Raw genomic sequence first — 110,921 nt, 5'->3', positions numbered from 1 at the left:
CATCACCCCAACCGAGATGAAAGCCCGCGACGAGCCGAGCCTGAGTTATCCGGCTCCGGGGGTGGCGCTGATCAACTTCCCGACTTTCCTGTCAGGCGACAGCGCGCCGCTGTTTTTGGAGAGAATCAAGGAAGCCCAGGCGACGGGCGCACACGACCTGATCATTGACCTGCGCTACAACGGCGGCGGGCGGCTCGATCAGTGCGTGGCGGCGGCCAGCATCTTCAAGCCGGTGGTATATCAGGCCCGTTTTCGCGGCGGTGGCTGGAGTTTCGGCGGCCTGGGCGGCGAGCAGGCCCCGGCCCTGAGTGCCCGCATTGACCACACCAGCCACGTCTGGAACGGCCCGGCAGCGATTCTGGTGGGCGAGAACACCGCCTCGTGCGCCGAAGTCTTCACCTTCTTTGCCCAGAAAACCGGCGTCAAGGTCATCGGCACGGCGACCAAGGGGGTGGGCAACAGCGGCGTGAACTTCTTTCCACTGCCCGATCACGGAATTCTGAGTCTCACCATGCTGCGCGCCTTCGACGAAACCGGCGCAGCGCTGCCTGACCACATCACGCCGGATATCAGCGCCCCCACCGACATTCAGGCACTGATCAAGAGCGGCAACGACACCACCCTGGACGCGGCCCTGAAAGCGCTGGGCGTGCCGGGGCCAGCGGCGACGGGTGCTGTCAAGTGAGCGGCCGCCAACTGAATGACTTCCCCTGTGCTGGCCGGAGCCGCGCTTGATTCTCGCTGTCGTTTTGATCGGCCTCCTGGCAGGCGTGCTGGGCGCGATTCTGGGGCTGGGCGGTGGGGTGGTGGTGGTGCCCGCACTGCAATACGTGCTGCCGCTGTTCGGCGACAACATCAGCATCACCCAGGCTGTCGCCATCAGCCAGATCGGGGTGCTGGCGGTGGGCGTGGCGGGCACAGCGGGCTACCTGCAAAAAGGGCTGATCCGCGCCCGCACCGGCTACCTGCTCTCGCCCTACACCATCATCGGCGGAGCGGCTGGCAGCTATCTGGGCCTAATTCTCCCGGCCAGGGCGGTGGCCACCGTGTTCGCTGCGCTGCTGCTCTACAGCGCCTACAACCTGCTGCGCGGCCTCAAGCGCATCGAGCAGGAGCGCGAGCCGAGCAAGCTGGTGCCGCCCGCGATGGGATTTGCAGGCATCATGAGCGGGCTTCTCGGCATCGGCGGCGGCACGGTGCAGGTGCCGGTCATGAATCTGCTGGCAGGCATTCCCATTCGGGAAGCGATTGCCACCAGCACCTTCATCATGGGCCTCACTGCCGTCGCCAACGCCCTGATCTACAGCGCGGGCGGCTTCCTCGACTTTCACCTGGCGGCAGCGGTGGCAGCGGGGATTCTGATCGGTGCGCGGGCAGGCACTGGGCTGGCGACCCGCATCAGCGCCCAGAATCTGAAGTTGGCCTTCAGTCTGCTGCTGATCTTTACCGCCGGGCAGATGCTATGGAAGTACTGGGCATGAAGGAAGAAGTGAAGCGCGACGGGGCGCAGAGCGAGCAAGCGGGCCTGCCCACCTGGCTCTTTCCGCTGGGCTTCGGCGTCGGCCTGGCGGCTTTGGTCGTCGGCGTGATCTGGCCCGCGTTTGCGCGCTGGGCAGTCTACTGGCTGATGCTGGTGCCGGTGCTGGCAGCGCTGGCGGTGGCGATAGGCAACTGGCGCAGGGACCGCCGCCTGAGCGTGGCTGCGCTGCTGGCGCTGCTGGGCGTGGGCCTGGTGCTGCTGGGGCGGCAACTGCTCAAGTAGAGATTGGCTCCTATCTCTTGTTCCCGGCCACGAAGCCCATGCGCGGCAGCACCGGCTCGGCTTCCTCATCAATGCGCCTGGTCTGGTTGGGCGTCGGCTCGGGGAACTGCGGGTTGGCCTTGAGCGGTGCGTGCGCTGGGTGGGTGCGCGAATCAATGCCCCCCACTGGCCCTGCCTCCCTGATTTTCAGGCGGGTGGTCCGGGCCGGGAGGCCCATCGCGATGCCGTGCGGCTCGATGTCGCCGCGCAGCAGTGCGTGGGTCGCCAGCAGGGCGTCGTCGCTGACCACACTTCCGGCCAGGATGGTGGAGTGGTAGGTCAGGCGTGCACCGCGCCCAATCACGGTTTTGCGCAGGGTCACGTCGGAGCCGTCGAGAACCGAGTGGGTGTGACTGTAGATGTTGACGTAGTCGCTGACCGAAGCGCCGTCGTGCAGCTCGATGCCGCCGATATCGTCGAGCAGCACGTTGCGGTGAACCACCACATCGTCGCCGACTTCCATGTTGTAGCCCACCGAGAATTCCACATTCTGCCAGCACTTGAAGTTGCGGCCCACCGATTTGAAGATGTGGCCCGCCAGCACCTGCCGCAGCGGAATGCCGAACAGCGGATTGTGGCCCAGCGGGGTGAGGTCCACGTTCTTCCACAGCCATAGCAGCGGCTTGACCCGCTGGAACTCGGCGTCGTCGGTGGCCATGTAGTACTCGGCCTCGAAGGTCACGTTGCGCGAATCGAGGTTGAGGGCCAGCAGCGGCGAGTCGGCGGTCAGGGCCGCGTAGCTGCGCCCGTAGACCAGCTCGGCCAGCAAGTCGCGCACCAGTTCCGGACGGTGGGTCGCCGGGTCACTGAGCTTGGTCTCCAGATCGGCAAAAAAAGCCGCATACGTCTGCTCAGCGGTGTCGGGAATGGCGAGTGGTTTGAGCCAGGTCATAGCGGCGAGTGTAGCAGCGCCCTCTTCGGAAAGGGCGCGGTCTGTTTACAATTTTGGTCAACTGCTTGAAAAAATAGTCTGATGCCCCATCTGCGCCATTGTGCAGAGGCGGGAAGCGTTCGAGCGCGGCAGACTGGGTGCATGCGCCTCGCCATTTGTGAAATCAACGGCGTGCCGATCAGCGACAGCGACGTGGAGCATATCCAGTGCTCCGGTCAGCTGCGCCGCACGCTGCCGGGCGCTCCGGACAATGAGACCGAGCGCTTGCAAGCCGAGGCGCTGGGCCTGGGCGTGGAGCAGTTCCGGCGGCTGAACGCCTCGCTCGACGCATTGAGACATTGACACCCGGTATCATGACCCCATGACCAATGCCGCTCTGGTGCTGCGGCCTGCTGGCCGCGACGATCTGGGCTTTCTGCAAGATCTCTTGCCGCGTTTTGTGTCTTTCGGACTGCCGCCGGGACAGGATGAAGGCGCGGTGCTGGCGGGCGCGGCGCAGCACCTACTCGGCGCGCTGGCCGCGCCGCAGAGTGACAGTGCCCTGCTGATCGCCTGGATGGAGCAGGCCGGACAGCCAGACCGGCGCGCCGGATTCCTGCGCCTCGACACCGAGCGCCCACTGTTCGGCCCACCTTTTGCCTACCTGGCCGACCTGGCACTGGCCGAGTGGGCCGAGGGGCATGGGCTGGGGCAACTGCTGCTCGAACAGGCCGAGCGCTGGGCCTGGGAGCGCGGCCTGAAGCAGCTTCAGCTTCATGTATTCGCCACCAATGCCCGCGCCCGCAAACTGTATGCGCGGGCCGGGTATAGCGAGGCGACCCTGGGACTGGTCAAGGTGCTCAAACCGTAAGACTGCTTCTCCCCTGATTTATCCACGGTGCTGTCCAGATGACTGCGCGGCGCAGGCGGCCCGCTGGCTTTTCTCGCACCATTGTCCCGCCCGCCGTGTGGCATCCTCAGCAGCATGAGGATGAGCGCCCGCCGATGAACCACGACATCCCGGTTGACCAGCTTGGACCGCAGGGCGAGATCATGGCCCACGCCATCGACGCCTGCGTCCACTGCGGCTTTTGCCTGCCCGCCTGCCCCACCTACACGCTGCTCGGCGACGAGATGGACAGCCCACGCGGGCGCATCTTTTTGATGAAGGAGGTGCTGGAAGGCGAGCTGCCGCTGATGGACGCCGCGCCGCACCTGGACCGCTGCCTGGGCTGCATGGGCTGTGTCACCGCCTGCCCCTCGGGTGTGCCCTACGGCGAGCTGATCACCAGTTTTCGCGGCTGGTCTGAGCCGCAGCGGCAACGCACCCCCTTTGACCGGGCCAAGCGCACCGCCATCCTGAAGGCGCTCCCAGCCCCCAAGCTGTTCAGCTTGGCCGCCCGGATCGGCCAGTACGCCAAGCCGCTCGCGCCGCTGCTGCCCGACGCGCTCAAGTCGCCGCTCGATCTGCTGCCCGAACACATTCCGGCGATGGTCGACCTGCCGCGCTTCACGCCTGCACAGGGAAAGAAGCGGGCCAGGGTCGCCTTCCTGGTCGGCTGCGCCCAGCAGGCCCTCGCGCCCAATTTCAACGCGGCCACCTTGCGGGTGCTGGCCCGCAACGGCGTGGAAGTCGTGATTCCGGAAGGCCAGGGCTGCTGCGGCGCGGCGGCGCTGCACACCGGGGCGCGTGAAGAGGCGCTGAAGCTGGCGCGGGCCAACCTCGCAGCCTTCGACATGGACGACTACGACGCCATTCTCAGCAACGCAGCGGGCTGCGGGGCGGGTCTGAAGGAATATCCGGAAGTGCTGCACGGCCTCCCCGACGAGGCGGCGGCGAAGAAGCTGGCGGCCAAGGTCATGGACATCAGCACCTTCCTGGCGCGGCTCTCAGAAGACGGCGGCCTGGAGCCGTTCATGCCCGCGTCCAGGCCACTCAAGATCGCTTACCACGACGCCTGCCACCTGGCCCACGCCCAGGGCATCCGCGCCGAGCCGAGGGCACTCCTCAAGATGATTCCCGGCGTGAGTCTGCTGGAAGTGCCGCAGGGTGATCTGTGCTGCGGCTCGGCAGGCACCTACAACTTAGAGCAGCCCGCGCTGGCCGCCGAACTGGGCGAGCGCAAGGCGAGAAACGTGCTGTCGGTGCAGCCCGATATGGTCGCCAGCGGCAACATCGGCTGCCACACCCAGATTCAGAGCCATTTACGGCGGCAAGGCAGCCCGGTGCCGATTCACCACACCATCGAGATTCTAGATCTGGCCTACCGGGGGCTGCTGTGAGGGGGAGAGCATGAGCCTGTTTAACCGCCGCAAGCCAGAGAAACTGGGATTGACGACCAACTCTTCAGTCAGCAAGCCGCGATCCACCGACGCGCCGCACGGCCCACTGGCCCTGGAGCTGACCCGCCTACTGGGGCCGCAGAAGGTGCTGAGCGCCCCCGCCGAGCGCCTCAACTACGGCTACGACGCCATTCTGGTGGGCAAGACGCCGCTGTGCGTGGTGCTGGCCGAGAGCACCGCCGATGTCGTGACCGCCGTCAGGGTGGCGAAGGCGGCGGGCGTGCCGATTGTCGGGCGCGGAGCGGCCAGCGGGCTCAGCGGCGGCGCGGCCCCCCTGGTGGAATCGCTGGTCATCTCGTTTACCCGCATGACCCGGCTCGACATTTTTGCCGAGCGGCGAGAAGCCCGCGCCCAGGCTGGAGTCATTACCCTGGCAGTCAGCGAGGCGGCCCGGCCACACGGTCTGGTGTATCCGCCCGACCCGGCCAGCTTCCGAACCAGCACCATCGGCGGCAACCTCGGCGAGAACGCGGGCGGGCCGATGTGCTTCAAGTACGGCGTCAGCGGCGACTACGTGAAGGGCTTGCAGTTCGTGGACGTGGACGGTGACGTGCATGAATTGACCCGCGACGCCTACGATCTGGCAGGGCTGCTGATCGGCTCGGAGGGCACCCTGGGGTTCATTACCGAGGCGACCTTGCGGCTGGTGACGCCGCCCAAATTCACCCGCACCCTGATGAGCCATTTCGCGGAGGTCGGGCAGGCTGCCGAGGCCGTGTCGCGCTCAATCGCAGCGGGGGCGGTTCCGGCCAAGCTGGAATTCATGGACCGGGCCTGCACCAACGCCGTCGAGGACTACCTGAACATCGGGCTGCCGCGAGGGGCCGAGGCGGTGCTGCTGGTCGATACCGACGGCGAGGATCTGGCGACGGTGGAAGAGGAACTGGCACTGGTGGAGGCGGCCTGCCAGCAGCACGGCGGCAGCGTACGCCGCGCCGAGGGCGAGCTGGAGAGTGCCGCGCTATGGCGGGCCCGGCGCAGCATCTCCCCTGCCCTGGGCCGCATCCGACCGCAGCGCATGAACGAGGACATCGTCGTGCCGCGCAGCGCTCTTCCCGAGGTGGTGCGCGAGATCCGGGCGCTGGGCGAGGCGTCGGGCTTTCATCTGGTGCAGTTCGGACACATCGGCGACGGCAACCTGCACCCCAATATCCTGTTTGACCCCAGACGGGAAAGCAGCGAGAAGGTGCATGAGCTGGCCTATCAGGTGGCGCTGGTGGCCCTGCGGCACGGCGGGGTGCTGAGCGGCGAACACGGCATCGGCGCGATGAAGCGGGCTTTCATGCGCGACGCGGTGGACCCGGTGACGCTGGACGCCCTGTGGGCCGTGAAGCGGGCACTCGACCCCCAGGAGCGGCTAAATCCGGGGAAGGTCTTGCCCGGCGACACTGACCTGCCACACGGGAGCGCCTATGCCCGTCCTTGATCTGAGCGCCGCCGACCAGACCCTGATCGCCAGCGGGGACACGCCACTGCTGGACGTCTACGCCGCGCTCCCGGCGGGCCTCTATCCTCCTTTTCCACCTGCCGAACTGCCGGGCGGTCTGAGCGGCCTGTTGCAACGCGGCGGTTTCGCCCAGAACTTCTTCTTCGCGGGCGAAATCCTGGGTGTCACCTTCCGGGCCCCCAGCGGGCGCGTCGTCCGGGCGGGCGGGCGGGTGGTCAAGAATGTGCAGGGCTACGACCTGACCCGGCTGTTCGTCGGCTCGTTCGGGCTTCTGGGCGAGGCGCTGGACGTGACCTTGCGGCTGCGCCCCGGTCTGGCGGTCCGGCACCTCGCGCGGCCCGGCTCGCTGGCCGAGGTGTCCGGCAGCCGCGCCCGCTTCGTCTGGGAAGTCGAGGGACTCGTCAACCTGCTGCACTTCGGCCACGCCCACGAGGTGGAGACTGTGCTGAATGCCTTCGGCGGCGAGGACGTGGACGCGCCCGCTGACCTGCGCCCACTCTTTCCAGCGGGCATGGTGCCGGGGGAGAACGGCCCGGCTGACGTTCTCCAGGCGCGCGATCTGCGCTTCGGCTGGGTCAGCGGGACGGCGGTGCCGGACGCGCCGCCGCTGTTCGCGAAGGTGGCGGCGGCGCTGTAGGGCGCAGGCCATCCGCTCCGGACGCGGTAGATTGAAGCCGACTCAAACGCGGAGGCGCAAAACGTGACAAAGCAGTCGGGCATGGGGCCAGGGCGCGGCAGAATGCGCCAGACCGGGATTTATCTGCGGGGCCTGGGCGGCGAGACGCCAGCCGTACCAGTGCAGGTCGCCGCCTTGCAGGACGCGGCCCGGCGCAAGCTGGCCGCCGCCGACTTCGCCTACATCGCGGGCGGCGCGGGAGCCGAGCGCACCCTGCGGGCCAATCTGGCGGCCTTCGAGAGAGTGCAGCTCCTCCCCCGGATGCTCTCAGGCCAGCGCGAGCGCGACCTCAGCGTCAAGCTGCCCTGGCAGACCCTCGCCTCGCCGCTGCTGCTGGCCCCCATCGGCGTGCTGGAAGCGGCCCATCCCCAGGCCGATCTGGCCGTGGCCCGCGCCGCCGCCGCCGAGGACGTGCCGTTTGTCTTCAGCTCGCAGGCGTCGGTGCCGATGGAGGACTGCGCGGCAGCGATGGGCGACTCGGCGCGCTGGTTTCAGCTGTACTGGAGCACCGACGACGAGGTGACGCAGTCGTTTATCCGGCGGGCCGAGGCCTGCGGCGCAGCGGCGCTGGTGCTGACCCTCGACACCACGCTGCTCGGCTGGCGACCCCGCGACCTCGACCTGGGCAGCCTGCCGTTTTTGCGCGGGCAGGGACTGGCGCAGTACCTCTCCGACCCGGTGTTCCGATCGCGGCTGGGGGAACGGCTGCCGCCCGCCCCGGCTGCGCCGCCCGCCACCCCGGCCCTGCTGCGAACCGCCGCCCAGCTCCGCGCTGCGGGCAAACGCTTCGGCCTGAGTTTCCGGGAGGTGCAGAACGCCGCCGCCCGCTTCACCGCCACCTACACCCGTCCCGATCTGAGCTGGGACGACATCAGCCGCCTGCGCCAGTGGACCCGGCTGCCGATTGTCCTCAAGGGCATCCTGCACCCAGACGACGCCCGCGAGGCCGAGCAGCGCGGCGTGGACGGGTTGATCGTCAGCAACCACGGGGGTCGCCAGCTCGACGGCGCGGTGGCCTCGCTCGACGCTTTGCCGGGCGTGGTGGCGGCGGCTGCAGGCCTGCCAGTGCTGCTCGACAGCGGCGTGCGCACCGGCTCGGACGTGGCCAAGGCGCTGGCCCTGGGCGCGCAGGCTGTCCTGCTGGGCCGCCCCTACGTCTACGGGCTGGCGCTGGGCGGCGAGGCGGGCGTGCGTGAGGTCATCCAGAACGTATTGGCCGAGTTCGACCTGACGCTGGGCCTGCTGGGCGTCGGCGCGGCGCGTGAGCTGGGGCCGCAGCACCTCGCGTCCACGTCGTCAGGCCAGGAAACACTGAGCTAAACGAAAAGCAGGCCAGGGAATCCTCTCCCGGCCTGCCCAACTGAGACTGACTCCGCTCCTGCTCAATCTCACTTCCCGAAGTTCTGGTTGAACGTCTCAGGGCGCGTCAGCACCCGCCAGTTCAGGACGCTCTTACCGCTGGTGGTCACGTAGTCGGCAGGGTTGGCACTCTGAATGGCGCAGTTGTACTTGGCGTTTTCCTGGCGCATGATCGGCCAGATCACGGCGGCGGCGCGGCCCGCAATATCGCGCAGCGGCACGGGCCCGAACAGGCGCGAGTCTTCCGAGCCGTTCTCGGTGCGGTTGTCGCCCATCACGAAGTACTGCCCGGCAGGCACCGTCAGTTCGGGGGCGTCCTGCACGATGCCCTTGAGGTTGGACTGGATCTGGTTGGCAATCGGGCTATCCGTGTCCCAGCAGCCCTGTGACTGCCAGTAGGAGGCGGTGTAATCGTTGCTCAGGGCCACGTCGTTGACGAACACCACGCCCTTGGTGATCCGGATCTTGTCGCCGGGCAGCCCGGTCAGGCGCTTGATCAGGAAGGGGCGGTAGGTCCACAGATTGAAGAAGCTTCGCGTCTCGGCAGCGGCGGGTGGCTTGAAAATGAGGATATCGCCGCGCTTGAAGCTGCCGACGCCCGCCTTGTGCAGCCAGGTTTCGTATTTGGGCACGAAGACGCGCTCGTGGTGGCGCAGGTTGGGCATCATGCTGACGCCGTCCACACCGACCAGGGTGGCAATAAACTGGGTGATCACCACGGCGAACACAATCGGTTCGAGCAGCTCTTTCCAGAGGCGCTGCAAGGCATTCGGCGGTTTCTTGAGTTTGGTCATCAACACTCCTGAACTTCAGCAGGGCGGCCCCGCTTGCACTCTTGACAAGCCGTACTTTTGACAGGCAAGGAGCGGGGCTGCCGGAAGCAACATTGCAAAGAATACTTGAATCCAGGTGAAAGAATACAGCCGGAACGGAAACCCACCACCGCCCCAGCGACGGCAAGGCGCAGCCCACAGGCAGAAATCAGCTTATGGCCACCTGCTTTCACTTTGCTGTTCAGTCCGCCGCGCTCTCCTCCGGTACCTGCACGGCTGTCACTTTCACCGGCACGCCGCTGGCCGCCGTGTTGCCGGTGAGTTCATCCAGAAATTCTGGATCGGTCAGGTCGTTGGCGCTGGCCCCAGCGTGGGCGGCGGCCACTTCCAGGCGCACACCTGCCCTGCCGTGTCCGAAGCCGTGCGGCAGGCTGACCACGCCGGGCATCAGGGTGCCCGTCACCTCGGCCTGCACTGTCACCGCGCCAACCCGCGAGCGGACTTCCACCATCTGCCCGTTCTGGATATTCAGCCGCGCCGCGTCCACCGGGTTGAGCATCAGGGTGCAGCGCTGCGGCCCGCGCATCAGCCTCGGCACGTTGTGCATCCAGGAATTGTTGCTGCGAAGCTGCCTGCGCCCGATCAGGACGAGGTCGGGAACGTCGGCACTGAGCGTGGCTTCCAGCCGGGCCAGGTCAGCCAGCATCGGCGCGGGGGCGGCGTTGATCCGGCCTTCGGCAGTGAGCAGACGCTGCGGCAGGCAAGGCTGCATGGGGCCGTAATCGGTGCCGTGCGGCGCAGCCCGCAACGCTTCCAGACTGGTGTGGCGCGGTCCGTGCTTGAGACCCAGCTCCAGACGCTCGTCCGGCGTGCTGCCCTTCTCGCCTGAGAGGCGCTCACGCAGACTCTCGAAAATCTGCCAGTCGTAACGCTGGTGCCCACCAATCGGAAAGATGGGGTCGCTGATCCGGGCAGTGTTGCGAACGGCGAAATGGTGAAACACCACGTCGTAGTGCTGCGTTTCCAGGCCCACGGCAGGCGGTAGGATCACGTCGGCGCGGCGGGTGGTGGCGTTGAGGTAGGGGTCGATGCTGACCATGAACTCCACGCCCGCGAGTGCCTGATCGAGTTTCTCGCCGTCCGGGGTACTGAGCACCGGGTTGCCCGCGATGGTCACGAAGGCCCGCAGTTGCCCCTCGCCGGGCGTCAGGAACTCCTCGGCCAGCGCGGCCACCGGCAGCTCGCCATCGAACTCCGGCAACCCGCGCACCCGCGAGTGCCAGCGGTGATGGTACGTCTGGCCTTTCTTGGCACGGCCGAGCAAATCGAAGGCGGGCAGCGGCCACATCGCACCGCCCTCGCGGTCCAGGTTGCTAGTCACCAGATTCAGCGCATTGAGCAGCCACTGGCACAACCCACCGAACGCCTGCAAGCTCAGGCCGATACGTCCATAGACGACGGCCCGCTCAGCAGCGGCGAACTCGCGGGCCAGGCGGCGGATGGTTTCGGCGTCCACGCCCGTTGCCTGGGCCACCTTTTCAGGAGTAAACGTTGCAGCAGCGGCCCTCAACTCGGCCAGCCCATCGGTAAATTCGGCGAGGTGGCCCGGCTGGTCCAGTTTCTCGGCAAAAATAACGTTCAGCAGCGCCAGCAGCAGCAGTGCGTCGCTGCCGGGGCGGATGAAGTGGTGCTCGTCGGCAACTTCGGCGCTCTCGGTGCGGCGCGGATCGAGCAGCACGACTTTACCGCCGCGCCCGCGCAGCGCTTTCAGGCGGCCCCGCATGCCCGGCGCAGTCATGATGCTGCCGTTGGAGGCCAGCGGATTTGCACCCAGCATTAAAAAGTAGTCGCTGCGGTCAATATCGGGAATCGGCAGCAGCAGCGGGTGGCCGAACATCTCGGCGGCGGCGAAATGGTGCGGGAGCTGGTCCATGCTGGTGGCCGAGTATCTGCTGCGGCTTCCCAGGGCGCGCACGAAGCCGCCCGCCGAGAGCAGCGTGCCGGAGTTGTGGACGCTGGGGTTGCCCTGGTACACCGCCACGCTGTCCTGACCGTGCCGGGTCTGCACCTCGCGCAGCCGGGTCGCCACGTAGTCGAGCGCCTCATCCCAGCCAAGTTCGGTCCAAGTGTCGCCGTCTCGCCGCATCGGGAGTTTCAGGCGGTCCGGGTCGGTGTGAATGTCGGCGATCACCGCCCCTTTGGGGCAAATGTGGCCGTGGCTGAGCGGATCAAGGGGGTCGCCGCGCACGTCCACCACCGCACCCCCCTTGACCGTCAATTGCAGGCCGCAGATGGCCTCGCAGAGATTGCAGGCGCGGAAATAGAGGCCGTCGGCGGTCTGGCCGTGGGTGGATTGGGCAGCAGTGGCTTGGGAAAGGGTCATGAAACCTCCAGAACAGGCGAGCAGCAGGGCAATTTTGGACTGACTCCAGTGTAGTCGCATTCCGGCGCACCGAAGCGCCGGGGCAAGCGGTCAGGGGCGCACCCACCAGACGAACAACCCGGCCACCAGCAGCAGCGAGGCGAGCGGGCTGAACAGCGCCAGAACAGCACAGGCCAGACACCAGAAGATACCCAGAAACGAGTCGCGCTGACTGCGCCCGAGGAGCGCGAGACTGTCCGGGTGGGCGGCGGTGATGGTCCGAGCCAGAAGAAAAAACGCCAGGCTGTTGAGCAGGTTGGCCAGCGCGTAGAAGGCGGCGGCGGCGCTGCCCGACTCCGAGCGCAGGTATTCGGCGACCACCGCTGTCGGAAACGGCAGAAACGACACGGTGAGCAGAAAAAACCCGTTGACGATCAGCAGCTTCTGAGTGACCTGCTTGACCTGACCGATCAGCATGTGGTGCCCGATCCACGAGATCAGGATGGTGGAAAAGGCCAGCAGGTAGGCCAGATATGAAGGCCACAGGTGCAGCAGCCCCCGCCACAGCGCCGTCCCGCTGCCGAGTCCGCCCACCTGCGGCACCTTGATCTCCAGAATCAGCAGTGTGATGGCGATGGCAAACACGCCGTCGCTGAAGGCCTCAAGTCGGTTTGGGCCTCTGAACATCATCATGAAAAGCCAGTCATCCTCATTGCATCTTAAGTCTTCGTTGCTGGCCTCAAACCTATTTGAAATGGACGGGTAGGCTGAGGCATGGCCCTTCTCTCCCCCGAATCCGCCCCCGCCACCCGCCGCAGTGACCACACCGACACCTATCACGGCAGCGCGGTGGCCGATCCCTACCGCTGGCTGGAGGACGCGGGCAGCCCAGAGACCCAGGCGTTTGTGGACGTCCAGAACAAGCTGACCCGCCGGGTACTGGACGCCGTGCCAATGCGTGCTGAGCTGATCACCCGCCTGACCGGGTTATGGGACTACGCCCGCCGGGGCGCGGTATGGCAGGAGGGCGGCCAGTACTTCCAGATGCGCAACAGCGGCCTGCAAAACCAGTTTGTGCTGTATGTAATGGACTCGCCCACCGCTGAGGGCCGGGTGCTGCTCGACCCCAACACGCTCTCGGAAGACGGCACGGTGGCGCTGGGCGACTACTCGGTCAGCCAGGACACTTCCAAGCTGGCCTACTCAGTCAGCCAGGGCGGCAGCGACTGGCAGGAGTGGCGGGTACGCGACATCGCCAGCGGCGATGACCTGCCCGATACCCTCCACGACAGCAAATTCAGCGGCGCAAGCTGGCTGCCCGATGCCAGTGGCTTTTTCTACTCACGCTACGACCGCCCGCCGGAAGCCGAGCAGCTCAGCGGCGCGAACTTCAACCAGCGGCTTTACCTGCACCGTCTGGGCACCCAACAGGCCCAGGACGAGCTGATTCTGGAGCGCCCCGACCAGCCGGAATGGGGCTTCTCCGGCACGGTCAGCGAGGACGGCGCGTATCTGGTGGTCAGCGTCTGGAAGGGCACGGCCCGCGAAAACCTGATCTGGGTGCGGCCCCTGGCAGAGCGCGGCGACTTCACGGAGGTCGTGGCCGATTTCCGGGCCAGCTACCGCTTCGTCGGCAACGACGGCCCGCTGCTCTACTTTCGCACCGACGACGCCGCGCCGAAGGGCCGCCTGATCTCGCAGCATCTGGAGACGGGCGAGGTGCGCGAGATCGTCCCGGAAGACCAGGACCGTCTGCTGAAAGTGCTGATGGTGGCGGGGGGTTTCGTGCTGCACACGTTGGAAGACGCCTCCAGTCGCCTGACCCTGGTGGATAGAACCGGCCAGAACGCCCGCCCGGTGACGTTGCCAGGCCTGGGCAGCGTGGGCGCATTGAACGGGCATGCCAGCAGCCCGCAGGTGTTCCTGAGTTTCACCAGCTTCCTGAGTCCGGCGGCCAGCTACACGTTAGATGCACTGAGCGGCCAGCTTGAAATCGTCTGGACACCCGACCTGGGCGTGGACCTGAGCGCCTACGAGGTCCGCCAGGAATTTGCAGAAAGCAGAGACGGCACCCACATCCCAATGTTCATCGTGACGCCCAAAAACCTGCTACTGGACGGCTCACACCCCACCCTGCTCTACGGCTACGGCGGCTTCGACATTCCGCTGACACCCAGCTTTGAGGTTTCGCGGCTGGCCTGGCTGGAAGCGGGCGGGGTGCTGGTGGTCGCCAATCTGCGCGGCGGCGGCGAGTACGGTGAAGACTGGCACCAGGCCGGGATGAAAGACAACAAGCAAAACGTCTTCGACGACTTCGCCGCCTGCGCCCGGCATCTCGTGGAGCGCGGCTACACCTCGCCGCCGCACCTGGGCATCGAGGGCGGGAGCAACGGCGGCCTCCTCGTCGGCGCGACCCTGACCCAGCACCCCGAGCTGATCGGCGCGGCGGTGGCGCACGTGGGCGTCATGGACATGCTCAGATTTCAGCACTTCACGATCGGCTGGGCCTGGGTCAGCGACTACGGCAGCAGCGACACGCCCGAGGGCTTCGCCACCCTGAGCGCCTACAGCCCGCTGCACAACCTCGCCCAGCGGGCCTACCCGGCCACCTTGCTCACCACCGGCGACCACGACGACCGGGTGGTTCCGGCCCACAGCTACAAGTTTGCCGCCGAGTTGCAACACGTCCAGCAGGGCGGCGCACCGGTTTTGCTGCGGGTCCAGACCAGGGCCGGGCACGGCGCAGGCAAACCGACCCGGCTGGTCATCGAGGAAAAGGCAGACGTGTACGCCTTCCTGCTGGCGGCGCTGGAATAAACGCTCAGGGCGGCTCAGGAGCCAGGAAAGCCGATTATCCCGGCTGGCTGGCCACCTTGTTCTGGTCCACATAGGCGTCAAGCACCTTGCCGCCGCCCCGGAAGGTGATCAGCGTGACGTACTGCACCCCGCCCTCCTCGCCTTCCTTGAGATGCGGCAGATCGGTGGGGCGAGCACCGCGCGAGTACTTGACGATCTTGGGCAACTTGATCTTCTTGGTGTCTACCTCGTCGAGTTCGCGGCGCTTGTAGCTCTGGCCCCGGTACATCACTGCCTGTTCGCCCTCAGCGTTGGTATAGGGCCGCGCGCCGATCAGGTTCCAGTCGAAGATGTCGGCCATGCCGAGCGGCAGCGACACGCCCCCGGCAGGCAGGTCTCCGCTGCTCCAGCCGGACTTCCCGTACTTGCGAAGCGCCGGAAAGATCTCGCGCTCCTCCTGAACTTCGATGCTGATACTGGTGCCCAGCGGCCCCACGAGGTGAATCTGAATGGACATGTCGGCTCCTTGAGTGTATGAGGCGTAACCATGGGACGGAAGGCAAAGAGCCAAGCATTCTGCGACTTGGTCCTACGCAAATAACATAACAGATTGACGCAGCTCTGCCAATCCCCCGCCCGCTCCTATGATCACGCTCAGCCTGAGCAGCCCGCACCCGGCGCGTCGCCCGCCGCAGACGCGCCCCCCTCGCCATCGGGAAATTGCCCGCTGATCTTGTCCACCGCCGTCACCGTGTTGAGATCGAGGTTGTAGCGGATGATCATGGCGCAGATGATCTCCTGGCCGTTGACCGACTGGGCCAGCGCACCGGGCATGCCGCGCAGGACGGCGACATTGGCCGCGTCGTCGTATTCCACCCGGTCGGCGGTACTGGTACGCGCGCCATTTTTCAAGACCACCTTTCCGGCCAGCGTGGTGGTTTCTTTGTCCACGTCTACCTCGATGCGCTCGCTGTTGCCAGTCAGGCGGTCCGCTTCGGACTTGCCGGGTGCTGGAGCGCGCTCGAAGGTGATCGGGCCGCCGATACGCGCCACCCCGTCGGATTCGTCGTAAACGAGGGTCTGACCCTGGAGGCTGGTGCGGCCCTGGGTCACGAACACGGTGTCGGGCGCGGGTTTGGGGTCAGCCTGCACAGCACAGCGGCTGAGCCGGTCAGTTTTGCCCTCCGGCGGATTGTCGAGAAACCGAGCGGTTCCAGCACTCATCTCGATATGGCCGTCGCCGCCTTCCTGCTGCGTCACCAGCGCCAGCGGCGCGCGGATCAGGTTCTTATCCACCGTGATCTGAATGCCGCCCGGCCCGGTTTCCGAGAATACCGAGACGGTCGGGCTGCCTGCCGGGTCGCTGTCCTGCGGTGTGCAGGAAGCGAAGATGCCGGTGTCGTCAGTCAGGCCGGTCCGCACAATACGAATCACCCTCTCCTTGCCGTCCTTGGCCTTGCGGGTCAGGGTGACGTTCGCTCCTTCCTGAGCGTCGCCGGACGGGTCAGTGACGGGCGAATCGGTGGCGGACTGATCCGCACCAAGCGGTACGTCGGCAGGAGCCGGATCAGCCGGAGCCGAATCGCCCGGCGCAGGCGACTCGATTGGCATGACGGGGTCCGCAGTAGGCTGCCCGGCGGCTGGGGCGCTGGTCTGCTCGGCGGGCACTAGGCCAGGTTGCTGGACACTGGGGGATTGGGGGCTGGACTGCTGGGCCAGCGCCAGGCCCAGCAGCAAGACGCCGCTCAAAGTCAGCCGCCGCCAGGCCCGCACCGTCACCGCTCCACCTTTTTCATTTTCTGTCTGCCCCTTTTCTCCTGCCCGCTTACCGGCTACTCTTTTCGCCAGTCAGCAAAAAGCGGTCGGTGGGAATGTTGAACGGCTTGCTCAGTGCCCGCACCCGGCCCAGGTCAGTGCGCTGCTCCAGGTAGCCGTTCTTGAGGGCCGCGACCCGGGTGCCGGTCTTGCTGTCGCTGCTCACAGCGTTGCCGACCACGTAAGCCACGTTGTTCTTGTCGTCGTAATACACGGCGTCGCCGGTGGTGGTACTCGTTCCCTGAACCAGCTTGACCTTGCCCTTCACGTACAGGAGCTTGTTTTTGGACACGACCCTGGCCTCGGTGCCGGTGATGATCAGTTCCTTTTGCTTGGCACTGGCGGCGCGGGTCAGGCTGGGGGTGCCGGTCAGCACGCCGACGGACTTGTCCTCGTCGAAGATCAGCTTGTCGCCCCGGCCGGTCTGGGTGCCGCTGATCAGCTCCACATTGCCCGTCGAAGTGCTCATGTTGGTATCCACATCGAGGCTCATCTGGGTGGCCTTGATGTTCACCGGGTCGCCGTCGTCCTTGGTTTCCGGCACGAACACGGCGCTGGGGCTGCTGGTCAGCACGCCCTGACCCGTCGCCTCACTGTAGGCGAGTTGCCCGCCCCTGGCTGTCAAGCGTCCGCGCACCACGTTCACGTCGCCGCCGCCCCCGCTGAAGACCGCCGTGCGCTTGCCCTCGGACCCGGCCAGGGTGCTGCCCGCAGGCGCAGTCAACACGGCGCTGGGCGCGGTGATGTTGACATTGTTGACGCTGGCCTTGATGGGTTTACCGTCTTTGCCAGTGTAATTGATGGGGCCATTTCGCAGATTGCCCTGAACGTTGGCTGCCGTGTCGAAGCGCAGCACCCGGTCAACCTGAGCGGCGAGGGCGGTCGTGAGGGCCAGCATGGACAGCAAAATGAGGGGACGTTTCATGATTCTCCTTGAAGGAATGAGGGTGAGCCGACGTTGAGAAACCGCACTCAGCGGGTCTGAATCTTGCCGTTGACACACCGGGTGGGCGGAGCGGTGTGAAATTCAGCGCCGGGATCGAGAACAGCCTGAAAATTACTGAAGTCGAAGTTGGCCCGGATGTCGCTGTACACGCCGCTCTGGACGGGTGAGACGATCTCGCCGCGCGGGGCGCTGTAGCCACCCTGCTGGTTGATGATGACTTCCTGCTGACCCTGCGACGACAGGGTGAAGGTGCTGCAATCAGCCAGGGTGTAGAGCCTGGCCTGCTGGGCGTGCAGGTTGTCCTGGTTGTCGATCACCAGCTTGGTGGCATTGATGGTCATGTCTTCCTGCAATTGCCCGGCTCCGTTCCGCACCCAGCGTGCTCCCTGCCCAAGCTGATCGAGGGAGGTCTCACCCTTTTCCGGGTCCACGCTGATCTGCCCCGCCGCGAAGCGCCACTCGGCCCTGGGGTCCTGGGCCGGGTAGAGCTGCAATTTGACATTGCTGAGCGTGACCCCAGAACCCCGCACGCTGGGCGAGGCGGGTAGTAGCGCGAACACCAGGCCGAACAGCAGCAGCGCCGTCAGCGCCAGAACACTTATCCGCAGCATGGCAGCTCCCGCCTCGGCAGTGGAGAACTGGGCAATGATCGGCAGATTGACGGCGGCTTGAGCACGCAGGCATGATAGCTGTCTGCTTTCATGAGAGTGCTTAGGGTTGCCTGATGGCCGGGGCACAGATGAGAAGCGGCGTCAGCTTGGCGGATACGGTGGGGCCCGTGCGGAGCGCTAGCCTGGGACCATGATTGACACCCACTGCCACCTCGACTACCTCGACGACCCGGCCTCGGCGCGCGGCGAACTGGGCCTGAGCGCCATGATCTGCGTGGGCGCGAACGTGGAGCACGCCCACAACGCCCTGGCACTGGCGGACAACTATCCCGATGTGTACGCCAGTGTGGGCCTGCATCCCACCGACGTGGCCGCCGAAGACAGCCCACAGACCCGCGCCGAGCTGGAAGTTCTCAGCTCCCGCCCGCGCGTGGTGGCGATTGGCGAGACGGGCCTGGACGATTACTGGGCACATGACCAACTGGTAGTGCAGCGCGCGGCCTTCGAGTGGCAGCTCGATCTGGGGCGGCGGCGCGACCTGCCGGTGATCGTGCATACCCGCGACGCGCCGGGCGGCGAGCGGGCCAGCCTGGGCTGCGCCGAGATTATCCGGGCCGCCGACTGGCCGCGCGGCATCCTGCACTGCTGTAACGGCCACGCCGGACTGCTGCGCGCCGCGCTCGATGCGGGCTGGTCTGTATCGTTCGCCGGAAACCTGACCTACAAGAGCGCCCAGACCATTCAGGAAGCCGCCCGCTTCGTGCCGCCGGACCGGCTCCTCATCGAAACCGACGCGCCGTTTCTGGCCCCGGTGCCCAAGCGCGGCAAGCCCAACCGGCCCGGCTACGTGCGCTACACCTTGCAGTTTCTGGCAGCGCTGCGCGGCCTGGACGAGTCCGAGGCGGAAGCCCTGACCGATGCCAATGCCCGAACCGTCTACCGTCTACCGACTTGAACCGAGACGGCCATTATCAAATCTTAATCTGATCACACCTCAGGGCCTCAGAGACCTGTGGGCATACTTCTGGCAAGTTGCCAAGCCGTGGTATGACTTTCAAGATTCCCCATCCCCCTTCGGTAGACGGCTCCAAGAACCTCACACTTGCCTGGCAATTTCGGCTTGCCTGCTGGTGGGCCTGGTGCGGCTGTGGATTCTCTGAATGCCGCCGCCCGACTGGATCTGCGTCGGGCTGAGCACGCTGGTGGTGGGGCTGGGTGTCTGGTTAACTGCCCAACCGCCGAGCAACCTAGCGCCACTTCAAGGAAGCCATGCGCGGTCCCCAGACACCGGTCAGCGTGTTGCTGCTCAGTGGCATGACGCTGGGGCAGGCCACTGTGCATGGAGAGGGTCTAAGGGCGGCGGTGGAAGAATTGATTCGCGTACATGGGCCGCTGACCATCAGCGTGGGTGTATCGAACCGAACATCCAGAAACACTGTCGCCTCACTACTTCACCACGCCGTGCAGGCCCTTTACCCAGCCAAAAAGTCCGGCAAAAACCGAGGGGTGATGCAGGGAGGCTAAAAAGAACTGCGCCAAACTCTGATCCTGCGTCCCTCCAACAGCTCACTGAACGCTGTTATCAGGCGGCTCAGGAAGCGGGCAAGTCCTGGGCTGCCGCAGCGTCCAGAAACCACACCGGATCAGTGACCTGCCGTACCGGATACCCACCCTCGCCGCGCCAGAGCTGGGCCAGTACCGGGGCCTTAACCGCGCCGGTGACCAGCAGCCAGCGCGCACGGGCCGCGTTGATCTCGTCGAAGGTAAAGCTCAGCCGCCAGGTGTGCTGCTGCGGCACCTCGTTGGCGATGACCCGCCCGCCCAGGTTCAGGCCCGCCGTGCCGGGAAACAGCGAGGCAGTGTGACCGTCGTCGCCCATGCCCAGCAGCACCAGATCGAGACGGGCGGGCAGCAGGGCAGCATAGTCGCTGGCGGCCTCGGCGGGGTCGCGCTCGCCTTCCAGGCGGTGAATCTGCGACGCTGGAATGGGCACGAAGTCGAGCAGACCCACCCTGGCGGTGTGGTAATTGCTCTGCTCGTCGTCCGGCCCCACGGTGCGCTCGTCGCTGAAGTAGATATGGACCTGCACCCAGGAGACGTCCAGGGCACGTAGGGCGGCGTACATCAACTTGGGCGTGCTGCCGCCCGAAAGGGCCACGTGAAAGGCCCCCCGCTCGCTGACCGCTTGCCGGGCCGCCCCGACGAAGGCTTCGGCGGCGGCCCCGGCAGTCGCCTGCGGGGTCGGGTACACCTGGACGTTCATTGGCAGCACGCTTACTGGCCCTCTTCCTGCGGCGCGGCCTGGTCCAGACTGGCGCGGGCCAGGGTCCAGGCCGCCTCGAACACGCTGCCGCGCTCGGGTCGGGCCATCACCCGGCCCAGGCCCTCGGCCAGCGTCATACTCGGCACCATCATCGAGGTCTGACGGTTGACATGATCAAACTTGACCGTCGAGCGCACCGCTTCCTCGCCGCTGGCCTTGAGGGTGAAGCGCACGCCGGGGCCATTCAGTTCGACGCCGCACAGATCACCGTGCTGGCGCTCACAGTCGCCGCGCACGAAGGTCACGGCGCTGAGATCCTTCCAGCCCAGGGTACTGGCGACCCAGGCCGCGTAGAGCCGGGCAGCCCGGTCATTCCTGCCACCCGACCAGACTTTGAGACGGGTGACCCGCCCCAGCACGGCGGCGGCGTCCTTGCTGTCAAACAGCTGTGCCAGCGCCTCGCGCCAGGCTGCCGAGCGCGACCAGCCCAGATCGGCCAGTGCGTACTGGCGGGCCGGGGGAATGTCGAGCCTCAGACTGTCGGCAATCACCTGATCGGCGATCTCGGTCAGCTCGCGCAGCAGCGGCCCACCGGGCGGATCGTCCGAGGCCCACCAGACGTGGTTGACGGTGGCCGGGCGCAGCAGTGGCAAGATGGCCCCGCGCAACTGGCCGGGGTTGGCGAGCAGGGTCAAGCGCTCGATATAGAGGCCCTGCTGCGGCACCAGCTGGGCGTCGATGCTCATGCGCCCCGAGGCCGCCGGTTCCATCACGGCGATGATCTGGCGGCCAGCGTAGCGCCCCTCCAGGCCGGTCAGGGCTTCCTGAATCCGGTCCTGGTGTTGCGGCGAGGTCAGCGCGATGATGTTGCCGGTGTAGGCCCGCGTCTCGATGTCGGTCTGAGCCCACAGCTCGTCGAGTGTGCGCTGAGCGCCCCGGACATTGGTGGGCAGCGGCCCCAGCGGAGCCAGGCGGCTGGCAGCAGCAGCAGCAGTCATGGTTCACTCCTCCAATCTGCGCCGGTCACAAGCGCCGCCAGCGGCGGTCCGGCCCCAGCAGCTTGTCGGCGGCGTCCGGTCCCCAGGTACCCGCGTCATAGTTGGGAAATTCCGGGGCGGGTACGGCATTGGGCGAGGTCGCGTCCCAGGCTTCCAGAATGCCCGAGACGATCTGCCAGGCCTGATCGACCTCGTCCTCACGGGGAAACAGGGTGGCGTCCCCGACCATCGCGTCAAGCAGCAGGCGCGAGTAAGGGCTTTCGAGCTGGGCACCGAAGGCGTCGTAGCGGAAATCCATCACGACTTCCCGCAACTGGTTTTCCTGGCCCGGCGTCTTGCTCGAAAACTTGAGGCTCACACCCTCGTCGGGCTGGATGCGGAAGGCCAGCACATTGCGCTCCAGCCCACCAGGAAAGAGGCCCAGCGGCGGGCGCTTGAAGACCACGGCGATCTCGGTGACCTTCTTGGGCAGCCGTTTACCGCTGCGGACGTAGAACGGCACGCCCTGCCATCTCCAGTTGTCGATCTCGTACTTGACCGCCACGTAAGTCGGGGTCACCGAGCCGGGCTGCACGTTGGGTTCCTCACGGTAGCCGGGCACATGCTCGCCGTCGAGGGTGCCGGGACCGTACTGTCCGCGCACTGCCACCTCGGAGACGCGCTCAATCGGAATGCGCTTGATGGCCCTGAGCGCCTTGACCTTCTCGTCGCGGATCGCGTCGGCATCGAAGGCGGCCGGCGGCTCCATGGCAGTGAGCGCTACCACCTGCATCAGGTGATTTTGCAGCATGTCACGCACCACACCCGCTTCCTCGTAGTACCCGGCGCGGCCTTCCAGCCCCAGGTCCTCGGCGTTGGTGATCTGGATATGGTCTACGTAGGCGCGGTTCCACAGCGGCTCGAAGATGGCGTTGCCGAAGCGGATCGCCATCAGGTTCTGCACCGTCTCCTTGCCCAGGTAGTGGTCGATGCGGTAGACCTGTGCTTCATCCCAGACGGTATGGATGGTGGCATTCAGGTGGCGGGCCGAGGCCAGATCCGTTCCGAAGGGTTTCTCGATGATGATGCGCCGCCAGCCTTCCGACTGGTCTTGCAGGCCCAGCCTGCCCAGCCCGTTGCTGATCGGCTCGAACAGGCTCGGCGGCGTCGAGAGGTAGAACAGCGCGTTCTTGCGCCCACCGTGCGCTTCCTCGGCCTCGTCGAGCTGGGTCTTGACCTTTTCGTAGACGTCGTCGGCCCCGAAATCGCCGAACTCGTAATACAGCAACTCGCGGAACTTCTCCAGGCTGCCGGGATGCGGCGCGTCGGTTTCCTTGCTGGTTTTCAGCGCCTCGATGGCGTAGTCCTTGAACTGCGCGTCGGTCATTTCCTGGCGGCCCACGCCCACGATGTTGAAGGCGCTGCCCAGCAGACCGTCCTGCCACAGCCCGAACACGGCGGGCAGCAGCTTGCGGCGGGCCAGGTCGCCGGTGGCCCCGAAGATGACCAGGGTGGCCGGTTCCGGGGCGCGGCTGCGGCGCATGCCGGTGCGAAAGGGATTGTTGTCGCCGTCCGGCAGCAGCGTCTGGGCACTGATCTGGCTGATGACCTGAACGGTGTCGGCCTGCTCGGCTGGGGTCAGCAGCGGGTCGGCGGCCTTGCCCCGGCGGCGGGTCTTGGCCGGGACGGCAGCTTCCGGCACAGCTGGCATCGGGGCGGCCTTTTTCGATTTGGCACCCGCTTTCGCCGGACTCGCCTTCACTGGGCTGGCTTTGGCTGCACTGGCCTTGGCTGGGCTGGCCTTGGCTGGGCGCTGATGCCCCGCCGCACCCGGCAACACGTCGTCACTCTCAATCGGTGAGCTACTGACTGGCTGGGGCCTGGCGGCCGTCCGCTTGGTGGTGGCGCTGGTCTTGGGCAGCTTGGCCACTGCCTCGGGAGCCGACTTCCTGGCCGCCGGGACCGCTGGCGTTTTCTTGACCGCCATTACGCCTGACCTTCACTCTGGTTGCCTGCGCCCTTGTTCCCGGTGTCTTCAGGGTTGGGGTTGACAGGTACTTTGCCACTTTCACCGAGCTGACGGGCCGTATCGCCGTCCATTTTGGTTCCTGAGGCCGGGATGTTCTGGGGCCGGGCCGCCTCGGGGGTGTGGGCCTCGGGCACGATCGTCTCCTCCGCTTCCGTTTCCACTTTCTTGACGGCGTGCCCACCGAAGGCGCGGCGCATGGCCGAGAGCATCTTGCCTGCGTAGCTGCTCTTCTGCTGGCTGCGAAGGCGCATCTGCACGCTGAGCGTGATGACCGGCGCGGGAATGCCCTCGTTCAGGGCGTCCACCACGGTCCAGCGGCCCTCGCCCGAGTCGGCCACGTAGTCCGACAGGTCGCTGAACTCCGGGTCGCCGCTCAGGGCGTCGGCGGTCAGGTCGAGCAGCCACGAGCGGATCACGCTGCCGTAGCGCCACAGCTCAGCAATCTGGGCCATGTCGAGGTTCATATCGGTCTTGGCGTGCATCAGCTCGAAGCCCTCGGCGTAGGCCTGCATCATGCCGTACTCGATGCCGTTGTGAACCATCTTGACGTAGTGCCCACTGCCCGCCGGACCCATCCTTCCCCAGCCCTGGTTCTTGGCCGGAGCCAGCACTTCCAGAATCGGGGTCAAGCTCTCGACCGCCGCCTTATCGCCGCCAACCATCATGGCGTAGCCCTCTTTCAGTCCCCACACCCCGCCGGACGTGCCCACATCCACAAAGTTAATGCCGCGCTCGGCCAGGGTCTTGGCGCGGCGCTGGCTGTCTTTGTAGTTGCTGTTGCCGCCGTCGATGATGATGTCGCCCGGCTGCATCTTGTCAGCCAGATTCATGACCGTGCTCTCGGTGGCCGTGCCCGACGGCACCATCACCCACACGGCACGCGGCGCGGGCAACTTGCTGATGAGTTCCTCGATGGTGCGGGCACCCTCGGCTCCCCGGCCCTCGGCCAGCGTGATGTTGTCCTCGCTCAAATCGTAGGCCACCACGTCCTGCCCACCTTGCAGCAGCCGCGCCACCATGTTGCCGCCCATCTTGCCCAGCCCGATCATGCCGATTTTCATGCTGTCTCCTTGCTACAATTCGCAGACCCGGTGTCGCCGGTGTTGAGAATGAAGGTCAGCGCCTGCGCCGACAGAAATGGAAGAGCTTCCACTCTCCCTTTTTCACTGTGTTGCATGATACGCGCCCGCGCCTGAAGCGGGCAGTCCAGCTTTTCTTAACGTCTGCCCAAAGCCCCACCCGGCCCAGCCTTCAGCGCCGCGCCGCGACCCACAGCAGGCCCACACCGGCCAGCAGATACAGCGCGTCGGGTGTCCAGGCGGCCAGCACAGCGGGCAGCGCGCCGTTCTCGCCCATCACCCGGAAGACGCTCCAGGTGGCGTAATACAAGAAGGTCAGCAGCAGCACCCACACCAGCCCGATATTCAGGTTGCTGCGAAACGAGAAGACGGCCAGCGCAGCAGCGAAAAAGGCCATGCACAGCGCCGCCACCGGCTCGGCGAACTTGCGCTGGAGGGCGGTGAATTCCTGCGGGGCGTTGATGTTCTGGGCGCGGTAGTCCTGCACCCGCTTCCACAGGACGCGCAGCGGCAAAAAGACCGGCTTGAGTTCGTCGCCGCCCTTGAAGCTGGCCTGCAAGTCCTGCACCGGCAGCGTGCCGCGCTCGAAACTCAGCACCGTGGAGGGTTTCTCATTCTGGTAGGTGATGCGCTGGCCGTCAAAGAGTTCCAGCACATTGCTGCCCGCATTCAGGTGGCCGCGCCTGGCGGTGATGATCTCGCGGGCCACCTCGCCGCCACGCAGGCTGGCGATGCTCAGGCCGCGCAGCTCGCCGCCCGGTTCCACATCTGCCACGCTAATGGCCCGCCCGAAGGCGTCGCGCAACACCAGCGCCTTACCACCTGCCCCCGGCCCACCCAGTCCGGCCACGCGGGGATTGTCGAGGACGATCTCGCGCTGCACGCTCAGGGCCTGCACCTTGGCACGTGGGGTCAGCAGTTCGCCCACCGCGAAGCTGAGCAAGGTGACGATCAGCCCCAGCGCCATCACCGGCCCAAACAGCCTGGCAGGCGACACGCCACTGGCCTGCATCGCCTTGATTTCCGAGTCGGCGGAGAGGCGAGAGAGTCCCAGCAGGGTGGCGAACAAGAGGGCGATGGGCAGGCCCTGCGATACCGCATAGGGCAGTTGCAGGGCCACCAGCTTGGCGACCAGCAGGGGATTTGCGCCCTTGGCCAGCAGCGGTGCGATCACCGCCTGCAAGGCCGCCAGCAGCAGCAGCAGGATGGTGACCGCCAGCCCAGCGAGCAAAAACGGCAGAATCTCTTCCAACAGGTAGCGGTTGAGGCGGCCCGTCGAGGGCGCGGAGCGGCGAACGCTGGGAGAGGAAGGCGCAGAACGGCTCACCGCAGCCGCCAGGCCAGCACCAGACCGAACACGGTAAACACCAGATTGGGCAGCCAGGCGGCCAGCAGCGGGGTCAACGCGCCCACGGCGGCCAGTTGCGGGGCGGTATTCCACAGGGCGTAGAAAATTGCCAGGAAGAGAATGACTGCGCCTACCGCCCAGGCCCGGTTGCTGAGGCCCAGGCCCAGCGCTCCGGCGGCCAGCACGAACACCAGCGGCGTGAACGCATCGGCCAGGCGGCGGCTGAGTTCGTAAGCGGTGCGGCGGTAGACTTCAGTGCCGCTCTGCTGCTGGGCCAGTTGGGCACGCAACTCGGGCGTGCTGCTCTGGTCGTTGGGCGGCGGCGGGCGGGCGATCACGTCGGTCTGGGTGAAGGTGGTTGCACTCGTCAGCGCCGTGACCTGGCCTGACGGGTCGACTTTGTAGCCGCCCAGCAGTGTCCAGGTTCTGGCCGCCGCGTCCCAGCGCCCGCTGCCTGCACTGTAGGTCCCCCCCGGCGTCTGCACGACCACGCCGGTCAGGGCCGAGAGGGTGTCCGGGCCGCCGTTGCCCAGGCTCTCGACCCGCCCCGCCGTGAAGAAATTACCGCCCTCGGCGTGGGCGTAGTTCTCGGTGGTGGGGGTCTGCACCACCTGCTGGTAGATGCCGGTATAAAAGTAATTGAAATACCGGGCGTTGCCGGTAGGCGTCAGGTAGCCCGCATTGCCGTAGACGACGGCTCCCACAACCAGCGCGGGCAGCAGCAGCGGCCACAGCAGCCCCAGTGGAGGCACTCCACCCGCGTAGGCCGCCTTGAATTCGCTGTCCTTGGCCAGCCGCCCGAAGCCCATCAGCAGCGCAAACGGCACCGCCACCACCAGACATTTATTGAGGATGTTGGGCAGCACGTAGCTCAGCAGCGTCATCCCCTTGAGCAGCCCGGTGTGGTACGACAGCAGCACGCCCACGATGCCGCTGATGTAATCGGTCATCTGTAAAAAGAAAAACAGCAGCACGCCCGCCGCGTAGAGCGGCCAGACTTCTTTGAACACGTAGCGGGGAAAAGAACGGTTCATAAACTGTTTTGAAGTGGTAAGGCGGCGATTCTGGACACGGGGGGTAGTGTAGCAAGGGCGAATATACCTGTGGGAGCGGCGACATGAGAGGCGAGGAGCCTGTCCTCGCACGCCTCAGTCGCCTGCCCCACGCCCTCAGCGGTAGCGGGCGATGTCTCGCTGGTGGGCGGCATAGTCGTTGTTGACGTGAATCGTGCCGTCGGTGCCGTGCAAGAAGTAAAGGGCCGCCTTGCCGTTGGCGGTGGTCAGCCTGGCATTCAGGATGCTGGTCAAGGCCGCCTCGCCGGGATTATTGATGGGACCTTTGGGAAGTCCCATGCGGGTGTAGGTGCTGTAGGGGGTGTCCTTGGTGAAGTCGCCCGCCGAGCGGTCCAGATCCGGCAGGTCTTTGCCCAGGCCGTAGGCGACGGTGGGGTCACTGCCCAGGGCGATGCCTTCCTTGAGGCGGTTGACAAAGACGCCCGCCACCACTGGCATCTCACCCGTGTTGGCGGCCTCGGCCTGCACCATGCTGGCCAGCGTGACCCACTGGTAGATGCTGAGGTTGAGCTTTTTGGCCCCCGCCACCCGCGCGGGCGTGAACTCCTGGGTCATCCGGTCGGCCATCGCCCCGATGATGTCCCTGGCGCTGGCCTTGGGCCGGAACGGGTAGGTCGCCGGAAACAGAAAGCCCTCCAGATTGCTGGCCCCTCCCGCCTGCGCTGCCGGACTAAGCGCCACATCCCGCATGGCGGCGTTGATGGCTACCGCATTGCTCAGCCCCGCCGCCGTGATGATGGCGGGCAGGTCCTTGAGGCGCTTGCCCTCAGGAATGGTGACGCTGACGGTGGGAATGCGCGGGTTGCCCGCCAGATCGTCGGCCACCTGGAAGACGGTCTGGTCGGCGGGCAGATCGTACAGCCCTTCCTTGAGCTTGCCCGCCGTGCCACGCTGACGCATGACCAGCCGCAGCACGTCGGCATTTTTGATGACGCCCTTTTGCTGGAGTTCGCTGGCCTTGGCCGCCAGGGTATCGCCGGGCGTGATTTCCAGGGTGTAGGCTTTGCCGCCGGGACTCTGGGTCAGGCTGTAGGCGTAAGCGGCAGCCAGGATTACAGCCAGCAGGAGCAAAAAGAAGATCCAGAAGAGGGCGCGCTGCCAGGCCGGGCGGCGCGGGCGCAGACGGGTCACCCGGTCACCGCTTCAAGACCCATCAGCCCGAACGGCTGCAACCTCAGCCGGAGCGCCTCGTCCATCGCTGGACGCGCCCCGAAGCGCGACACCACCCAGCCGCCCACCTGCGCGGCCACCTGCGCCGCCCTCACCGGATCACCATGCGTCAGATAATGCGCCAGAAACGCGCCGCCGAAGGCGTCCCCGGCTCCCGTGGCGTCGAGCAGGGTGTCGGGGGTGGCAGGGACGTGGGTGCGCGGGGTGGCAGGGCCTTCGAGCAGCGCGCCGTCCTCGTCCATTTTCAGCACGATCAGCGCTTTGGGATACTGCCCGCGCAACCATCTCAGGGCCGCCTCGGAGTTTTTCTTGCCGCTCATGGCGCGGGCCTCGTCGGCGTTCGGGAAGAAGATATCGAACGGCACGGCGCTGATCCAGTCGAGGAAATTCTCGCGGCCCACCTGCTGAATCATCTGAAAGCTGCCGGGATCGAGGCTCAGGGTGGCCCCCGCCTGCTCGGCCAGCCGGGCGGCGGCCAGCGCTGCACCGCGCGGCGGATCGCGAAAGAGGCTCCAGGCGGTCAGGTGAACGTGGCCCGCCCCGAGCAGCACCGCCTGCGGCAATTCTTCCGGCAGCAGTTCCCAGTCGGCCCCCTGCCCGGTCAGCATGGCCCGCTGGCCCCGGTGGTCGATCAAGGCGAGAATGACCCCGGTGGGGTGGTCGGGCGTGCGAATCACCTCGGCCTTCACGCCCTCGTCTTCCAGGCCCGCCTGCGCCAGTTCTCCGAAACGGCCGGTGCCGATCTTGCCGACAAAGGTGCTGGGGTGGCCCAGCCGCCGGGCCCACACTGCCAGGTTGGCTGCGCTCCCGCCGGGCGAGAGTTCCATGCGCCCGGTGGTGTCGCCGCCGGGCAGCAGCAGGGTGTCGGGTTTGGCCAGCACGTCCCAGGCGAGGTCGCCCACCGAGACGAGCGGCTGATCAGCGAGCAGATGAGCGGAAGGCATCGGCGCTTATGATAAGTCGGAAGATGCGGGTTGATGAAGACCCCGCAGCACCGCCGCGATCACGCCGGAGAGATCAAGCGTGCTGGTGTCGATCAATTGGGCGTCGGCAGCGGGGGCCGACTGCGCTTTGTCTTTGGCGTCGCGGGCGACCAGCGCGGCCTCCACCTCCGCCACGTCTTCGAGGCGCTCCTTGACCCGCCGCAGCGCCCGCACGCGCGGCGAGGCCGTCAGAAAGAACTTGGCCTGCGCCTGCGGGAAGACTGCCGTGCCCATGTCACGCCCCTCGGCCACGAACGGCGGGGTGAGCGCCCGGAGCTGGGCGTTGACCCACTCGCGCAGCTCGGGGAGCTGGGCTAAGGCACTGACCCCGGCGTCCACCGCGCTGGTATGGGCGTCCGCCGTCAGGTCGCGCTCGGCCCCCGTCTCCTGCTCGCCCACTGGGGTCAGAAAAATCCGGTTGCCTTCCGGCAGCGGCTCCAGGCGCAGCGGCGAGCCGCTCAGCAGGGCAATCAGGGCCGGGGCGTCACCCAGGTCGGTGCCAGCTTCGAGCGCCAGTAAGGTGGCCGCCCGGTAGAGCAGGCCGCTGGACACGTAGGGAATATTCAGGCGGCGGGCCACGCCACTGGCCACGCTGGATTTTCCGCTGGCCGCCACGCCGTCAATCGTCACAATCACGCCCGCGAGTCTAGCTCAGCCGGGCCGGGTGCCGCCCGCCCACGCTCGACTGCGCTCATCTGTCTGTCTCATCCCCGCGTTTCATCTTCATGTCTCATCGGGGCATCCTCTAGACTGGCGCGGTGAAGCGCTTAGCCCTCCTGACCCTGCTGACCCTGAGTCTGGCCGCCTGCCAGAAAAAAGACACGGCGACCACCGACACCACCAAAACCGAGACCGCGACGACGGACACGACCAAAACGGACGCGGCGACCACCGATCCAGCCAAGACCGCCACCCCGGCGGCTGACCCCACCAAGACTGACCCCACCAAAACCGAGACCGTCGTGACCGCGCCCGCCGCGATTCCCAGCGGCTACACGCTGGTCCCGGAGCTGAGCAAGACGCCGCTGCGGACCTTCAAGGCCGCGCCCCCCATGACACTTGACGACAGCAAGAACTACTACGCCGTCATCGACACCGACAAGGGCCAGATCGTGGCCGAGCTGCTGAATAACGACGTGCCGGTGACGGTCAACAACTTCGTGTATCTGGCGCGCAACCACTTCTACGACGGCCAGCGCTTTCACCGCGTCATCGACAACTTCATGGCCCAGACCGGCGACCCCGGCAGCGCTGACGAGAGCAAGAAGGCGACCTGGGGTCAGGGTGGCCCCGGCTACCAGTTCCCTGACGAGATCCGCAGCAAGCTGGTGTTTGACAAGCCGGGTATGCTGGCGATGGCCAACAGCGGCCCCAACACCAACGGCTCGCAATTTTTCATCACTTTCGCTCCGTCCACCTTCCTCAACGGCGGCTACAGCCTGTTTGGCAAGGTGGTGGGCGGCGACGACGTGCTGACCAAGCTGACCCGCACCGCCACCTCCGGCCAGGGCGGCGAGACCCCGATCCCCGGCGCAGTGCCGGACAAGCTCCTGAGTGTGCGGATCGTCACCAAACCCTGAGCGCGCCCTGGAGACTGGCCCCGGCCTTGGCGCTTTTTCAAGCGTTCTCATGAGCCGGAGCCGCTACAATGTGGGTCATGTCAGATACCAATACTTACACCAAAGACGGCTACACCCAGATGAGCGCCCTGAGCAGCGAGCGCCAGACCAAGTTCAGCAGCGCCCCCAAGATGGGCGAGGCGATTCAACCCGGTAAGGCTTACCAGGCCGTGTTCGAGACCAGCAAGGGCCGCATCGTCATGGACCTGTACCCCGATGAAGCGCCGATGACGGTGAACAGCTTCGTGTACCTGATTCGCCACCACTACTACGACAGCATCGTGTTTCACCGGGTACTTCAGGACTTCATGGCCCAGACCGGCGACCCCACCGGCACCGGCTCGGGCGGACCCGGCTACAAATTCGCCGACGAGTTCAACTCGCACCACCACGACAAGAAGGGCGTGCTGAGCATGGCCAATAGCGGCCCCGCCACCAACGGCTCGCAGTTTTTCATCACCTTCGGCCCCACCCCGCACCTCAACGGCAAGCACACCGTCTTCGGTCAGGTCGTGGAAGGCCAGGACGTGCTCGACAAGCTGACGCGCATCCAGCCCGGTTACCCCGGCACGCCCGACAAGATCGAGAAAGCCTACGTGCTGGAGAAGTAAACCCGAAACGAGCAAAAAATCCCGCTGAACTGGCGGGATTTTTTGCTGGACGTGCTGAATAATTCCGGGTGGGCAGGAAGCGTCACTGCGACTTTATCGGGGCCGCCCTACCGGAAGTGGAACGGGTGCCGAGTATCCCCATCCCCGTTCAGCCCTGAACGCTCACTCTCCCCGCGCCAGCGCTTCCAGCAGCACCACCCCAAATCTGACACCTGAGGCAAAATCGCGCCGCAGGATGTTCTCGTTGGGTGCGTGGACCCGCCCGCCGAGGTTGCCGATGCCCATCATCGCCACCGGCAGGCCGAGGTGGTGCAGAAAGGCGTGAACCGGGCCGCTGCCGCCGCTCGACGGAAAGACCTGTGGGGCCTTGCCGTAGACGGCCTCCAGCGCTTCCCGCACGGTGGCGACAAACGGCGCGTCGGCGGGCGTACGCCCCGGAAACTCATGCGATTCCAGCTCGACGACCTCGATGTCGCCGAAGCCCTGGGCCGCCAGGTGGGCACGCAAAAGTGAGACCACCTTCGCCGGATCCTGATCCGGCACCAGCCGGAAATCGAGCTTGACGAAGCCGGAGGCGGGCAACACGGTTTTGCTGCCTGCCTCGCCGTAGCCGCCGTGAAAACCGTTGACGTTGACCACCGGCATGAAGTTGCTGCGGCGCTGATGCTCGGCAGCGTCGCCCAGAAAGCGGCTGACCTGATAGGTCTCTTGCAGCGGGGTGCGGGCGTCGGGCAGGGCCGCCACCGCTTGCAGGTCGGCGTCGCTGGGCGCGCGAACATCGTCGTGGAAGCCGGGAATCATGACCTGGCCCGCCGCGTCGCGCAGACTGGCCACCGCCGCCGCCAGTCGCCACAGCGGATTCTCGACCACCGCGCCGAGACTGCTGTGCAGATCCGAGTCGGCCACCCGGCAGCGCAGCTCCAGACAGACGATGCCCTTGAGGCCCAGAAAGAGCTGCGGCGTGCCGTCGGGCGTGACGCTACCGAACTCCCACCAGCAACCGTCCGCCCGCAACTCGGCGGCGTGCTGCGCCACGAAGTCGCCCAGGCTGGGGCTGCCAACCTCCTCCTCACCCTCGATGATCCAGCGCACCTTCAGCGGGAGCGCGCCGCTGTTTCTGGCCTTCACCGCCCGGATGGCCGCCAGACGCGAGACGAACTCGCCCTTGTCGTCACTGGCCCCCCGCCCGTAGAGCCGTTCACCGCGCTCGGTCAGCACGAACGGCGGCGAGTCCCACAGCTCCAGCGGGCTTTCCGGCTGCACGTCGTAGTGGTTGTAGATCAGCAGGGTGCGTGGCCCCTCGCCTGCCTCGGCCACCAGAATGGGAGCCACCTCGCCGGGATACTGGCGCACTGTGAAGCCCTCGGCCTCCAGCAACCGGGTCACGGCGGCGGCGGTTTCCGGCAGCATCCGGCGCTGGGCGCTGACGCTCTCGAAGGCGACCAGCCCGGCGAGGTCGCGCAGACCCGCCTCCACGAAGGGGGAAAGGTCGGCGGCAGTCGGCAAAGAGGATTCGGGAAGCGGCATGGACCGAGGCTAACACGGCGGCCTGCACCGCGCCCACAGCGGGCGGCCCCCCAGGCAGATGAGGAGCCTTTCTGCGCGCCAGGGGCAACTTCTCACTTGCACCCGCTATGCTTCCCTTCGCATGCTGTCCCGCCCGCTTCGCCGCCTTGCGCCTGTCCTGGGCGTGCTCTCCCTATGCGGCGGAGCGGGGGTATGGAGCGCCTGGAGCCTGGCCGCGACGGTCCAGATCGGCCCCCAGACCAATGCGGGCGACTGGCGCAGCAAGCTCACGCCGCTGCTGCCGGTCAGCGGCCAGATGGCGCAGGTGATGGAAACGCGCGCCCGCTTCTCGATGACCGAGGTGCGCCGCCGGGTGCTCGACGCGGGCGGCGATCCACGTCTGCTCGACCAGATGCAGGTGAGCGCCGAGCGCGGCATGGCCCCGCTCTACGACAAACGGGTCAAGATCAGCGAGGACGATTTCCGGCGCTACCTGGTCATTCAGCAAGAACTCCAGCCCAGCGGTAAATTGGTGCGGCTCAGCGTCCTGAAAAGCAGCAGCCGCCTGACTTTCGGCGACGCGGGCGGCACAGCCCTGCTGCGCGGCATCAGCCTCGATTTGGGTACCGGCGAGATGCGCTTTCCCGAAGGTTACTCGGCCCTGCCCGAAGCCTTCAACATCACGGCGGCGCAGGCAGCGGCGGCTGAAGACCCGCTTGGCAAACGCAGCGGCTATGTCTGGAAAGTGCGCGGCAATACACCCGTGACGTTTACGGCCCTCAACGGCCACTTTGCCCTGCTCTCACTGAGCGACGGCAGTGTGCTGATCAGCTACAACCGCAACGGCATCGTTAACGGCACTGTCAGCAGCGGCAATCTGATTCTAAATTTCAGCCGCGAGGGTACGAACCCAAACGCAAAATGACGGGATGAGCGCCGTCTGGGCAGTTGCTCAATAGCCAGCTGCCGACCCAGCCGCCACAATGGCGCTATGTCCACGCCGCCTGCGAAAAAATTCACTCTGTCCTGGCGGGATCTGGAAGCCCGTGTGCCGCTCGATGATCTACCGGACTTCCACCGCGCTTTCCTGGACTGGCGCGGCGTGGAGGGAGCCAGCGCCATGCCGCTGCGCCGGGTGCAGCAGCGTGTGGAGGCCGAACTCAACAAATGGGTGCAGTCCGGGCAGGCCACCCGCAGCGGCGACGATCTGCTCATCGAGCCCGCCGCCCTGAGTGACTTCGCAGCGGCCCGGCCCTGGTTGGCCGCAGGAGAGTTGCCGGAGGCTGCCGGATCTGATGGATCGTCCGGCTAGCCGATGCGCCGCCTGCCGCTTCCCATGCACCTGAATCCCTGGCCCAAGCTGAGCGGGGTGACGTGGGGACAGGTCTGGCCGCCGCTCTCGCAGCGCGAGTTGCCACCCGGCACGCTCAGCGGCGAGGCGGCCCTGGAGGCGCTGTGGGCCGGAGGCGAGGGGGTGGCCTTCCAACTGCTGGCCGACTGCGCTGCTTCACTGTGCCTGTACCCTGCCTGGGAGCGGCGCGACTGGGATATGCCCAGCGCCCAGGACACGCTCTCGGCCTACGGGGGCGAGTTCTGGCAGTGGCCCGAGGTGATCCCACTGGGCGTGCTGCGCCAGGAACCCGGACGGCCCAACGTGCTGCACGCCGCCAGTGGGCTGGTGTTCGCACTGTATGTGCGCCCCGAGCAACTGGTGCTGGTGCTGGGCGGCACCAATACCAGCCACTCGGATTCGCAGCTGCGCACCTTTCCCAGCGAGGCGCGGCAGTTCGGGGCCGACGTGCTCAACGTGCTGGGCAGATTGCCGCGCCTGTTCGAGGTGGCTGCCGAGATCACGGCGCTGGTGCAGGCCGAGCGGGGACGCCGCCTGCCCGACCTGCCACTGACCCTGGCCGGGCACTCGCTGGGCGGCGGGCTGGTGCAGTACGCGGCAGGACTGCACGGTCTGCGGGGCCTGGCGTTCAGCCCGACGGCGCTGGGCCGGGCGGTGGCCGCGCCGCTGCCCGACACCTCCGAGGTCGTGGCCATCTCGCTCGACGGCGACCCGATACCGCTGATCGGCACCCAGCATCTGCGGGCGCGGCTGGTGGGGCAACACTGGCGCATCCCGCTGCACCCTGGCGTGCCTCCAGCCCGGCACGCCACCAGTCATGGGCAAACCTACCTCCATCTGCTGGCCTGGCTGCGCGAGCAGTGGCCGGAGTTGCCGAGCGCGCTGGAGAACGAAAGCGGCTGAGCCGCACGGAGCCTCTCCCTTACAAAGGTTCGTTCCCGTGCTTCCGGTAGGGCCGCTGCTCCTGTTTGTCTGCCAGCATCTTGAAGGTGGCAATCAAGCGGCGGCGGGTATCTTCCATCGGAATCACGTCGTCGATGTAGCCCTTGGCGGCGGCCACGTAGGGATTGTCGAAGGTGTCCTTGTACTCGGCGATCTTCTCGGCGCGGGTGGCCTCGGGGTTCTCGGAGTTCTGAATCTCGCGGCGGTAGACGATGTTGGCCGCCCCCTCCGCGCCCATCACGGCGACGGCGGCGGTGGGCCAGGCGTAGACCACGTCCGCGCCCATATCGCGGCTGTTCATGGCAAGGTAGGCCCCGCCGTAACTCTTGCGGGTGATCAGGGTGATTTTCGGCACGCTGGCCTCGGCGTAGGCGTAGAGCATCTTCGCGCCGTGCCGGATGATGCCCGCGTGTTCCTGCGCCACGCCGGGCAAAAAGCCCGTCACGTCCACCAACGTCAGAATGGGGACGTTGTAGCAGTCGCAGGTGCGGATAAAGCGGGCGGCCTTGTCGGAGGCGTCGATATTCAGCGTTCCGGCCATGACCTTGGGGTTGTTGGCGACGATGCCCACCACCTCGCCGCCGAGGTGAGCGAAGCCGCAGAGGATGTTCTTGGCCCAGTCCGGCTGAATCTCGAAAAACGTTCCCTCGTCCACGACGCTGTGAATCACGTCGTGCATGGCGTAGGGGCGGCGCTGGTCGGGCGTGACGCGCTCCAGCAGTTCGGGTGTCGGGCGGCTGGACGAATCGCTGGTCCGGCGGGGCGGCGGCTTCTGGCGGGCGTTCTGCGGCAGGTACTGGAGAAGCCGACGAATGCCCGCCAGCACCGCCTCGTCGCCGTCGAATTCCAGGTGGGCCACGCCGGACTTGCGGGTGTGCACGTCCGCGCCGCCCAGCTCGTCGAAGGTGACTTCCTCGCGGGTCACGCTTTTAATGACTTCCGGGCCAGTGATGAACATGAAGCTGCTGCCCCGGCTCATCAGAATGAAGTCGGTGAGGGCGGGCGAGTAGACAGCCCCGCCCGCGCACGGCCCCAGAATGGCGCTGATCTGCGGCACGACCCCGGAATAAATCGCGTTGCGGTAAAAAATCTCCCCGTAGCCGCTGAGACTGTCCACGCCTTCCTGAATCCTGGCCCCCGCCGAGTCGTTGAGGCCAATGATCGGGCAGCCAGTCCTGGCAGCCAGATCCATGATCTTGGCGACTTTCTGGGCGTTGCGTTTGCCCAGCGAACCGCCCAGCACCGTGAAATCCTGCGAGAAGACGAACACCTGCCGCCCATCGATGCTGCCGCTCCCGGTGACGACGCCCTCACCGGGGGCCGAGACGCCGCGCATCAGCGCCCCACCGCCGTGTTCGGTGAAGGTGCCGTATTCCAGAAAGCTGCCGGGGTCGAGCAGAGCATCGATGCGCCCTCTGGCCGTCAGCTTTCCGGCGTCGCGCTGCTTTTGCTGCCGGGCCTCACCGCCACCCGCTTCCACGGCGGCGCGGCGCTGCTCCATCTCGGCGATGAGTTCCTGAAGCTCCAGATTGGTCTTGGACTGGGTCATGTGAAGCGTAGTCTAGGGCCAGACGGGGGGCCAGTCGGGAGTATCCCTCAGCCCGGCATCTCCGAGAGTAGCGACTGGGCGCGTTCGGACACCTCGCCGTCGCACAGCACACTGTAATGGTCGGCCCGCATGCCGCCGACGCTGGTAAAGTCGCGCCGCCCGCCACTCAGCGCGTAGCTCAGGAGCCCCCACACCGCGCCGATCATGACGCCGATCAGGAGACCGTCGATCAGCAGCGGCAGAAACCCACGTCCCGCACCACCAAAGCCCAGGAAAGAGAAAATCACGCCGATAAAGACCCCCATCACCGCGCCCTGGCCCATGCCAAGGCTGAGCGCCCGCGTCCAGTCGAGGCGGCCCGTGACCTGCTCCACAGTTTTCAGGCCCTCACCCACGATGGCGGTGCGCTCCACCGGGAACTTGTGGTCCGACAGGTAATCCACCGCCCGCTGCGCCTGGAGGTACTCGGGATAGGTGGCGATCACGACCCGGCTTTTGGTCGGGTCGCCGAGCAGCGGATTGGGGCGCATGGTCATGGCCTCAGCTTAGATCGGGAGCGTCCGGAATAGCGGCTGGGTCAAGGAACGGCAAATGGGGCGTGAGCCGCGTCCGTCAGCGGCCTTCCACCACCACCACGCCCTTTTCCTCACTGAGTTCGAGGATGTTCGCCAGCGTGTGAATCGGCACGTTCAGGTCGGCCAACTGCTCACGGCCATGCTCGAAGGCCTTCTCGATGACGCAGCCCAGGCCCAGCAGCTCGGCCCCGCTCAGCTCGATCATGCTGGCAAGCGCCCGCAAAGTGCCGCCCGACGCCAGAAAGTCGTCGATGACGATGACCCGGTCCTCCGGCCCCAGAAACTCACTCGACACGAACAGATCGACGACCCCGCCCTTGGTGCGGCTCACCGACCGGGCCGTGAACGACGGCTCCCTCATGGTGATGGGCTTTTTCTTGCGGGCGTACACCATCGGCACGCCGAGTTCGATAGCCGTCATCAGTGCCGGGGCGATGCCGCTCACCTCGATGGTCAGCACCTTGCTGGGGTTCAGTTCGCGGAAGCAATCGGCGAAGCGCCGCCCCATCTCGCGGGTGAGGTCGGGCAGCAACTGGTGGTTGACCAGCCCGTCCACCTTGAGAATACCGCCGGGCAAAATGACGCCGTGCTGCTGAATGGCCGAGACGAGAGCTTGCATGGAGCAGAGTCTAAAGGCTCGGCAAGCGCTAGGCTGCATGCATGGCCCGCAAAACCCCCAACACCTGGCCCGAACCGCTGCCCGCCGCCGAGGCGCTGACCTGCGCTCTGTGCCAGCGCGAGACGCCCACCCTGACCCAGCACCACCTGACACCGATCTCACGGGGCCGTCGCCAGGGCATCAAGGTGCAGGATTTGCCCAGCGTGGGCCTCTGCGCTGCGTGCCACAACTACGTTCACACCACCTTCTCCAACTCGGAACTGGCCGGATTTTACGGCTCGCTGGAGGCCTTACAGGAGCATGAGGGTGTGCAGAAATTCGTGGCCTGGGTCAAGAAACAGCCGATTGGGAAAGCGGTGAAAGTGAAGTAGAGCAGGTCATCAGACCGCGAGCCTCTACACCCGGCTGAGCAGATACGCCTTCGGGTGGTGTCCGCCGCTGTAGACCTGAAACAGTTCGTGGGCGTGCCAGCGGTCCTGCTCGGCCATCAGGCGCTCGAACAGCCTGAGTTCGTGGGTCAGCACCACCATCCGGCCCTGGCGCGAGCAGAGGCGGTGCATCTCCTTCAGGAACCCGGTATACAGCGCCTCGTTGCCGCCCTTGACGGTGATCGCGTCGCCCCAGGGCAGATCGGCCACGATCAGATCGAAGCTGCGCGGCGGCAGCCCGGTGTTCAGGGCGTCCACCTGCGCCACCTCGATGGTGCGTTTGGCCGCCCCGATGTTCTGCTGGGCACAGCGCACGGCGTCAGGGTCGGTGTCCACACCCACCAGCGCCATGCTCGGCCCCAGCAAATCGCGCTCGATCAGCAACGTACCGCTGCCGCTCATCGGGTTGAAGATGCGGTCAGCGTCGCGCACCCCGGCCAGCTTGAACACGGCGTAGGCGATGGTGGCATTGAGGCCGCCTGCCATGTTGCACACCCGCCAGGCACGGGCCGACAGCGGGCGCGGGGTCAGGCGGGCCAGCACGTCCCAGCCGGTCTCGAAGCGGGGTTCAGGCGCAGGCTGCGGTTCCAGCTCCTCCTCTTCGGGCCACTCCGGTGCCTGAGCGGATGAATGTCCAGGGCGGCCCGCCGCACCGCGCTGACCCCGGCGGGCCGGGCGCTCCTCGGGCGAACGCTCCCAGTGGGCCTCACGCTTCTCCTCCACGGGCTCGGGAATGCGGTTGGGGTTCTCGGTGGGGCGCAGCCGGATCAACAGTTCGCCCTCCTCGGGGTGGTAGGGGATGCCCAGCGAGGTTTCGAGTTCCTCGGCCAGCCGCCGCATGGTGGCCGACTCGCGGCCCGCCGCCGACAAACGGAAGCTCTGGTGGCCGCCGTACGCGATCACCGGGCGCAGAAAGGCCGCCAGATCACCGAGCTGTTGGTGGCCGAGCAGCGCTTTGGGACGCGGCACATCGAAGGTCTTGACCCGGTAGACGGCCACGCTGCCCTTCAAGCGGGTCAGGCGGGTGGGGTCGCCGGGAAACCAGAAGCGCCCCCCCCGGATATCACGCGCGCCCGGCACGGCGCTGAGTTCCTCCTGCGCCACTCCTTCCAGGCCGCTGAGCGCCTCGATCTCGTACTCGGCGGCGGGGCCGGTCGGGCCGCTGGGGCGGCGGGCCTTGCGGGCCGTGCCCCGGTCAGGGCGGGCATTTTTCTGGGGAGAGGAGCGGGGCATAGCTTGGAAGTATAGCTGAGAAGGCTGGCCGAGAAGCAGGGCAAGGCGGCGCGTGGCCCGGGGCCTGGGTGTAGAATCGCCCTTCTGCCATGCGACGCCCCCTCCTCAGCCGGTTCAGTTTCAAGCTGTTTAATTTCAGCAAATTCAGCCCCCCACAGCTCATCGCCCTGACGTTTGCCGTGACCATTCTGGTCGGCGCACTGCTGCTCGGCTCGCCGCTCGCCCACCAACCGGGCCACAGCCTGAGCTGGGTGCAGGCGCTGTTCATGTCCACCAGTGCGCTGTGCGTCACCGGGCTGGTGGTGGTCGATGTGGGCAGCACCTTCAACGTGTTCGGGCAGCTCGTCGTCCTGGCACTGGTCCAGATCGGCGGACTGGGCATCATCACCTTCGGCACGCTGTTCGCCTTCCTGCTGGGGCGGCGCATCAATTTTTCCGAACGGGTGCGGCTGGCGCAGCAGGTCTCGGCCTTCGAGGTGGGCGGGGTGGTGCGGCTGATCCGCCAGATTTTTATCTTCACCTTCAGCGCCGAGCTGATCGGCACGCTGCTGCTGACCCTGCGCTTCGTGCCGGAGCAGGGTTGGGGACGCGGCCTGTACACCGCCGTTTTTCACGCGGTCACCGCCTACAACAACGCCGGATTCAGCTTGTACGCCGACAACCTGATGGGCTTTGCCCGCGATCCCTTCGTCACTCTGGTCATCGGCGGCCTGGTCATCCTGGGCGGCATGGGTTTTATCGTGCAGATCAATCTGCTCAGCCACTGGCGTCGCCCCCGGCGCGACCGCATTCTGGTCCACAGCAAGATCGTGCTGACGGTCATGGGCGCGCTGCTGCTGATCGGCATGCTGCTGTTTTTGCTCTTCGAGTGGAACAACCCCGCCACCCTGGGGCCGCTGCCCTTCGGTGACAAACTGCTGGTCGGCTTCTTTCAGAGCGTGACGCCGCGCACCGCCGGATTCAATACCGTCGATTACTCGGCGCTGAGCCAGCCGACCATCTTTATCACCATCATCCTGATGTTTATCGGAGCCAATCCCGGCTCGACAGGCGGCGGCATCAAGACCTCCACCTTCTTCGTGATGATGATGGCCGCCATCAGCCTGGTGCGCGGGCGCGGCGAGCTGGTGGCCTTCGGGCGGCGGGTGGCCCGCGAAACCGTCATGCGGGCCATGACCGTGACGCTGCTGAGCATGGGACTCGTCAATACCGGCGTGCTGCTGCTGCTGACCACCAACCACGCCAACAACCTGACCTTCGAGCAGCTCTTTTTCGAAGCCGTCAGCGCCTTCGGCACGGTGGGCCTGAGCATGAACGCCACGCCGCTGACGAGTCCCACCCAGCAACTGATCTTGCTGGTCCTGATGTATCTGGGCCGCATCGGGCCGCTGACCTTCGCCGTGGCCTTCGGCAACCGCCCCAGGAGCGAGCTGGTCAAATATCCTCCCGAGCGCGACATCTTGATCGGCTAATCCCACCTTTCTCCAAATGCCCTAGACTCCAGTTCTAGATGCCCCAGCTTCCTTCGCACACCCCACACCCCGCACCCCACACCCCACTTCTATGAAAGCCAAACAATGCCTGGTCATTGGCCTGGGCCGCTTCGGAACGGCAGTGGCGACCACCCTGTACGAGATGGGCCACGAGGTCGTCGCCGTGGACCAGAAAGAAGAAAACGTCGAGCGGGTGCTCAATCTGGTCACACACGCGGCCATTCTAGACGCCACCGAGGAGCGGGCGCTGCGCTCGATTGGCGTGGCCGACTTCGACGTGGTGATCGTGGGTATTGGCACCGACGTACAGGCCAACATTCTGGCGACCATGAACGCCAAGAGCCTGGGCGCGCAGTACGTGGTCTGCAAGGCCATTGACGAGATGGCCCGGCGCGTGCTGGAGCGCGTCGGTGCGGACCTGGTGATCCGGCCCGAACACGACATGGGCGTGCGGCTGGCCCGCCAGATCGCCACCCCCAATATCGTGGACACGCTCGACCTGGGCAGCGACTACGCCATCGTCGAGATCGAGGCCAATGAGCGGCTGCGCGGCACTCTCAAGGACCTCAACCTGAGTAACCGCTTCGGGGTGCAGGTGATTGCCATCAACCGCAGCGGACGCATCGAGATCACGCCGCGCGCCGAGGAAGAATTGCGCCCGCACGACAAGCTGGTGCTGATCGGCAACAGCCACTCGATTGACGAACTGCGGCGGTTTCTGGGGAGCTGAACCCCGATCAGGGCAGCTTGCGCCCGGACTCCAGCGGTTCGGCGGCCTTCGCCAGCCCGATCTCCTCCAGTCTCAGGTCTTCCTGGCCCAGCAAGTTCAGGCGCTCGGCAGGCGACAGCTCGGTCAGCAGGCGGCGCATCACCACGTCCACGGCCTGATCGGCGGATTCGTCAATCGACAGGCTGTCGAGCAGCGGCACGTCCAGCCGCCGGGCCAGCGCTTCCAGATCGTCCTGCATGGCCCGGATTTCCTCGAAGTAGCGCATGTAGCGGTGCAGTGGGCGGCTCTGGGTGGTCTGCTTGTCGCGGGACTCGAAGTGGCGGCGGTGTTCGTCCTCGTCGGGCAAGGTCACCAGCATCGGGATCACGATGGCCCCGTGCCGGGCGCTGAGGTACCCCGGCACCAGATGCACGCCCTCCAGCACCACGCTCATGCCCTCCTCGATGCTGCGGCGCACCACGGCGTCGAGGCCCACGCTGACCTGCTGCACCTGCTCACGGAACCCGGCCAGCAGCGCCTCGGTGCTGGGGTGGTCGGGCTGCTCGGCGTTGGGATCGACCAGCGCCTGCCAGGCACTGAAGGTCGAGGCATGCAGGGTGGGCAGCAGGGCCGGAGACACCATCGAGCGCATCACTTCTCTGATGCTGTCGGTGCTGACCACGCGGGCGATGCCCAGCCGGTAAGCGATCTCGGCGGCCAGGTAGCTCTTGCCGGTGCCGCTGACGCCGCCCAGCAAAATGACCAGCGGGCGCGGCGGGTGGCGGATGACCTGCAGCAGGCGGTAGCGCGCCGCCACCTCCGGCCCCACTTCCGCTTCCAGCAATTGCTCGACCCGCTCGCGGATCACCCGGCGCTCGACCAGTCGGTCTTCCGCGCCGCGCAACTGGCGCTGGGTCACGCGGGCCACCTTGCGGGCCGAGTCGGGCGGCACCCCGGCGGCCAGCAACGACTGGGTCAGAATACCCTTGGAAAACGGCGCGGGCGCGTCGCCGCCGCTGCCCATGACCCCCAGACGGCCCCGGTTCTCGCGCAGAAAACGGTAGGTCAGCTTGAGCTGCTCGCCGTAGAGGTCTTGCAGGGTGCGCTCGGTGAGGTCGTCGATCTCTGCGACGCTCAGCGACCGGACCCCCTGCTGACGCAGCCGCAGATCGATCTGGCTGGCCACCGCGTAGGCCTCGCGCGGCGACAGGCCGGTATCTTCCAGGCTGCGCGCCAGGACCCCACGCGAGAACGGCAGCTCACCCTTTTTGGCGGTGACCAGAATGTCCTCGAAGGCAGCGGTCTGCCGCTGGGTGGAGGCCGACAGCGCCGGGCCGCCGATGTCCTGGGCCACCTCCACCAGCAGGACCTTGAGCTGCACCGTGGAAATGCTGCTGCGCCGCCCGGCCCGCAACTGGGCCTCGACCCGCCGGGCCACCGCCGCCGCCACTTCCGGCGAAGCGCCCGCGTTGAGCACCGATTCGGCCACCAGTCCCCGGCTAAACGGCCACTGCCTCCCGGCAGCTCCAATTTGAAGTTCCCGCGTCACTGGGCCGCATTCTAAACGCTTACGCCCGGAAATGCTGGAAATTCTTCCGGTGGGCTGACATCCCCCTGACAACAATCCGCCCGACCTTCAGGACAGCACGCTGCTGACGACGCTGATGGCCAGGGCGATGATGACCACACCGTAAACGTAAGAAATCAGCGAGTGTCCCGTCAGCAGCCGCCGCATGGAGCGCTGATTCAAATCGGTATCAGACACCTGATAGGTCATGCCGATGGTAAACGACAGGTAAGCAAAGTCCAGATAATCGGGTTCGGGGGTATCCGGAAATTGCACGCCGCCTTCGGGCGTTTCGTAATACAGGTGGGCGTAACGAAACAGGTAGACCGTCTGGATGACCAGCCACGACAGGGCCACACTGAGCAGGCCCGCACCGATCAGCAGGGCTTCAAGCAGCGGCTCCTGCTTGAGATTCCCGGCGCGCGACAGGGCAAACATGACGCCCGCCAGACTGATCAGCGACGTGATGATGGCAATGACGCCCGACGCCCGCCTGCCGTTGTCTTCCTGCTGGGCCAGCTCACGAATCCAGCCGCTGTTGACCGCGAAAATAATGCGCCACGACGAGATCAGGTAACTGGCAGAAAAGACCAGCCAGCCGATGAGGGCGCGCAGTTCCCAGGGAAAATGCTTCCAGGCGGCGGGATACGGCACGGCGGCGCACAGCAGCCAGGCCGCCACCCCCAGGCCAAGCGAGAGCAGGAGACGCTGGGGCGCTTGTGTGCGAACAGGAGGCAGCGGAGCGGCAGTCATACGCTCAGCTTAGCGGGTTGCCCAGCGCCGTTTTATGAACCCCGGTTCCCGGCACTCAGGGTCATGGATCACCAGCAACACCTTGAGTAGAACGGACGCCCACAAGGACGCCTCTCCTCCCGTAGGGAACCTGGCCGCTGGGCACGCCAGCCCGCCCCTCACTCAAACCTGGGACATTTACGCAGGCTCAAATCGCTCTCGGTAGCCCCAGACTCAGGGATACGCCCCTGCCTCTCATGGCGTATCCAGCACAGGCTTAAGCAGCTCTCAGTACTGCCGGCCGAAAATCACCCGCTTGCCGTAGGCGGCAGGTTTACCGGTATGCACACACACCCCCTCCTCGCGCTCGGCGAAGAACTCGGCGTCGTCCAGGGGAATGTTGCGCACCGTCGCCTTGGTGTCTTCCTTGATCTGGCGCTCGCTCTCGGCGTCGCCGCAGTGGAAGGCCCGCACCCACTTGCCGTCCTCGATGGCTGCCTTGAACCCGTCGTAGCTGTCCACCGTCACGGTGTTACCGAGCATGAAGTCGGTGGCACGCTGGAGCAAAAAGCCCTGGATGGCGTCCAGTCGGGCCGTGATACCGCTGACCGCTTCCGCACGGCCCAGCGTTTCCTTCTCCTCGCTGGTGCGGTTCTTGACGACCACCACGCCCTGCTCCAGGTCGCGGGGGCCGAGTTCGATGCGGACCGGGATGCCCTTGAGTTCCCAGTCGTTGTACTTGAAGCCGTTGGTGACGCCGTCGCGCTTGTCCACCTTGACGCGCACACCCTGGGCACGCAGTTCCAGGGCCAGCTTCTCACCCTCGGCCACCATCTCCTCAAAGTTGTCCTTGCGGCCCACCGGAATAATGACCACCTGGGTCGGGGCGATGTTGGGCGGCATCATCAGGCCCTTGTCGTCGCCGTGCGTCATGATCAGCGCGCCGATGATCCGGCTGGAGATGGCCCAGGAGGTCGTGTAGGCGAACTCTTCCTTCTGGTCGCGGGTCTGAAACTTCACGCCAAACGCCTTGCTGAACTTCTGGCCCAGGTAGTGGCTGGTTCCGGCTTGGAGCGCCTTGCCGTCACGCATCATGCCCTCGATGGAGTAGGTGGCGCTGGCTCCGGCGAAGCGCTCGGAAGCAGTTTTCTCACCGCGCACGACTGGCAGGGCCAGAATGTCGCGGCAGAACTGGTGGTACAAATCCAGAATCATCCGCACCTCGGCCTGGGCTTCCTCGGCGCTGGCGTGGGCGGTGTGGCCCTCGTGCCAGTAGAACTCGCTGGTTCTCAGGAACGCCTTGGTCCGCAGCTCGGCCCGGAAGACGCTGCCCCACTGGTAATGGAGAAACGGCAAATCACGGTAGGAGTTGAGCCAACCGCTCCACATGTGCCCGATGATGGTTTCGGACGTGGGCCGCAGCACGTAGGGTTCGGCCAGCACTTCGGTACCAATCTTGTTGACGGTAAACAACTCCGGCGCGAAGCCCTCCACGTGGTCGGCTTCCTTCATGATGAAATCCATCGGGATCAGCGTCGGGAAGATCAGCGATTCGTGGTCACGGGCCTTGAAGGCGTCGTCGAGCCACCTGACGATCCTTTCCCACAGTGCCGAGCCGTAGGGCTTCATCACCATCGCGCCCGCCACCGGGCTGTTGTCGGCCAAATCGGCCTTCTTGACGACCTCGTTGTACCAGTCGTTGAAATCCACGCTCTGGGGCGTCACGCCGTACTGCTGGGCCTTCTTATCGTTCTTGTCAGGGGCGGGCTGCTTGCCTTGCGTCATAAGCTGCATGGTAGCAAGGTCGGTGGGGGCGGGGAGATACGCCGCATGGCCGAGGCGCATGCAGAACAAGCTGGCTAGAGTTGGGCATGTCGCCTGATCTCACCCACACGCTCGCCGCACGCCTCGCCCAGATTCCCGGCGTGCAGGCCGTCACGCTGGGCGGCTCACGCGCACGAGGCGCAGCCCAGCCGGACTCGGATATTGATCTTGGCCTGTACTACCGGGCCGAAACGCCCCTTGATCTGACCGTGCTGAATCAACTGTGCCGCGAGCTGGACGACGCCGGAACCGCCGAGGCCACCCCACCGGGCGGCTGGGGACCCTGGGTGGACGGCGGCGCGTGGCTGACGGTGCGGGGGCAACGGGTGGACTTCATCTACCGCGAGCTGGGGCGGGTCAAGCGCAGTGTGGACGATGCCCTGGCGGGCCACATCAAGCTGCACGCCCAGCCGGGCCACCCGCACGGCGTCCACAGCCACCACTACGCGGCGGAACTGGCACTGAGCCAGATTCTGTTTGACGGCGGCGAACTCTCAGCGCTGCGTGAACGACTGGGCAACTATCCACCTGCACTCAAGGCGGCGCTGATTGCCCACTACGACTGGCAGCCAGAGTTCTGGCTCTACGGCGCGGCCAAAGGCCAGCAACGCGGCGACATTCACTACGCCCAGGGCTGCGCCTATCAGGCGGTGATGGCACTGGTGCAGACCCTCTGTGCACGCGGCGAGGTGTGGCTGACCAACGAAAAGGGGGCGGTGGCACTGGCCGGGGCTGTACCAGATGCACCCCCGCAGTTTGCCGAGCGGGTCGGCGCAGCGCTCACCAATCCCGACCTGGACGCCCTGAAGCGCCTCTCCTCGGACCTCAACACGCCTGTCTCAAGGTGGCCTTGACGCTGCCCACATGAAAGGACTGGCGTGGGAGGGGTAGCCTGCCTGCATGACCAACAACGATATGAGCCAGGTGGATACCGCCCTCGACCAGGAACTGCGCGACTCGATCACCGAGCACCTTCAGGTCAAGGACGTCAACGGCGAGCATGTCGGCACGGTCGATCACCTCGACGGTGACCGCATCAAGCTGACCCGCACCGACAGCGAGGACGGCCAGCACCACTACATCAATCTCAGTGACGTCAAGAGCGCCGACGCCGTGGCCGTATACCTGGAGAAGGCCCGCGCCGATTTGAAGATGCAGAGCAAGTAACCCAACAACTGGATCAGATGGGGCCGCCGGGGAAACTCGGCGGCTTTTTCTTGCGGCAGCCCACCCATGAGCAACCTGAAAAAACCCCGGCTGGGTGCTCCGGGGCTGGGTGGAGTCAAGCGGTCAGGCGTTGGCGAGCGCCACGTCGGCCTGCAAATAGTTCAGCAGCGCCCGCAGCGAGGTGTTCAGCTCCCTTTCGAAGTTGACCATCAAAGGTTGCAACTCGGGGTGCAGCAGCAGCGTGCGGTGGGCCGGGGCCTCCTCGGTCAGGTGCTGCCAGCCCACGCACAGGGCGTCGGTATGGACCAGTACCCGTATCGCCATCTCGGGCGGGTAGGGCAACCGGGGCGCGGCGGTCTGCATCAGCGCCAGCACCTGCTGACGAAAGCTGACCGCCAGTTCGCTGCGTTCCAGCACGCTGCCGAGCAGCAGTTGCAGTCGCCGCATCGCCTCGAAGCCGCGGAGGCTCTCAGTGATCACGTCGGCCACGTCGTTGGGCCGGGTGGGGCGCTTCTCGTCGAGCAGCGCGCCGAGCGTGGTGAACCAGGCCTGATAGTGCTCGGAGAGCAGCGCCAGGAACAATTCCTCCTTGGTCTCGAAATAGAGGTAGAGGGTGCCCTTGGCGAGTTGCACTTCACGGGCAACCTGGTTCATGCTCAGGTCGGCGTAGGCGGTGGTGGTCCACAGGCGCTCGGCGGCGCGGAGAATGTCGCCCCGGCGGACGAGTTTTTCTTCGGGGCTGCGGGCACGGGCTGGGCGGGGCGGATGCGTTGCCATCACTTCGACCCTACGGGATGCTCAGACGGCTGACTGTGAAGGGATTCACGACCCGTGAGCTTGCCCAATGAAGGCTAAACGCCGTGCCTCATGGAGATTGGGTGAAGTGTGGGCTGCGGCGCAGAGTGATCGGCCAGTCCGTTCAGAGACCGCCCTCGCCCGTGACCTGGCCGTCGTTGGTATCAGCATCGCCGTCGCTGAAAAACTCGCGGCGGGCCTCGCGCAACTCAATACGGGCCGTGCCGAGGTGCTCCAGCAGCGCCGGGAGATCCTGCGGTTCCAGGGCGAAGGCGTCGTCGGCCCCGATGCCGCTGTCGGGGTCGAGGCGGCGCAGCAGCACCTCCTGGGTTCCCTGATCGTCGATGCCCTCGATCCTGACGCCCCAGTTGGGCGCTTCTTCCGGGTAGAGAAAGTCGTGGCGCTGGCCCTGCTGCGCGCCCAGCACGGCCTGGCGCAGCGCCGAGGCATTGGGCACGAAGGTCTTGAGGATTTCGCGCTCGCGCTCGGGGTCCTCGGGCCACTGCACCACCCGCAGTTGCAGCACTGGCCCCAGTTCCGGGGTGCTAATGTCGGGGTTGGGCGCGGCGGCGATGTCCAGGCTGTAGGGAACGGGATGGTCCTCGGTGCGCTCCAGGCTGCCCGTGACGAGCCGGGCGCGGACGCGGTGCTGTGCGGTGGTGTCCATGCCGCCACACTATCCGGCGGCGGCGGGGGGCGGGTAAACGCCAGGTTGAGAGAAAGTTGAGACCGTCAGCAAGCACGCGCCTCCAGGGCCGCCAGCAACCCGCCGCGCGGCTCCAGGCCGAGGGCGGCGGCCAGTTCGCGGCACAGCTCCAGCGCCCGCCGCAGACCCTCGCCCGCGCCGCTGCCGACATCCGCGATTCGCCGCGCCCACCCGCCCAGATCGCGCTCGGCCCGGCGGGTCTCGGCGCGCAGGTGCACGAGCCCGAGGGCAAAGCGGGCCAGCCGCAGCAGGGCAGCGCGCACCCAGGTCAGCAGCTCGGCAGCGCGCAGGAGTTCTCCTCTGGCCGCCACCGCCGAGGCGAAGGTCAGCCAGTTGAGCGCCTGATCATAGATGAGTTGCGGCTCCTGCGGCGTCCAGTCCGGCCCCGCCGCCCACTTGCCGAGGGTGCGGGCGAGTTGACCGCCTTCGTCTTTGATCAGCATGGCGGCGACGTCAGCGTGGGTGAGGGGCCAGGCGAGGATGTCGGACATCTGTGCGGCGTCCACCACGTGCAGTTCAATCCGGTGCAGTTCCGGCGTCACGGCGTTGGGGGTGCCGAACAGATTGACGACGTAGAGCAGCAGCGGCGTCAGCGTTTCCAGAAAGGCGCGGGGACTGATCACCGCGCCGGGGCGCAGGTAGGCGTAATATTCGAGGTCACTGTAGGCGTCGCCTTGCCACTCACCGTCCAGGTGCTGGGTGCGGCTGCCGTAGGCCAGGGCGTGCGACACCCGCGCGTCAATCATCAGGGCAGCGCGAATCCGGGCGTCGAGTTCGTCCAGACTGAGCATGCCGCAGCTTAGCGCCAGGGTTCGGGGAAGCTGTTCGGCCGCGCCCAGAACATGATGGTTAGATAGGCAAATGGGCCTTCAGCACAGCACTTTTTGCCGGAGTTCCAGATTCAGCACTGTCCTGAGTGCTGCGCCCGCTAGACTGCGGCGCATGACCCTTTCAGAACAGGACCTTCCCGGTTTCAAGGCCCGCGTGCTGGCGCTGGTGGCCCAGATTCCGCCGGGCCGGGTCATGACCTACGGGCAACTCGCCCTGCTCGCCGGGCAGCCGGGCGCGGCGCGGCAGGTCGGGTACGTGATGAACGGTCTGCTGGAGAGCCACGATCTGCCCTGGCAGCGGGTCATCAACGCGCAGGGCAAGGTCAGCACCGACAAGCTGGGCTTCGGCGATATTCAGCGCGGCTTGCTGGTGGCCGAGGGCGTGGTGTTCGATACTGCCGGAAAATGCGACCTGGGCCAGTTCCAGTGGTGGCCCCAGGACGCGCCGGGGCAGGAGCGGCTGCTGTAAGAGTCAGCGCCCGTCCAGGTTGACTCGGCCGCCAACCTGCCTGGCCGTCAGAAAACGCTGCCGCCCGGTCAGGTCCGGATGAACCTCGGCGCTCCAGCCTGCCGCACGCAGTTCGGCAGCCATCACCTCCACGTTGCGCGGGTCGAGTTCGAGCCAGAGCGTGCCGCCGGGAGCCAGCACACGCGGCGCGTCCTGGCACATTCGGCGGGCCAGATCGAGGCCGTCGGGGCCGCTGTAGAGGGCTAGTTCCGGGTCGAAACTGACTTCCGGCTGCGCCTCAGCCCGGTCAGTGTCCGGCAGATACGGCGGGTTACTGAGCAGCAGATCGTAGGGACCGCTCAGCCCAGTCAGCAGATCGGCCTGCACGAACGCCACATCTAGGTTGTTGAGCTGGGCATTTCGGCGGGCCAGGGCCAGCGCTTCCGGGCTGATGTCGCTGCCCATGACCTGGGCCTCCGGCCTGGCCTGCTTGACGCCCAGCGCCAGCGCCCCCGTTCCAGTGCCCACCTCCAGCACGCGGGGAGCGGCCCAGCGCTGCAAGGTTTGCAGTGCCAGAGCGAGCAGCACTTCCGTTTCAGGACGGGGAATCAGCGCAGCGGGCGAAACGTTCAGGTGCAAGTCGGCCCATTCGATGGGACTGAGCAGGTACTGGAGCGGTTCGCGGGCCTCGCGGCGGCGGGTGAGCTGTTCGAGGTGTCGTAATTGCCTCACCTTGATGGGCTGCTCGCCCCGCATCAACAATTCGAGGCGGCTGAGGTTGGCGACCCGCTGCATGATCTCGCGGGCGTCGGTTTCAGGTGAGGGCACCCCGGCCTGCCGTAGACGCTCGGTGGTCTCGCGCAGCCCCAGCTTGAGCGTATACACCTGACACTCGGAGAGGTCCAGCCGCAGGCCGTCGGTGCTCACGCGGCCTCCACCGAAGACCAAGAACCACCGGGAACCCGTTCGGGCGGCAAGCTCACTCGGTCATTTCGGTGCGCGGCCTGATCACCAGGTGGCGGCCAGGCCCCTCCCCCACCGACTCGGTGGTGACCAGCGAATGGTCCTTGAGCGCCACGTGAATGACCCGGCGCTCGGCGGGCGGCATCGGCTGGAGTTCGTGCGGCTCGCCGCTCTTGGCGACCTGCACCGCCAAACGCTCGGCCAGCTTGGCGAGGTTGTCGGCCTGCCGCCGCTTGAAGCCCCCGGCGTCCACCCGCACCCGCACGTCGCTGCGCCCGGCGTGCTTGGCCAGCACCGCGTAGGCCAGCACCTCGATTGCGCCCAGGGTGCGCCCGTCGCGCCCCGCCAGCTTGCTGGCCCGCTCGCCGCCGATGTCGGCTTCCAGCGCCTCGCCCGCGTCTCGTACGCTGAGGGTCAGGTCGCCGCCCAGGTGCTCGACAACGCCGCGCATGAACTGCTCAAAGACCTCTAGTGGCTCCTGGTGTTCGGCGAGCGGCGCAGCGCTGCCCAGCGCCGCCTCGACCACGTTCGGCGCGTCGTCTCCCTCGCTGATGCCCAGGTTGGCGAGGTAGTCGTCGAGGTTTGGTTTGTCCATATCCCTGAGTTTACCCTGAGAAGCTGACAGGCCTCTGTCAGTCGGCACCTGTCACCACCCAGTCGCCAATTCCCAGTCACCAACCCATCGTGCCCGGCGCGCCCTTGAACGGCCCCTTGATGTCCGCCGTGATCCAGCCGCCATAGAATTCGCCCGGCTGCGGCGTGACCACTTCCCCGGCCACCCGGCACTCGTCCATTGCTCCAGCGTAGACCGCCACGCACCCGGCCATCTCGCGGAAGGCCGGGGTGGGGCGCTCGTAACTCCAGCCCGCCGCCCGCGCCGCCTGGGTACCGCCGGTCAGGGTCCAGTAGGTCGCCGCGCCCTTGAATTCGCACATACTGCTGCCGCTGGCCGGGCTGAGCACGCCCGCTTTGAAGGCGTCAGGCGGCAGATAGTAACCAGGCGGGTGCGAGGTTTCCAGCACCCGGAAGGCGGGCGCGCGGCTCCAGTCGGTGTCGGCGATCAGTTCGCCGCCCAGCCAGATCTGGAGGCGCTTGTCGGTGTGCTCCAGTCTGGGCGGGCGCGGGTAGGCCCAGACCGATTCCTGGCCGGGCGCGGTGGGCTCTGGAACAGGACGGTGCATCATGCAGCGCTCTCCTTCTGACCGTTGTCCTGCTGGACTTTCTCCCTGTGACTGACACTGGCGGCTCGGCGGCCCTGTTTCAGCGAACGCTCACTCGCCAGCAGCCGCTGAAGGGCCGCCTCGCTGCGGGTCAGGCCGTCCAGGGTGGACATCTTCGCAGCACGCGGCTCGTAGTCGTCGAGCACCTTACCCGCCAGGTAACGGTCAAAAATGACCGGGCAGATGTAGCTGCCGCGCGTGACGGCGGGAGTGTTGCCGAGGTCGGCAGCCACGTACCTGACGCACTCCACCAGCATTTTGCGGGCGGCCTTCTCGTCGTCCGTGACCCCAGCCTCGGCCAGAAACTCGGCGGCCAACAGCGTGCCGCCCCAGGTGCGGAAATCCTTGGCAGTAAACGGGCCGATCACCTCGTGCAGGTAGGCGTTGAGGTCCGCCGAACGAAGGCGGCGGCGCACCCCCTCGTCCACCGATTGAAACAGCCAGGGACCAGGCAGGTCGAGCAGTTTCTGGAGGTTGGCGGCCAGCGTCCTGTCCACCGTCTGCTTGTGCTGCCAGACCGAATGCTTGCCCTTGAAGTCAAAGAAAATGGTGTGGCCTTCCACCTTGACATGGCGCTGACGCAGGGTCGAGAGGCCGTAGGTCTGGTGGGTGCGGGCGTAGATGTCGCTGCCCACTCGGAAGCGGGCCACGTGCAGGAGCCGGGTCATCAGCGCCAGCACCTTGCGCCGGGGCAAACCGCCGCCCTCGCCAGCAGGCAGACGCAGGTCGGTGGCGGTCACGGTCCGCAGATCCGGCAGCGCTCCGGCGAAACGGATCAGGCGCTGCCACTTCTTCATGGCCCCGGCCTGCACGAAGTCGGCGTGGTAGCGGTACTGGAGCCGCCCGGCGGCGTCGCGGCCAAACGCCTGCACCTCGGCGTCCGGATCGGGGCTGACGAACACGTCCTGGTAAGCGGGCGGCACCGCCAGGGCCGCGATGCGTGCCAGGGCAGGCCCGTCCGTGAAGGGCGTTTCGTCGGGCCAGAAGTATTCGAACTTGCCCGGCTCGTGCCCCTCACGGCGCAGGTAATCGTCTTGCAGCAGGTCGGTACGGGAAGGCATGGTCTACTCGCCTGCCTGCATCGGCAGTTGCCAGTCAACCACGCTGCGCCCCGCTTCCGAGAGGGCCGCGTTGACCTGACTGAAGGGCCGGGTGCCCATGAATCTGGTGACGCTCAGTGGGCTGGGGTGCGCCGACTCGATGACGACGTGCTGCGGCCCCGTGATCAGCTTGGTCTTCTTACGGGCGTAGGCTCCCCACAGCACGAACACGACACGCTCCGATCTGGCGTTCACGGCGTTGATCACGGCGTCGGTGAACTTCTCCCAGCCTTTCCCAGCGTGGCTGTTGGCCTCGGCCTGCCGCACCGTCAGCACGGCATTGAGCAGCAGCACGCCCTGGGCAGCCCAGGGCCGCAGATCACCGTGCCTGGGAACCGAGAAGCCCACGTCGTCACGCAACTCTTTGTAGATATTTTGCAAACTCGGCGGCACCCGCACGCCGGGCCGCACGCTGAAGGCCAGCCCCTGCGCCTGCCCGGCCCCGTGGTAGGGGTCCTGTCCCAGGATCAGCACCTTCACCCCGTCCAGCGGGGTAAGTTTCAGGGCGTTGAACACGTCTTCCGGCGCGGGAAACACCGGACCGGCGCTGCGCTCGGCGTCCACGAACTGCATCAGGGTCTGAAAATACGGCTGGGTGAATTCAGCGGCCAGCGCCCGCCGCCAGGACTCGGGCAAGTCGGGCACGGGCGCGGGAGCCTGAGCAGCATCGGCCCCGCTCCCGAACAGGCCAGGTTGAGAGTCGGTCATGGCAAAATTAAAGCGCAGGGTACGCCGGGGGACTGTCTGAAATGATGAAGGCGGGTTTGAGAGAACAGCCCTGGGTCAATGGTGCTATGAACAGAGCTGCGCCGCTTGGCCCCAGCGCTTTTGCTGCATCCCGCGCCCGATGTACTTGCTGGCCACCCTTACACGCTCAGCAACCCCAACTGCACCCCGCGCGTCACGGCGGCGGCGCGGCTGGAGACGCCCAGCTTGGAGTAGATGGCCTGGGCGTGAAACTTGACGGTGTGTTCGCTGACGCCAAGCTGCTTAGCAGCGCGCTTGTTGCTCAGGCCCGCCGCCAGCAGATCGAGCACCTCGTGTTCGCGGGGGGTGAGATGAAGGTCACCGGGCACAGCGGCCAGGGTCTCGTCGGAGTCTGGGTCCTGCGCCTCCAGGTCGTCGAGATACGGCTTCAGGCGTTCAGCCTGCGCCGCGCCCACCGCCGCTAGGCCCGCCGCCGCCGCCAGCACGCCCGCCACCAGTTCGACTGGCCCGGCGTCCGGCGGCAGGGCGGCCCAGCCGGACAGGTTGAGTTCGGAGAGCGCATTGGCCCATACCGGCCCGCCGAGCGCCACCACGCCGCCGGGAAAGTCGCTCAGGGCGTCCAGATCGTGTAAGGCCGCGTCGTCCAGTACCAGAACGTCGGCCTCGTGGGCACTCACCGCCAGCGTCAGACCCGCTTCCAGCATAAAGGCGCGCACCCCTGCCGCCGCAGCGGGAGAGCGCACGCCAATGTAAACGCGCAGGTCGGTGAAGAGGGCACTCAGCACAGCGTCAAGCCTCGCATGTTTGAACTCGGCCCTGCCGGTTTACCGCTCTCCCAGCATCACCGACACGTCCTGCTGCGCGCCGCCGCGCAGGATGCCCAGAGTCAGCGTCTCCCCGGCCCGGTCACGCACCGCGTCGAGCAGTTGCACCGGGTGGTGAATCGGCGAGCCGTCCAGCGTCAGCACCACGTCGCCGATCATGATTCCGGCAGCCTGGGCGGGGCTGGCGTGTTCCACCTGCACCACCGTCAGGCCGATCTTGCCCCGGCGCGGACCTCCGCCCGAACCGCCGCGCCCGCCCCAGCCACGTTCGCCCCAGCCGCGCTCATTCCAGCCGCCCCGGCCACCGCGTCCCCAGGCCTCGCGGCCAGGCCCCTCACGGCCCGGTCCTTCCCGTCCCCAGGGACCGCCCCGGCCCCGTTCACCCCGGCCCTCCCGGTTCCAGCCGCGTTCGCCGCGCCCGGCCCCGGCAGTGGGCTGCCCCGCTTCCGGCGGCGCTTGTTCAGGCTGAGCTTCCGGCTGTCTTTCTTCCGGCTCGGTTTGTTCAGGAAAGTGAACCGGCTGGGTGCCGATGCCGAGATATCCCTGCGGCACCCGGCCATCGCGGGAGAGCAGGCGCGCCACCCTCAGCGCCCGCTCGGCAGGCACGGCCATCAGCTCGCCGCGCGATAGGCCCGCATTGGCGAGGCCGATCAGGCCGCCGCGCGCATCGAAGACGCCGCCGCCCGACACGCCCCGGAACGGCGCGGCCCCGGTGGGCATGAAGCCGCGCTCTGGCAGCGCCGCGCCGAGAAAGCCGAGCGCGGCCTGCACCCCGCGCTCGGGGCGGGCCACCACACTGAGCAGTTCGCCGACCTGTGCGCCCTGGCTGGCAGTCACGGGCGGCACCTTCAGGTCGGAAACGCGCAGCAGGGCCAGATCGCTGGCGTGCTGACGGCCCACCACCTGCGCCGTCAGTTCGCGGCCATCGGGGGTCCGGACCCGCACCTCGTCGCCGGGCAGGACGTGGGCCACCGTCAGGATTTCATTCTCGGCGGTGACGACGCCGCTGATGGCGCGGCCCGAGAGCACAGTCACGATGGACTGGGCGCTTCGAGAAACGGAAGAGGAAAGGGCTTCGGACAGATCGGAAAAAGTATTCTTGGTCATGCAGCCATGGTGCGCTTTGGGAGACCGAACGACTTCCGCCGAATGGACGGCTAGCCGTTCGGGGAGGACCGCGCTTCCTGACAGGGGACCGGGTGGCTGAACTTTGGCCGAGAACTGACTCATGAGAAAGGCGCGACTTACGCCTGTGGACGCACGTATTGCAGTCTCACGGTGAGTAGTCCTGCCGTTTGAGCGTGTAGCGCGTTACCGCCACCACCTCGCCCTGATACTGCTCCGGCTCGGCCTCACCCTCCTCCGCGAAACCCAGCCGCCGCATCAGCGCATGCGAGGGCAGATTCGGAGTGTGAACGGTGGCCGTGACTTCTTCCAGCTCCAGGGTTCCAAAAGCGTGAGCGAGCAGCAACCTTCCCGCCGCCAATCCAACACCCTGTCGCCAGCGCGGACGCTCGATGACGATGCCGAACTCGCCGGAATGGGCGGTGAGGCACGCCAGATCAACATGGCCCACCAATGCATCATGAAGTTCCACGCCCAGCCGCAGAAAGTCCAGGCCGAGTCCAGCGACAGTTTTGCGCCAGTGTTCGCGCACCTTGTCGGGCGCGAGATTCAGCGTCCAGTCGGCGGCGCGGCAGAACCCTTCATCGGCAGCCCAGCGCACGGCATCTTCCTCGTCGCCCGGGCGCAGCGGGCGGAGCTTGAGCTGATCCAGGTCAGTCATTCTCTTTTATACCTCGCCCGGCTGCACTCTCCCAGAACGCCCAAAGTCGAGCCAAAAGAAAAACCCCGTCTGAGACGGGATTCTGAGTGGTGCACCCTGCTGGATTCGAACCAGCGACCGACCGCTTAGAAGGCGGTTGCTCTATCCATCTGAGCTAAGGGTGCCGGGGCCGAGCGCGGCGGCATTCCTGCCGAAAGAATGTACCACCTCGCCCGGCAGTTTGAAAGGCCGCGTTGAGACTTCAGCTCCGTCAGGTTTGCGTGAGAGCCGCTTGCCTACGCTCGGGCAGTGGACCTCTTACATACCCTGCTCAGCACCATCGTTCAGGCCGGAGCCAGCGACATCTGCGGGCAAGCAGTCTGCCGGGCGGACGGGTCGGCGGCGATCTGCGGCGTTTCGGCACAGAGAAGCTCAGTACTGAGCAGCTCGAACACTTCACCCGGCTGATGATGGACCGCCCCGAGCAGTGGAGCGAGTTCGCCAAGCAGCGCGACGCCGACTTTGCCTACAGCGTTCCCGGCCTGGCCCGTTTCCGGGTCAACGCCTACCACCAGCGCGGCTCCATCAGCATGATCATGCGGGTCATCGAAGACCGACCCATTCCAACGTTCGAGCAGCTCGGCTTGCCGCAGGCCACCTTCGAGTCGCTGGTCGCCAACGAGCGCGGCCTGATTCTGGTGACCGGCCCCACCGGCAGCGGCAAGACCACCACGCTGGCCTCGATGATCGACCACATCAATGCCCACCAGCCGGTCAACGTGCTGACATTGGAAGACCCGATTGAGATTTTGCACCATGACAAGCAGGGCACCGTCTCGCAGCGTGAACTGGGCCGCGATACCCTGTCGTTCGCAGCGGGCCTGCGGGCCTCAATGCGCCAGGACCCCGACGTGATCCTGATCGGTGAGATGCACGACAAGGAAACGGTAGAGGCGGCCCTCTCGGCGGCGCAGACCGGCCACCTGGTGTTCAGCACCCTGCACACCATGGACGCCATGCGAACGATGATTCGCATCATCGACTTCTTCGCGCCGCACGAGCGCGCCCAGATTCGTCAGGGCCTGGCCGAGAGCCTGGTCGGGGTGGTCAGCCAGCGCCTGTTGCCCAGGGTCGGCGGCGGGCGGGTGCTGGGCATGGAAGTGATGCTCGGCACCGCCACCATCCGGGAATGCATCAAGCACGAAGACAAGCTCGAAGAGATCAAGCAGGCCGTCGAGGAAGGCGGGCTGCACGGCATGCAGACCTTTGATCAGCACGTGGTGCAACTGGTCGGTGCGGGTCTGCTGAGCCGCGAGGATGCCCTGCAAGCCGCCACCCGGCCCCACGAGGTCAAGATCAAGCTGATGCAGGCCAGCTTCGCCTCGGCCCAGCCCGCCGCGCCGCAGGTTGCACAGGCAAATGGGGCCGCCGCGAGCTGAGCCGGAAGACGAACAACCAAGAAAGCAGCGGCCCATTGCAAGGCCGCTGCTCTTTAAATCTGGAGCGAGATCACGGATTCGAACCGAGGCCAGAAGCTTGGAAGGCTGCTGTGCTACCACTACACCAATCTCGCGTGCGCGCGCTGCCGTGCTGGTCGAGGCGACAGGATTCGAACCTGCGACCCCTTGGTCCCAAACCAAGTGCGCTACCAGCCTGCGCTACGCCTCGTCAGTCAGCGCGCACAAAGAAGTATAGCAGAACGCCCGCAGCGCTCAAGCCCGCGCATTGGCCTATTGATCCCGGCTGAAGTTCAAGATGGGAGATAGCTGTGCAGGAGGCGAGCAGGGAGTCGGACATACCGAACGCGCTGCCACCCAACCCGGAGGCGTGCCTTCAGTTCCTGCAAGGTGCGGGCACAGAAGTTCCCCAGGATGTTCCGCTTCATGTACGCCCACACCAGCTCGATGGGATTGAGTTCCGGAGCATACGGTGGGAGGTACTGCAGGGACAACCGAGATTCACCTGTGACGAAGGCCGTGACGGCCTTCGACTTATGGATGCCAGCGTTGTCCAGCACCACCACGATCTCTCCTGGGACGTGGGTCAAGATGTGCTGGAGGAAGCAAATAACATCGGGGCCTTTGAAGGCCCCGTGCTGAGTTTGTTGGAAAAACTGGCCAGCAGTGGTCACCGCACCGATGGTTGAGACCTTATCCCAGCTCGCTTTCCCGAGGACCACGGGGGTCTGGCCGCGCAGCGCCCAGGTCTGCTTCACCGTGCCTTTGAGACTGAAGCCCACTTCATCCAGGAACACCAGGGTCGCACCGGCAGCTACTTTTTTTTGATCTCGGGAAGGGTGGTCTGAATCCAGGTCGCCACAGCGTCCGGGTTCTGTTCCAGGGCGCGTTTGTCTGGCTTCTGGCGGGAAAAGCCCAACTGGTGCAGGATTCTGCGGACGTGATCGCGGTGATGCCAGATATCGAAGTGACGACCAATGACGTCTCTGACCCGCAAGGTGCTCCAACTGGCGTCAGGAAAGCCGTGGACCTGCGCGCCTTCGCACAGGAGACGCTTGAGTGTCTCCCGCTGTTCCCCGCAGAGCGCTGGCGCTCTTCCCGTGGTCACCGTGGCCTGCAGCGCGTCTGAACCCTGGTGCCGCAGGCGATGTTTCCACGTGCTGATGGTACTCGCCTTGACGCCCAAGAACTCAGCGAGTTCCTGGGTACTGTGCGCTTGAGTCTCGAGGAGTTCGAGGAAGTGCAGCCGACGTTCTTCGAGTTGAGTTCGGGTCAGGTGCGAGGGTAGCCAACGGTCGGTCATCTCTCCAATCTACTATCTCCAACTTCAGCTGAGATCAATAGGCCATCTGGCCCGCTCGGCGGCCTGTGCGCGCCGCTATGCTCAGCCATGACCACTCCCTTCTCTGCACCCGCGCTGCGGTTCATGACCACTGGAAGACTTAAGGCGGGGCAACGATGACACCTACATTCATTCGCCCGCCCGCGCTCCAACCTGGCGATACGGTGGCGGCCCTGAGCCTGTCGAGCGGCTTCGTGACTGAGGTGATGCACCGCTACGAGGCGGGCATCCGGCAGATCGGGGCGGCGTTCGGCTGGCAGATCGTACCCGCCCCCAACGCCCTGCGCGGCGAGGAATATCTCTCCCAGAATCCCCAGGCCCGCGCCGACGATTTGCACTGGGCGCTGGAAAACCCCGACATCGCTGGAATCCTGAGCATCATCGGCGGCGACGACAGCGTGCGGCTGCTGCCGTACCTGAATCTGGAACTGATTCGCCGTCACCCCAAGGTCTTCCTGGGCTTCTCCGACGCCACCGTCACGCTGATGCAGTTTCTGCGCGCGGGCGTCTGTTCCTTTCACGGCCCAGCCCTGCTGACCGATTTGGCCGAGCACGGCGGCATCCGGCCCGAGGTGGCGCGGGGCGTGCGGCAGGCAGTCATGTCCGCCCAGCCGTTCACCTTTCAAGCCGCCCCAGCGTGGACCGAGCAGCGCCTCGAGTGGCTTCCCGAACTTCAGGAGACGCCGCGCGATTTTGCGCCCTCGGAAGGCTGGACCTGGCTGCAAGGCCAGCAGCCCACCGAGGGCCACCTGATCGGCGGCTGCCTGGAAGTGCTAGACATGCTCAACGGCTCACCCGGCTGGCCGGAGCCAGACCTGTGGCGCGGCGCGGTGCTGGTTCTTGAAACGAGTGAAGATGTACCGCCGCCCCACCAGGTCGGATACTGGCTGCGGAACTTTGCCGCGCAGGGCATCCTGCAAACAGCAGCGGGCCTGGTGCTGGCCCGGCCCAGGAGCTACCCGCCCGAGATGGTGCAAGGCCTCTACGGTTGGGTCAGAAAAGTGTTGCGGGAGGCGGGGCGCGAAGATCTGCCGGTGCTGGCGAACGTGGATTTCGGCCACACCAGTCCGCAGCTCACCCTGCCACTGGGGGCGCGGGCACGGCTCGATCCGCTTGCTGGAACGTTCGCGGTGCTGGAGGGCGGGGTGAAGCAGCCGCTGGATTAATCATATTGGGCTGATCACTTTGGGTTGGTCGCGGCGAGTCGAAACCCTCAGCCAGTATCATGGCCGGGTTGCCGCCGTAAGGAGAATTCCGCATGCCCAGATCGTCTCAGTCCAGATCGTCTCAGTCCAGATCGTCTCAGTCCCGCTCCAGGCTCAGTCCCGCCCAGACCACCGCCCTCAGTGCTGCCGCCCTGACGGCTGCTGCGGTGCTGATCGCCCGCCTGCGCCCCGCCGCCACCGCTGGAGAGCTGCGGGACGCCGCCCTGCGCCTGCTGGAAGTCGGCCTGCCCAGCCGCCGCCGCTTTGCCGTCGAGCTGTGGGACGGCACGACCCTGCCCGCCACCACCGGCGAGGACGCCCGGCTGAGGCTCAACAGCCCCAAGACCCTGGGGCGGATGCTGAGATTGCCACTGGACGTGGCGCTGGGCGAGGCGTACATCCGGGGCGATTTCGACATCGAGGGCGATTTCTCGGCGGTGGTCGAGCTGGCCGACACCTTCGACGCCGCGCCAGGGCTGAAGGCCGTGCCGGGGCTAATGCGCGACTATGAGCGTCTGCGCCGGGGAGCCGGTGCACCGCCGCCCGCACCCAAGGCTAGCCTGGAAGGCGAGACCCACAGCCGCGAGCGCGACAAGGCCGCTATCTCGCACCACTACGACGTCTCCAACGACTTCTACAAGCTGTGGCTCGACGAGCGGATGGTCTACTCCTGCGGTTACTTTCCCAGCGGCGAGGAAACCCTGGACGAGGCTCAGGCCGCCAAACTCGAACTGATCTGCCGCAAACTCAGACTCAAATCCGGTGAGAAATTGCTTGACATCGGCTGCGGCTGGGGCGGGCTGGCAATCTATGCTGCGCAGCACTACGGCGTTTCGGTCACGGGCGTCACCCTGTCGGAAGCGCAGTTGCAGGAAGGCAAAGCCAGGGTCACCGCCGCCGGGCTGGACCACCTGGTCAGTTTAGAGCTGCGCGATTACCGCGACGTCGAGGGGCCGTTCGACAAGATTTCCAGCATCGGCATGGCCGAGCACGTGGGCCGCAAGAACATGGCCGAGTATTTCGCCACCGCTCAAAGGGTGCTGAAACCCGGCGGGCTGATGCTCAACCACGCCATCGCCTCAGGGCTGGGGCAGGCCAAGGTCTCGAACCTGCTGCAATCCGGCAACTTTGCGCGGCGCTACGTGTTCCCCGACGGCGAGCTGCTGCCGATCTGGGAAACCCAGAAATTTGCCGAGGAAGCCCTCTTCGAGGTGCGCGACGTGGAAAACCTGCGCGAGCACTACGCCCAGACCACCCGCCACTGGGCCAGGAATCTGGAAGCCCACCAGACGGCGGCACTGGAATTTCTGGGCGAGGAGCGCTACCGGCTGTGGCGCATCTACCTGAATGCCTGCGTGTACTACTTCAGCGCCGGGCACCTCTCCATTTTCCAGACGCTGCTGGCCAAGCCCGACGAGCAGCGCCGCGTGACCTTGCCGCCCAGCCGGGCCGATCTGTACCGCTGAGCCGGGCGCTGAGCGCCACCATGACCCAGACCGCCTTCCCCGATGCGCCCAGGCGCTACACTGCGCGGCTGAGATGACGGCCCAGATTCTGCCCCCACCGCACACCTTCAGCGTGGCCCCGATGCTCGACTGGACCGACCGGCACTGCCGGGTCTTTCACCGGGCCCTGAGCCAGCGGGCGCTGCTGTATACCGAGATGATCACCACCGGGGCGCTGCTGCACGGAGATCAGGCCAGGCATCTGGACTTCTCGGCCCGCGAGCACCCGCTGGCCCTGCAACTCGGTGGCAGCGACCCCGCCGCGCTGGCCGAGTGCGCCCGCATCGGCGAAGACTGGGGCTACGACGAGATCAACCTCAACTGCGGCTGCCCCTCGGACCGGGTCCAGAGCGGAGCCTTCGGTGCCTGCCTGATGGCCACACCCGACGTGGTGGCGCGCGGCGTGGACGCCATGCGCGGGGCCGTGGGCGTGCCGGTGACGGTCAAGCACCGCATCGGCATCGACGACCTCGACAGCTACGGTCACCTGCACACCTTCGTGCAGACGGTGGCGGCAGCAGGCTGTCAGACCTTCATCGTCCACGCCCGCAAGGCCTGGCTCAGCGGCCTCTCGCCCAAGCAAAACCGAGAGGTGCCGCCGCTGAGGTACGACGTGGTGCGGCAGCTGAGCACCGACTTTCCGCATTTGACCTTCGTACTCAACGGCGGCGTGCAGACACTCGGCGAGGCCGAAACGCACCTGGACTGGGCGGGCGGCGTGATGCTGGGCCGCGCCGCCTACCAAACGCCGTATCTGCTGGCCGCCGTGGACCGCCGCTGCTTCGGTGAGGCCACCCCAGACCCCAGCCGCCGCGAGGTCATCGAGGCGTTCCGGCCCTACGTGGCCGAGCAACTGGAGCGGGGCGTGTACCTCAGCCGGATGTTGCGCCATACCCTGGGCCTGTTCGCCGGTCACAGCGGCGCACGGCATTACAAGCGCACCATCAGCGAGCAGGCTTTCAGAGAGGGTGCGGGACTGGAAGTGCTGGACTCGGCCCTGGCCGGAATTCCCGACGCTGTGCTGGATTCGCGCGAACTGCTGCCGCCCGCCCACGAACCGGCGGCGCTGGCCCTGCAAGATTTGGCCCTATGAGCAAGATTTGGCCCTATGAGATTGAGCACTGTGCAATCTGGTGCTGTGAAATCCGCAAGATCAGCCTTGCACTGAGACAGTCTACGAGGCCACCTACCGGCGGCGCAGCAAGCGGCCCAGACGCTGCAACGGCGAGGGTGGCGTCGCTTGATCGGGAAGGCGGGCGGCGATGCCGGGCGGCGGCCTGGTTAAATCGCTTTGCACTGGTTTGACCTGGAACGGATCAATCCGTACTGGACTGGCTTGTACTAGGCTGGTTTGTACTGGGCTGACCTGCGCCGGGACAGTCGGTGCCGTGTCGGCGCTCGGCGGCTCGGTGGCCAGGGCACCGTCCAGCGCGGCCCGCAGCAGCAGACTGTCTAGCTTGCCCAGCGGGTTGCCGGGCCATTCGTCTGCGGCCAGCGGGCTGACCTCGGTCCGCAGTTCGGCTGCAAGACTGAGGCTGAGTAGACAGTTCAGCGCGGCCTGACCCTGCTGGTCTGACCCCACACCCGCCGCCGAGACCCGCCCGACCTGGTTGGCGCTCAGATCAATCTGACCGACTGGCCCGGCCCCGGCCCCAAACAGCGAAACCCGGTAGGCCCGGCGGCTGACCGAGAAGAGTTGCAGCACGTCCACCAGCGGTGTGTCGCGACTGCGGGTGACGAAGGCCGTGCGGTGGTCTTCCGGCAGCAGATCGGCCACCAGCGCGGCCTCGGCGGAGTCGTCGACGACAATGCCCGACAGGACCGCTGAAGCGTTGTGCTCGTCATCGAGGGCGGCCATGGCGATCAGCAGGTTCTCACCGCTGGCATTCAGGCTGCGCCGCTTCAGAGCCGCCGAACCCAGGGCTGCCGGGCTGCGCTGCACCGTGAACTGCCCGCCCTGCTGCTGAAAGAGGGTCTGGAGCGCCCGCAGGCCGACATACGCCCCGATGGGCCGCACCGGGCGGAACATGATGTCGGCGGGCTGCCCCTGGTCGAGTAGCAGCGTGAAGCTGCCCGCCAGCGTGGTGAGCTGCCAGGTCAGGGTTTCGCGGCGACTGCACAGGTACAAGAACAAATCTTCCAGGGCGTCGTAGGTAAAGGCCCCCTCGATGATGATCGGCCCGGCAGATTTCAGACCCCGGGCCGGGTGGCCGGGGCGCACTGCGCCTTGTTCGTGTTTTTGCTGTTCATCTGACCGCTGGCCCATGCTCTCTCCCATGCGTGCCGTTCACTCGCCCCGCGTTCTCTCTACATTGTGGCAGGCCCGGCGGGACTTACGAAAGCAGGAAATCGTCAGTTTGCCTGGCCTGGGGCCGCTAGCGTGAAGATGCCCCGACAGGGGTGGCCGGCCTGGCAAACAAAAAAGCGCGCCCCGCGTGGAGACTGGGGCGCTATTTGATATTCAGTTGTTGGGGATGGTGTCAGTGTGACACCAACTCTGGGGACAGATGACCTGGGGCCAGATCTGACGCTGCTGCCCGGAAGGGTCGCCGCCGCCATAGACTTGCCCGAACCAGCTCACCTATCAGGAGGCACTCCCATGCAAATCGATCTGACCGGCCACCTCGCTCTCGTCACCGGAGGCTCGGGGCAACTGGGCCGCGTCATGTGCCGCACGCTGGCGGGCTGCGGCGCGGATATCGCCGTGCATTATCACCAGAACGCAGCAAGCGCTGAAAAAGTGGTGGCCGAAGCGCGGGCGCTGGGCGTCAGGGCCGTCAGCGTGCAGGGCGACATCACGCAGCAAGCGGACGTGCAGGCCATGCGCCAGCAGATCGAGGCCGAACTCGGATCGCCCGACATTCTGGTCAACAATGCCGTCATTCAGTACGACTGGACCAGCGTGCTGACTCAGCCGCTGGCCGATTACGAGGGTCAGTTCCGCTCCAGCGTGCTGCACAACGTCCTGATGGCCCAGGTGTTCGTTCCGGCCATGATTCAGCACGGCTGGGGACGGGTCATCGGCATCAACACCGAGTGCGCCATGCAGAATCTGCCGACCCAGAGCGCCTATGTGGCAGGCAAGCGCGGCATGGACGGGGTGCTGAGGGTGCTGGCCCGCGAGGTCGGCGAGCACCAGATCACGGTCAATCAGGTGGCCCCCGGCTGGATGATCAGCGAGGACAAACCCGATGATGCCGCAGCCGACACTTACCGGGCCGGGGTGCCGCTGCGCCGCCGGGGCTGTGACCAGGACATCGCCAATCTGGTGGCGTATCTGGCTTCCGATCTGGCAAATTTCATCTCTGGGCAGTACATCTCGGTGTCGGGCGGCAACGTGATGCCGACGATCTGAGAGCGGCGATTCGGAGGCGAGGGGTCAGCGCAGGTCAGAGCTTCGCCCAGGCCCGCCGCCCCACCCCACCCGCGCCCAGCATCGCCACCAGACACAGCGCGGCCACCGCGTTCCAGCCGCGCCAGTCGTAGGCTGCGCCCGCCAGCACGCTGGCCACCGACGCGCCGCCGTAGTAGGCCAGGTTGTAGAGGCCGTTGGCCAGGCTGCGTCCGCCAGCGATGCTCTGCTGCACGGCACTGAGGGCTGCCGCCTGGGCCACGAAGACCCCGCAGGCGGCCACGGCCAGACCCGCGATCAGCAGCGGCAACGGGGAGGCCAAGGTGAGCGCCAGCCCCGCCAGGCTGGTGAGCACGGCAGCTCCGAGTGCCCAGCGGGGTCCGCGCCGCGCCAGGGCCGGGGCCGTGATGGGCGTGATGACCGCGCCGAGCAGGTAAACCGCGAAGATAAAGCCGATGGCCCCGCTGCCCAGCGAGTACGGCGGGGCGGCCAGCCGCAGGGTGACGGTATTGAAGACCGACACCAGCACGAACAGAATTAGAAAGCCCACCGCACAGGTCAGCCGCAGCACCGGATTGTGCAGATGACCCGCGAGCACGCGGGCGGCTTCCGGTAAGCGGCGCTGCGGCGTGAAGTGCTGCTCGTGCGGCAGGCCCCGCCAGGCCACGCCCAGACCCGCCAGGTTGGTGAGGGCCAGCAGCCCGAAGGCCAGATGCCAGTTGCCCTCGTACTCGGCGAGACCGCTCAGCAGCCGCCCGGCAAAGCCGCCCACGATGGTGCCGGTGACGTAGGCGGTGAGCAGCCGCGCAAAGCGCGCGGGCGGCGATTCCTCGGCCAGGTAGGCGCTGACGGCCACCATCACCAGCGGAATCAGCAGGCCCTGGACGAAGCGGGCCAGGTTGAGCGCACTGAGCGAGTGGGCCTGGGTCGCCAGCAGGCTCGGCAAAATCAGCAGCGCGAAGGCCCCCAGCATGACGCGTCGGCGGCCCAGCGCGTCGGCGATCAGGCCCGAGAGCGGCGAGAAGAGGGCCATCGCCAGCGTGGTGCTGCCGACCACCGTGCCGACTTGGGCCGCGCTCACGCCGAAATCGCGGGCCAGCACCGGCAGCAAGCTCTGTGGCGCATAGACATTCAGAAAGAGCAGCGCCCCGATCAGGCCGAACGGCAGGGCAGACAGCCGATCAGGCCCGTTCACGCCAGGCCGACCAGCCCGGCAGCGCTGCGCCATGCCTCGAATGCGCCGAGCTGTTCGGCCAGCCCAGGGTCCGGCTGGCCGGGCGGCCCGGCAAAGATCAGCACGGGCCGCGCCTCCAGGGCGATGCTGCCCAGCGTATCAAGCCGCGCCAGCACCGCCTCAAACTGCCAGTCATTGGCCCACAGCCGCTTGAGCGCGAACAGCACCGCGTTGCCGGGAGGCCGCGCCCCACCACTCTCGCTGCGGCGCTCACCGGGTCGGCGCAGGTGAAACTCGCCGCTGCTCAATCCGGCATTGTTCACGGCCCTGAGCAGCAGTTGCACGCTGTCGTCCATCAGCGCCGAGGTGCGGACCAGACTGGTGGCCTTTTCGCACAGCCCTTCGAGCACGTCCTCGTCGATGCGCCGGGGATTGATTGCCGCAAACAGCTTGCCGAGCTGCTCGGGCAGATTGGCGCGGCGGTAGAAGGCTTCCTCGAAGGCCGCTTCCAGCACGAAGGCAGCGGGCAGGCGGGCGGCGAAGCGGGCCAGCAGATGGGACTCCAGGCCCACCCGTGCCTCGGAGAGGGTCGCCGCTTCCGGAAAGGTAAACATGCTGCCCAGGGTAACCAAAAAAGCCCCGGTCTTCAGCTCATTTGCTTGCAGACGGGGACTGACGCTTAAAGATTGAACGCTTTCTAGACCCCACCCGGCTTGAGGGTGCCCACGGCGGGCAACTCGGTGACGGCGGGCAGACCCAGAGTGGGGTCTTCCAGGGTACCGCCCGCCAGGACCGCCGCGAACTGCTCGGCGTTGAGGGTTTCATGGACGATCAGCGCGTCCACCAGCCGGTGCATCTGATGCACGTGCTCGGTCAGCAGCACGTGGACCCGGTCATACTGCTCGCCAGTGATGCGGCGCAGTTCCTCGTCGATGCGCTCGGCAGTCTCCTCGCTGTACAGACCGCGCTCGCCGGGCAAACCCAGGTAGCCGCCGTCTTGCTGGAGGGCGATGTTGCCGAGTTTGCTCATGCCCCACTCGGTGATCATCTTGCGGGCGATGTTGGTGGCCTGCTGGAAGTCACTCTGCGCTCCGGTGGTGACGGCCCCCAGTGCCACCGCCTCGGCGGCGTGCCCGGCCAGCGCCACCGCGATGCGGTCGAGCAGCGACGCCTCGGTGTGGTGCATCCGGTCTTCAGGCGTGTACATGGCCGCGCCCAGCGCCCGACCACGCGGCACCACCGTCAGCTTGTGGACGCGGTCCGCGTGCGGCAGCAGTTGCGCCGCCAGCGCATGCCCGACCTCGTGGTAGGCCGTCACCCGCCGGTCCTTCTCGCCAATGACCATGCTCCGGCGCTCCGGTCCCATCAGCACCCGGTCACGCGCCTCGTCGATGTCCTTGTTGGTAATCCGGTTGCGCTGCTCCCGCGCCGCCCCCAAAGCCGCCTCGTTCAGCAGGTTCTCCAGATCCGCTCCCACCATGCCGGGGGTGCGGCGGGCCACCGCGTTGAGATCGACATTGGGTTCGAGGGGCTTTTTACGGGCGTGAATCTTGAGGATGGTCTCGCGGCCCTTCACGTCCGGCGCGTCCACCACCACCTGCCGGTCAAACCTGCCGGGCCGCAACAAGGCCGCGTCCAGCACATCGGGCCGGTTGGTCGCCGCCAGGATGATGACCTCGTGCGTCGTCCCGAATCCGTCCATCTCCACCAGCAACTGGTTCAGGGTCTGCTCACGCTCATCGTTCCCGCCCTGCATGCCCGAGCCGCGCTTGCGCCCCACCGCGTCGATCTCGTCGATGAAGACGATGCACGGCGCAGCTTTGCGGGCCTGCTCGAACAGATCGCGCACGCGGGCCGCTCCCACACCGACGAACATTTCCACAAAGTCGGAGCCACTGATGGAGAAGTACGGGACTTTGGCTTCTCCAGCAACAGCTCTGGCCAGAAGTGTCTTGCCGGAGCCAGGAGGACCGACCAGCAAGATGCCGTGGGGGATACGGGCCCCCAGGGCGTGGTACTTCTCGGGGTGCTTGAGGAAGTCCACGACCTCGGTGAGGTCGGCCTTGGCCTCGTCACAGCCTGCCACATCGCCGAAGTTGACCTTGATCTGCCCTTCCTGGACCACATGGGCCTTCGATTTGCCGAACTGACTGGCCGGGTCGCTGCCCTGCTGATTGCGGCTTCGCAGCAGCGTGATCAGCAGCACCACGATCAGCGAGACGGTCAGCATGGTGCTCAGCGCCGTGATCCAGTTGAAGCGGCCCGGCTGGGCAATGGTCACGTCCACGCCGCGCTTTTGCAGGCTTTCTACGTTCAGCAGCGGATCGTCGGCCAGCGAGCGGCTCTCGAAGCGGGTGCCGTTCTTGAGGGTACCGTCAAGCTGGGCGGTGTTGTCCTGATACTGGATGGTGAGGTTTTGAATCTCGCCGCCTGCGAGTGCACCCTGAAACTGATCGAGACTGAGCGGCGACTGCGCCGGGCGCGGCATGGTCAGGCTGATGACGGCCAACAGAAGGAGCGCTGCGCCCAGCAGCCAGAGGGGCCACACCACACGTTTCATATGCCTCTGAGTGTACGCCGTTGCCGAGGCGTGACTGTAACAGAAAGCCACAGCCCGTGCCAGCCGATGCCGACTCTGGGTGTCTTCACCCATTCTTGAGGCTCCACCCAAACTTGAGTCTATAGCGCTCAAGTCTCTTGACTGCTTTCAACTGTGGGCTTATGATAGGAAGCGTTCAGAACTGTTCTCAAGAAAGCGAACAGAATTCCCCATAGCGAGGTCAACACATGCCCAAAGCAGTCGGAATCGATTTAGGAACCACCAACAGCGTCATCGCCGTAATGGAAGGCGGACGCCCCGAAGTCATCGTCAACGCCGAGGGCGCACGCACCACGCCGTCGGTCGTCGCATATAAGGGTGACGAGCGGCTGGTCGGCCAGATCGCACGCCGCCAGGCCGCACTCAACCCGCAGGCCACCCTGTTCGCCGTCAAGCGCTTTATCGGCCGCCGCTGGGACGAGGTGAGCGAGGAAGCGGGCCGCAGCCCCTTCAAGGTCAAGGAAGGCCCCGGCGACAGCGTCCGCCTTGAAGTCAACGGCAAGGACCTGGCCCCTGAGCAGGTCAGCGCCGAAGTGCTTCGCAAGCTGGTCAGCGACGCTTCAGCCAAGCTCGGCGAGAAGATCAAGGACGTCGTCATCACCGTGCCCGCGTATTTTGACAACTCCCAGCGCGAGGCCACCCGCCAGGCAGGCGAGATCGCGGGCCTCAACGTGCTGCGCGTCATCAACGAACCCACCGCTGCCGCGCTCGCCTACGGGCTGGAGCGCAAGGGCAACGAGACGGTGCTGGTGTTCGACCTGGGCGGCGGCACTTTCGACGTGACCATCCTGGAACTCGGCGACGGCGTCTTCGAGGTCAAGTCCACCTCCGGCGACACCCACCTGGGCGGCGACGATTTCGACCAGCACATCGTCAACTGGCTGGCCGAGGAGTTCAAGAAAGAGCACAACTTCGACCTCCGCAAAGACCCCCAGGCCCTCCAGCGCCTGATCGAAGCGTCTGAAAAGGCCAAGATCGAGCTGAGCAACGCCACCGACACCAGCATCAGCCTGCCGTTCATCACCTTCGACCCGGAAACCCGCACCCCGCTGCACCTGGAGCGCACCCTCACCCGCGCCAAGTTCGAAGAACTCAACGCTGACCTGCTCAAGCGCGTGCGCAAGCCGGTAGAGCAGGCGCTGGCCGACGCCAAGATGGACGCCTCCAAGATCGATGAGGTGATTCTGGTCGGCGGCAGCACCCGCATCCCGGCGGTCAAGCGCATCGTCAAGGAGCTGACCGGCAAGGAACCCAACGAATCGGTCAACCCCGACGAGGCCGTGGCACTCGGCGCAGCGGTGCAGGCAGGCATCATCCAGGGTGACAGCAGCCTGGGCGACATCGTGCTGGTGGACGTGACCCCGCTGACCATGGGCGTGGAGGTCAAGGGCGGCATGATCGCGCCGATGATCACCCGCAACACCACCGTTCCGGCCAAGAAGACCGAAATTTATACCACCGCCGAGAACAACCAGCCGGGCGTGGAGATCAACGTGCTTCAGGGTGAGCGCCCGATGGCCGCCGACAACAAGTCGCTCGGACGATTCAAGCTCGAAGGCATTCCGCCGATGCGGGCCGGGCAGGCGCAGATCGAAGTCACCTTTGATATCGACGCCAACGGCATTCTGCACGTGACTGCCAAGGAAAAGACCAGCGGCAAGGAATCGAGCATCCGCATTGAGAACACCACCACGCTCGACAAGGGCGACGTGGACCGGATGGTGCGCGAGGCCGAGCAGAACGCCAGCGCCGACAAGGAGCGCCGCGAGAAGGTCGAGAAGCGCAACGCACTGGACTCGCTGCGGGTACAGGCGACCCAGCAGCTCGAGGAAAACGCGGGCGCGGACCAGGCGGCCAAGGACAAGCTCAAGGCCGCTGCCGACGCCGCCGAGGACGCCATCCGCCAGGACGACGACAGCAAGATCGGCGAGGCCCAGAAGGCGCTGGAGGAAGAACTCCGCAGCTTCATGACCGCCGCCCAGGCCCAGCCCAAGAATGACGGCCAGGACGGACCACAGGGCGGAGCAGGCGTCAACACGAACAAAGACGACGACGTGATCGACGCGGACTTCAAGCCCACCGAATAAGCGATTTTCAAGCGGGATGGGTGATGAGTGGGGCAAAGTGTCCCCTCAACACTCGTCCCGCTTTGCCTACCTGCCTGCCCAGATTGCACCTATCCAGGCCAGAGCGCAGCAACGATGAGGAGAAGACCCCATGACCAACGATAATTCCAATTCCGACAACTTGAAGTTTGAACCTGCCCGCACTGAGCATCCGCAGGCCGAGCATCCGCAAACGGTGGAGAAGGACCCCAAAGGCGAGGTCATTGAAGCCGAACTGCTGGAAGAGGACGCAGACCTGAGCGGCGAGGACGGTGAGGACGGCGGTTTTCCCGGCATGGACGGTATGGATGAGGGCATGTTCGCCCAGGTGCAGGAAATGATGGCCAAGATGGAACGGGCCGACGAACTGGAAAAGGAGAACGCCGACCTCAAGGGACGGCTGGGCCGCCTGGCCGCCGACTTCGAGAGCTACCGCCGCCGCACCCAGGACGACGTGAGCGCCGCCGAGGGCAGCGGCAAGGCCAAAGCCGCTGAAGCCATGATGCCGATCTACGACGCGCTGGACCGGGCCGTGACGATGGGCGCGGAAGACCCGGCCAAGCTGATTCCCGGCATGCAGGCGGTGCAGGCCAGCGTGCTGCGGGTCTTCTCGAGCCTGGGCCTGGAAGCCACTGGTAAGGCGGGCGAGCACTTCGATCCGCAGTGGCACGAGGCCTTGCAGGTGGTGCCCGGCACAGACGACAACACCATCGCCCAGGTCTACGAACTCGGCTTCAAGATGGGTGACAAGCTGGTGCGCCCGGCGCGGGTGGTTGTCACACAGAAAGGCTGAGCGGCGCGCGGTGGTCGGTAAGCCGGATCGGTCAAGCTGATCTGCCCACCGTCCACTGCTGTCCACTTTTCCAGAAGGAGGTTTATGGCCTACAAAGACTATTACGACGTGCTCGGCGTCACGCGCAGCGCTTCCGAGGGCGACATCAAGAGCGCTTACCGCAAGCTCGCCAAGAAGTACCACCCCGACAAGAACGCGGGCGACGAGAAGGCCGTCAACCGCTTCAAGGAGATCGGCGAGGCCTACGCGGTTCTCTCCGATACCGAGAAACGCAAGCTCTATGATCAGTACGGCCATGCCGGGCAGGTACCGCCGGGAGCCTGGAGCGGTGCGGGCGGAGCAGGCGGGGGTTTTCCCGGTGCAGATTTCGGCGGGGTGGACGCCTCGCAGTTCAGCGACTTCTTTCAGGGCCTGTTTGGGCAGCAGGGGCGCGGCGGCGGTTTCCGGGGCGGGGGCGCTCAGGTCAATCTCGACGACCTGATGTCGGGTATGGGCGGCGGACGCCGCTTCGTGCAGAACGTGGAAGGTGAGTTGCAGGTCACCTTGCAGGAAGCCTTCAGCGGCTCGGAAGAGAACATTCAGGTGGAAGGCAAGCGCCTCACCGTCCGTATTCCGGCAGGGACCCGCGACGGCGCTCGGCTGCGGCTGGCCGGTCAGGGGCCGGGCGGCGGCGACGTGCTGCTGACCATCCGGGTGCTGGAGGACGGCCGGTTTGATCTCAGCGGCAACGACCTGACCACCAGCGTGGACGTGCCGGTGGACACGGCGGCGCTCGGCGGCAGCGTGCGGGTACCGACCATGCAGGGCGACATGAGCCTCAACATCCCGGCAGGCACCAGCGGCGGGCGGCGCATGCGCCTCAAGGGACAGGGCTGGCCCGGCAGATCCGGCGCGGGCGACCTGTATGTGCGGCTCAATCTGGTACTGCCCGGCAAGCTCAGCGAGCAGGAGCGCCAGCTTTACGAGCAGTTGCGGGCCCTCCGGACCGCCTGAATCATTGGCGTTCGAGCGCGCAATTGCTACTGAAACGATGGCCGCTCTTGAGGGTCGTCCAAATGTCCAAAAGACAGGGGAACCAGTGAAACAACAGTTCCCCTGGACCCCTGGGCCGGGTGAGTGGAATGTACCGGTTACGTTTGTTTGCCTGCCAGTTGTCTGGAGATACTGAGCACGAGCGGCGACACACTCAGCCACAGAATCAGGGCGCAGCCCAGACCCAGTACCGCCACACGCGGATTGAACGGCGGCATCTGCGTAGCCTCAGTGGGCACAAACTGATATTGCAAGACCCCTGTGGAGGATCAGTTCGGTCTGGCCTGGTGTTCTTCGAATCGAGTGGGTGAGCGGTACCCCAGGCTGGAATGGCGTCGTTCACGGTTGTAGAAGACCTCAATCCACTCGAAAACCAAATTACGCATGTCAGTACGGTTCCCCTGTGCCTTGTGGAGATTGAGTTCCATCTTGAGGGTGGCAAAAAAGCTCTCCATCGCAGCGTTGTCCCAGCATTCCCCCTTTCTACTCATGCTCTGGAGCGCCTCCAGGCGCTCCAAGGCCTGTCGATACTCGCTACTGGCGTATTGAACCCCCTTCTTGGGCAGAGCGGCACCCGTATGGGGCCTGCCCGCTGATCCGAGTGGTGAAGAATTCCCTGTCCAGGACGACGGTTTTGCTGGGCCATCGTCAGGGCAGCCACGACCAGCTCGGTATGGAGCGTCTTGCGCATCGCCCACCCGACAATCTTCCTGGAGAAGAGGTCCATGACCACTGCCAAGTACATCCAGCCTTCGTGGGTGGGCAAATACGTGATGTCCGTCACCCATTTCTGGTTGGGCCGGTCCGCAGTGAACTCGCGGTTGAGCAGGTTTTCGGCCACTGGATGCCGGTGTTTAGAATTGGTGGTGGTGCGAAACTTCCGCTTGCAGCGCACCTTGAGCCCAGCTGCCTTCATTAACCGGGTGATCCGCGCCCGACTCACCTGCTGCCCCTCGTCTGCCAGAACCGCCTGGACGCGGGGGGCACCATAGGTGCCCCGGCTCTCCTGATGAATCTTTTGGATCGACGTCGTGAGCGCTGCGTCCGCTTGGACGTAGCGGTTCTCTGGCCTTCTCCACCACGCAAAATAGCCACTGACCCCGACATTGAGCGTCCTGCACATCAGTTCAATCGGGTATTCATGACGATGGTGCTCAATGAACTGATAGATCAGTTTTCTTTGGCGAAGAAGGCCAGTGCTTTTTTTGTGTATTGGGCCAGCTCCGGCACAATACGGAGCGTCAGGTCCAACCCAGGTCACCAAGCCAGTGCTTTTTTCAGGTCCACCCAAGACCGAATCCTAGATCTGGCCGACCTGGGGCCTTTCTCTTGACACTGAACCCTATCCGAGGCACCAGGCCTGGACCACAAGAAGAGTGCTGAGAAAGCTGCGCCTGACGATATCGCCCAGGAGGTACGTCATGTTGGTTCTCGGAATTGATGTTGGAAAACGTGAGCTGTTTGCCTGTCTGCAGAATGGATCAACGTCACCACCCGCTATCCTCGGCCGTCGAGGTCCAGTCGCCAATACAGCTGCCGGATTGGCGCAGCTGGCGACTTGGGTGGAGAAGCAAGCCAAAGGAGACAGAGTACAGGTGGTCATGGAAGCGACCAACGTGTACTGGGAGCGTTCAGCGCATCATTTTCACCGTGTCGGTTTCCAGGTGAGCGTGGTCAACCCTGCTCAGATCAAATATTTTGCCCGGTCGGTCTTGCGCCGTGGCAAGACCGACGCCATGGATGCTGAAATCATCGCGCGGTACGGCCTCGTGATGCGGCCAACAACTTGGACGCCCCCGGCTCAGGTCATGATCGAGCTCAAACAATTGACGCGAGAACGGGAGACGGTGCTGGCCCGACGGACTCAGGAGAACAACCACCTGATCGCTTTGAGAGATGCGGAGCACGCCTCGCCAGTGGCTCTTTCTCTGTCTCAGGGGCGCCTGGAACTGCTCCAGCGCCAGGTCAATGAAATTGAAGCAGCCTTGAAAGCGCTTGTCCAGCAGGATGTTCATCTGACGCAGCAACTGAAGTTGCTGCGGAGTGTTCCTGGATTCGCGTTGATCTCGGCCATCACGGTCATCGCGGAAACAGAGGGCTTTGCCCGGTTGACGACCGGGAAGGAAATTTCAGCGGCAGCAGGAATGGCTCCAGCGCCGCAGCAGTCGGGCGCACGTCAGGGTCGAGGTAGGATTTCCAAAACAGGGAATGCCAGACTGCGGCGGATTGCATATCTTTCCGCCCTGGGCGCATCAAAATCGCATAGCCGCTTACGGACGTATTACCGCGGGATGAGGGATTCGGGGAAGCCCGCCAAAGTGGCTTTGATCGCCCTGGGGCGCAAACTGCTGTGTATCGGATTGGCGGTCATACGATCCGGACAGCCGTACGATGACGGGTTTCTTCTTCCCCGCGTCGGTGCTGGCCCAACGCCAATGCGGGACTTGACAGCAGCCCTATGAAACCCTATCTAGGATATCGCGTTCCTGACGGGTAATTTCGAGTTCTCGCTCAAGCTTCTTGAACCGTGCTTCCTGCTCACTGAGCGCTGCGACCCCCCGTCCAGTGAACTGGGGGCGGCCCGCCGCCCCCTTCTGCTCATGTTGCTGCTTCCAGCGAACCACCAGATAAGGAGGAATCCCCAGGTTCCGGGCAATCTCCGCGCAGCTCTTCTGGCTAGTGATCACTAGGCGGACGGCTTCCTCTTTGAACTCGGCAGTGTGCTCGTGTTTGCTGGCTGTCATGTCAGTTTCCATTGTCGATCAGACTGAACTCCTCCTCCACAAAACCCTAGAGGCTGGTTGAGAGGGAATCGAAGTTTGACGGGATGATTTTGTCGCTGGCAAACTGGACGGATGGATCGCCGTGCGTACCCAAGTGATGTAGATGACGAGACGTACCACTTTTTATTGCCGTACCTGGCCTTAACCCCTGAGGATGCCCCGCAGCGGAAATTTCCGCTGCGAGAGGTCTTGAATGCGTTGTTGTGGATGAGTCGAACGGGGGCGCAATGGGCATTTCTGCCGCACGATCTTCCACCAGCAGAAGTGGTCCGCAGTCAGGCGAAGCGGTGGTTCGAAGCGGGGTGCTTTGAGAACGCCGTACACGACTGACGGATGCTCAGTCGCGTTCAACAGCAACGTGCCGGCGAGCCGACGGCGATCATCATCGACAGCCGCACGTTGCAAAGCACCCCGGAAAGTGGTCACCGTGCCGGGTTCGATGGAGCGAAGAAGCGCAAGGGTACCAAGGTCCATCTGGCGGTGGATACGCTGGGTCACCTGTTGACCTTGACCACGTCGCCGGCCAACGAACAGGATCGCGCGCAGGTAGAGGCGCTGTGTCACAGCGCCCAGGAGCTCACAGGTGGGATGCTGGAGGTCGTATTTGCCGATCAGGGCTACACCGGAGAACAAGCGCAGAATGCGGCGCGCAAAAGCAATATTGAGTTGATCGTCGTGAAGCGTCCGGACGCTTCACGGGGATTTGTCTTGCTGCCGAAACGATGGGTGGTGGAACGTTCGCTGGCGTGGTTGTCGCGCTTTCGTCGATTGGGGCGTGATCTGGAACGGCTGTCCTCGACCTTGATCGGCTTCCACTTCGTCGCCGCCTGCGTTCTGTTACTGACTAAACTCAGGCCCATCCTTGGATAGGCTGTCCACCAGCCTCTAGCAAGATCAAGGGGGTGAATGTGGTGATGGTACGGCAGCGGGCAGCGAGGTCGCCGTGCGCGCCACCCCGGCCTCCGGGGTGCTCGTTACCTCATCAAACCGTTTGGCGGCTCACCGGCGCTTGCTGCAGCGCGGCCCAAGACCCTCAGTGCCGAGGACGTTGGGGGCACAGGGGGACCTGAGCTGCGACGCTGCCTGACGCTACCTCGAGTTTCTGGTTCGTAGCGGCCAGGCTGAACTGGCCCATCTCTAGGCGGCCTGCCAAACTCTACCGGGCGCAGGGTTGACACCACTCAGCTTTCCGGCAACCTCAATTCCCCCTCCGAGATGATCAGTCCGTCCTCGTCAGCGTAGATCCAGTTACCTGGGTTGATCGTCAAATCCGCGAAACGGATTGGCACCTCGCGCTCTCCCCCACCGCTTTTGGCACTGCGGCGCGGGTGGCTGGCGAGCGCCTTGACGCCCAGCCGCTGACCGCCGAGTTCGGCCGTGTCGCGCACACAGCCGTGAAGCACGATCCCGGCCCAGCCATTCTGCACACCCAAGCTGGCCAGTTGGCCGCCCACCAGAGCGCACTGCAACGAACCGCCCGCGTCCACCACCAGCACCCGGCCCGCGCCCGGCGTTTCCAGCTCAGCACGCACCAGGCCGTTGTCACCGTCCACTTTGAGGGTCACGGCCTGCCCGGCAAAGCGGATCAGCCCGCCGTAGTCGCGCCACACGGGCAAGGAAACCTGCACATCTGAAAAGGCGTCGCAGAGGTCAGCGGTGGCAGCAGTCATGGCCCCAGCTTAGCGCCGCAGCGCGGGCGCGGGGGCTTGCACCTTGGGCAGCAGACTGCTATCCTGCCTCTCGCTGAAGTTGGCAAGCGCTGCGATGTTGCCCCAGCGTGTTCGGCAGTAGCTCAGTGGCAGAGCGTTCGACTGTTAATCGAATGGTCGTAGGTTCGACCCCTACCTGCCGAGCCAGATCAAGAAACCTCGTCTAGTACGGGGTTTTTTCGTTTTGGACCGGATACAGGGTTTGGGGAAAGCAGCAGTGATCTTACGCTCTCCAGCACTGCTGAAAACACCATCAGACGAGGGGCTCATGACCATCGATAAACTCTGGCAGCAGTTCCTCTGGCGTCTGCGGGCCAACCGCCGCAGCAAGGCAACACTGACGTACTACGGCTGCACCCAGCGGACCTTCGGACGCTGAAGAGCTGATGCCCAGCAACCCGGTGCAGCGCCTGGAGTTGCCGACAAGACGTTCACTGCGGGAACGTCCGAGCGGCCTTGTGTCGCCGCTTGCACTCATACATGCGCTCGTCGGCAAGCCGCATCAGCGCCGCAGCGTCCAGGCCGTCTCGTGGATAGAGCGCCACCCCTGCGCTGACCCCCACACCGGGGAACCCCTGCATGTGCAGCGGCTGCACGACCCGGAAGACCCGCTCCAGCAGCTCTGAAGAGTGTTCAGGTGCGGTGACCGGCAGCAAGACGGCGAACTCGTCTCCGCCCAGACGGTACACCCGGTCGCTCTGGCGAAAGAGACCCGCCAGGGCGTGACCAAAGCCGCGCAGCAGGGTGTCGCCGCGCTCGTGGCCCTGCTGGTCATTGACGCCCTTCAGCCCGTCGAGATCGAGCATCATCACCGCCAGATTCTGGGCGTGACGGCTGGCGCGAACCTGGGCGAGCCGCAGATCCCGCTCGAAGGCCCGCCGGTTGCCCAGCCCGGTCAGGACATCGGTGAGTGCCTCCGCTCGCAGCTCGTGGAGGTACAGCCGCCTGTCGATGGCTGCCGTGACTGTGCGGGCCGCCGCTTCCAGCAAGTCCCGGTCGGCGACCTGCCAGGGCTGACCGCTGAACCGTGCGCCGGAGAGGACGTACTGGGTCTGACCGAAGGTGTTCAGCGGCACCCAGGCCAGGCTCCGCAGTCCGGCGGCCACCAGTGCTGACTGGGCCTGCCCCAGCTGGGTGTAGTCATCCACATAGACCGCTTTGCCGCCCTGGATGATGTCCCAGGTCAGTCCTTTACCCTGGCGTGCCGGTTGGCTCAGCAGCGCCAGCGTGGCGGCGGGCAGCTGGGGGTGGGCGTAAACCCCGGCGATCTGGCTGCCCTGCTCGGTCATGAGACCCAGTGCGGCCCAATCCAGCCCCAGGGTTCGCGCCACGATGGCCATGAGTTCGTGGGCCACCTGCTCCAGGGGCAGATCGCTGTCACTCAAGGCCGAGACCCGCAAGAGGGCCTGGGCGTAGCTGGCCTGCTGCGTGGCCACGTCGTGTTCAGCACTCAGCCGGGTGAGCAGTTCGCGGTTGCGCCGCTCCAGCGGCTGGAAGACGTAGAGACCCAGGCCCAGCAGCAGGGCGAGCACTGCCCCGACCCGCAGCCATGACATCCCCTGCACGCGGGCAATCACCCTATCGCTGCGGTGCTCATCGAGCGAGATTGCCAGGTCCAGCAACTTGAGGAGTGGCTCCCGCGCCGGGGCGGGCAACAGGGTCACGTCCGGCTGCTGGAGCGGCAGTTGAGCGAGCAGTGTGTTGGTCTGCGTGAAGTACGACCGCTGGATGTCGGGCGAGAACCCTGAGGCGGACAGGCCCGGCGCTGGGTCGGCCAGCCGGGCGTGCTGATCTTCAAACGTCGTCAGCGCCGCCTGAAGATCACTCAGGCTATGCGGAGCATAGGTGTTGATCAGCGCGGTGGTTGACGCGGTGGCCTGCACCTGAATGGACAGCAGCACGTTGGAGGCGACGCAGAGCAGGCCGATCAGCAGCAGGGTCAACCAGTAGGTCCGCCGCAGCGTCAGTCTGCCCCGCGTCGTCGGCGGTTCGGCAGTCATGCCGCAAGTCTAGGTTCGCGGCCATACAACACTCTTTCAACCCCAGGCTGACGGCAGCGTGCCGCGTCACCCGACGCCCGAGGAGTGGAGCGAGATCCAGGCACAACAAGAACAGCCGAGTTCGGCAGCGGGCATCAGCCGCGCCAGTCCCCCGGAAAGCGGCGGGCTTGAACGGTGAGCCGATGTGCTGACAGAGCAGCTAGGAATAGGCGGGCCCTGGCGTGCTCGTTGTCCTTCAGAGCAGCTCTCAATCTCAACCGGGATTGTCACCCAAAGCGAGGGATCTCACACAGGGATGCAGTGGGTTAAATCCACCCTTGCTAAGCTGGGAAGTCTGATGATGCTTCAGCCTCTGTCCGGCTCCCTTTCCGCACTGCTTGAACTGCGGCTCCCATGAGTGGTGGCCTCGTCGCGCTGCTCGATGACGTGGCTGCACTGGCCAAGCTGGCTGCCGCCTCGATCGACGACATCGGCGCGGCGGCCAGCAAGGCGGGGGTCAAAGCCGTCGGCGTGGTGATTGACGATACCGCCGTCACGCCCCGCTACGTCACGGGCTTCACGCCGGAGCGCGAGTTGTCGATCATCTGGCGCATCGCCAAGGGATCGCTGAAAAACAAGATCGTGTTTATCCTGCCTGCCGCGCTGCTGCTCAGCCAGTTTCTACCGTGGGCGCTTAATCCCCTGCTGATGGTGGGCGGAGCGTACCTGTGTTTCGAGGGGGCCGAGAAGCTGTACGAGGCCATCTGGGGCCACCATGATGCGGAGGAAGAAGCCGTGATCAAGCTGAGCAGCGCTGCCCACGAGCAGCAGATGGTCTCGGGCGCGATCCGGACCGACTTCATTCTGTCGGCAGAGATCATGGCGATCTCGCTGGCCGAGGTCGCAGACCAGGCGTTCTTTTCCCGCGCGCTGATCCTGGTGCTGGTGGCCCTGATGATCACGGCGCTGGTGTACGGCGTGGTCGGACTCATCGTCAAGACCGACGACTTCGGCCTGAAACTGACCCACAGCGGCTCGCGGGCGGCGCAGGCCGTCGGACGCAGCCTGGTCAAAGGCATGCCGGTGGTCATGTCGGCCCTCTCAGTGATCGGCACGGCGGCGATGCTGTGGGTCGGCGGTCACATCATCATCGACGGTCTGAACAAGTTCGGGCTGGGCTGGCCAGCTCACACCCTGCACGATCTGGCGCTGGCGGCGGGCCACGCTGTTCCCTTCGCGGAGGCCGTCGCCGAATGGTTGGTGGAAACCCTGGGGTCTGCTGCCGTGGGCGTGGTGCTGGGCGGCATCATCGTGGCGGGATTGCATCTGCGCCCAGCGAAAGCGGCGGCGCATTGAGCGGCAAGGGCACGACTTGACGTCAGCTATGGTCTTCAGCGCTGTGAACCTAACCCTCCACAGATACCTTAGACGCTGCCGCGCTGCGTCCGCAACCTAGACGTGCACCCAGCTCCGGCGAGCTGCGCCGCGAAGCGCCTAGACTGCCGATCAGCCATGACCGAACCCAACAAGCCAGAACCCTCTCGCCCAGCTGCAACCCAGGCGGCCCAGCTGATCACCCACCTGCAAGATGTGACGCAGGCGCTGGCCGCCGTGCGCCAGCAGGAGGAAGTCTTCGGCATCATCCTGAATGACGCCCTGGAAGCTCTTCATGGCGTCGCTGGGACGGTCTTGCTGGTGCAGGGTGACCGGCTGCACGTCGCGGCCCGGCGGGGTCACGACCCGGTCAGCGTCTGGCAGGACGGCACGCTGAGTGACTCGCGGCCGGGTCCGGACGCCCTGCGCGCCAACACCCCACTCTTCTTCAACGACAGCGGCGATCTGCTCAGGGCCTACCCGGAACTCGAGCGTCATACCGGCGGCGTGGCGGCGGTGGCCAGCGTGGTCCTGCCGATGGTCGAGAATGGCCGACCATTGGGCGTGATCGTGCTGGATTTCCGTGAGCCGCACGACTTCACCCCCGACGAGGCACACTTCCTGCTCACGCTGGCCGGGCAGTGCGCGCTGGCGCTCGACCGGGCGCGGCTCTCGGGCAACCTGGAGCGCCAGATTCAGGACCGCACTGCCGAACTCGAAACCTTCGTGCGCTTCACCGAGCTGGCCGACGGCGAGACGGATGTGCTGGCTCTGGCGGCGCGCGCCGAGGAAGTGCTGAGTGTGCTCTTCCCCGGCTGCACCAATGGCTACTACGTACTGGAGGATGGCCTCTGGAAGCTCAAGGTCTACAGCCGCGACCTGGAGAACACCCCGGTGCTGCTGGCCTCGATCAAAGCCGGGATGCCGCTGGACACGCCGGTGTTTGCCGAGCCGATACGGACGGGCGAGCCGGTGTTCGTCGATGCCTGGGACCCAGAGCGCGAACAGTTCGCTCAGACCGAGGCGTATCAGAGTGTGGGCACCTACCCGCTGCACGTGGACGGCAGCGTCCGGGCGATCTTCGCGCTGGGACTCAAGGACAGCCCACACTGGACGACCCATCAGAAAGCGGTGTTCTGTTCAGTGGGTCGCGGCCTCAAGCTGGCCCTGGAGCGGACTGAGTCGGCCCGGCGTCTCAGGGCGCAGCGCGACTTGCTCCAGGCGTCGAACGAGGAACTCGAAGCCTTCACCTATTCGGTCTCGCACGACCTGCGGACCCCGGTGCGGCACATCCTCAGCTTCGGCGGCCTGCTGCGCCGTTCGCTGCCAGTACCACTCGAAGAGAAGACCGAGCGGTACTTCAAGATCATCGAGGACGCGGCGGTCACGCTGAACGGGCTGATCGACGGCATTCTCGACCTCTCGCGGACCTCCCGGCAGCCGCTGAAGGTGGGCGAGGTCGATCTGGGTCGGCTGGTGGACACGCTTCGTAAGGAGCTGGGCGTGGTGGCCACGGACCGGCAGATCACCTGGCAGATCGCCGAGATGCCGACGGTGATGGGAGACGCTGATCTGCTGCGGCGGGTGGTGATGGCCCTGCTGAGCAATGCCGTGAAGTCCACCCGCACCCGCCAGGCGGCACTCATCGAGGTCTGGACTGAGGAACAGCCGCAGAGCTGGACGATGCTGGTGCGCGACAACGGGGTGGGGTTCGAGCCGCAGTATCAGGGCAAGCTGTTCACGATGTTCCAGCACCTGCACAGTCAGGCCGACTTCGAGGGAGCGGGGGTGGGGCTGGCCAATGTCCGGCGCATCGTGACCCGGCATGGCGGCACCGTCATCGCAGAAGGGCAGCCCGGTGTGGGGGCCACCTTCGGCTTCACCCTCCCCAAAATTGAAGGTAAATAGGCCCAAGCCTCACATTGACCTGACCGCGGACTGCACTTGACCGATCCTGCATGCGCTGACAGCACGTGTGATCCACAGAAAGCCAGGTGTCAATCGGCGGCGGTGGCCGCTCGGCAAGGAGACCGCACGTTGGCTGGCCCTACTTGGCACCCAGGCGAGTTGATACAGACACCCATGAGGACACCTACCCGCTTTTCCAGTTTGGATACGAAACAAACGGAACCCGTCTGACATCAGGTCAGGCAGCCTCCAGAAATAGTCCTGTCCTTCGGCTCAGCGCTGCTCCAGCGCTACCTGCTGCCGCATGGCCTGTCGCCGCCGCTTGACCGCGTACATGCGCTCATCTGCCAGGGCCAGCAACTCCACGCCCCTCCCCTCGCTGCTGTGGGCGATCCCCACGCTGGCCCCGCGCAACGCGCCGACCTGACGCGCGGCCATCACCGCCGTGTCCACCGCCTCATGCACCGTGTCTTCATCTGTACTACTCAGCACCACGAACTCGTCGCCGCCCAGCCGGTACACCTCGCCCGCGTTGCCCAGGGCCACACTCAGGGTGCGGGCGAAGACCTGAAGGAGCTTGTCGCCCTGGGCGTGGCCCTCGTGGTCGTTGAGCGCTTTGAGTCCGTCCAGGTCCAGTCCGGCCAGCAGGAAGGGCGTGCTGCCCTGCTGTCGCCGCGTCAGGTCTTCCTCCTGTGCCCGGCGGTTGAGCAGCCCGGTCAGCGTGTCATGGCGCGCTTCCTGGTAGGACAGGTCCATCTCCAGCCGGCGGTCCAGGGTACTGCGGATACTGCGGCCTACCGCTTCCAGCAGTGCGCGGTCACTGCCCCGCCAGTGGGCCACCGGATTGTCGCGCAGCCGCACTGACATCAAGAGTGAGGTCACCCCGCTGCGCGTGCCGAGCGGCAACCAGGCGATCTGCTGAACCCCACTGTCTACGCCAGTTGTCAAGGCCCCTGGATGGCCTGGGTAGTCATTCAGGTAAAGGGGTTGGCTGAGTGTTTTCAGAGACCAGGTGACCGAGTTGGGCCAGTCAGGCCGTTGGGTGGGAAGATCGGTGATCGCCTGGGGGAGCCGGGGGTTGAGGTGCGCGGCCTCCACCCGCAGGCCTTCCTCCTCAAAGATCAGCAGCCCGATGTAGTCGGCACTCAGGGCCCCGGCCAGCAGGGCCGAGGCGTTCAGGGTCATGGTCTCCGGGGTCAGGTCCAGGTCCATCAGTCCGGCAACGCCCTCCAGCACCTGGGCGTGGTCCAGACCACGCTTAAGGTCGGCGTTGCGGCGCTGCTGGGCATTCAGCTCGCGGCTCAACTCCAGGTTGCGTGCCCGCAGCTCCAGTTCACCCACCACCAGCGCGGCCAGGTCTTGCAGGGCCTGAAGGTCCTCAGGGGTCAGCGAGTGGGGCTGGTCGTCGGTGACACACAGCGTCCCGATGCGGTGGCCCGCCGGGGTGGTCAGGGGCGCGCCCGCATACATGTGGATGTGCGGCTCACCCGTGACCATCGGGTTGTGGGTGAAGCGCGGATCAATGTGGGCGTTCTCGATCACCATCGGCTCCGCTTCCAGAATGGTCCAGGCGCACACGGAGTCCCGGCGCGGCGCGGTGGTATCACCCGGACCGCTGGTGGCCTTGCTCCACTGGCGGTACTGGTCCACGAAGTTGATGAAGGCCACCGGGGCGTTGAGCAGGCGGGCCGCCAGCCGGGTGATGCGGTCGAACGCCTCTTCCGGGGGCGTGTCGAGGATCTGGTAGCGGGCCAGATCCAGGAGCCGGGCGTATTCATCGGGCGGAAGCGGCGCACTGGTCATGGGTCACAGCCTGCCACACTGACCCTTGTTCAGGTCTGACAGGGGCATTGTCTGAAGCCGCTGTGGGACGGCACGTTGAGGGAAAGTACCTGAGATCTTGCAGTTTTCGGTCAGATCAGCAAAACACTGTCGAGCACGGCCTCTATCGTTTGAATTTCTCTCCTGAGTTCAGAAAGCCGCACCAGGCCGCAGTATTTTTGTCTGAGCCGTTGTGCGACCGCTCGCCAGTCTGGCCAGATCTTGGAGGATGCTGGTGCATCCTCCAAGATCTCCAGGTGACAGAGGACATCACTCAGAAAACACAGGCAGCAGTACCGAAGCATGCCCCGTTTGGTGTATTGCCCAGAGCGGTGGAGACCGAACCTACTCTTCAACGTCTTGAACAGTGCTTCGATCCGCCAGCGTTTTCGACCGTTGGCCCGGATCGTGTCTGGAACGACGTTCAGGGTTGATACTACGTATCGTTTCTTGCGTGTTCCGTCACCCGAACTCGACAGCCAGATCCAGTACAGCCAGAGTTGAAGGTCTGGAAGTCCTGGCAGCATCATGGCCTGCCTCTGCCGTGTGACCTGTCCAATGGGACGTCCTTGTGCTGTCACACGATTGCTTGGAATCGTGACCGAAACCTCCAGGCCAAGTTGCACCACACCAGCGAGAAATGCTTTGCTACAAAATCCAGCGTCGGCAAGCACCAGCGGCACTCACGAGTGCCGCTTTATCAGCTCGTCTGGGAGGCGAGTCAACATCTTCAGGGCCAGGTCCGCTGGCGAAGGCTGTCCTTTGCCGCGCCAGATGAGAAATGACCAGGGGAAACGCCTTGAGCCATGACAGAGATGCAGCACGACCAGATGCACCCCATTTACCCCGTTGAAGTGGTGGATCCAGGGTGCAAGCTGCTCAAATTTTCCCTCCTTATGCAGCGAGGTCATGTCAACAATCAGTTCTAGACGCTGCTGGTGACTGTAAGGCACACGTCGAAAGCGTTCGAACTCATCGAGAGCGTGCTGGCGCATGGCCCGGATCACTGCACGAATATTCCAGCTGTCGTGATTGAAAAATCGGCTGACTGCCGAGGGGGATTTGACAGTGGCCAATTGGGGAAGCGGTTGGCCTTGACCAGCCAGAAACAGGTTCATCACAACCTCGAACGTCTCGCGGTGCTGCTTTCGCTGAAATGTTGACAAGATAGCCGAAAAAAGCTGTCCAGCACGCTGCTTGCCTAAATCCATCTATGAATTCTGCACTGGAAAACCGTGCTGGACAGTATTTTGCTGATCTGACCGAAAACTGCAAGATCTCAGGTACTCGACTGCTGCTCACCCCGCGCGCGGTTGGGCCATGACATGCGCCTGCACCGCACAAATCCACACCACAAGACCTGCGGGTTGACCCGCGTGAAATACAGCAGCTTGGGGGCGGAAGGCTTTGAACGCGGGTCCTGGCGTGGCAGGACGAAGCCTGGAGCGAGTGCGGGCAAGCCACACCAATGATGGTCGGCCATTGAATCCAGGGCAACTCGCCCGCCCAGGCGAGGCGCTCATTTCATCGGGCCTAGTCTAAAGAACCGACTCAGGACGCGGCCCCGATGCAGGGATCAAGGCGGTAGGACCGTCTTGTTGAGCCACAACAGAAAAAACGCCCTCCAGGAAGGCGTTTGTTTGGTAGACCCGAGCAGATTTGAACTGCTGACCCCTACAGTGTCAATCTCATTGGAAGCCCTATTTTAGAATCTGTTGGAATCTCTTAGAATCTGTTAGACCCGCTCCAGACGTCACTTTCCAGCACTTCGAGTCTCCTGGGGAATTCTGGGGAACCCTGGCATTGCTACCGCCGTTGCTGCCAGAATTCAGCGCTGAAGACCGTCCGTCGACTCGCTCCGGTTCATCAATTCGCCGAGGGTCAGGGCCGCCCGTTCGCGCTGCTCCTCGAAGACGTGCGCGTACAAGTCCAGAGTTAGGCTGGCGCGGCTGTGGCCGAGGCGGTCCGCCACCGACTTGGGATCAAGGCCCTGGTAAATAGCGAGACTGGCGTAGGTGTGGCGCAGATCATGGATGCGGATGCGGCGCACCTTGGCCATTTCCAGCAGCACATACCAGTCCCTCAGCAGGTTACGCGGGTGGTACAGCGTGCCGATGCTGCTGGCGAACACCAGGTCGGTCGCCTGCCAGTCCTCCCCTGCTGCGTCACGCTCGCGGTGCTGGCGTTCGCGGTGCAGGCGCAGCGCTTCTAACGTGTCGGCGGGCAGCGGAATGCGGCGGCGGGACTTCTCGGATTTCGGGGTGGTGATGGTGGCGGTGTTGCCCACCAGCACGCAGTTGTGACGCACGGTGATCACGCCACGGGTGATGTCTGCCCACTGCAGGCCACACAGCTCGCCGCGCCGCATCCCGGTGGTCAGGGCGAGGTAGACCAGGCCGTAAAGCCGGTCGTCCTGCACTGCCACGATCAGGCGCTGCACTTCGCTGGGTTCCCACACCTGAAAGTCGCGGCGCGGCACCTTCACGCGCTTGACCGCGTCGGCCGGGTTGCGGTGAATCAGGCCGAGCTGGAGCGCGTGCTTGAGGGCGGTGTTGAGCAGCGTCATGGCCCCGGCCACCGTGTTGGGATTGAGCGGCATGGCCCCCTCTTTGCGGGGCGTGGTGAGCAGATTGGTCTGCCAGTGCTGAATGTCCAGCGGAGTGAGCTTCTGGAGCTGGTGCCTGCCGAGGTGCGGCGCGACGTAGAGCCGGATCACATCACCGCGCTTGTGGGCGGTGGTGGCCTTCAGGTTGGGGTTGGTGTCGCGTATCCAGACTTCGAGGAACTCGCTGATGGTCATGCGGCTGCTGTCGATCAGGGCGTTCTCGTCACGCAGCCGCAGCAGGTGCTTGAGTTTCTCGCGGACTTCCTTCTGGGTTTTGCCGCGCACCGACTTGCGCTTGGGGCGGCCCAGGCCGTCGAGCTGCACCGTGATGGAACCGCGCCACGAACCGTCGGTGAGCTGGTAGATGGAGCCTTCGCCGTTTGAGCGTTTACCGGACATGAAGTGTCAGCACCTCGTTTCCGAGATCACATATCCGTTTAGGGTGGCTGAACGTGAAGTTGAGGCCCACCCGCTCGGCTTCACGGGTGATGTCATCGCGCTGCCGGGCTGGGCCGTAGCGACCCGCCTGGGCATCAGTGCTGACGCGCACGCCGCCCACCAGAGAGGTCTGCGGCTGAGGAATGGACAGGGGAGTCGTTTGGTGGGGGGTCATTGGTTACGGTCTCCCATCATTTGATCGGCATGCTGACGTCGCCACTGGAGTTTTTGTCGGAGGAGCCACACCACATCGTAGCGGTGGACCAAGCCAACCCGACGACGGCCACCAGGGCAAGAGAGAAACAAGGCAGTACTATCAACCCAATGCTTCAGCGCTTGTGTGACATGAAGAACCTGGCGCAACACACCATCAGTGGCAACCCTGGCGGCCTTTTCGCCCACGTGATGCGCCGGACCAAAGACGTCGAGTACCCGGACGGCTATGAAATGTGGGAGAGCAACGAATGGCCCACCGCTTGCCGGGGGTTGGGGATGTGTGGGAGATAAAGGTCGAGGGTCTGGTGCAGAAGTCCCCCACCGTTTTCCTGAGGTGTGGGCGTTGGCTTTGAGACTGCTGGTGGTCGCGTCCGATGTCCCCTGCAGTGGTAGACGGCTGGAATTCCTGGCGTCTAAGCAACAATTATTCCTCTCCGGCAGCAGGAGTTCGCGCAACGCGCTGCATGCTCTTCTCGCTGAGGGCCTTGTCGCACAAATTGGAAAGGCGCGGGACGGGCACCTGTATATCATCACGCCAGCTGGGGAACGCTTCAGGGAGGAGCTTGAGTCTCGCTAGAAAGGGGGTGGCAAGGGATGGAAGATGAACCTCAAGGACTTCGAGTAAAAGGGCGACGCAGGATTCTGCCTGACTCAGTGTCGCACCGACTCCTGGCGGTGGCCTCAGCAACACCGCGCCACTGGTTCGAGCTGGAAGAACTGGCGACTCGCCGAGGGATGCGCCTGTGCGACAAGGTCAGTATCACGATGGCGCTCAAGATGCTGGCCAACCACGGGTTTCTGGAGCGTCATCAGGGGCAACTGGATGGGAATGTCCAGCTGTATACCCTCACGCCTGAAGGGGAAGGGTTGCTCGACGAACTGCACCCGTGATCTGGTTGCCTGGGAGAGCAATGATCAGCTCCTGATCTGCCGGGGCTTGGCTGCATCCACCTACGCAAGATCGCTATTGGGTTCGAAGCTGGTGCGTTCATCTTCGCCTTCTCGTCTCAGTCCCGGCCCGAAGTCAGGATGCGATTCCAGCTCCAGGTACAAATCGCCACCCGCCTGCAACAGATCCAGATCCACGCCGTGTTGGCGACGCGCGGCGACGGCAGCGAAAACACCGGGGGAACGCTCGACAGGGCCTTGAACTCTCTGGTCAGGTGTGCCTGGTCGGAAAAGCCCAGCTCAAAGGTCAGGTCGGCCATCAGTACCGCCGGATTCATGCGGATGCGGGTGTTTGCCTCGCCGAAGCGGACCATGCGGGCCAGCGTCTTGGCGCTCACCCCGACCTGCTGTGCGAACTGGCGCTCTAGGGTACGCGTGCTGAGCTTCAGCTCCTCGGCCAGCGCGGCGATCCGCACCATGCCGAACGACTGGTAGATCCGCTGGGCCGCCTGCATGCCCGTGCCCGGTTCGCGGTGCAGTCCGGCAAGGCGCAACAGGTGCGCTTCGAGCGCCTCGCGTGCAGTGCGCCACTCGCCTCGCTGCACGAGCGCCACGATCTCACGGCCCCAGGTACTGGCGCTGAGAGCAGCGTCCAGAATGTCCGGTGTCATCGCTGCCTGCCAGCCCAGGAGCTGCCTGGCACCCCAGGGATAGCGTTCGGCCACCAGGGCGCGCAGTTGTCCCTGCACCACCGTGCGCTGGGGCTGAAGGGGAAATGGAGTGAGCACGACCGGTGAGATGGGGCGGAGCGTGTCGACGCTCGGCCCGACCAGGAGGGTGTCGGCCAGGAACATCAGGCGGACGGTACGCTCGGCCATGTCGTAGGTCTGCTGCGGCCCGGCCAGATGCATGTCTTCGAACTCCCAGTAGCCTTGCACCAGTTCGCGTAGGCCCGGGTCGGGGCCGTGGTGCCGGAAGCGCATGACTCCACGGTGACAGGCCAGGCTCCCCTCCGCCAGGATAGGGGTATTGAGTGTCCCAGCGCCGAGCTAACCAAAGCGCCTGGGTGCTGTTACTGACCACCACTCCTGTTGTCTTTGAAGAGTTGCGCAGGGAGCGTAGAGCTGGCTTTATTGAGTTTGAAGTCGTCCAGTAGCCAGTATGGGAGGAGACGATCGAGGTTGGTGATGCTGAAGTTGCCAGTTTGACTGACCGTCATGACGGCGTTCCAGCCTCGCTGGAATTTCAGGTTGTAGTGGGTATTCAGGCCCGTGCAGCGTCCTCTGACCGTGGCCGCCCGGTCAGCGCAAACCCAGCGTGAGCTGCGAACTGGCGTGCGCGGATCGTCGGCCTGAACGAGTGGTCCCACGATCCGGTCGGCGCTGAAGCTGTAGAGCAGCATGGTCTCGGCCTGATATGTCTGGAGGCTGGCGGGCACAGCACTGACGCCGTAGCAGGCCTGAAAAGGCTGAAGTGGCAACCTCAGGTTCAGCGGCACCGGCAGATAAAAACTGTCCTGATTGAGGACCGCCCTACCAACCAGTCGCCCCTGCACGAGATTGGTCAGCCAGACAGCGGGCGTGCCGACGGGCAGCAGGCGTCTAACCTGCTCAGGATTGGCCAGATGACCCTGGATGGTAACGAAGGAGGTGGGGGGACTCTTGGCCAAGCTGGCGCTCAGGGTCAGCAGCAGCGTGAGCGCGACGCAATAGTGAAGTGAGGCTTGAAAAGAGAGCATAGCGGACCAGAGCTTAGAGCCGCTTGGGGCGCTGACTGTCAGGGGAAAGAAGGCCCGCTTTTCGGCGTGGCGGGGGAACTTGGAGAGATGGGGATGCGGGCCACCCACTTGCCAGGCTCAGCGCTTAAGCCAGGACTGAGCCTGGCAAAGAGATAAATTTATTCAAATCAGACGAAAGACCGAGTTTTGTCGTCGAGCACGTGTTTTGTTACTCACGTCGTAGACGAACCGTTTCCGCGCCTCCTGGCTTTACAGGCTAAGAAAATTCTCATGCAATTTGGCCAATTTTTGGCCCTTCGCCAGGGTAAGTCCAACTCCCCATGCCGACCCCATGGTGTAACGTAGGTCATGAACAGCAAACTCAGAATTGTGCAGACCCATCACGAAGACTTGGTCATCAAGTCACCGTCAGACAAGTTGATTGCGGACGCTAAGGCTGCCTTAGGCAAGGCCCAGGGTGTGCTGACCGTTGAACGCAAGGGGACCGTGTATCACCTGGCCGTCCAACACATCATCCGCCTGGAAGTCGAGCAGGAGGATGACCACGAGGACTAACAGTTCATCCTGAGTGCTGAGGCACCGGGGAAGAAACACTGAGCGCGCGTTTATAAAGGGTCGAGGCGACGAATCATCAGGCGAATGTTAGCGAGATAGCACCAGGCGGCAGAGGTGTGGCAGCGGCCTTCATCGTCCCGACTCAACCGACGGGAGCGTGTCAACCATGTTAATGGGCGTTGTTAATGGGCGTTCCACTGTCTGCCAGGCTGAAGAGTCGTGAGGTAGGTTTCTCCAGGCAGTGCCGCCCTGCAAGACAGACATGATCGCGCACAGCATTTCGTGGAGGTCGACCGTGCGCGGTCGACCTCCTGGTTTGGCAGCGGGGAGCAACGGTTCAGCCACTTAAACTGAGCTTGGGTCAGGTCCGATAAGTAAGACTTGCATTTCATCTGTAAAAATTGCCACCGGCCCTGACCCTTTATAACGCGCTCTCAGGATGACGATGGAGTCTCGTGTGCCGGAGGGAGCTATTACAGAGCATCTCCGGGTGCCACATTGGGCTGGAATGGGCCGCCGTATTCGATCGGAATCACTGCCGCATACGACCGGAATACGCAGTACCGACGTGCTTCTGTTGCCGCTGGAGCTGCTTGGATTGTGGGCGGCCCGACGCTTGACCCTGGAGCAGAATCTGACCGCCGCTGTACGGAATCAGGCCGTCGATGGCCCGCAGCAGGGTGGAGTTGCCCGCGCCGCTGGGGCCGATGATGGCGGTAAGGTCCTGGCCGCCCTGCACCCTCACATCGTGCAGGGCGGGCTTGCCCCGGTGGTGCGCTTCCAGATGTTGGGTTTCAATCACGGCGGCTCCAGTACTTGAGAGGGAGCTTGAGTCGCGTCGCGGTAGGGGCCGAGTGTCAGTGGAATGTACGTGGGCAGTCCGGCAGAAGTCAGGTGGTGTGGACGCGCAGCTCGTCCGAATGGACGTCCAGACCTGTGCTTACACCGTCCACCCAGGCCATCGCCCGTTCCAGCTCGCTTGGCCTGACCTCCACGATCAGGCGCGGGTCCGTGATACCCGCCCGCAGTGCGCGCAAAATGCTGGGCCAGTGAACCGTGCCCTCGCCGGGTGCGAGGTGCGCGTCCGAGGCGGCGTCGTTGTCTTGCAGGTGGACGTGACCCAACCACTGGTCCGCCGCGTGCAGCCAGTGGGACGCCTGAGGCCCGCCGCGCGCGGCCATCAGGTGCGCGTGACCCACGTCGATACTCAGGCGCACAAATGGGCTGTCGAATGAAGTCACCAGCGCCAGCAGCGGCTCAGGGTTGGTGTCCAGGATATTTTCAATGACCAGCGTGCAGCCGAGCTGCTCAGCGCGTTCCAAGACTGGGCGCAGGGTAAGGTGGGTCAGCTCTATTTCCTGCTCCAGCGTGTCCCGGTGCGCCACCAGGGCGTGGCCGAAGAAGTAGAACGGGCTGTGAATGACCAGATGCGTGCCGCCCACCGCCTCGGCGTAGTCCAGACCCAGCAGGTAACGGGACTGCACCACCCGGCGAATCTCCGGGTCAAGGCTGGCGAGCGAGAGGTTCCAGAACGGCGCATGCACCCCGATGCGGCCCGTGTGCCCCTCCAGCAACTCGCGGGATTGCCGCGCCACCTCGCGCCAGTCGCCATCCAGTAGAGCCGGCACCTCGCAGATGTCTTGAAGTTCAACGTCTCGCGCTCCGTCTTTAAGCCACCCAGCGGCCTGTCTCAGTTCCGGCAAAGTCACGGCCAGCCCCAATCTGCTCAGATCGTTCATGGCTGGACGGTAAGGGTGCTTGGTCAGCCGCCCGTCACCCACGCTTCACCCGCCGCGCCACACCTTTCACGCTGCATCCCGACTCTTTCTGGGGGAGGCTGAGCCTGACATGAGCATCACAAAGGGCGCTCACACTCCGAGGCGGACATGAAGTTGAAATTCAGCCCAAGCCTTCAGCGAGCAAGGAGCGAAACGATGAAGAAGACACTGATGCAGCGCAAGTCCGTGCGGGTGGGTCTCCTGATGATCGCAGGTACATCCCTGGCGGCTTTGGCCCAGACCATGACGATGCCCAATCTGCCCGCCAGCGTGGTGACAGCGGGCAAAAAAGATGGCAGCCTCAACACCATCGCCCTGCCGCCAGACTGGGCCAATTACGGCGAGATCATCAGCACCTTCGAGAAGATGTACGGCCTGAATCTCACCAACGCTTCTCCCAACATCTCCAGCGCCGAGGAATTGCAGGCCATCCGCTCGCTGAAGGGCCAGAAACGTGCCCCGGACGTGGTGGATGTCGGTCCAGCCTTCGCCATCAGCGGCACGGGCGAGAAGCTGTTCACCCCCTATAAGCCGTCGACCTGGGCCAGTATCCCTGCCGACGCCAAGGACAAAGACGGCCACTGGGTGGGCAATTACTTCGGCGTGATCTCGTTCGGCGTCAACAAGAACATCATCAAGAACGTGCCCAAGACCTGGGCCGACCTCGCCAAGCCGGAATACAAGGGTCAGGTGGCGCTCAACGGCAATCCGCTCTCGGCGCAGGCCGCCTTCTCGGCGGTCTGGTCGGCGGCGCTGGCCAACGGCGGCTCACTGGATAACATTCAGCCGGGCATCGACTTTTTTGCCAAACTCAAGAAAATGGGCAACTACATCCCGGTGGGGGCCACGCCCGCCACCGTTCAGACCGGACAAACGCCCATCGTGGCCGACTGGGATTACCTGAATCTGGGCTACAGCAAGCAGTTCGCCGGGAAGGTCGACTGGAGCGTGGTCGTGCCGAACGACGGCGTGTACGGCAGCCACTACGCCACCGCCATCAGCGCCACTGGCCCCAACCAGGGAGCCGCCAAACTGTGGGAGGAGTTCATCACGTCCGACGCCGGGCAGATGCTGTTTCTCAAAGGCTACGCCCACCCGATCCGCTTCAACGACATGGTCAAGCGCGGCGTGATTCCCAAGGACGTGTTGGCCAGCTTGCCCGACGCGGCGATCTACCAGAAAGTCAGGTTCGCCACGCCTGCCCAGGTGACCAAGGCGCAGGACGTGCTCAAAGCCCAGTGGGCCGCCAAGGTCGGGCAGTAACCCTTCACCTTTCCCGGCTCCTTTCCCCGTCCGCCGTGTGGCTGGCGGGGACTTTTGGATCAAGGCCCCTCGTTCATCTTCAGGAGGACAAGTGGAACGCTCCCCAGACCCGCGAACCAAGATGCTCAGCGCTGAACTGGACGGCGCACTCAGCGCCCAGCCCGCCGCCACCGCAGTCATTGATACAGTGGCGGCACTGGGCGGCGCGGCCCAGTCCCCACGTCCGGTTCGCCCCTGGAATCACTGGCTGAGCACCGCGCTGTTTGTCGGCCCACTGCTGATCGTATTGCTGGCCTTTCTGATCGTTCCGGCCCTGGCGGTGCTGGTGGGGGCCTTCCGCTCGGACGGGGTGGACGGATCGGCGGGCGGCTGGACGCTTGGGCATCTGCGGGCGCTGGGCCAGCCGCAGTATCTGACGGGCCTGAAAAACAGCGTGCTGCTCAGCGGCGCGTCAGCCCTGCTGGGAACATTGATCGGTGGGCTGACCGCCTACGCCGTGCTGGGCGAGGGCGGCCCACGCTGGCTGCGTGCCCCACTGATCGCCTTTTCGGGCGTGGCGGCGAATTTCGCGGGCGTGCCGCTGGCACTGGCCTTCGTCGCCACACTGGGCACCACCGGCATCCTGACGCGCTTACTGGCGGCGGTGGGCCTGGACCTCAACCGCTCCGGCTTCAGCTTATTTACCTTCAGCGGGTTGATCTTGGTGTACCTGTACTTCCAGATTCCGCTGATGGTGATTCTGATTGCGCCCGCACTGGACGGGTTGCGGCGCGAGTGGCGCGAGGCGGCCGAGAATCTGGGGGCGTCGGCGGGGCAGTTCTGGCGCTTTGTCGGCCTGCCGATTCTGGCCCCGGCGCTCCTCGCCAGCGCGGTGCTGCTGTTCGGCAACGCCTTTTCGGCTTACGCCACTGCCTACGCGCTGACCTCCGGAGCGCTGCCGCTGCTGCCGCTTCAGATCGGCGCGGTGCTGTCGGGCAATGTCATCTCCGACCCGCACCTGGGGCAGGCCCTGGCCCTGCTGGTGATCGCAGTGATGGCCCTGACCATGGGCCTGTATACCCTGCTGGAACGACTCGGTTCCCGGTGGCGCAAATGAAGGAAAAACAGTGAGGCAAAATATTCTGGCCCAGACCGGTCGCGGTGTGTGGATCGGCGTTGTGGGCGTGTACTTCATGCTGCCGCTGCTGGCACTGGCGATCTACAGCTTGTGGGCGGGCGGCAGCCGCTACGACTTCTCGGCTTACGCCAGAATCTTCAGTGACCCACAGTTTCACCAGACCTTCGGGCTGTCGTTCGGGCTGGCGGTGGAAACCATCCTGATCAGCTTTGCGCTGGTGATTCCGGCGGCCTTCTGGGTCAATCTGCGTGCGCCAGGCCTGCGAAACCTGCTGGGCAGCCTCTCGATCCTGTCGTTTGTGGTGCCGCCCATCGTTCTGGTCGGTGGCCTGACCAGCCTCTACAAGGGGCCGGAGTGGTTCGTCGGTACACCGCAGTTTCTGGTGGCCGGGTACGTGGTGCTGAGTCTGCCCTACACCTACCGCACCTTAGATACTGGCCTGCGGGCGCTGGATTTGCAGACACTCAGCGAGGCGGCGCAGAGCCTGGGGGCAGGCTGGGGCACCCTGCTGCGGCGCATTATCCTGCCCAACATCCGCAGCGCCGTGCTGGGCGGCTCGCTGCTGACCCTTGCCATCGTGCTGGGCGAATTCACCCTCGCGAACGTACTGCTGTTTAACACCTTCGCGGTCTACATCAATTACATCGGTCAGACGCAGGGCACGCCCGCCGCCGCGCTGTCGCTGATCAGTCTGGCCGTCACCTGGGCCGCCATGCTGGTCATGCTGCGGGTTGGGCGGGGCCGGGCCGAACTGGGAGGCACAAGATGAGCCACTTGACGGTTGAGAATGTCTCCAAAACCTACGCTTCCAATACCGCCCTCTATCCGATCAACCTGGCGCTGGAGCAGGGCGAGCTCATCACGCTGCTGGGGCCGTCGGGCTGCGGCAAGACCACCCTGCTCAGAATCGTGGCGGGCTTCACGGCACCGAGCGGTGGTCAGGTGCGGCTGGGCGGGCGCGACCTGACCCAGCTGCCCGCCGCCAGACGGCAGATGGGCATGGTCTTTCAGGCTTACAGCCTCTTCCCCAACCTCAGCGCCGAGGACAACGTGCGCTTTGGGCTGAAGGTACGCGGCGTGGACAAAGCGGCCAGTCAGCAAAAGCTCAACCGGCTCTTCGAGATGATCGGCCTGAGCGACATGCGGCAGCGCTTTCCGCATCAGCTCTCGGGTGGCCAGCAGCAGCGCGTGGCGCTCGCCCGTGCGCTGGCGATTGAGCCGCAGGTCTTGCTGCTCGACGAGCCGCTCTCGGCCCTGGATGCCCAGGTGCGCCTGAATTTGCGCGACGAGATTCGCCGGGTGCAGCGCGAAACCGGCACCACCACGCTGTTTGTCACACACGATCAGGAGGAGGCATTGGCCATCTCTGACCGGGTGGCAGTGATGCAGCAGGGCCGGGTCGCCCAGCTCGGGACGCCGGAAGACATCTACTGCCGCCCTGCCACGCCCTTTGTCGCCGAATTCGTGGGCACTGCCAACTGTCTGGACGCGGTAGTGACTGACCCATTACGCGGCCTGATCACAGTGGAGGGCTGGGCCGCGCCGATCCTGGTGGACGCGGCGCGGCCCTACCCGCTGGGCCAGCGGCTCAAGCTGTATCTGCGCCCCGAGGAACTCAGGCTGGGCGCGGAGGATGCGCCAGGGTCACTGTCCGGCGAGGTGAGCGACAGGCGCTTCCTGGGTTCGCTGACCCGGCTGAGTGTGCGGGTTGGTCCTCATATCCTGGTGACCGACCTTCAGGGCAGTGCGGCGGGCGGGTTTCCGCTGGGAACGCGGGTGGGAGTCAGCTTCTCGCCGCTGGCGGCCCAGATTCTGGCGGTCTGATTACGGATTCAGGCTGAAGACGCTGGCATTTGTAATCTCAAGGCCCACCTGTTCGCCAGGTGCATACCCGCTGGAACGCTGCGCGATCACCACCGAGCCGCCTGGCAGGCGAAAGCGGCCCAGCGGCGCGCCGCGTACCGAGGCGTCGCGTTCGAAGGTGGCCTGAAGCACCGTGCTCTGGGCCGCCACTGCCCTCGCGTGTTCCCAGCGCATTGTTACCACCGCCTCACCGTCAGGCAACGCCGCCGGAGCGCGCCAGCTGCTTGAAAGCGTCCACCTGCGCCTGCACGTCGGCCTGTACCTCGGAGGTGTAGAGGGTCAGGGTACCACTGAGGTTGGATGGAGCGGTCTGGGCGCTGGCCAGGCTCAGGCCAGACAATGCAGCCGTCAGGAGAAGGTGTTTCATCTCTACGGCTTGGCGGGTGAATGTCAGATGGAGGTCTGCGGACTCTCAGTTTAGATGAGATTGGCCCACACTGGATTGGTCAGGGCGTAGAGTTCACCGCCTGGAAGCCGGATCTCGAGATTGAACCAGCGCTCCACGTGCAGTTCAAGCGTCTGGGTACCGTCTTCGCTCACGGGCTGCACCACCTGCGTGCCGTCCGTATTGATTCGCAGTTCGCACCCGCCTGGCAGCGAATGCCAGTGGAGTTGGACTGTCCAGGGTCCGGCAGCTTGAACGCTTCCCAGCGTCGCTGCGCCGCTGGGCGTCTGAACATCCAGTTCCAGGCACGTGGCGCGGGCCAGGTAAGTGTTGCCCGCCTGAAGTTGCGAGAGTAAGGTGGCTGAATCCGTTGTCGTCGGAGTGCAGGTAAACCCGTCGCCCACCGCGTAGTCCGGCCCGTGAACATCCGTTCCCGCTGCGGCGATCACCCGCCGCCCCTGTGCCAGCAGATCGTACCAGTGGGCCAGCGCCTGAAGGTTGTGCGGCTGGTTCCACGCGCCATTCCAGACTTCCAAATGGGTGGCCTGACTGGGCCTCAGATCAAAGTACGTCCAGGCGCAACCGGTGCAGATGGGATCACCCTCCGAAAAGGGGTGGGCGATGGTAAAGAGGCCCCCTGAATTTACGACGCGCTCAGCCAGTTCCCGCGTGCCGTGCAGGGCATCCAACTCAGTCCAGTCCTGGTATTCAGTCAGACCCAGCACCGTCGCGTGGCCGTAAAAGGTCGTCAATTCCAGGCCAGGCAATTGCAGGAACGTCGGCGCGAGGCGCGTGAGCTCGGCGCTTCCGCTGATGGTGTTGTGGTCGGTCAGGGCCAAAAAGCTCAGCCCGCGCCGGGTGGCCGCCTCGGCCAGTTCGCGCACCGTCCAGCGGGCGTCGGAGTGATCGGTGTGGCAGTGCAGGTCGCCCAGCATCCAGGGGCCAGGGGCAGGTTGACTCTCCAGTGGCTTCTGCGTAGGCAGCGCGGGCGGCAATCCGTCCAGCGATTCCACCACGACCTCGCCCCAGGTCACGCCCGCGACCATATGGGTGTGAACGACCACTTCCCACTCCCCCGGCGTCACCGGCCCCGGCAAAAAGCCCGGCGTGGCCCACTCGGTGCCGAGAAGTGCTTCATGACGGGTGCCATGACGGTGACCCGCCCCCCTGAATCCCTGCGGCGAAAGGAGGCTGAAATTGATCATGCTGTGAATTTCCCCGGCTCCCGACGGACCAAAAGTCAGCGTGACACGCAGGGCCTGAACACCTGCTGGAACCATAAACGGCAGGCGGAGGTGGCGTTTGAAATCATGAAGATGCAGTCGCAAGGGAGAGCGGAGCAGTTCAGGCATCACTGACTGTGCGCTCCCATTTGTCAGGAAGTTGTGATTGACGATGTGCTGACGCGGCGGGCCTACGGTCAGGCCATGCGGAACATACTCACTGCTGGCGCGGCCCTGCTCACCGTCACCCTGCTGGGCGCGTCGCTGGCCCAGGACAAGACCGTCACCCTCAACATCTATTCGGGCGGCGACGTGAACGTCAAGGATTTGTGGGAGCAGAGCCTGATCCCGATGTACCAGAAAACCCACCCCAATGTGCGCCTGAATCTGGTGTTCTCGCCGCACGGGGCGGGCGATCAGGCCACACTCGACCGGCTGGCCGCCGCCAAGAAGGTCGGCAAAATCTCCGGCGTGGACATCCTGGAAGGGCCAGTGGACACTGCCGGAGATGCTGGGCTGATGGAACCGCTGGACGCCAAGAAAGTGCCGATGCTGGCCCGCGTGGATCAGAACGTGGTCAAGCGCTCGCACGGCTTCGGCGTGCCTTACCGGGGGTCAAGCGTGGTGCTGGCCTACGACAGCAGCAAGGTCAAGAATCCGCCGCGCACGCTGGAGGCGCTGCTGGCCTGGGTCAACGCCCACCCCGGCGAGTTCACTTACAACACCCCCGACACCGGCGGCAGCGGCAACGCCTTCGTGACCCGGATGCTGCGCGGCGGCATCACTCCCGCCGACTCGGCCTTTTTTGAAACCGATTACGACGCCAGCAAGGAAAAACAGTGGGACAAGGGCCTGACGGTCCTCAAGGCGCTGGCACCCAAGCTCTACGGCGGCGGACAATATTCCAAGAACAACGTAGAAACCCTGCAACTGCTCGGCAAGGGGGCCATCACGATGGGGCCAGTCTGGTCGGACATGGGCCTGAGCTACCTCAAGCAGGGCCTGCTGCCTGACAACATCAAGCTGACCCAGATTGATCCGCCGCTCTACGGTGGGGCCGCTTACGTGGGCGTCGCCAAAGACAGCGTCAACAAGCAGGCCTCTTACGACCTGCTCAACTGGATGCTCTCGCCGGACGTGCAGGCCGTGGTGGTGGACAAGATGAACGGCTACCCCGGTGTCAAGATTCAGTACATGTCCAAGGCGGTGCAGGCCAAGTACGGCGACATTGCCAAGGATTTCAGCTTCGGGTTTTCCAGCAAGTACGGCAGCGACATGAACCGCCTGTGGTACGAGAAAGTCGCGGGCACGCCCCAGCCGCAGAACTGAGTCAGTGAGCTGGCGAGTGCCCCTGAAGGCTGGGGGCACTGTGCCTTTTAAGACAGTGCCTTTTGAGAACGGTGCACGTTCAGAATGGAGGAGTTCCGCTTGAGTCAGGCTCTACCCGCCCACGCCCGCCGCTTTCGCTGGCCCACCCAGGCACTCTGGGGGCTGGCGTTTATGACGCCGCCCACTGCCGTGCTGATCTTCCTGGTGCTGCTGCCCGCCTATGAGGCGCTGAAGTTCTCGCTCGGCATCGTGCCCGCCGACAACGTGTCGTATGCCAGCGGCCTGAATTTGATCTCCACCCAGTCGCCGACCCTGAAAGTCTTTGAGAACCTGTTTGCCAGCCCTGCCTTCGCACAGAACATGCGGCTGACACTGTTCGTCACCTTCTTCTCGGTGCTGCTACTCACCGCGCTGGCCTACGCGCTGGCGCTGTATGGCCGCTTCGGGCGCGGCGTGCGGCTGCGCGGGGTGGTGCGAACCCTGTATCTGCTGCCGATGTTCGTGCCCGGCATTATTGCGGTCTACGCCCTGATCACCTTCTACGGCGACAACGGCCTGCTGGAAGCCGTACTGAACGTCGTCCACATTCCCTACCACTCCCCGATTCGCCACGAATGGGGCATCGTGCTGGGACAAGTCTGGACGGGGATTCCGTTTGCTGTGCTGCTGCTCTCCAGCGGCCTGGACGGAATCAGCGAGGAGCAGGTGGAGGCCGCCCGCGACGCTGGAGCAAGTTTCTGGACGCTCCTAACGCGCATCATCTTGCCGCTGAACGTGGTGCCGCTCTTGATTGTGCTGACCTTTACCTTCATCGGCGTGTTTGGCAGCTTCACGGTGCCGTATCTCCTCGGCTCCGCTGCGCCGCAGATGCTGGGTGTCAGTATGCAGATGAATTTCGGGGCCTTTCGCCAACCGCAGGTCGCCGTGGCGCTGGCGGTCTTCAGCTTCGCGGTGTGCGCGCTGGTCGGCTACATCTACGTGGCGGCCACCACCCGCCAGAACCGGGGGCGGATATGAGCCTGACGTGGTTCTGGCGCTCCGGCCCGCTGCGGCACGCCCTGACTCTGATTGGCGTTTTCGCCTTTGGAGCCTTTTTGCTGTTGCCTTTGTGGACGCTACTTTTGTGGGCGGTGGCGACGCGCTGGAACTTTCCGGGCCTGGTGCCGCAGGAGTTTGGCCTCAAGTGGTGGAGCTGGGTCTTTCAGAACTCGGACGTGGGCAAGTCGGCCTTCTGGAGTCTGACCACTGCGCCCACTGTGACGCTGCTCTCCGCTGCCGTCTGCCTGCCCGCCGCCTACGCCTTCTCGCGCTTCGAGTTTCCACTCAAGCGGCTGTTTTACGTGGCGCTGCTGGCTTCCAACGCCTTTCCAAGAATCGGGCTTTACATCGCCATCGCCGCCTTCTTCTTTCAGTTCGGATTGATCGGCACCTTCTGGGGCGTGGTGCTGGTACAACTGATCGGTACGTTGGTCACCATGACCTGGATTCCGGCGGCGGCCTTCGGCGCAGTGCCGCGTGAACTGGAGGAAGCGGCCCGCGATGCTGGGGCCAGCCCGCTGCGGGTCTTTTTCAGCGTCACCTTGCCCATCGCCATGCCGGGCATCATCGTGGCGCTGATTCTGACGTTCCTCGGCTCGCTGGACGAATCGCAGGCGACGCTGGTGGTTGGTGCGCCGGGCGTCACCACCCTACCGGTGCTGATGTACACGCTGGTCGACAGCTACCCGGAGCCCGTCGGAGCGGTGTTCAGCGTGCTGCTCACCATCCCGTCGGTGCTGCTCTTGATCGTGGCGCGGCGCTACCTGCTGGCCGGGTATCTGGCAGCGGGCTTCAAGGGAGGATAAGAATGGCCGAGATCGACTTTAGCAATATCTCCAAACTCTACGCAGGCAAACCCGCCGTGAACACCCTGAACCTGCAGGTGGCGTCCGGCGAACTCGTCTGCTTGCTGGGGCCGTCGGGCTGCGGTAAGACCACCTCGCTGCGGATGCTGGCGGGCTTTTTGACCCCGGACGCGGGCGACATCACTTTGGACGGACGCAGCCTGCTGCCGCTCGGCCCGGAAGCGCGGCCCACCGCAATGGTGTTTCAGCGCTACACCTTATGGCCGCACATGAACGTCTTTCACAACGTCGCCTTCGGCCTCAAGTTGCGCCGGGTGTCCAAGGCGGACGTGGCGCGGCGGGTGGGCCAGGCGCTGGAACTCGTCGGCTTGCCGGGGATGGAGGGGCGCAGTCCCAGTCAACTGTCGGGTGGCCAGCAGCAGCGGGTGGCGCTGGCCCGCGCCCTGGTACTGGAACCCCAGGTGCTGCTCTTGGATGAGCCGCTCAGTAGTTTGGATGCCAAGTTGCGCGTCTCGCTGAGAGGTGAGATTAAAGCCATCGTGCGCGAGTTGGGCATCACCACCGTCTTCGTCACCCACGATCAGGAGGAGGCAATGGCCGTCGCTGACCGTATCGCCGTGATGTTCGGCGGCGAGTTGCACCAGGCGGATGCACCCGGCACGCTCTACGCCCGGCCCGCCACCAGGGAGGTCGCAGACTTTATCGGTACCATGAACTTCCTCCCTGCGTCGGCGACGGGCACCCACCTCCACGCAGGGCCACTGGCGTTTGAGCTGGCAGGCGAACCCATCAGCGGCCCGCTGGAAGTCGCCATTCGCCCGGAGGATATTTACTTTGCACCAAGCGGCATTCCTGCCGAGGTCATCAGCGAATCCGATCTGGGCCACTACCGAGAGATGCAGTTGAGGGTGGCTGGGCTGGACGCGCCGCTGCTGACCTTCGTACCACGCGGCGAGGGGAGCGCGGCGGCGGTACAGGTGCGCCGGGCGGTCGTCTACGCGGGCGGCCAACTCGTTGGCGAAGCCGTCCCGGTGCCCAGACTGGTGTCAAGGTGAGCGCCACCTCACCGTATCTGCTGAAACGCCGAGCCGCTGGCCCACTGCGAACCGCCCACCGGGGAGCGCCGCGCCTCGCGCCCGACAACACGCTGGAGAGCATCGTCGCCGCCGCCCGCTTCGATGTGGATTTTGTCGAAGTGGACGTTCATCTCACCCGTGATGGGCAAGTACTGCTGTGGCACGACGAGCAGTTCATCATGCCGGAAGGGGCCTATGAAATTGCCCGGCACAGCCTGGCCGAACTCCGCGCCTTAAAAGTGCCGGACGGAACGCTGGCCACCTTACCCGAGGCCATTGAAGCCGTTCAGGGACGCGCTGGTCTGATGATTGATCTCAAAGCGCCGGAACTGCATGACGAGATTGAACAGGCACTGCGTTCGGCAGCGTTTACTGATGTCTTGGTCTGCGGCGGCTACGATGGAACGCTGCGGCGGCTTAAAGCGGCCTTACCCGACATCGCAGTGTCACGCACGCCAGACGCGGCCTACCATCAGGAGTTGTCTCATCGTTTAAAGGCTGAGGCTTATCTGGACGCCGTCACGGTGTACTGGCGCACGGTGGGGCCGGAACTTATAGCAGCGGCGCAGCAAGCAGGCGTGCTGGTGCTGGCCTGGACGGTGGATCATCCGCATCTCGCCCAGCAGGTCCTAGAAGCTGGAGCCGACGGCATCACCAGTAACGATGTGGCATTGCTGGTGACACTCTCCAAAAAATTGGCCAGCAGACCGTTTCTCAGTGACTCATCCCGGTAATACGCTTAGTTCTGCAGGCTCAGAAAACCGTCACCATACCCGCACCCGATGTAGAAATCGGCCCACTGAGTGCCCTGAACGCGCCTGGCCAGTACCTGACCTTCACTTATCCCAACCAGGGCGAGCCGTACAAATCGGTGGTGGCCCGCGTCAGCAAAGTGGTGGACGGGCACACCCTGACCTTGAAACAATCGGATGAAGAAATCTATCTGCGGGCCTACAGCCTGCGCTGCCCACATTCCGGCTGCACGGTGGACGAACCGGGGGCCAGGTTGATGCAACCTGGCACCATCCTGATCTGTCCCTGTCACGGCAGCGAGTATGACGGGGTAAACGGCGCTCTAGAATTTGGCCCCGCTACCATCGGCCTGACCGCTCTGCGCGTGGAAGTTCGCGGGGATAGCCTCTATTGCGTGGGCATCGCGCCTGCCCTGTAAGTTCAGGAAAGTAGCTTACGGTCAGGTTGTGTTGCCTTGATCATTTAATGCAGACTAGAGAACATCTGGAGTTGCCTCAATTTTGTGATTCTTCCAATGGTGCCATTGCTATGCAAAAGGTTCAATGTGCTTCTTAGGAGTTTGTGTTGCCTGCCGGACAGTTAAGGGGTCAAGGCGGGGTGTGAACGCTGTCAAGATGAAGGATGGACCTCGGCACCGCACTGTTGACCACGGCCCGCGACCAGCCATTCGACTACCTTTGCCCCGAGCCTCACTGGTCGCTTGTCGCATGATCTGGAGCAACTTGCCGATGACATCGCCTTGCTCGTGCTCCCTGAACGACAACCGCGCTCTTACCCAGAGCCGTCAAAATCAAGATGACCCTCTTCCCAAGAAAAGGACGTGCCAGCGCGCCTTCGCCTTCTTAACTTACCGGCATTGCGGTTAGGGCAACACAACCTCTTCGAACGTGTTCTCATTTGCCAACCTCTCTGCGACTTTGCGGTAGCCATTTCAGGCGACGCCCGCGTCAAGGGCACTACCCGCCAGCGGGTGATCGAGCATTGCCAGCAAACAGGTTACACCCCCAGCTTCAGCGGGCGCAGTCTCTCGACCGGGCGCAGCTTCACCCTTCACGTCGTGTCCCTGAGTGACGATGGCCATGTAGGCCGGTTTCTGAGCGATTTTCTCCTCAGCGCTTCCCGGGCCGCCAAGACGCGGTAGTACCGCGTGACGCTATCGGTCGTGCGAGGCGGCGAGTGGGACCGCCTCAGGCCGCATCTGCGCAGAGGCAGCGTCACAGCGCAGCACGTGGACCGCGACAATTTGGCGGTCGGGCACGATATCGGTGCCCACCTGCGCGCCGCTGGCTACCGATCTCCGGTACTACTCGGCCCGGCGAATTGCACCTTCTACCCGCGACCGCTCGCTGGGACTCCAGCGCCTCTACCCGGAATTGCGTTTCTTCGATACCCGGGGCTCGCCGCAGGATGTGATGCAGCTTGGCAACCAAGCCCTGCGCGAAGGCCGCGACGCCCTGATCGTCACGGATGACGCCATGCTGACCGGCCTGCTTAAAGCTCTTAAAGGGGCTGGTAAGCGCGTTCCCGACATCGGGGGTGGTGGGCATGGGCAACGACCTCTCGGCTTCTCTCGACCCTGAGGTGACCAGCATCGATTTCGACGCGGTTCGCCTCGGCGAGGCGGCCACCCTCCACCTGCTGGGCGGACTGGACGGTATGAAACTGGGCGGCGCAAATCCGAGTGGTGTGAAGGCAAGTTCTGCCCCTCCCCACACCGTCCTGAATATCGCCCACCGTCTGGTGCCCCGAGAAAGCACCCAGCGCCGCTCCTATTTTCTCCGCGCCCTCTCCCCGGCTCCCCGCCCGGCGAAGCTCCACTCGCCACCCACCCCCTGGAGGCTTTAGATGAAGCACGCTAAACTCGCTGCCCTTACGCTGATGCTGTGCGGCTCCACGCTGGCCGAGAGCGTGAATCTGACGGTCTCGGGCCTTAACACCATCGCCCAGAAGTGGTATGAGCAGAGTGTCATTCCTGCCGTCAACAAGGCCCTGGCACCGCAGGGCAAGACCATCGCGGTCACCTACCAGAACACCGCCAGCAGCGCCGAGGCCACCAAGCAGCAGTACGCCCTCGACCTCAAGGCCGGGCGTGGGGCCGACATCATGAGCTTCGACGGCTTCTGGCTGCCGGAATTCGTGGCCTCGGGGCTCATCAAGCCGCTCGACGTGGTGGTGGGCAAGAACGCCACACAGTGGGACGGCTGGAAGCAGATTCCCATCGGCCTGCAGAGCATCCTGGGTTACCAGGGCAAACTCTACGGCATCGGACAGGGCTCGGACGTGCGGGGCGTTTATTACCGCAAGGACCTGTTCAAGAAGGCGGGCTTGCCAGTGCCGTGGAACCCAAAAAGCTGGAACGACATTCTGGACGCCGCCGCCAAGCTCAAAAAGGCCCTGCCGGACGTGACCCCCCTGCAGATCAACGCCGGCACACCGATGGGCGAGGCCACCACCATGCAGGGCTACGACATGCTGCTGCTCGGCACCGGCATCCAGATGTACGACGCGGCCAAGCAGAAGTGGATCGTGAAAGCCCCCGGCATTCTCGATACCCTCAACTTCTACAAAACGGTCTACCTCGACGACAAGCTCGGCGAGTCGCGCTGGCAACTTATTCCGACCGGGCGTGACCTGAGCTTCAAGGCCTTCATGGACGGCAAACTGGCAATGATACTCGAGGGCGATTACCTGTGGCGCTCGGTGCTCAACCCCCTCGATCCCAGCGGCATGAAAAACCGCGACCAGGCGGTGGCCTTTACCCGCATGCCCGCCGAGAAGCCCGGCAGCGGGATCCGGGGGCAAAGCCACGTCACCATCTCTGGCGGCACCGGCTACCTGATCAACCCCAACAGCAAGCACCCGCAGGAAGCTTGGGCGCTGCTTTCCACCATGAGCAGCAAGGACATGCTCGACGCCTACCAGAAGCTCGAGCCGCGCATCCGCGTGCGCAAGGACGTCGGCATTCCCAGCGACAAGGTGATGCAGAATATGGCCAGCACCTTGCTGCCGATCACCGTCACCCGCCCGATGCTGCCGGAATACAACAAAGTCAGCGAGCAGGCCCAGCTGATGACCGAGCGGGTGGTCAGCGGGCAGATGACGCCCCAACAGGCGATGGACGCCTACGCTGCCGCCGTCAAGCAGATCGTCGGGGCCGATAAGACGGTCGAACTGAAGTGACTCGGGCTGAAGTGAAGCGGCCCGGCGGTGAGGGGACGGGCGCGTGAGCGTGCCACGCGCCTCGGCACCGGGGCGGGTGATCACCCGGCCTCCAGCGCTGCTCAGCGCCCGCGCAGGTGCCGGATTCCTGGCTCCCGCCTTCGCTTTCATAACGCTCTTTTTGCTGCTGCCATTCGCCTGGATCGTGGGGGTGAGCTTCACCAACCAGACCCTGCTGGGTGCCAACGCGGATACCGGCTTCGTGGGCCTGAGCAACTACGCCCGCATGTTCGACACAGCCAGCTGGCTGCCCGGCGGCTTCGGCTACTCGCTGATTGTCACGGCGATCTTCGCGCTGGCCTCGCTGTCCGGTCAGGTCGCGCTGGGACTGAGCCTGGCGCTTCTCTTTCATGGGCGGCGCGGCTGGTGGCGCGAGGTGGTGTTCACCTTGGTGACGCTGTGCTGGATCCTACCGGAAGTGCCGGTGGCCTTTGGCTGGCTGTCGTTTCTCGACCGCGACTTCGGCCTGCTGAACGTCATTTTGCGGGCACTGCATCTCGGCTCGCCGGATTGGACGCTCGACCATCCGCTGGCGGCGATCATCCTCTTCAACATCTGGCGCGGCACCGCCTTCTCGATGCTGCTGTTCTCGGCGGCGCTCGCCAGCATCCCGCCGTCGTACCTGGAGGTCGCGGCGGTGAGCGGGGCACGTCCCTGGCGGCGCTTCTGGGACATCATTGTGCCGAGCATCCGGCCTCAAGTCCTGTCAGCGGTGGTGTTGATCTCGCTGTGGACCTTCAACACCTTCGGGCCCTACCTGATCACAGCGGGCGGGCCGCTCAACAAGACCGACATCGTTGCCATCCACACCTACCGGGTGGCCTTCCGCTTCGGCGACTGGGGACTGGGCACCGCCATCGCCATGTTCACCATGCTGCTCAACTTGCTGCTGACCGCCGTGTACCTGCTGGCCTCGCGCAAAAGGGAGCCGAATGCGGGGGCGTGAAGTCGCGGCGCGGCTGGGCTTCGGCGTCGTCACGTCGCTGCTGGCGACTTTCTTCGCGCTGCCGTGCCTGTGGTTGATCCTGGCTCCGTTTAACGAGCGCGCCTCGCTGGCCACCGTGCTGCCCAGCCCGCCGAGCCTGGCCAACTTCCGGGCGGTGCTGGGCAACCACGACGCGGTGACGGGCCTGCTCAACAGCGGTATTCAGGCGCTGGGCAGCATGCTGCTCACGACGGCGGTGGCGGCGCTGGCCGCCTATGCCCTCTCGCGGGCGCGGGTGCCGGGGGCGCGGGCCTTCACGGCCATCTTGCTGATGTTCTCGTCGGTGGTCAGCGGCACGGTCGCAATGGTGCCGATTTACAACATCATTCTCAAGCTCGGCTTGATCGACACGCAGCTCGGCGTGATCCTGGTGATGACCGGCGGCCTGCTGCCCACCGCCATTTTCCTGCTGCTCGACTTCGTCAATAGCCTGCCCAAGAGTTACGAGGAAAGCGCCACCGTCTGCGGCGCGCGGCCCTGGCAGTACTTACCGCAGGTCATTTTCCCGCTGATTCGACCCGGCCTGATGGTGGTCGGCGTGTGGGCCTTCGTGGGGGTGTGGGGCAGCTTTCTGACGCCGTACATCCTGCTGCGCTCCAACGCCAACCTGCCGGCCAGCGTGCAGGCGTACCAGTTCTACAACGACAACGGTCAGCCGGTGCTGACTTTGGTCTCGGCCTACTCGTTTCTGTATGTGCTTCCAGTGCTGCTGTTGTACTTGTGGGTCAACTGGCGCTACGGATTCCGCTTTTTCGGAGGCATCAAAGGATGACAGCAACGGCATGGCGCAACTGACCCTCAGCGGCATCGAGAAACGCTTCAACAACACCCTGGCCGTCAAGGACCTCAGCCTCGACATCAAAGACGGTGAATTCTTCGCACTGTTGGGGCCGTCCGGCTGCGGCAAAACGACCACCATGCGGATGATCGCTGGGCTGGAAGCGCCCAGCGCCGGGCAAATCCACATCGGCGAGCGCGAGGTGACAGCCTTGCCGCCGGCTGACCGCAACGTCGGGATGGTCTTTCAAGATTACGCCCTCTATCCGCACATGAGCGTACGCGACAATATCGGCTACCCGCTGAAGGTGCGCGGGGTGCGCGGCAGCAACTACACCGAGCGCATCTCGGCGGTGGCCGAGCAGTTACAGCTCGGCGCGCTGCTCGAGCGCCGGCCCGGTCAGCTTTCTGGCGGCCAGCAGCAGCGGGTGGCGGTGTCGCGGGCGGTGGTGCACCACGCCGACGTGTTCCTGTTCGACGAACCGCTCTCGAATCTCGACGCCAAACTGCGCCTGGAAGCGCGGGCCTTTCTCAAGCGGCTCCAGCGCGAGCTGAAGATGACAGTGGTGTATGTGACGCACGATCAGGTCGAAGCGATGGCCCTGGCCGACCGCATGGCGGTGATGCAGGGCGGGGTGGTGCAGCAGGTCGGCGCGCCGCTGGAGGTCTACCGGCGGCCCGCCACCACCTTCGTGGCGAGCTTTATCGGGAACCCGCCGATGAACCTGCTGCCGGTGACGCTAGAGCGCGCCGGGCGCTGGCGCTGCGGCGACGCGCAGCTCACCCCGGATACGCCCCGGCCCGAGCTGGTGGGCCGCACGCTGACGCTGGGCCTACGCCCGGAACACCTGCTGCTCGATCCGGCGGGAGAACTGAGCGGAGAGGTGATGGCGGTCGAGCCGCTGGGCGTTGAAACCATTCTGATGCTCAGCGTGGCCGGGGAAACCGTTGCCGTGCGCCTGCCCGGTGAGGCCGAGCCGCCGTCGAGCGGCACGCTGAGGCTGAGGCCGGAATGGAGCCGCGCCGTGCTGTTCGACGAAGAGGGGGCGCGTCTGTGAGTGAGACCCGATATGAACGCTTCTTCTCGCCGGAAGATGCCCGGCGTGACCCTTACCCGACCGTGCCGTTTACCGTGCCGCCCGGCACACGCGGCGTCACGGTGCGCCAGACCTTCACGCCGCAGAGCGCCACGGTCGACCTCGGTTACGCCGACCCAGTGGGCATGCGAGGCTGGAGCGGCGGCGCGCGGCGCAGCTACACGGTGACGACTTCCGACGCCACGCCGGGCTACACGCCGGGCGTCTTCCGACCCGGCGAGCACCACGTCCTGCTCGGCCTGTACCATGTGCCGCCGGAAGGGGTGACGGTCATCGTGAGCATCGAGCTGCACCCGGAACTCGACCTGCGCTGGCGGCGCGGCGACCTGCACGCCCACACCCACCACTCCGACGCCCAGGGCAGCCTGACGCAACTGGCCGCCGCCGGGCGCGACCGGGGGCTGGACTTCGTTTCGGTGGCGGACCACAACACCGTCAGCCACCACCCACACCTCGACGGAGCCTTTTTGTTGCCAGCCCAGGAAGTCACCACCTACCACGGGCACTTTGTGGCGCACGGACCGGGGCCACAGCTGGAGTTCCGGTTGACCGAGGCGGCCGGGGTGCAGGAAGTCCTCGAAGACGCCGCCCGCGCCCGGCTGCTGACGGTGCTGGCCCATCCGGTGCCGACCTGCCCGAGCTGCGATTGGGCCTGGGGTCTGGAGGAACAATTTGACGCGCTGGAAGTCTGGAACGGTCCCTGGCCGGTGCTCAATTGGATCGCCCGCGAGAAGTGGCTGGGCCTGCTCGACCGGGGCCTGCGCCTGCCTGCCGTGGGCGGCAGCGACCGCCACCAGCCGGACGCTTGGCCCGACATCAGCGAGCCGTTCTTGCAGGTCGGCTCGCCCACCACCTGGGTCAAGGTGGCCGGGCCGCACCGCAACGACCTGTACGCGGGAATCCTGGCGGGCCGTACCTGCGTCTCCGAGTCGCCGCAGGGCCCCTTGATCGACCTCTCGCTTGAGGGAGACGAGCTGTACTACGACGTGAGCGGCGAACCGGGCGGCACGCTGATGCTCTACGCCGGGCGCGAACTAATTCAAGAGGCCGAGTTTGACGGCCCGCTGAAGGGCCACCTGCCTGCCACTCAACCGGACGCCGCCTATTACCGCGCCGAAGTGGTGGCTCCCCTGCCTGCCGAACAGGCGCAGCGCGTTCAGGCCCGCTGGCCGCAGCACGTTCGCCCCCAGGACGTGACCACGCGGGTCCGGGCGCTCAGCTCGGCGGTGTGGCGATGAGCGCTCCTGTGCGCGTGCACGTCGTGTGCACCACCCACTGGGACCGCGAGTGGTACCTCAGCGCCGAGCGCTTCCGCTTCCGGCTGGTGCAGACCCTTGACGCGGTGCTTGATCTGCTGGAGCGCCACCCCGCCTACCGCTTCACCCTCGATGGTCAGGCCATCATGCTCGAGGACTACCTGGAGATCCGCCCCGAACGGGAAACTGAGGTACGCGGCCACCTCACTTCCGGACGGCTGAGGGCCGGCCCCTGGTACGTGCAGCCCGACGAATTTCTGGTCAGCGGCGAAGCGCTGCGCCGCAATCTCGATCTCGGCATGGCGCTGGTACGGCGCTTCGGCGGCGAGCCGGTGATGGCCGGCTACCTGCCCGACGCCTTCGGGCACCTCG

Annotated in this window: 113 protein-coding genes, 4 tRNA genes and 1 pseudogene (2 of these 118 running past the window's edge); 55 read left to right on the top strand and 63 right to left on the bottom strand. The window is 65.2% G+C overall.

Annotated features, from left to right (window positions below; genetic code table 11):
- The 3 genes in view from N0D28_RS04370 to N0D28_RS04360 are tightly spaced (at most 46 nt apart) and all read left to right on the top strand, a layout consistent with a single transcriptional unit that may run on beyond the window.
- A protein-coding gene (locus tag N0D28_RS04370) for a S41 family peptidase (protein WP_260561161.1) crosses the window boundary here: on the top strand, positions 1 to 685 show its 3' portion. 602 nt of this gene lie to the left of the window's left edge; the window shows 685 of its 1,287 coding nt (coding positions 603-1,287); the start codon falls outside the window, past its left edge; its stop codon occupies positions 683 to 685.
- A gap of 46 nt (positions 686 to 731) precedes the next feature.
- Positions 732 to 1,481, top strand: a complete 750-nt coding sequence (locus tag N0D28_RS04365; RefSeq protein ID WP_260561160.1) for a sulfite exporter TauE/SafE family protein — start codon at positions 732 to 734, stop codon at positions 1,479 to 1,481.
- A complete protein-coding gene (locus tag N0D28_RS04360; protein WP_260561159.1) occupies positions 1,478 to 1,762 on the top strand; it encodes a hypothetical protein in 285 nt (94 codons plus the stop codon). The genes N0D28_RS04365 and N0D28_RS04360 overlap by 4 nt, the downstream gene beginning before the upstream one ends.
- A gap of 10 nt (positions 1,763 to 1,772) precedes the next feature.
- Here N0D28_RS04360 and N0D28_RS04355 read toward each other — a convergent pair whose 3' ends face one another.
- Complete coding sequence (locus N0D28_RS04355; protein ID WP_260561158.1) at positions 1,773 to 2,693, bottom strand: acyltransferase; 921 nt, start codon at positions 2,691 to 2,693, stop codon at positions 1,773 to 1,775.
- A 141-nt stretch (positions 2,694 to 2,834) separates the two neighbouring features.
- On the opposite strand from N0D28_RS04355, the gene N0D28_RS04350 reads away from it, so the two are divergent.
- The 6 genes from N0D28_RS04350 to N0D28_RS04325 all read left to right on the top strand — a co-directional run bounded on the left by N0D28_RS04350 (position 2,835) and on the right by N0D28_RS04325 (position 8,458).
- Positions 2,835 to 3,035 (top strand): hypothetical protein, encoded by a 201-nt coding sequence (locus N0D28_RS04350; RefSeq protein WP_260561157.1) that lies wholly within the window; start codon positions 2,835 to 2,837, stop codon positions 3,033 to 3,035.
- Between the two features lie 19 nt (positions 3,036 to 3,054).
- Entirely contained in the window at positions 3,055 to 3,543 is a 489-nt protein-coding gene (locus N0D28_RS04345) for a GNAT family N-acetyltransferase (protein WP_260561156.1), read from the top strand.
- 134 nt (positions 3,544 to 3,677) lie between these two features.
- Positions 3,678 to 4,955: a glycolate oxidase subunit GlcF gene (gene glcF / locus N0D28_RS04340; protein WP_260561155.1), complete on the top strand. Its 1,278-nt coding sequence runs from the start codon at positions 3,678 to 3,680 to the stop codon at positions 4,953 to 4,955.
- Positions 4,956 to 4,965: 10 nt separating this feature from the next.
- Complete coding sequence (locus tag N0D28_RS04335; protein WP_260561154.1) at positions 4,966 to 6,441, top strand: FAD-binding oxidoreductase; 1,476 nt, start codon at positions 4,966 to 4,968, stop codon at positions 6,439 to 6,441.
- Positions 6,428 to 7,099 carry an FAD-binding oxidoreductase gene (locus tag N0D28_RS04330; protein WP_260561153.1) on the top strand — a complete coding sequence of 224 codons (672 nt, stop codon included), beginning with the start codon at positions 6,428 to 6,430 and terminating at the stop codon, positions 7,097 to 7,099. Before N0D28_RS04335 ends, N0D28_RS04330 begins: the two co-directional genes overlap by 14 nt.
- A gap of 63 nt (positions 7,100 to 7,162) precedes the next feature.
- Positions 7,163 to 8,458: an alpha-hydroxy-acid oxidizing protein gene (locus tag N0D28_RS04325; protein ID WP_260561152.1), complete on the top strand. Its 1,296-nt coding sequence runs from the start codon at positions 7,163 to 7,165 to the stop codon at positions 8,456 to 8,458.
- 68 nt (positions 8,459 to 8,526) lie between these two features.
- Here N0D28_RS04325 and lepB read toward each other — a convergent pair whose 3' ends face one another.
- The 3 genes from lepB to N0D28_RS04310 all read right to left on the bottom strand — a co-directional run bounded on the left by lepB (position 8,527) and on the right by N0D28_RS04310 (position 12,325).
- Positions 8,527 to 9,291 carry a signal peptidase I gene (gene lepB, locus N0D28_RS04320; protein ID WP_260561151.1) on the bottom strand — a complete coding sequence of 255 codons (765 nt, stop codon included), beginning with the start codon at positions 9,289 to 9,291 and terminating at the stop codon, positions 8,527 to 8,529.
- Positions 9,292 to 9,511: 220 nt separating this feature from the next.
- Positions 9,512 to 11,653, bottom strand: a complete 2,142-nt coding sequence (locus N0D28_RS04315; RefSeq protein WP_260561150.1) for a molybdopterin-dependent oxidoreductase — start codon at positions 11,651 to 11,653, stop codon at positions 9,512 to 9,514.
- Between the two features lie 90 nt (positions 11,654 to 11,743).
- Positions 11,744 to 12,325: a TMEM175 family protein gene (locus tag N0D28_RS04310; RefSeq protein WP_260561149.1), complete on the bottom strand. Its 582-nt coding sequence runs from the start codon at positions 12,323 to 12,325 to the stop codon at positions 11,744 to 11,746.
- Positions 12,326 to 12,406: 81 nt separating this feature from the next.
- On the opposite strand from N0D28_RS04310, the gene N0D28_RS04305 reads away from it, so the two are divergent.
- Positions 12,407 to 14,449 carry a prolyl oligopeptidase family serine peptidase gene (locus N0D28_RS04305; RefSeq protein WP_260561148.1) on the top strand — a complete coding sequence of 681 codons (2,043 nt, stop codon included), beginning with the start codon at positions 12,407 to 12,409 and terminating at the stop codon, positions 14,447 to 14,449.
- 34 nt (positions 14,450 to 14,483) lie between these two features.
- Here N0D28_RS04305 and N0D28_RS04300 read toward each other — a convergent pair whose 3' ends face one another.
- The 4 genes from N0D28_RS04300 to N0D28_RS04285 form a co-directional block, all read right to left on the bottom strand.
- Positions 14,484 to 14,945 (bottom strand): single-stranded DNA-binding protein, encoded by a 462-nt coding sequence (locus N0D28_RS04300; RefSeq protein ID WP_260561147.1) that lies wholly within the window; start codon positions 14,943 to 14,945, stop codon positions 14,484 to 14,486.
- 137 nt (positions 14,946 to 15,082) lie between these two features.
- Entirely contained in the window at positions 15,083 to 16,207 is a 1,125-nt protein-coding gene (locus N0D28_RS04295) for an LptA/OstA family protein (protein WP_260561146.1), read from the bottom strand.
- A gap of 46 nt (positions 16,208 to 16,253) precedes the next feature.
- On the bottom strand, positions 16,254 to 17,168 hold the full coding sequence (locus tag N0D28_RS04290) for an LptA/OstA family protein (RefSeq protein ID WP_260561145.1): 915 nt from the start codon (positions 17,166 to 17,168) through the stop codon (positions 16,254 to 16,256).
- 47 nt (positions 17,169 to 17,215) lie between these two features.
- Positions 17,216 to 17,800, bottom strand: coding sequence for a hypothetical protein (locus tag N0D28_RS04285; RefSeq protein WP_260561144.1), 585 nt, complete (start codon positions 17,798 to 17,800; stop codon positions 17,216 to 17,218).
- Positions 17,801 to 17,990: 190 nt separating this feature from the next.
- Between N0D28_RS04285 and N0D28_RS04280 the strand changes: the two genes are divergently transcribed.
- Positions 17,991 to 18,755, top strand: coding sequence for a TatD family hydrolase (locus tag N0D28_RS04280; RefSeq protein WP_260561143.1), 765 nt, complete (start codon positions 17,991 to 17,993; stop codon positions 18,753 to 18,755).
- A gap of 636 nt (positions 18,756 to 19,391) precedes the next feature.
- Here the strand turns inward: N0D28_RS04280 and pgl are convergent.
- The 9 genes from pgl to cmk all read right to left on the bottom strand — a co-directional run bounded on the left by pgl (position 19,392) and on the right by cmk (position 29,358).
- Positions 19,392 to 20,063, bottom strand: a complete 672-nt coding sequence (gene pgl, locus N0D28_RS04275; RefSeq protein WP_260561833.1) for a 6-phosphogluconolactonase — start codon at positions 20,061 to 20,063, stop codon at positions 19,392 to 19,394.
- A gap of 11 nt (positions 20,064 to 20,074) precedes the next feature.
- Complete coding sequence (locus N0D28_RS04270; protein WP_260561142.1) at positions 20,075 to 21,061, bottom strand: glucose-6-phosphate dehydrogenase assembly protein OpcA; 987 nt, start codon at positions 21,059 to 21,061, stop codon at positions 20,075 to 20,077.
- Positions 21,062 to 21,086: 25 nt separating this feature from the next.
- Positions 21,087 to 23,027, bottom strand: a complete 1,941-nt coding sequence (zwf, locus tag N0D28_RS04265; RefSeq protein ID WP_260561141.1) for a glucose-6-phosphate dehydrogenase — start codon at positions 23,025 to 23,027, stop codon at positions 21,087 to 21,089.
- Positions 23,027 to 24,130, bottom strand: coding sequence for a phosphogluconate dehydrogenase (NAD(+)-dependent, decarboxylating) (gnd, locus tag N0D28_RS04260; RefSeq protein WP_260561140.1), 1,104 nt, complete (start codon positions 24,128 to 24,130; stop codon positions 23,027 to 23,029). The genes zwf and gnd overlap by 1 nt, the downstream gene beginning before the upstream one ends.
- A 190-nt stretch (positions 24,131 to 24,320) precedes the next feature.
- Positions 24,321 to 25,475 (bottom strand): LptF/LptG family permease, encoded by a 1,155-nt coding sequence (locus N0D28_RS04255; protein WP_376777655.1) that lies wholly within the window; start codon positions 25,473 to 25,475, stop codon positions 24,321 to 24,323.
- A complete protein-coding gene (locus tag N0D28_RS04250) occupies positions 25,472 to 26,530 on the bottom strand; it encodes an LptF/LptG family permease (RefSeq protein ID WP_260561139.1) in 1,059 nt (352 codons plus the stop codon). The genes N0D28_RS04255 and N0D28_RS04250 overlap by 4 nt, the downstream gene beginning before the upstream one ends.
- A gap of 135 nt (positions 26,531 to 26,665) precedes the next feature.
- The gene (gene mltG / locus N0D28_RS04245) at positions 26,666 to 27,700 is read right to left on the bottom strand and encodes an endolytic transglycosylase MltG (RefSeq protein WP_260561138.1); all 1,035 of its coding nucleotides are present in this window, start codon (positions 27,698 to 27,700) and stop codon (positions 26,666 to 26,668) included.
- Entirely contained in the window at positions 27,697 to 28,683 is a 987-nt protein-coding gene (locus tag N0D28_RS04240) for a carbohydrate kinase family protein (protein WP_260561137.1), read from the bottom strand. Before N0D28_RS04240 ends, mltG begins: the two co-directional genes overlap by 4 nt.
- Before the next feature lie 6 nt (positions 28,684 to 28,689).
- The gene (gene cmk, locus N0D28_RS04235; RefSeq protein WP_260561136.1) at positions 28,690 to 29,358 is read right to left on the bottom strand and encodes a (d)CMP kinase; all 669 of its coding nucleotides are present in this window, start codon (positions 29,356 to 29,358) and stop codon (positions 28,690 to 28,692) included.
- Between the two features lie 122 nt (positions 29,359 to 29,480).
- Here cmk and N0D28_RS04230 point away from each other — a divergent pair, with 122 nt between their 5' ends.
- The gene (locus N0D28_RS04230) at positions 29,481 to 30,302 is read left to right on the top strand and encodes a peptidylprolyl isomerase (RefSeq protein ID WP_260561135.1); all 822 of its coding nucleotides are present in this window, start codon (positions 29,481 to 29,483) and stop codon (positions 30,300 to 30,302) included.
- 77 nt (positions 30,303 to 30,379) lie between these two features.
- Complete coding sequence (locus N0D28_RS04225; protein WP_260561134.1) at positions 30,380 to 30,952, top strand: peptidylprolyl isomerase; 573 nt, start codon at positions 30,380 to 30,382, stop codon at positions 30,950 to 30,952.
- A 162-nt stretch (positions 30,953 to 31,114) separates the two neighbouring features.
- Here N0D28_RS04225 and N0D28_RS04220 read toward each other — a convergent pair whose 3' ends face one another.
- A complete protein-coding gene (locus N0D28_RS04220; RefSeq protein ID WP_260561133.1) occupies positions 31,115 to 32,479 on the bottom strand; it encodes a M20/M25/M40 family metallo-hydrolase in 1,365 nt (454 codons plus the stop codon).
- 121 nt (positions 32,480 to 32,600) lie between these two features.
- On the opposite strand from N0D28_RS04220, the gene N0D28_RS04215 reads away from it, so the two are divergent.
- The 3 genes from N0D28_RS04215 to N0D28_RS04205 all read left to right on the top strand — a co-directional run bounded on the left by N0D28_RS04215 (position 32,601) and on the right by N0D28_RS04205 (position 34,712).
- On the top strand, positions 32,601 to 33,383 hold the full coding sequence (locus tag N0D28_RS04215; RefSeq protein ID WP_260561132.1) for a hypothetical protein: 783 nt from the start codon (positions 32,601 to 32,603) through the stop codon (positions 33,381 to 33,383).
- Positions 33,384 to 33,449: 66 nt separating this feature from the next.
- A complete protein-coding gene (locus N0D28_RS04210) occupies positions 33,450 to 33,770 on the top strand; it encodes a hypothetical protein (protein WP_260561131.1) in 321 nt (106 codons plus the stop codon).
- A gap of 3 nt (positions 33,771 to 33,773) precedes the next feature.
- Positions 33,774 to 34,712, top strand: a complete 939-nt coding sequence (locus N0D28_RS04205) for an alpha/beta fold hydrolase (RefSeq protein WP_260561130.1) — start codon at positions 33,774 to 33,776, stop codon at positions 34,710 to 34,712.
- Between the two features lie 19 nt (positions 34,713 to 34,731).
- Here N0D28_RS04205 and N0D28_RS04200 read toward each other — a convergent pair whose 3' ends face one another.
- From N0D28_RS04200 to xpt, 3 genes are all read right to left on the bottom strand, one after another.
- A complete protein-coding gene (locus tag N0D28_RS04200) occupies positions 34,732 to 36,300 on the bottom strand; it encodes an acyl-CoA carboxylase subunit beta (RefSeq protein WP_260561129.1) in 1,569 nt (522 codons plus the stop codon).
- A gap of 47 nt (positions 36,301 to 36,347) precedes the next feature.
- Positions 36,348 to 36,836 (bottom strand): YflT domain-containing protein, encoded by a 489-nt coding sequence (locus tag N0D28_RS04195; protein ID WP_260561128.1) that lies wholly within the window; start codon positions 36,834 to 36,836, stop codon positions 36,348 to 36,350.
- 76 nt (positions 36,837 to 36,912) lie between these two features.
- Positions 36,913 to 37,494: a xanthine phosphoribosyltransferase gene (gene xpt / locus N0D28_RS04190; protein ID WP_260561127.1), complete on the bottom strand. Its 582-nt coding sequence runs from the start codon at positions 37,492 to 37,494 to the stop codon at positions 36,913 to 36,915.
- A 41-nt stretch (positions 37,495 to 37,535) separates the two neighbouring features.
- Between xpt and N0D28_RS04185 the strand changes: the two genes are divergently transcribed.
- The gene (locus tag N0D28_RS04185; RefSeq protein WP_161883063.1) at positions 37,536 to 37,865 is read left to right on the top strand and encodes an HNH endonuclease; all 330 of its coding nucleotides are present in this window, start codon (positions 37,536 to 37,538) and stop codon (positions 37,863 to 37,865) included.
- A 24-nt stretch (positions 37,866 to 37,889) separates the two neighbouring features.
- Here N0D28_RS04185 and N0D28_RS04180 read toward each other — a convergent pair whose 3' ends face one another.
- Entirely contained in the window at positions 37,890 to 39,155 is a 1,266-nt protein-coding gene (locus N0D28_RS04180; RefSeq protein WP_260561126.1) for a methyltransferase domain-containing protein, read from the bottom strand.
- 89 nt (positions 39,156 to 39,244) lie between these two features.
- Between N0D28_RS04180 and N0D28_RS04175 the strand changes: the two genes are divergently transcribed.
- Both N0D28_RS04175 and N0D28_RS04170 read left to right on the top strand, forming a co-directional pair.
- Positions 39,245 to 40,627, top strand: coding sequence for a TrkH family potassium uptake protein (locus tag N0D28_RS04175; RefSeq protein ID WP_260561125.1), 1,383 nt, complete (start codon positions 39,245 to 39,247; stop codon positions 40,625 to 40,627).
- Between the two features lie 91 nt (positions 40,628 to 40,718).
- Positions 40,719 to 41,378, top strand: coding sequence for a potassium channel family protein (locus N0D28_RS04170; protein WP_260561124.1), 660 nt, complete (start codon positions 40,719 to 40,721; stop codon positions 41,376 to 41,378).
- A 7-nt stretch (positions 41,379 to 41,385) separates the two neighbouring features.
- Here the strand turns inward: N0D28_RS04170 and N0D28_RS04165 are convergent, their stop codons facing one another.
- The 3 genes from N0D28_RS04165 to proS all read right to left on the bottom strand — a co-directional run bounded on the left by N0D28_RS04165 (position 41,386) and on the right by proS (position 45,441).
- A complete protein-coding gene (locus tag N0D28_RS04165) occupies positions 41,386 to 42,906 on the bottom strand; it encodes a 2-phosphoglycerate kinase (RefSeq protein ID WP_260561123.1) in 1,521 nt (506 codons plus the stop codon).
- 87 nt (positions 42,907 to 42,993) lie between these two features.
- Complete coding sequence (locus N0D28_RS04160; protein ID WP_260561122.1) at positions 42,994 to 43,677, bottom strand: DUF1345 domain-containing protein; 684 nt, start codon at positions 43,675 to 43,677, stop codon at positions 42,994 to 42,996.
- A 267-nt stretch (positions 43,678 to 43,944) separates the two neighbouring features.
- Positions 43,945 to 45,441 carry a proline--tRNA ligase gene (gene proS, locus N0D28_RS04155; RefSeq protein WP_260561121.1) on the bottom strand — a complete coding sequence of 499 codons (1,497 nt, stop codon included), beginning with the start codon at positions 45,439 to 45,441 and terminating at the stop codon, positions 43,945 to 43,947.
- 86 nt (positions 45,442 to 45,527) lie between these two features.
- Between proS and N0D28_RS04150 the strand changes: the two genes are divergently transcribed.
- Together N0D28_RS04150 and N0D28_RS04145 are read left to right on the top strand one after the other, a co-directional pair.
- Complete coding sequence (locus tag N0D28_RS04150) at positions 45,528 to 46,334, top strand: nucleotidyltransferase domain-containing protein (RefSeq protein ID WP_260561120.1); 807 nt, start codon at positions 45,528 to 45,530, stop codon at positions 46,332 to 46,334.
- Between the two features lie 46 nt (positions 46,335 to 46,380).
- On the top strand, positions 46,381 to 46,647 hold the full coding sequence (locus N0D28_RS04145; RefSeq protein ID WP_260561119.1) for a DUF2171 domain-containing protein: 267 nt from the start codon (positions 46,381 to 46,383) through the stop codon (positions 46,645 to 46,647).
- Between the two features lie 123 nt (positions 46,648 to 46,770).
- On the opposite strand, the gene N0D28_RS04140 is transcribed toward N0D28_RS04145, so the two are convergent.
- The 3 genes from N0D28_RS04140 to N0D28_RS04130 form a co-directional block, all read right to left on the bottom strand.
- The gene (locus N0D28_RS04140; RefSeq protein ID WP_260561118.1) at positions 46,771 to 47,424 is read right to left on the bottom strand and encodes a TetR/AcrR family transcriptional regulator; all 654 of its coding nucleotides are present in this window, start codon (positions 47,422 to 47,424) and stop codon (positions 46,771 to 46,773) included.
- Between the two features lie 142 nt (positions 47,425 to 47,566).
- Complete coding sequence (locus tag N0D28_RS04135) at positions 47,567 to 48,109, bottom strand: hypothetical protein (RefSeq protein ID WP_260561117.1); 543 nt, start codon at positions 48,107 to 48,109, stop codon at positions 47,567 to 47,569.
- Between the two features lie 65 nt (positions 48,110 to 48,174).
- Positions 48,175 to 48,939: a hypothetical protein gene (locus N0D28_RS04130; RefSeq protein WP_260561116.1), complete on the bottom strand. Its 765-nt coding sequence runs from the start codon at positions 48,937 to 48,939 to the stop codon at positions 48,175 to 48,177.
- A gap of 151 nt (positions 48,940 to 49,090) precedes the next feature.
- Here N0D28_RS04130 and N0D28_RS04125 point away from each other — a divergent pair, with 151 nt between their 5' ends.
- Positions 49,091 to 49,447 carry an MGMT family protein gene (locus N0D28_RS04125; RefSeq protein WP_260561115.1) on the top strand — a complete coding sequence of 119 codons (357 nt, stop codon included), beginning with the start codon at positions 49,091 to 49,093 and terminating at the stop codon, positions 49,445 to 49,447.
- A gap of 3 nt (positions 49,448 to 49,450) precedes the next feature.
- On the opposite strand, the gene prmC is transcribed toward N0D28_RS04125, so the two are convergent.
- The 9 genes from prmC to N0D28_RS04080 all read right to left on the bottom strand — a co-directional run bounded on the left by prmC (position 49,451) and on the right by N0D28_RS04080 (position 56,191).
- Positions 49,451 to 50,353, bottom strand: a complete 903-nt coding sequence (prmC, locus tag N0D28_RS04120) for a peptide chain release factor N(5)-glutamine methyltransferase (protein ID WP_260561114.1) — start codon at positions 50,351 to 50,353, stop codon at positions 49,451 to 49,453.
- A gap of 52 nt (positions 50,354 to 50,405) precedes the next feature.
- Positions 50,406 to 50,984, bottom strand: a complete 579-nt coding sequence (locus N0D28_RS04115) for a Jag family protein (protein ID WP_260561113.1) — start codon at positions 50,982 to 50,984, stop codon at positions 50,406 to 50,408.
- 76 nt (positions 50,985 to 51,060) lie between these two features.
- Positions 51,061 to 51,573 carry a DUF427 domain-containing protein gene (locus N0D28_RS04110; protein ID WP_260561112.1) on the bottom strand — a complete coding sequence of 171 codons (513 nt, stop codon included), beginning with the start codon at positions 51,571 to 51,573 and terminating at the stop codon, positions 51,061 to 51,063.
- On the bottom strand, positions 51,570 to 52,670 hold the full coding sequence (locus tag N0D28_RS04105) for a DNA topoisomerase IB (RefSeq protein ID WP_260561111.1): 1,101 nt from the start codon (positions 52,668 to 52,670) through the stop codon (positions 51,570 to 51,572). Before N0D28_RS04105 ends, N0D28_RS04110 begins: the two co-directional genes overlap by 4 nt.
- A gap of 3 nt (positions 52,671 to 52,673) precedes the next feature.
- Complete coding sequence (gene ung, locus N0D28_RS04100; RefSeq protein WP_260561110.1) at positions 52,674 to 53,417, bottom strand: uracil-DNA glycosylase; 744 nt, start codon at positions 53,415 to 53,417, stop codon at positions 52,674 to 52,676.
- Between the two features lie 158 nt (positions 53,418 to 53,575).
- Positions 53,576 to 54,202: a helix-turn-helix transcriptional regulator gene (locus tag N0D28_RS04095; protein ID WP_260561109.1), complete on the bottom strand. Its 627-nt coding sequence runs from the start codon at positions 54,200 to 54,202 to the stop codon at positions 53,576 to 53,578.
- 39 nt (positions 54,203 to 54,241) lie between these two features.
- The gene (locus N0D28_RS04090; RefSeq protein ID WP_260561108.1) at positions 54,242 to 55,348 is read right to left on the bottom strand and encodes a S1C family serine protease; all 1,107 of its coding nucleotides are present in this window, start codon (positions 55,346 to 55,348) and stop codon (positions 54,242 to 54,244) included.
- A 166-nt stretch (positions 55,349 to 55,514) separates the two neighbouring features.
- Complete coding sequence (locus N0D28_RS04085) at positions 55,515 to 56,027, bottom strand: GNAT family N-acetyltransferase (protein ID WP_260561107.1); 513 nt, start codon at positions 56,025 to 56,027, stop codon at positions 55,515 to 55,517.
- Between the two features lie 87 nt (positions 56,028 to 56,114).
- Positions 56,115 to 56,191, bottom strand: a tRNA-Arg gene (locus N0D28_RS04080).
- A gap of 180 nt (positions 56,192 to 56,371) precedes the next feature.
- Here N0D28_RS04080 and N0D28_RS04075 point away from each other — a divergent pair.
- A complete protein-coding gene (locus tag N0D28_RS04075; protein WP_376777666.1) occupies positions 56,372 to 57,445 on the top strand; it encodes a type IV pilus twitching motility protein PilT in 1,074 nt (357 codons plus the stop codon).
- A 60-nt stretch (positions 57,446 to 57,505) separates the two neighbouring features.
- Here the strand turns inward: N0D28_RS04075 and N0D28_RS04070 are convergent.
- From N0D28_RS04070 to N0D28_RS04060, 3 genes are all read right to left on the bottom strand, one after another.
- Positions 57,506 to 57,579, bottom strand: a tRNA-Gly gene (locus tag N0D28_RS04070).
- An 18-nt stretch (positions 57,580 to 57,597) separates the two neighbouring features.
- Positions 57,598 to 57,674, bottom strand: a tRNA-Pro gene (locus N0D28_RS04065).
- Positions 57,675 to 57,756: 82 nt separating this feature from the next.
- Positions 57,757 to 58,766, bottom strand: a protein-coding gene (locus tag N0D28_RS04060) for an IS630 family transposase (protein WP_376777651.1) whose coding sequence is annotated in 2 segments (ribosomal slippage) — positions 57,757 to 58,292 and positions 58,292 to 58,766 — 1,011 coding nt in all. Because the reading frame shifts where the segments join, the coding sequence is not laid out codon by codon here.
- A 155-nt stretch (positions 58,767 to 58,921) separates the two neighbouring features.
- On the opposite strand from N0D28_RS04060, the gene N0D28_RS04055 reads away from it, so the two are divergent.
- The 3 genes from N0D28_RS04055 to dusA all read left to right on the top strand — a co-directional run bounded on the left by N0D28_RS04055 (position 58,922) and on the right by dusA (position 62,608).
- A complete protein-coding gene (locus tag N0D28_RS04055; protein WP_260561106.1) occupies positions 58,922 to 59,971 on the top strand; it encodes a S66 family peptidase in 1,050 nt (349 codons plus the stop codon).
- A gap of 92 nt (positions 59,972 to 60,063) precedes the next feature.
- Entirely contained in the window at positions 60,064 to 61,476 is a 1,413-nt protein-coding gene (locus tag N0D28_RS04050; protein ID WP_260561105.1) for a class I SAM-dependent methyltransferase, read from the top strand.
- A gap of 73 nt (positions 61,477 to 61,549) precedes the next feature.
- The gene (gene dusA / locus N0D28_RS04045) at positions 61,550 to 62,608 is read left to right on the top strand and encodes a tRNA dihydrouridine(20/20a) synthase DusA (RefSeq protein WP_260561104.1); all 1,059 of its coding nucleotides are present in this window, start codon (positions 61,550 to 61,552) and stop codon (positions 62,606 to 62,608) included.
- A gap of 93 nt (positions 62,609 to 62,701) precedes the next feature.
- Here dusA and N0D28_RS04040 read toward each other — a convergent pair whose 3' ends face one another.
- Complete coding sequence (locus N0D28_RS04040) at positions 62,702 to 63,781, bottom strand: DUF4388 domain-containing protein (protein ID WP_260561103.1); 1,080 nt, start codon at positions 63,779 to 63,781, stop codon at positions 62,702 to 62,704.
- 333 nt (positions 63,782 to 64,114) lie between these two features.
- Here N0D28_RS04040 and N0D28_RS04035 point away from each other — a divergent pair, with 333 nt between their 5' ends.
- Positions 64,115 to 64,870 carry an SDR family NAD(P)-dependent oxidoreductase gene (locus N0D28_RS04035; RefSeq protein WP_260561102.1) on the top strand — a complete coding sequence of 252 codons (756 nt, stop codon included), beginning with the start codon at positions 64,115 to 64,117 and terminating at the stop codon, positions 64,868 to 64,870.
- A 34-nt stretch (positions 64,871 to 64,904) separates the two neighbouring features.
- Here the strand turns inward: N0D28_RS04035 and N0D28_RS04030 are convergent, their stop codons facing one another.
- The 3 genes from N0D28_RS04030 to ftsH form a co-directional block, all read right to left on the bottom strand.
- Positions 64,905 to 66,062, bottom strand: a complete 1,158-nt coding sequence (locus N0D28_RS04030; RefSeq protein WP_260561101.1) for an MFS transporter — start codon at positions 66,060 to 66,062, stop codon at positions 64,905 to 64,907.
- Positions 66,059 to 66,655 carry a hypothetical protein gene (locus N0D28_RS04025; protein WP_260561100.1) on the bottom strand — a complete coding sequence of 199 codons (597 nt, stop codon included), beginning with the start codon at positions 66,653 to 66,655 and terminating at the stop codon, positions 66,059 to 66,061. The genes N0D28_RS04030 and N0D28_RS04025 overlap by 4 nt, the downstream gene beginning before the upstream one ends.
- Positions 66,656 to 66,738: 83 nt before the next feature.
- A complete protein-coding gene (gene ftsH / locus N0D28_RS04020) occupies positions 66,739 to 68,601 on the bottom strand; it encodes an ATP-dependent zinc metalloprotease FtsH (protein ID WP_260561099.1) in 1,863 nt (620 codons plus the stop codon).
- Positions 68,602 to 68,828: 227 nt separating this feature from the next.
- Here ftsH and dnaK point away from each other — a divergent pair, with 227 nt between their 5' ends.
- From dnaK to N0D28_RS04005, 3 genes are all read left to right on the top strand, one after another.
- Entirely contained in the window at positions 68,829 to 70,727 is a 1,899-nt protein-coding gene (gene dnaK, locus N0D28_RS04015; protein WP_260561098.1) for a molecular chaperone DnaK, read from the top strand.
- Positions 70,728 to 70,857: 130 nt separating this feature from the next.
- Complete coding sequence (locus tag N0D28_RS04010; protein ID WP_260561097.1) at positions 70,858 to 71,538, top strand: nucleotide exchange factor GrpE; 681 nt, start codon at positions 70,858 to 70,860, stop codon at positions 71,536 to 71,538.
- Between the two features lie 84 nt (positions 71,539 to 71,622).
- Positions 71,623 to 72,531, top strand: coding sequence for a DnaJ C-terminal domain-containing protein (locus N0D28_RS04005; protein WP_260561096.1), 909 nt, complete (start codon positions 71,623 to 71,625; stop codon positions 72,529 to 72,531).
- Between the two features lie 137 nt (positions 72,532 to 72,668).
- Here the strand turns inward: N0D28_RS04005 and N0D28_RS04000 are convergent, their stop codons facing one another.
- The 3 genes from N0D28_RS04000 to N0D28_RS03995 are packed head-to-tail and all read right to left on the bottom strand — an operon-like array spanning position 72,669 to position 73,861.
- Positions 72,669 to 72,809: a hypothetical protein gene (locus N0D28_RS04000; RefSeq protein ID WP_260561095.1), complete on the bottom strand. Its 141-nt coding sequence runs from the start codon at positions 72,807 to 72,809 to the stop codon at positions 72,669 to 72,671.
- A gap of 30 nt (positions 72,810 to 72,839) precedes the next feature.
- Positions 72,840 to 73,025 carry an integrase core domain-containing protein gene (locus tag N0D28_RS15645; protein ID WP_376777665.1) on the bottom strand — a complete coding sequence of 62 codons (186 nt, stop codon included), beginning with the start codon at positions 73,023 to 73,025 and terminating at the stop codon, positions 72,840 to 72,842.
- Positions 73,026 to 73,057: 32 nt separating this feature from the next.
- Positions 73,058 to 73,861, bottom strand: a complete 804-nt coding sequence (locus tag N0D28_RS03995) for an IS3 family transposase (protein ID WP_260561094.1) — start codon at positions 73,859 to 73,861, stop codon at positions 73,058 to 73,060.
- Between the two features lie 130 nt (positions 73,862 to 73,991).
- Here N0D28_RS03995 and N0D28_RS03990 point away from each other — a divergent pair, with 130 nt between their 5' ends.
- Positions 73,992 to 75,032 carry an IS110 family RNA-guided transposase gene (locus tag N0D28_RS03990; protein WP_260560220.1) on the top strand — a complete coding sequence of 347 codons (1,041 nt, stop codon included), beginning with the start codon at positions 73,992 to 73,994 and terminating at the stop codon, positions 75,030 to 75,032.
- Here the strand turns inward: N0D28_RS03990 and N0D28_RS03985 are convergent.
- Complete coding sequence (locus N0D28_RS03985; RefSeq protein ID WP_260561093.1) at positions 75,027 to 75,326, bottom strand: transposase; 300 nt, start codon at positions 75,324 to 75,326, stop codon at positions 75,027 to 75,029. The two genes, N0D28_RS03990 and N0D28_RS03985, sit on opposite strands and share 6 nt — an antisense overlap.
- Positions 75,327 to 75,425: 99 nt before the next feature.
- Between N0D28_RS03985 and N0D28_RS03980 the strand changes: the two are divergent.
- A pseudogene (locus N0D28_RS03980) lies at positions 75,426 to 76,223 on the top strand (IS5 family transposase).
- Positions 76,224 to 76,534: 311 nt separating this feature from the next.
- On the opposite strand, the gene rraA reads toward N0D28_RS03980, so the two are convergent.
- The gene (gene rraA / locus N0D28_RS03975; RefSeq protein WP_260561092.1) at positions 76,535 to 77,023 is read right to left on the bottom strand and encodes a ribonuclease E activity regulator RraA; all 489 of its coding nucleotides are present in this window, start codon (positions 77,021 to 77,023) and stop codon (positions 76,535 to 76,537) included.
- Between the two features lie 111 nt (positions 77,024 to 77,134).
- On the opposite strand from rraA, the gene N0D28_RS03970 reads away from it, so the two are divergent.
- A tRNA-Asn gene (locus tag N0D28_RS03970) sits at positions 77,135 to 77,209 on the top strand.
- A gap of 284 nt (positions 77,210 to 77,493) precedes the next feature.
- Here N0D28_RS03970 and N0D28_RS03965 read toward each other — a convergent pair.
- Positions 77,494 to 79,062, bottom strand: a complete 1,569-nt coding sequence (locus N0D28_RS03965; protein WP_260561091.1) for a GGDEF domain-containing protein — start codon at positions 79,060 to 79,062, stop codon at positions 77,494 to 77,496.
- A 393-nt stretch (positions 79,063 to 79,455) separates the two neighbouring features.
- Here N0D28_RS03965 and N0D28_RS03960 point away from each other — a divergent pair, with 393 nt between their 5' ends.
- Together N0D28_RS03960 and N0D28_RS03955 are read left to right on the top strand one after the other, a co-directional pair.
- Positions 79,456 to 80,397, top strand: coding sequence for a DUF808 domain-containing protein (locus N0D28_RS03960; protein ID WP_260561090.1), 942 nt, complete (start codon positions 79,456 to 79,458; stop codon positions 80,395 to 80,397).
- 156 nt (positions 80,398 to 80,553) lie between these two features.
- Positions 80,554 to 82,323: an ATP-binding protein gene (locus N0D28_RS03955; protein WP_260561089.1), complete on the top strand. Its 1,770-nt coding sequence runs from the start codon at positions 80,554 to 80,556 to the stop codon at positions 82,321 to 82,323.
- 273 nt (positions 82,324 to 82,596) lie between these two features.
- Here the strand turns inward: N0D28_RS03955 and N0D28_RS03950 are convergent, their stop codons facing one another.
- The 5 genes from N0D28_RS03950 to N0D28_RS03930 all read right to left on the bottom strand — a co-directional run bounded on the left by N0D28_RS03950 (position 82,597) and on the right by N0D28_RS03930 (position 87,362).
- Positions 82,597 to 84,126, bottom strand: coding sequence for a sensor domain-containing diguanylate cyclase (locus N0D28_RS03950; RefSeq protein WP_260561088.1), 1,530 nt, complete (start codon positions 84,124 to 84,126; stop codon positions 82,597 to 82,599).
- A gap of 110 nt (positions 84,127 to 84,236) precedes the next feature.
- Complete coding sequence (locus N0D28_RS03945) at positions 84,237 to 84,818, bottom strand: transposase (RefSeq protein WP_260561087.1); 582 nt, start codon at positions 84,816 to 84,818, stop codon at positions 84,237 to 84,239.
- A 9-nt stretch (positions 84,819 to 84,827) separates the two neighbouring features.
- The gene (locus N0D28_RS03940) at positions 84,828 to 85,355 is read right to left on the bottom strand and encodes a hypothetical protein (RefSeq protein ID WP_260561086.1); all 528 of its coding nucleotides are present in this window, start codon (positions 85,353 to 85,355) and stop codon (positions 84,828 to 84,830) included.
- A gap of 617 nt (positions 85,356 to 85,972) precedes the next feature.
- Positions 85,973 to 87,148: a tyrosine-type recombinase/integrase gene (locus N0D28_RS03935; RefSeq protein ID WP_260561085.1), complete on the bottom strand. Its 1,176-nt coding sequence runs from the start codon at positions 87,146 to 87,148 to the stop codon at positions 85,973 to 85,975.
- A complete protein-coding gene (locus tag N0D28_RS03930; protein ID WP_260561084.1) occupies positions 87,138 to 87,362 on the bottom strand; it encodes a recombinase family protein in 225 nt (74 codons plus the stop codon). The genes N0D28_RS03935 and N0D28_RS03930 overlap by 11 nt, the downstream gene beginning before the upstream one ends.
- Positions 87,363 to 88,057: 695 nt before the next feature.
- On the opposite strand from N0D28_RS03930, the gene N0D28_RS03925 reads away from it, so the two are divergent.
- Positions 88,058 to 88,294 (top strand): winged helix DNA-binding protein, encoded by a 237-nt coding sequence (locus N0D28_RS03925; RefSeq protein WP_260561083.1) that lies wholly within the window; start codon positions 88,058 to 88,060, stop codon positions 88,292 to 88,294.
- Between the two features lie 116 nt (positions 88,295 to 88,410).
- On the opposite strand, the gene N0D28_RS03920 is transcribed toward N0D28_RS03925, so the two are convergent.
- Positions 88,411 to 89,274 carry a helix-turn-helix domain-containing protein gene (locus N0D28_RS03920; protein ID WP_260561082.1) on the bottom strand — a complete coding sequence of 288 codons (864 nt, stop codon included), beginning with the start codon at positions 89,272 to 89,274 and terminating at the stop codon, positions 88,411 to 88,413.
- Between the two features lie 89 nt (positions 89,275 to 89,363).
- Positions 89,364 to 90,029: a hypothetical protein gene (locus N0D28_RS03915; protein WP_260561081.1), complete on the bottom strand. Its 666-nt coding sequence runs from the start codon at positions 90,027 to 90,029 to the stop codon at positions 89,364 to 89,366.
- 348 nt (positions 90,030 to 90,377) lie between these two features.
- Between N0D28_RS03915 and N0D28_RS03910 the strand changes: the two genes are divergently transcribed.
- Positions 90,378 to 90,584, top strand: coding sequence for a hypothetical protein (locus N0D28_RS03910; RefSeq protein ID WP_260561080.1), 207 nt, complete (start codon positions 90,378 to 90,380; stop codon positions 90,582 to 90,584).
- Positions 90,585 to 90,713: 129 nt separating this feature from the next.
- Here N0D28_RS03910 and N0D28_RS15640 read toward each other — a convergent pair whose 3' ends face one another.
- From N0D28_RS15640 to N0D28_RS03900, 3 genes are all read right to left on the bottom strand, one after another.
- A complete protein-coding gene (locus tag N0D28_RS15640; protein WP_376777654.1) occupies positions 90,714 to 90,929 on the bottom strand; it encodes a transposase in 216 nt (71 codons plus the stop codon).
- A gap of 187 nt (positions 90,930 to 91,116) precedes the next feature.
- On the bottom strand, positions 91,117 to 91,386 hold the full coding sequence (locus N0D28_RS03905) for an ABC transporter ATP-binding protein (protein WP_260561079.1): 270 nt from the start codon (positions 91,384 to 91,386) through the stop codon (positions 91,117 to 91,119).
- A gap of 88 nt (positions 91,387 to 91,474) precedes the next feature.
- Positions 91,475 to 92,323 carry a sugar phosphate isomerase/epimerase family protein gene (locus N0D28_RS03900; protein WP_260561078.1) on the bottom strand — a complete coding sequence of 283 codons (849 nt, stop codon included), beginning with the start codon at positions 92,321 to 92,323 and terminating at the stop codon, positions 91,475 to 91,477.
- 195 nt (positions 92,324 to 92,518) lie between these two features.
- Between N0D28_RS03900 and N0D28_RS03895 the strand changes: the two genes are divergently transcribed.
- The 4 genes from N0D28_RS03895 to N0D28_RS03880 all read left to right on the top strand — a co-directional run bounded on the left by N0D28_RS03895 (position 92,519) and on the right by N0D28_RS03880 (position 96,566).
- Positions 92,519 to 93,625: an ABC transporter substrate-binding protein gene (locus N0D28_RS03895; protein ID WP_260561077.1), complete on the top strand. Its 1,107-nt coding sequence runs from the start codon at positions 92,519 to 92,521 to the stop codon at positions 93,623 to 93,625.
- Positions 93,626 to 93,716: 91 nt separating this feature from the next.
- The gene (locus tag N0D28_RS03890; protein ID WP_260561076.1) at positions 93,717 to 94,721 is read left to right on the top strand and encodes an ABC transporter permease; all 1,005 of its coding nucleotides are present in this window, start codon (positions 93,717 to 93,719) and stop codon (positions 94,719 to 94,721) included.
- Between the two features lie 10 nt (positions 94,722 to 94,731).
- Positions 94,732 to 95,511: an ABC transporter permease gene (locus tag N0D28_RS03885; RefSeq protein WP_260561075.1), complete on the top strand. Its 780-nt coding sequence runs from the start codon at positions 94,732 to 94,734 to the stop codon at positions 95,509 to 95,511.
- Positions 95,508 to 96,566: an ABC transporter ATP-binding protein gene (locus N0D28_RS03880; RefSeq protein WP_260561074.1), complete on the top strand. Its 1,059-nt coding sequence runs from the start codon at positions 95,508 to 95,510 to the stop codon at positions 96,564 to 96,566. Before N0D28_RS03885 ends, N0D28_RS03880 begins: the two co-directional genes overlap by 4 nt.
- On the opposite strand, the gene N0D28_RS03875 is transcribed toward N0D28_RS03880, so the two are convergent.
- From N0D28_RS03875 to N0D28_RS03865, 3 genes are read right to left on the bottom strand one after another with little or no spacing between them, the layout of a single operon-like run.
- Complete coding sequence (locus N0D28_RS03875; protein ID WP_260561073.1) at positions 96,567 to 96,779, bottom strand: hypothetical protein; 213 nt, start codon at positions 96,777 to 96,779, stop codon at positions 96,567 to 96,569.
- A 19-nt stretch (positions 96,780 to 96,798) separates the two neighbouring features.
- The gene (locus N0D28_RS03870; RefSeq protein WP_260561072.1) at positions 96,799 to 96,972 is read right to left on the bottom strand and encodes a hypothetical protein; all 174 of its coding nucleotides are present in this window, start codon (positions 96,970 to 96,972) and stop codon (positions 96,799 to 96,801) included.
- Positions 96,973 to 97,022: 50 nt separating this feature from the next.
- Entirely contained in the window at positions 97,023 to 98,195 is a 1,173-nt protein-coding gene (locus N0D28_RS03865; RefSeq protein WP_260561071.1) for a CehA/McbA family metallohydrolase, read from the bottom strand.
- Positions 98,196 to 98,375: 180 nt separating this feature from the next.
- On the opposite strand from N0D28_RS03865, the gene N0D28_RS03860 reads away from it, so the two are divergent.
- The 14 genes from N0D28_RS03860 to N0D28_RS03795 all read left to right on the top strand — a co-directional run.
- Positions 98,376 to 99,542: an extracellular solute-binding protein gene (locus tag N0D28_RS03860; RefSeq protein WP_260561070.1), complete on the top strand. Its 1,167-nt coding sequence runs from the start codon at positions 98,376 to 98,378 to the stop codon at positions 99,540 to 99,542.
- A 99-nt stretch (positions 99,543 to 99,641) separates the two neighbouring features.
- Positions 99,642 to 100,559: an ABC transporter permease gene (locus N0D28_RS03855; protein ID WP_260561069.1), complete on the top strand. Its 918-nt coding sequence runs from the start codon at positions 99,642 to 99,644 to the stop codon at positions 100,557 to 100,559.
- The gene (locus tag N0D28_RS03850) at positions 100,556 to 101,386 is read left to right on the top strand and encodes an ABC transporter permease (RefSeq protein ID WP_260561068.1); all 831 of its coding nucleotides are present in this window, start codon (positions 100,556 to 100,558) and stop codon (positions 101,384 to 101,386) included. Before N0D28_RS03855 ends, N0D28_RS03850 begins: the two co-directional genes overlap by 4 nt.
- 2 nt (positions 101,387 to 101,388) lie before the next feature.
- Positions 101,389 to 102,441, top strand: a complete 1,053-nt coding sequence (locus N0D28_RS03845) for an ABC transporter ATP-binding protein (RefSeq protein WP_260561067.1) — start codon at positions 101,389 to 101,391, stop codon at positions 102,439 to 102,441.
- A complete protein-coding gene (locus tag N0D28_RS03840) occupies positions 102,438 to 103,196 on the top strand; it encodes a glycerophosphodiester phosphodiesterase (protein ID WP_260561066.1) in 759 nt (252 codons plus the stop codon). Before N0D28_RS03845 ends, N0D28_RS03840 begins: the two co-directional genes overlap by 4 nt.
- Before the next feature lie 140 nt (positions 103,197 to 103,336).
- Complete coding sequence (locus N0D28_RS03835) at positions 103,337 to 103,633, top strand: Rieske (2Fe-2S) protein (RefSeq protein WP_260561065.1); 297 nt, start codon at positions 103,337 to 103,339, stop codon at positions 103,631 to 103,633.
- Positions 103,634 to 104,627: 994 nt separating this feature from the next.
- Positions 104,628 to 104,795 (top strand): hypothetical protein, encoded by a 168-nt coding sequence (locus tag N0D28_RS03830; protein WP_260561064.1) that lies wholly within the window; start codon positions 104,628 to 104,630, stop codon positions 104,793 to 104,795.
- Positions 104,761 to 105,060: a hypothetical protein gene (locus tag N0D28_RS03825; protein ID WP_260561063.1), complete on the top strand. Its 300-nt coding sequence runs from the start codon at positions 104,761 to 104,763 to the stop codon at positions 105,058 to 105,060. The genes N0D28_RS03830 and N0D28_RS03825 overlap by 35 nt, the downstream gene beginning before the upstream one ends.
- Entirely contained in the window at positions 105,061 to 106,395 is a 1,335-nt protein-coding gene (locus N0D28_RS03820; RefSeq protein ID WP_260561062.1) for an extracellular solute-binding protein, read from the top strand.
- 43 nt (positions 106,396 to 106,438) lie between these two features.
- Positions 106,439 to 107,380 (top strand): carbohydrate ABC transporter permease, encoded by a 942-nt coding sequence (locus N0D28_RS03815; protein WP_260561061.1) that lies wholly within the window; start codon positions 106,439 to 106,441, stop codon positions 107,378 to 107,380.
- A complete protein-coding gene (locus N0D28_RS03810) occupies positions 107,367 to 108,191 on the top strand; it encodes a carbohydrate ABC transporter permease (RefSeq protein WP_260561060.1) in 825 nt (274 codons plus the stop codon). Before N0D28_RS03815 ends, N0D28_RS03810 begins: the two co-directional genes overlap by 14 nt.
- A gap of 10 nt (positions 108,192 to 108,201) precedes the next feature.
- Positions 108,202 to 109,254, top strand: a complete 1,053-nt coding sequence (locus tag N0D28_RS03805; RefSeq protein WP_260561059.1) for an ABC transporter ATP-binding protein — start codon at positions 108,202 to 108,204, stop codon at positions 109,252 to 109,254.
- The gene (locus N0D28_RS03800; protein WP_260561058.1) at positions 109,251 to 110,531 is read left to right on the top strand and encodes a CehA/McbA family metallohydrolase; all 1,281 of its coding nucleotides are present in this window, start codon (positions 109,251 to 109,253) and stop codon (positions 110,529 to 110,531) included. Before N0D28_RS03805 ends, N0D28_RS03800 begins: the two co-directional genes overlap by 4 nt.
- Positions 110,532 to 110,539: 8 nt before the next feature.
- Positions 110,540 to 110,921 carry the start of a glycoside hydrolase family 38 N-terminal domain-containing protein gene (locus tag N0D28_RS03795; RefSeq protein WP_260561057.1) on the top strand. Its footprint extends 2,048 nt past the window's final position, so 382 of the gene's 2,430 nt are visible here — the first part of the coding sequence; the start codon lies at positions 110,540 to 110,542; its stop codon lies off the right edge, out of view.

The sequence above is a fragment of the Deinococcus rubellus genome (assembly GCF_025244745.1).
GTDB lineage: Bacteria > Deinococcota > Deinococci > Deinococcales > Deinococcaceae > Deinococcus > Deinococcus rubellus.
This window is presented reverse-complemented; position numbering and strand designations above follow the sequence as displayed.

Coding starts and splice junctions, on each gene's coding strand:
- N0D28_RS04360 (WP_260561159.1), top strand. CDS start 1,478: ATGAAGGAAGAAGTGAAGCGCGACGGGGCGCAGAGCGAGCAAGCGGGC.
- N0D28_RS04355 (WP_260561158.1), bottom strand. CDS start 2,693: ATGACCTGGCTCAAACCACTCGCCATTCCCGACACCGCTGAGCAGACG.
- N0D28_RS04350 (WP_260561157.1), top strand. CDS start 2,835: ATGCGCCTCGCCATTTGTGAAATCAACGGCGTGCCGATCAGCGACAGC.
- N0D28_RS04345 (WP_260561156.1), top strand. CDS start 3,055: ATGACCAATGCCGCTCTGGTGCTGCGGCCTGCTGGCCGCGACGATCTG.
- glcF (WP_260561155.1), top strand. CDS start 3,678: ATGAACCACGACATCCCGGTTGACCAGCTTGGACCGCAGGGCGAGATC.
- N0D28_RS04335 (WP_260561154.1), top strand. CDS start 4,966: ATGAGCCTGTTTAACCGCCGCAAGCCAGAGAAACTGGGATTGACGACC.
- N0D28_RS04330 (WP_260561153.1), top strand. CDS start 6,428: ATGCCCGTCCTTGATCTGAGCGCCGCCGACCAGACCCTGATCGCCAGC.
- lepB (WP_260561151.1), bottom strand. CDS start 9,291: ATGACCAAACTCAAGAAACCGCCGAATGCCTTGCAGCGCCTCTGGAAA.
- N0D28_RS04315 (WP_260561150.1), bottom strand. CDS start 11,653: ATGACCCTTTCCCAAGCCACTGCTGCCCAATCCACCCACGGCCAGACC.
- N0D28_RS04310 (WP_260561149.1), bottom strand. CDS start 12,325: ATGATGATGTTCAGAGGCCCAAACCGACTTGAGGCCTTCAGCGACGGC.
- N0D28_RS04305 (WP_260561148.1), top strand. CDS start 12,407: ATGGCCCTTCTCTCCCCCGAATCCGCCCCCGCCACCCGCCGCAGTGAC.
- N0D28_RS04300 (WP_260561147.1), bottom strand. CDS start 14,945: ATGTCCATTCAGATTCACCTCGTGGGGCCGCTGGGCACCAGTATCAGC.
- N0D28_RS04290 (WP_260561145.1), bottom strand. CDS start 17,168: ATGAAACGTCCCCTCATTTTGCTGTCCATGCTGGCCCTCACGACCGCC.
- N0D28_RS04285 (WP_260561144.1), bottom strand. CDS start 17,800: ATGCTGCGGATAAGTGTTCTGGCGCTGACGGCGCTGCTGCTGTTCGGC.
- N0D28_RS04280 (WP_260561143.1), top strand. CDS start 17,991: ATGATTGACACCCACTGCCACCTCGACTACCTCGACGACCCGGCCTCG.
- pgl (WP_260561833.1), bottom strand. CDS start 20,063: ATGAACGTCCAGGTGTACCCGACCCCGCAGGCGACTGCCGGGGCCGCC.
- N0D28_RS04270 (WP_260561142.1), bottom strand. CDS start 21,061: ATGACTGCTGCTGCTGCTGCCAGCCGCCTGGCTCCGCTGGGGCCGCTG.
- zwf (WP_260561141.1), bottom strand. CDS start 23,027: ATGGCGGTCAAGAAAACGCCAGCGGTCCCGGCGGCCAGGAAGTCGGCT.
- gnd (WP_260561140.1), bottom strand. CDS start 24,130: ATGAAAATCGGCATGATCGGGCTGGGCAAGATGGGCGGCAACATGGTG.
- N0D28_RS04250 (WP_260561139.1), bottom strand. CDS start 26,530: ATGAACCGTTCTTTTCCCCGCTACGTGTTCAAAGAAGTCTGGCCGCTC.
- N0D28_RS04240 (WP_260561137.1), bottom strand. CDS start 28,683: ATGCCTTCCGCTCATCTGCTCGCTGATCAGCCGCTCGTCTCGGTGGGC.
- N0D28_RS04225 (WP_260561134.1), top strand. CDS start 30,380: ATGTCAGATACCAATACTTACACCAAAGACGGCTACACCCAGATGAGC.
- N0D28_RS04220 (WP_260561133.1), bottom strand. CDS start 32,479: ATGCCGCTTCCCGAATCCTCTTTGCCGACTGCCGCCGACCTTTCCCCC.
- N0D28_RS04215 (WP_260561132.1), top strand. CDS start 32,601: ATGCTGTCCCGCCCGCTTCGCCGCCTTGCGCCTGTCCTGGGCGTGCTC.
- N0D28_RS04210 (WP_260561131.1), top strand. CDS start 33,450: ATGTCCACGCCGCCTGCGAAAAAATTCACTCTGTCCTGGCGGGATCTG.
- N0D28_RS04205 (WP_260561130.1), top strand. CDS start 33,774: ATGCGCCGCCTGCCGCTTCCCATGCACCTGAATCCCTGGCCCAAGCTG.
- N0D28_RS04200 (WP_260561129.1), bottom strand. CDS start 36,300: ATGACCCAGTCCAAGACCAATCTGGAGCTTCAGGAACTCATCGCCGAG.
- N0D28_RS04195 (WP_260561128.1), bottom strand. CDS start 36,836: ATGACCATGCGCCCCAATCCGCTGCTCGGCGACCCGACCAAAAGCCGG.
- xpt (WP_260561127.1), bottom strand. CDS start 37,494: ATGCAAGCTCTCGTCTCGGCCATTCAGCAGCACGGCGTCATTTTGCCC.
- N0D28_RS04185 (WP_161883063.1), top strand. CDS start 37,536: ATGGCCCGCAAAACCCCCAACACCTGGCCCGAACCGCTGCCCGCCGCC.
- N0D28_RS04180 (WP_260561126.1), bottom strand. CDS start 39,155: ATGCCCCGCTCCTCTCCCCAGAAAAATGCCCGCCCTGACCGGGGCACG.
- N0D28_RS04175 (WP_260561125.1), top strand. CDS start 39,245: ATGCGACGCCCCCTCCTCAGCCGGTTCAGTTTCAAGCTGTTTAATTTC.
- N0D28_RS04170 (WP_260561124.1), top strand. CDS start 40,719: ATGAAAGCCAAACAATGCCTGGTCATTGGCCTGGGCCGCTTCGGAACG.
- N0D28_RS04160 (WP_260561122.1), bottom strand. CDS start 43,677: ATGACTGCCGCTCCGCTGCCTCCTGTTCGCACACAAGCGCCCCAGCGT.
- proS (WP_260561121.1), bottom strand. CDS start 45,441: ATGACGCAAGGCAAGCAGCCCGCCCCTGACAAGAACGATAAGAAGGCC.
- N0D28_RS04150 (WP_260561120.1), top strand. CDS start 45,528: ATGTCGCCTGATCTCACCCACACGCTCGCCGCACGCCTCGCCCAGATT.
- N0D28_RS04145 (WP_260561119.1), top strand. CDS start 46,381: ATGACCAACAACGATATGAGCCAGGTGGATACCGCCCTCGACCAGGAA.
- N0D28_RS04140 (WP_260561118.1), bottom strand. CDS start 47,424: ATGGCAACGCATCCGCCCCGCCCAGCCCGTGCCCGCAGCCCCGAAGAA.
- N0D28_RS04135 (WP_260561117.1), bottom strand. CDS start 48,109: ATGGACACCACCGCACAGCACCGCGTCCGCGCCCGGCTCGTCACGGGC.
- N0D28_RS04130 (WP_260561116.1), bottom strand. CDS start 48,939: ATGCTCAGTCTGGACGAACTCGACGCCCGGATTCGCGCTGCCCTGATG.
- N0D28_RS04125 (WP_260561115.1), top strand. CDS start 49,091: ATGACCCTTTCAGAACAGGACCTTCCCGGTTTCAAGGCCCGCGTGCTG.
- N0D28_RS04115 (WP_260561113.1), bottom strand. CDS start 50,984: ATGGACAAACCAAACCTCGACGACTACCTCGCCAACCTGGGCATCAGC.
- N0D28_RS04110 (WP_260561112.1), bottom strand. CDS start 51,573: ATGATGCACCGTCCTGTTCCAGAGCCCACCGCGCCCGGCCAGGAATCG.
- N0D28_RS04105 (WP_260561111.1), bottom strand. CDS start 52,670: ATGCCTTCCCGTACCGACCTGCTGCAAGACGATTACCTGCGCCGTGAG.
- ung (WP_260561110.1), bottom strand. CDS start 53,417: ATGACCGACTCTCAACCTGGCCTGTTCGGGAGCGGGGCCGATGCTGCT.
- N0D28_RS04090 (WP_260561108.1), bottom strand. CDS start 55,348: ATGACCAAGAATACTTTTTCCGATCTGTCCGAAGCCCTTTCCTCTTCC.
- N0D28_RS04085 (WP_260561107.1), bottom strand. CDS start 56,027: ATGACTGACCTGGATCAGCTCAAGCTCCGCCCGCTGCGCCCGGGCGAC.
- N0D28_RS04055 (WP_260561106.1), top strand. CDS start 58,922: ATGACACCTACATTCATTCGCCCGCCCGCGCTCCAACCTGGCGATACG.
- N0D28_RS04050 (WP_260561105.1), top strand. CDS start 60,064: ATGCCCAGATCGTCTCAGTCCAGATCGTCTCAGTCCAGATCGTCTCAG.
- dusA (WP_260561104.1), top strand. CDS start 61,550: ATGACGGCCCAGATTCTGCCCCCACCGCACACCTTCAGCGTGGCCCCG.
- N0D28_RS04040 (WP_260561103.1), bottom strand. CDS start 63,781: ATGGGCCAGCGGTCAGATGAACAGCAAAAACACGAACAAGGCGCAGTG.
- N0D28_RS04035 (WP_260561102.1), top strand. CDS start 64,115: ATGCAAATCGATCTGACCGGCCACCTCGCTCTCGTCACCGGAGGCTCG.
- N0D28_RS04025 (WP_260561100.1), bottom strand. CDS start 66,655: ATGTTTACCTTTCCGGAAGCGGCGACCCTCTCCGAGGCACGGGTGGGC.
- ftsH (WP_260561099.1), bottom strand. CDS start 68,601: ATGAAACGTGTGGTGTGGCCCCTCTGGCTGCTGGGCGCAGCGCTCCTT.
- dnaK (WP_260561098.1), top strand. CDS start 68,829: ATGCCCAAAGCAGTCGGAATCGATTTAGGAACCACCAACAGCGTCATC.
- N0D28_RS04010 (WP_260561097.1), top strand. CDS start 70,858: ATGACCAACGATAATTCCAATTCCGACAACTTGAAGTTTGAACCTGCC.
- N0D28_RS04005 (WP_260561096.1), top strand. CDS start 71,623: ATGGCCTACAAAGACTATTACGACGTGCTCGGCGTCACGCGCAGCGCT.
- N0D28_RS15645 (WP_376777665.1), bottom strand. CDS start 73,025: ATGGAGAGCTTTTTTGCCACCCTCAAGATGGAACTCAATCTCCACAAG.
- N0D28_RS03990 (WP_260560220.1), top strand. CDS start 73,992: ATGTTGGTTCTCGGAATTGATGTTGGAAAACGTGAGCTGTTTGCCTGT.
- N0D28_RS03985 (WP_260561093.1), bottom strand. CDS start 75,326: ATGGAAACTGACATGACAGCCAGCAAACACGAGCACACTGCCGAGTTC.
- rraA (WP_260561092.1), bottom strand. CDS start 77,023: ATGACTGCTGCCACCGCTGACCTCTGCGACGCCTTTTCAGATGTGCAG.
- N0D28_RS03965 (WP_260561091.1), bottom strand. CDS start 79,062: ATGACTGCCGAACCGCCGACGACGCGGGGCAGACTGACGCTGCGGCGG.
- N0D28_RS03960 (WP_260561090.1), top strand. CDS start 79,456: ATGAGTGGTGGCCTCGTCGCGCTGCTCGATGACGTGGCTGCACTGGCC.
- N0D28_RS03955 (WP_260561089.1), top strand. CDS start 80,554: ATGACCGAACCCAACAAGCCAGAACCCTCTCGCCCAGCTGCAACCCAG.
- N0D28_RS03950 (WP_260561088.1), bottom strand. CDS start 84,126: ATGACCAGTGCGCCGCTTCCGCCCGATGAATACGCCCGGCTCCTGGAT.
- N0D28_RS03940 (WP_260561086.1), bottom strand. CDS start 85,355: ATGGATTTAGGCAAGCAGCGTGCTGGACAGCTTTTTTCGGCTATCTTG.
- N0D28_RS03935 (WP_260561085.1), bottom strand. CDS start 87,148: ATGTCCGGTAAACGCTCAAACGGCGAAGGCTCCATCTACCAGCTCACC.
- N0D28_RS03930 (WP_260561084.1), bottom strand. CDS start 87,362: ATGACCCCCCACCAAACGACTCCCCTGTCCATTCCTCAGCCGCAGACC.
- N0D28_RS03920 (WP_260561082.1), bottom strand. CDS start 89,274: ATGCGCTTCCGGCACCACGGCCCCGACCCGGGCCTACGCGAACTGGTG.
- N0D28_RS03915 (WP_260561081.1), bottom strand. CDS start 90,029: ATGCTCTCTTTTCAAGCCTCACTTCACTATTGCGTCGCGCTCACGCTG.
- N0D28_RS03910 (WP_260561080.1), top strand. CDS start 90,378: ATGAACAGCAAACTCAGAATTGTGCAGACCCATCACGAAGACTTGGTC.
- N0D28_RS03900 (WP_260561078.1), bottom strand. CDS start 92,323: ATGAACGATCTGAGCAGATTGGGGCTGGCCGTGACTTTGCCGGAACTG.
- N0D28_RS03895 (WP_260561077.1), top strand. CDS start 92,519: ATGAAGAAGACACTGATGCAGCGCAAGTCCGTGCGGGTGGGTCTCCTG.
- N0D28_RS03880 (WP_260561074.1), top strand. CDS start 95,508: ATGAGCCACTTGACGGTTGAGAATGTCTCCAAAACCTACGCTTCCAAT.
- N0D28_RS03875 (WP_260561073.1), bottom strand. CDS start 96,779: ATGCGCTGGGAACACGCGAGGGCAGTGGCGGCCCAGAGCACGGTGCTT.
- N0D28_RS03870 (WP_260561072.1), bottom strand. CDS start 96,972: ATGAAACACCTTCTCCTGACGGCTGCATTGTCTGGCCTGAGCCTGGCC.
- N0D28_RS03865 (WP_260561071.1), bottom strand. CDS start 98,195: ATGATCAATTTCAGCCTCCTTTCGCCGCAGGGATTCAGGGGGGCGGGT.
- N0D28_RS03850 (WP_260561068.1), top strand. CDS start 100,556: ATGAGCCTGACGTGGTTCTGGCGCTCCGGCCCGCTGCGGCACGCCCTG.
- N0D28_RS03845 (WP_260561067.1), top strand. CDS start 101,389: ATGGCCGAGATCGACTTTAGCAATATCTCCAAACTCTACGCAGGCAAA.
- N0D28_RS03830 (WP_260561064.1), top strand. CDS start 104,628: ATGCAGCTTGGCAACCAAGCCCTGCGCGAAGGCCGCGACGCCCTGATC.
- N0D28_RS03825 (WP_260561063.1), top strand. CDS start 104,761: ATGGGCAACGACCTCTCGGCTTCTCTCGACCCTGAGGTGACCAGCATC.
- N0D28_RS03820 (WP_260561062.1), top strand. CDS start 105,061: ATGAAGCACGCTAAACTCGCTGCCCTTACGCTGATGCTGTGCGGCTCC.
- N0D28_RS03810 (WP_260561060.1), top strand. CDS start 107,367: ATGCGGGGGCGTGAAGTCGCGGCGCGGCTGGGCTTCGGCGTCGTCACG.
- N0D28_RS03805 (WP_260561059.1), top strand. CDS start 108,202: ATGGCGCAACTGACCCTCAGCGGCATCGAGAAACGCTTCAACAACACC.